Origin of the sequence: Rhizomicrobium palustre (assembly GCF_011761565.1) — a bacterium.
Taxonomy (GTDB): domain Bacteria; phylum Pseudomonadota; class Alphaproteobacteria; order Micropepsales; family Micropepsaceae; genus Rhizomicrobium; species Rhizomicrobium palustre.
Map to the genome: position 1 here is coordinate 1,148,763 of NZ_JAASRM010000001.1, position 112,503 is coordinate 1,261,265.

Consider the following 112,503-nt stretch of genomic DNA (forward strand, 5'->3'; position numbering starts at 1 on the left):
AACCGGGTTCGATCTCTTCCGGAATCCGGCAATAGGGCAGTTTCTCGTCCATGCTTAATCCCCCCAAAAGGCGCTGCGCTCTGCGCGGGATGCGCCTCGCAACCCCGAAGTGAGAATAGCCTGATTTCGCGTTCACCGCACCCGCGGCATTAAGCATGGCCAAAGCATTTCGGTAGGCTTTTTCATCAGCCCGCGTAGAGTATCCGGGGGAGGCGGGATCAGATGCAGGACGACGACGAGGCACCGATACAGAGCAGCGGCGCAGCGCCCGAGACGCATAAGCTGATAGCCTGGGCCTTATGCGTGGCCGTGTTATTGGGCCCGGCGGCGCTGGTGTGGTTTGTGCGGGTGGTGGCGCTGATCGCGGGCTGCGCGCCGGGGCCGGGGCTTTGTCACGGTCTGCCGCTGGGCGCAGGCTTTCGCGACGCCTTGAATTTCTGCTGGGCGATCTCGGCCAACCCTTACATCGTGATCGGCTTGTCGATCGTGGCGGCGCTTCTGGCCTTCCGCATCTTTCGGCCGATGCTGGGCACGCTGACTCTGTTGATGCTGCCCGCCACCGCGCTGCTTCTGCCGCTGCTCGCCGTCTTTGTCAGCCGCTATGAGGATTGCCCGGTTTCAAGCGATGGCATCGGCTCCTGTCAGCTCTGGGGCGCCTCGATGGGGATGGCCTTCCACAACGCCGCGCTGGCGCGCGACATGATCTACAACATCCTGCCCTATACTTTCGCGCTGACGGTGATGATGGGGCTTTTGGGATTCTTCTTCGCGCGGCCTAAACCGCCCCGCGCGCCGCACGCCATGGCGCATATGCAGCGCCCGTTTGGCGAGGAATGGGGCGGGCGCTAATCCGCCCCATCGCAGTCCTTAATAGGGCTTGTAATCCAAGGCGTGGACCAAGCCGCGGATGGTGCGGTAGAGGAACCAGACGACCAGCACCGGATAGACCAGAAGCCCAATGCCGATCAGGCAGAGCGGCAAGGCGGCCAGGCCAATCACCAGGCTGATCCAGAAGGTCGAGATGATCGCCTCCCAGTGGCTTTCCCAGAGCGTGCCGCGGGCCTCGCCGCGCTGCACATAGGCGAGGATCACCCCGCCAATGGTCGCCATATGCAAGGTCGGCCAGCCGACCAGGAACAGGATGTAAGCCACAATGGCGAGCGTCCGATTGGAATCGGTCGTCACCGGGGGGTTCTGCTCGTTCACCGCGTGGTCGGCCATGGGCGCCGCCTCTCCTGAATTCTAGTTTAGAATGTGGGAAGGGCCTTGGGGGTTTTCAATATTATGAAATTCGAATAGCCGCGCATGGCTTCCGCGTATTTCACGCAGGGCTTTGCGATAACACTCGCCGGGGAGCAAAAGGTAACATTTCGCGACAGTCCCCATGGCAAAAATGTCATGGAATTGCAGGCGGTTCGCTCTTGTCCTGCCACAAAGTAAGGCCATATCTGGAGCATGAGCTGAGGGGGCAGACGGGAGAGAACCGATGCCGAGCTATGACATCCGCTATCTGAACGAGGACGGCACCGTCCGCGCCAAGATCGCCACCGAATGCACCAATGACATGCAGGCCAAGGTGATGGCCCATGCCATGATCGCGTCCGGCACCCGCCGCATCGAGATATGGGACGGCCCCACCCTCGTCTACGAACGCCCGCAAAATCATTGAGCCCCAATTGTCATCCCGGACGCGCCCCACGTGCTTTAGGCGCCTGAAAGATGCGGCGCGATCCGGGACCCACTCGGAAGTCTTTCAGACGTTGAAGTGGGTCCCGGCTCGGCGTGCCCGTTGCTCCGCAACGCGCCCTTGGCCGGGATGACAGACTTAGTGTTCCCCGCCTTTCATGGCGTCGCCCTTCATGGCATCGCCTTTCATCGCATCTTTCTTCGCCGGCTTTTTCTTCGTCATCATGGCGTCGTGACCCTTCATCGACCCGCCTTTCATGGCATCGCCTTTCATGGCGTCACCTTTCATCGCACCCCCCTTCATGGCGTCATGGCTTTTCATCGCCCCACCCGACATGGCATCCGGCTCGGCATAGGCCGCGGACACAAAGAGCGCGAGGGCGGAGGCGGCAATCAAAGCTTTCATCTGTATCTCCCAAAGCTGGTTATACCCGTCTACGGGCTGTAACGATGTATTCGCGGCTGCGGATTTTGCGGTTACATCCAAAACCGCATAAAAAGCCTGTAACCAACCGGGGCCCCGATGCGAAAGCATCCAGAGACCATGCGACAAGAGCCAGACACGGCGGAAGCGGCGCTGAAAGCGTTGATGCTGGCGGGGCTGGCCGGAGACGGTGCAGCCTATCGGGCGCTGCTCTCGCGCTTGACGCCCTATTTGCGGGGCTATTTCGCGCGGCGGCTTTCCCGCGCGGCAGAGGCCGAGGATTTGGTGCAGGAAACCTTGATCGCCATTCATACCAAGCGCGCCAGCTTTGATCAGGCCCTGCCTTTTACCGCCTGGCTGCACGCCATCGCGCGCTACAAGCTGATCGATCATTTGCGCAAAAGCGGCATCCGCGCCACCCTGCCATTGGAAGAGGCCGAGGCCGTTTTCGGCGAAAGCGATAGCGAGGCCGCCGAAGCCAGCCGCGATGTGCGGGAACTTCTCGCCAAATTGCCGGACGCCAAAAGGATATTGCTGGAGAAGGTGAAGCTCGAAGGACTATCCACCGCGGAAGCCGCCCTCTCGCTCGGCATGAGCGAAAGCGCGGTGAAAGTCGGCGTACATCGCAGCTTGAAGGCGCTGATGAAATTGATCGGAGGCCGCGATGACTGATACCGAACATCTAATCGCAGCGCTCGCCTCCTCACCCGAACGCCCGCAGCCCGTTGCCGCGATTTTCACGCGCCGCCTCGCCGCTGGCGTCTTGGCCGCGATTTTATTGACCTTCCTGGTACTCGGCTTTCGCCCCGACGCCTTCACCGCCGCAGGCATGGCTGTGTGCTGGCCTAAGCTCATCTATACGCTGGTGCTCGCCGTGACGGGCTTTGTGGTGCTGGAGCGCCTGGGGCGGCCGGGCACCGTGGTGGGCAAGCGCGCGCTTCTGATAGCGGTGCCACTTGTGGTGATGGGGCTTGGCGCGCTCCTGCAATGGCAAAGCGCCGATGCGAGCTTGCGCCCGCTGCTTTTATGGGGCCGCTCCTGGCTCGTCTGCCCTTATTTGATCGTCTTCATTTCGGCGCCGGTTTTCGCGGCCACGATTTTGGCGATGCGCCGCTTGGCGCCGACCAATCCGGTGGCGGCAGGCGCGGCGGCGGGGTTCTTCGCAGGCGCTGCGGGCGCCACCGTTTACGGCTTTCATTGCGGCGAGACCGCGATGGTCTTTGTCAGCATCTGGTACAGCCTTGGCATCGCCGCGATGACGCTGATCGGCGCCGCGACGGGACGTTGGCTGCTGCGCTGGTAGCCTAGCTTGCCGCGCGTTCCACCAGCGCTGCGAGTTTGGGGCTCATCACGCCATTAAGCGCGCGGAAGCAGGATTTGGGATCGGCGCTGGCGAGATCGATCTTCTGGAAGGCCTCGCGCCCCGCCGTCAGCGACAGAATGCAGGCCCGGCCCGGACGCATCTGGGCATGGTCGACGAAATTGGCCCAGCCGTTGAAGCTCACCGCCTTCACCACCTGCTTGGTATCGCAGGCAAAGAGCGTGTGCAGCACGGCGAGAGCGGTCTGGAACACCGCCTCGCTATAAAGCCGTTCGCGTTCTTTCTCGCTCAGCGCCACACTGTCGAAGCTGCTGCGCGAAGGCACGAATTTCACCGCCTTCAGCACCGGCACCTGCGCCATGGACGGCAAATCGTAATCGATCTGAATGACGCCATCCACATAGGCCATACTCCAGAACACCGGAAAGCCTTCCGGACGCTCCAGCGATAAAAGCGCCAGATCGCAATGGCCGATCACCGCCTCGGGCTCGCCCCAGGCATAGCCGCGCGCCAGCGCATCCAACCGCGCATTGGCGCGCGCTTGCGCTTCCAAGAACAGCGTCTGACGCTGCTGCCATCCTGCGACGGCGCCGCGATAGCCCTCATAGGCCTTGGCATATTCCTGTTCGCGCCAGCGCTTCAAATAACTCCAGCCATTATAAGCGGTTTCGAACTTGGCGCGGGTCTCTTGCTTGCGGCGGCGCATGGCCCCAGGCGTCAGCAGCGTGGCCAAGGTCAAGGGCGGGCGTTTGAACTCGCTCGGCTGCGGCTCGCTTTCCATCGCGGGCATAACAGGCTCGCGCGGCTGCGGTTCGGAAAACGGCGTCGTATCGTATTGCGCCGACCAATCGCCGGTTTTTGTATGCTGCACAGCCTTAAAGAGGATTGAGGTCAGGGCGGAGATTTTATCCTCAGCCTCCTTGGTGCGCTCTTCGGCATCGAGCTTTGCGAAACCATCCATCACACTCGCGCCAGAGGATTTCAGAAGTTCGGCGCGGCGCCTCGCCATATCCTCCCAGCGCTTGGAAAAGGTGGCGGCGCGGCGCTCTGCCAAAGCCTGCAGCGGCGCCATCACACGCGCCATCCGGCCAAGGCCATCATGCCTGACATCGATGGTAATCACTTGAAGTCCCCCGACCTGCTTTTACCGTAAAGAAAAACACAAATTGCCAGCGCGCACAAACAAAGACCGCGCCCATTTCTTGGGCAAACTCATCTGTGAAAGCAAATTGCGTTGCAGCCGCGCAACGCCACGCGCGCGCAGCTCTGGCGCGTTTCCATGGTAAACGTGCTGAATTCAGGCGCGGGAACGCCCAGCAAAACGCCACGCGAACAAAGGTCGGGAAAAATGCGCCGCGTTTAGGGAAGCTGGGACCAGGCGATATAGCCGCCATCCATGCTCACCGCTTTGCCATAGCCATGCGCTTGCAGAAACGCGACAGCCTTGGCGCTGCGATGTCCGGAACGGCAATAGACCACCAGCGCAACATCTTTGGGAAGCTTGCTGTAGTCATTGGCGAGGGTGGAGAGCGGCATCAGCGTAGCGCCCGCGATATGGCCAGCGGCGAATTCATTTGCTTCGCGCACATCAACGACCAGAACGCGCTCGCGCCCAGCCAGCATGGCTTTCACCGCGGCAGGCGCAATCACGGGGACATTCTGGACCTGCTGCATATCAGGCGTTGCAGCATTCGCCGCGCTTGGTGTACCCGCGGCCATAAACACCGCGAAAGCGGCGCCCAACGGAAATGCCATGGTCTCCCCCAATGTTTTTATCTCAGTGATGGTGGGCTCGCGTTCAGTAACGGTCAATGGGGCGCGCGGTCGCTAGGCAGTTGGCCGAGGTAACACGCCAGAAGCGAACCAGATCGAAGCGAACAGAACCGTACATCAGGCCTCGGCGCCGGAGGTTGTTTGTGCCTCCAACCATTCCTTGTGCCATTGGGCGCGCAGCTTGGCACGGGATGTAGGATAGCGCGCCTCGAGGAACTCATAGGAGGTAATGCGGTCGGTGCGGAAATGGCGAAAAGCCTGGCGCAGCTCACACCACGCCACAATCAGGCGCACGCGCTCCCAATAGCTCACCGCAATCGGCCAGATGACGCGCAGCGTGTCGGCGTTTTTCTCATCACGATAATTGAGGCGGATCTTGCCTTGGGTGCGGATGGCGGTGCGCACCCGCGCCATATCGATCACATCGGGCGCTATATCGCCCCAAGCAGGCGACGCGGACCCCGCCGGGTCCATCAAGACAGGACGCAAATGATCCGGAATGACGGCGCCGATTTTGGCAACAAGATCAGAGGCGGCGCGCGCCAGCGCCGGATCGCCCCGGCTCATTACCCATTGCGCGCCCAGCATGGCGGCTTCGACTTCATCGGCAGTCAGCATCAAAGGCGGCATGTCGAAGCCGCCTTCCAGGACATAGCCGATGCCAGCCTCGCCGCGGATGGGTACGCGGTCGGCCATAAGCTGGGCGATGTCGCGATAAATTGTGCGCGGCGAGGCTTCGAGCTCCGTCGCGATCTCCTGTGCCGTCACCGGGCGCTTCTTGCGCCGCAATACTTGGATGATCCTGAAAAGCCGGTCGGCCCTGCGCATGTTTCTGCCTTTAAGCTAATGACAGACTGCTGCCATGCTCCTGACAGCATGCTGTCAGCAGTGATCCCCTATGAAAAGGGCCGTCCGCGCTTGGGAGGCATTCATGGTGACGCTTTACGGTTCTTTTCCTGCTTTCGGCCTGCCGCAGGCCAGCCCCCTGGTCATGAAGACTGAAATCCAGCTCAAAATGGCCGAACTGCCTTATCGTTTGGAGCGCGGCCCTCGGCCGGACAGCCCGGAATACAGCTTTCCCTATATCGTGGAGGCCGATCACCGCTATGGCGATTCCACCTTTATCCGGGACCACATCGAGAAGACCTTCCGCATCGATTTCGACCGCGGCCTCACCCCGGATATGCGGGCCAGGAGCTGGGCTATCGAGCGCATGCTAGAGGATCATCTTTATTGGGCGATCCTCTTCGACCGTTGGATGGATGACGCCAATTTCGCTGCTGGCCCGGCGCATCTTTTCGACACCCTGCCGCGCGAGCGGCGCGAGATCGCCCGCGCCGAAGCCCGCAGCCATGTCGCCGACAACCTGCGCGGCCAGGGGCTTGGCCGCCTGACGCGGGACGACATCACCGGCCTTGCCTGCCGCAGCGTGAAAGCGCTCGCCGCCTTGATCGGCCATAAGGCCTATTGCATGGGCCCGGCGCCTTCGGCGGTGGATGCCACCGCGCTCGCCATGATCGTGGCGGCGACCGCGCCAGTTTTCGCTTCTGCGCTCAAGGATTTCACCGAGGCGCAAACCAATCTGATGACCTATCGCGACCGCTTGATGCGCGAATTCTACCCCTGCCACGCCGCGCGGCAGGCGGCTTGAGGCTTCGGGCGGCGTGATGCAAAACCTTCACACCTGACAGATTGACGCAGCGCACCCATTCGCCATAATATCAACCTATGGGTGCACTCGCAGATGTCCTGAAATGGGGGTTGCTAGGCTGGGTTGGCGCCTTGGCAGCGCTGATGGCGTGGCGACTCCTCTCTGGACAAATCATCCTGCGCGGCTTGCTCGGCCAGGATCAGCCCTATCAGGTCACGCCGGAGCGGCTGCAAATGCTCGCCGCCACCGCGCTCAGCGCCATCGCCTATATCCAGCTCGCTTTGAGCCAAAAGAGCCTCGGCAGGCTGCCGGATGCGCCGCCCGAGCTCCTTGGCTTTTTCGGCGCCAGCCACGCGATCTATCTCTCCACCAAACTCGGCCGCCGCCTCACCGCCGCGCGCCACGCCACATCTTCCCACCACGAGCCACCTTTGGGGGTATGACGTCATGAACGGAAGTTGGAGCACGCTTGCCTATTTCGGCGCGACCGCGCTGGTGATCGTCATCCTGGGGATCGCCGCTGTGTTTCTTTATCTGGTGGTGGTCAACCGGATCGAGGTCAAAGACATTCTTGCGGAACCTGAAAGCGGCAAGGCGAGCCTGTCGCGGCTGCAATTCCTCATCTTCACTTTTGTAATCGCGGGGCTGTTCCTGCTCCTCTCCATCGAGGCGGGCACCTTTGTGACCATTCCCGAAAGCGTGCTCTGGCTCTTGGGCCTGTCGGGCGGCAGCTACACCCTCTCCAAAGGGATCGCTGCACAAACCCATGGTCCGGCCGCGCGCGCGTCTGCCAACGCCTCCGCAGCACAAGCCGCAGCGGCGGCAGCCGTGGCAGCAGCAGCGGCGCAATCGACCACTACGCCCTAATCTTCGCGAAGAGGAACGCCGCCATGCGCAGGCTTTTCTTTGCCCTGATCGCCCTAGGCGCGGCCGCAGCTCCGGCCCTGGCCGACGAGGATTTTTCCAAATGCGAGGCGCGTTACGCCGCGATTGGATTGCCCGTGCTCAAAAGCGGCGGCGATCCCGAACCCATCGCGGTCTGCCATCAAGGCTATGCGGTGGCTTTCAACCCGGACTCGCGCGTGCCCTATTGGGTGATCGAACGCGTGCCCAAGGCTCAGCTCAGCGGCAAAGCCAAGCGTTCCAATAAATTCCTTCCTGATCCGGCGCTGGGAGATGCGAGCCCGGTGGATGCCGATTACCGCGCCTCGGGCTATGACCGCGGCCATCAAGCCCCTGCTGGCGATTTCAAATCCAGCCAGCCGATGACCAATGAGAGCTTCTTTTTCAGCAATATGGCGCCGCAGGTCGGCAAGGATTTCAATCGCGGCATCTGGCGGATTCTGGAAACCGATGTGCGCAGTTGGATTCTCTGCGGCGACCGGCCCGAGCTCTACATCATCACCGGCCCGGTTTTCGATGAGAAGGAAAAATGGATTCCAAAAGGCAAACAGCGCGTGCGCGTGCCGGATGGGTTCTTCAAGGTGATCTATGACCCCACGCGTAAACGCGCGCTGGGTATGCTTTTGCCCAACAAGGCGCTCGATACCGACACCTTGCCCCAATACGCGGTGGCGATCAAAACCATCGAGCAGCGCACCGGCCTTGTTTTCTTTCCCGCCCTCAACAAGCGCAGCCAGACGGTGCTGAAATCCTCCAAGGGCATTCTCTGGGGCGTAGATGGAAGCTGCCAAGCGGGGGAATAGAGCCCGGAACCCTTCAGAAGTGTGCGGCGTTTCTCTCCCGCGATGCGGAATGCGTGGTTCCGCCATTAACGGGAGAGAGTTCCATGAAACGTCTTGCCGCCGCGGCCGCTCTGGCGGGTTTTCTGTTTGCTGGGAGCGCGCTTGCCAGTGACGAGACCGCGCTGATTGCCGACGCGGCAAACACCGTGCATCACATGCGCTCCGACGGCAGCTTCGGTCCCGCGCCAGATCTTTTGCGCCGCGCCCGCGCGGTGCTGATCGTGCCGAACCTTGTCAAAGGCGGCTTCTTCTTTGGCGGTGAGGGCGGCAATGGCGTGCTTGTCCGCCGTGAGGGCGAACGCTGGAGCAATCCTGCCTTCTACACCCTTGGCAGCGCCTCTTTCGGCTTGCAGATCGGGCTCGAGAAAGCCGAGCTTGTCATGTTCATCATGAGCCAGAAGGCGCTGGATGGTTTGCAGAAATCCAAATTCAAGCTCGGCGCCGGTGCGGGCCTGACTGTTGTCACCGTGGGTGCCAATGCGCAAGGTGCGACCGCGCCCAATCTCTCTGGTGATATCATCGTCTGGTCCGCCACCAAAGGCGCTTATGGCGGGCTGACGCTGGAAGGCTCGATCCTGGATCCCAAGCGCGATTGGAATGACGAGTTCTACGGCAAGCCCATGCCTATCGGCGATATCCTCAGCGATCATCGCGATATGCCGACCACTTCGGAACTGCGCGAAGCCCTCGCCGTCACCCGCGCCAAAGCCGCCCAGCACGACGATTAAGAGGGGCGCGAGCTTCAAACAAAAAGGGCGGCCCGAGGGCCGCCCTTTTCTTTTCACCCCTCAAAACTCTCAATCGTCCAGGTGCAGGCGCACATCGACGCCGTTTTTCTGGCTCGATACATTCACGGCGATGGCGGGCATCGCCGCGCTGACGGCCTCGGCAACCTTCACCGGAACATTCGCCTTCGCCATCGCATCGCGCACGATGCGCTTCACATCCGGCACGTTATAGCTTTGCTGCTTATCCCGGCGGCGCTCCTCAGCGTCTTGCCGCGCGTCTTCGGCGCGTTCACGAGCGGCATCAGCCCGGTCTCTGGCCGCTTCCCGGCGCGCCTCTTCAGCATCGCGGCGCTTTTCGGCGGCATCGCGCTGCTGCTCGGCAATCTTCTGACGCATTGCATCGGAGGCTTCGCGCATGGCTTCACGCATCTGGCGCTGCGCCTCGGCAATCTGGCGCTTGGCTTCTTCGGCCGCGCGGCGGATTTCCCCTTCATGCTCGGCGACGAGGCGCAGCTGCTCGGCTTTGGCGAGGCCTTTGGCGCGCTCGATTTCGGCGCGTTGCTCGGCTTCGGCCCGGGCTTGATCCGCTTTCATCTCCGCAGCGGCGCGCTGGATATCGGCGCGGGTTTGCGCATCGAGATCTTTGACATCCCAGGTCCAGCTTTTGCTATCGCCCCCATTCTTCCAATGGAAGGCGATGTGATGTGGCGCCTTGGCGGATGGAGCGGGAGGAGCGGGCGGAGCAGCGGGAGCTGCCGGCGCGGCGGGAACGGGCGTAACATCTGGAGCCACGGGCGCTTCCGGGGGTTCAGGCGCATCGGGCACGTCCGCATCATCCGAGACGGCAACCTGAACATGGCCGTTATCGTCTTTGATGATGGTCGTGCGGGTCGCATGCCCTTCACGAACTGCGTGCTTCGCAGTGGTCTTTGCAGCGGTGCTTTGCGGTTTAGGCGCTTCAGCGAGCACGGGACGCGCCAGCGCGATCACCGCCACCGCGACTGAGCCCAGAAGCGCGATCTTCAAGATATCCGCGCGGCTGACGCCTTTACGATTTCGCGCGCCGTTGAGGATGGCTTCCACCCGCGCATCCAGCATGGAGGGCTCAGCCATGGCAAGCGAGAGACCCGAATGCGAGGGGCGCGCCGCCGCGAAAGCCCGCGCCAGACCGACAAGATGTTCGGCATAAGCGCTCGCCTTCATGCCCGTGCACAACACGCAATCATCGGCGGCGGTTTCGCCTTCACGGCGCATGGCGTTGGACGCCACCCAGACGAAGGGGTTCGGCCAATAAAGCGCGCAAGCCAGAACCGCGATCAGCCGCGAGAGGCAATCCTTGCGCCGCACATGCGCGGCTTCATGCAAGAGCACCGCTTCGAGACGCTGGCGCGGCCAGGTGACGGCGGTCTTCGGCAAAAGCACCACAGCGCGGAAAAAGCCAAAGGTGATCGGCCCCGCTTCGCCCGGCACCGTGCGGATGCGCAGCTGCCAGCGAAGGCCTTTGAAACGCTCCGGCGCAATCCCATCAGGAATGAAGGGCACGGATTGACGATAGAGCCCCGCCAGCACCACCGCGCCGTAAAGCGCCTTGGAGAGCACGAAAATCACCCCCATGGCCCAGAGCGCGATAAGGCCCATTACCACCGTCGCCAGATCGAGGCTGTGCTGAACCGGAGCAGCGGCAGGAAGGGTCATGGGGGCCGCCATGGCCGGCATCGCAGTCACCGGCTGTGGCTGAGGCAGGAACCACACCATTTGCGAGGGCAGCACCGCCGCCAGAAACGGCAGCGCCAGCATCGCCGCAAAGGCGCCAGTATAGATGAGATGGGCTTTGCTGCCGCTCGTGCCGCGCGCCAGAAGGAAGGCGAGCGCCAGGATCAGACTGCCGCCGAAGAAGCATTCACCCGCCAGAAGAAGCGTGTTGAGGATGATCATCGTCCTTCCTCCTTGGCTTTTTCGATCATAGCCGAGAGCCGGTCGAGCTGATCGCGGCTGAGCTTTGTGTCTTCCTGATTGAGGAGTGCCGCCACCACGCCTTCCACCGAGTCATTGAAGAAGGTGGAAAGCATCGATTTCACGGCCTTTTGCGCCATCTTCTCGCGCGCCACTTTGGGCTGATAGACATAGCGCGGCCCATCCTGGGTGTGGCGCACATGGCCCTTCTTCTCGAGGATGGTCAGATGGGTGCGGATCGCCGTGTAGGTCGGCGGATCGGCGAGCGCCATCTCCACCTGCGCGGCGGTCGCCTGCCCGAGCTTGTAGAGCACATCCATGATTTCGCGTTCGCGCCGGGAAAGCCCCTCCCCGCCAGCGTCTTTCGCCTCTTTAGCAGCCATTGCACCACCCTGCCAAAAAATTAGCACGCCAAATTTTTGGCACCACCCAGGGCTGCTGTCAACGTGGGGAAGTGATGAATTTGCTGTTAGGCGAGGGTAGGATGCCTCGATGGCTCGGCTGCCCAACCACAGGTCCGCGATTTTGGATATCCGTAAGCTTGAGGAATATTGCCTCAACTCGGAGCATCCCCGTGGACAGCACAAAGCCCGCGTCTTTTATGAAGCCCTGGGCATCAACCAGAGTGATGCGTCATGGCTGCACCAGAGATTGCTTAGCGCATTGCAGGACACTGACGCCGAGGCTTTGGAAACTGACGCGTTCGGAACTCGCTGGCGAGCCGATCTGCGGGTAGCACGACAAAATAAGGAAATTGTGGTAAGAACCATCTGGATAATCCGTACCGGAGAAGACCAGCCTCGGTTCGTGACCTGTTGGGTATTGTGATGGACGCGAAACTGCCGCCAAGACCATCGCCTATGGATGCCGTAGCCCTGCTCTCGGAGCGCCCGGCGGACAAGCTGGCCCGTGGGCAAGTTGGGACGGTCGTGGAAACCCTCGATGAAGCGACCGCCCTGGTCGAATTCAGCGATGATAATGGCGAGGCCTACGCCATTGTGCCGGTTGCCCTGACGGATTTGATGGTCCTGCGTTACGCCCGCCTAGCGGCAGAATAACCCGCAAAGCGTGCAATCCCGCCTTGCGTCTTAGGACTGCACAAAGGGGGAACGAGCCCTTATATTCCTCCCCATGCATAACAACGGCATGGTGCCCAAGGGGCCTGGAGAGGTACGCGGCTTCGGCGAGATGACCGGGGCGGAGATCGCGGGGTTTGTGCCGCATCGCCCCTCGCGCCCGGAGAAATCCGAAGGCGGCAAGCGCTTCGAGCTGGTCAGCGAATATTCCCCCGCGGGCGATCAGCCTACCGCCATCGCTGATCTTGTCGGCGGTGTTAACGCCAATGAGCGCGATCAGGTGCTGCTCGGCGTCACCGGTTCCGGCAAGACCTTCACCATGGCGAAAGTGATCGAGACGGTGCAGCGCCCCGCTTTGATCCTGGCGCCGAACAAGACCCTGGCCGCCCAGCTTTACGCCGAGATGAAAGGCTTCTTCCCCAATAACGCGGTGGAGTATTTCGTCTCGTACTACGACTACTACCAGCCGGAAGCCTATATCCCGCGCACCGACACCTATATCGAGAAAGACTCCTCCATCAACGAGGAGATCGACCGCATGCGCCATTCGGCGACGCGCGCGATTTTGGAACGCGATGACGTGATCATCGTGGCCTCGGTGTCGTGCATCTATGGTATCGGCGCGGTGGAAACCTATTCCGGCACGGCGCTCAGCATCCAAAAAGGCGAGCGCATCGACCGCAATGATTTGATGCGCGATCTTTCCGCCCTGCAATACCGCCGCAACGATGCCAATTTCGTCCGTGGTGCCTTCCGGGTACGCGGCGATGTGATCGACATTTTCCCGGCGCATTATGAAGACCGCGCTTGGCGCGTGGAACTTTTCGGCGATGAGGTCGACAGTATCAGCGAATTCGATCCCCTCACCGGGCGTTCGGCGGGCGTGCTCGATCAGATCAAGATTTACGCCAACTCGCATTATGTCACGCCGCGCCCGACGCTCGCGCAAGCGATGAAAGGCATCAAGGCGGAGCTGATCACCACGCTGGAGCGCTTCCGAAAGGAAGGAAAGCTGCTTGAAGCGCAGCGGCTGGAACAGCGCACCACCTTTGATCTGGAGATGATCGAGGCGACGGGTTCTTGTGCGGGCATCGAAAACTATTCGCGCTGGCTGACAGGACGCAAACCCGGCGAGCCGCCGCCGACCCTGTTCGAATATCTGCCCGATGATGCGCTGGTCTTCGCCGACGAAAGCCATGTGACCGTGCCGCAGATCGGCGCCATGTATAAGGGCGACTATCGGCGCAAATCGACGCTTTCCGAATATGGCTTCCGCCTGCCCTCCTGCATGGATAACCGGCCGCTGAAATTCGATGAGTGGGACGCGATGCGCCCGCAAACCGTTTATGTCTCGGCGACGCCCGGCAATTGGGAGATGGACCGCACCGGCGGCGTTTTCACCGAACAGGTCATCCGCCCGACCGGCTTGATCGATCCGCCGGTGGAAATCCGACCTGTCGAAAGCCAGGTGGATGATCTCATCAGCGAATGCCGCATCGTGGCGAAGAAAGGCTATCGCGCCCTCGTCACCACGCTGACCAAGAAAATGGCCGAAGACCTCACCGAATATATGCATGAGCAGGGCATTCGCGTACGCTATATGCATTCGGATGTGGATACGGTGGAGCGCATCGAGATCATCCGCGATCTGCGCCTGGGCGCCTTCGATGTCTTGATCGGCATCAACCTGCTCCGCGAGGGCCTCGACATTCCCGAATGCGCCCTAGTCTGCATTCTCGACGCCGACAAGGAAGGCTTCCTCAGAAGCGAGACCAGCCTGATCCAGACCATCGGGCGCGCGGCGCGTAACGTCGACGCCAAGGTCATTCTTTATGCGGATCATGTCACCGGCTCGATGGAGCGGGCGATGGCCGAAACCACGCGCCGCCGCGAGAAGCAGCAGGCCTATAACGCCGCCCATGGCATCACGCCGCAAAGCGTGAAGAAGAACATCGCCGACATCATGGGCTCGATGTATGAGCGCGATCACGTCACGGTCGGCCAAGGCGAGCTCGGCTTCGCTGAGGACGGCAAGGAGTTCATCGGCCACAACATCAAGGCGCATCTCGCCGATCTCGAAAAGCGCATGAAGGAAGCCGCCGCCGATCTCGAATTCGAGGAAGCCGCGCGGCTGCGCGACGAAATCAAGCGCCTGACGGTGGTCGAGCTTGCCATCTCCGACGATCCCTTCGCGCGGCAGTCCCAAGTAGAAAATGCCGTGGATCAAGCCTTTCTCGACGCGGTGCGCGACGGCGCCGACCCCATGGCGGGCCTTGGCGGCAAACCGAAAAAAGCCTCGCGCTCGGCGGCGGGCAAAGCGGGCGGCAAAGGCAAACGGCTGGATAGGCCGGGCCGCCCCAAAACCTTCGGCAGCCGGAGCAAGTAAGCACGCGCCTCTTGCACGCGGGCTATCACATACGGAGTCGGTCACACCAAAGCTGTCATTCCCGGCCGAGCAGAGCGAGCATTTCGCGAGCGCCGCGAGGGGAAGGGAACCCAGGTTGAACCGGCAAGACGATCTCAAAGAAATAGTGCGGAGTTTGGTATATTTTGAAGGCACCAAACAGGCTTCAACACCTGGGTTCCCTTCCCCTTCGCCCATCTTCGCGCTGCTCGATGCGCTCGGCCGGGAATGACAGTGAGGTTTAAAGTCGCGCGCATGGAGAGCGGCCGCACCCTGCCCTCCACCTCATCGCTGGTGAAATACGCCAAAGCCGTGGGGCATAAAGTCGAGATCGAGCTCAAGGCGGGGTGATCAGCGCCCACCCACAGTCGGTCCGCTCGCAAGCAGAATTAGATCTGCCCCCGGATTTTTTCGGAAATTCGGAATCTAAATTGCATAGGAAGAAACAGCAAAATCGAGCAGGCGCCTCACATATGGCGCTTTAATAAAGTGGACAAAACTTCCACCTGCTCGATTAATCACCCCAGCGAATTTCAAAGTGAGATGACCATCAAAGACGATAGCGAAAACAGGCCCGCCAGAGAAACCGTTCGGATCGACGTGCATCTCTGAAAGCAATTTGCATCTACCAACTGCTGGGTCTGAAATTTGCCCATTCGGATCACAAAGCAGTGCACGAACTGCCCTCCCAACGCAGTTCGCTTCGGCAACATCGTAATTCTGATCCGCAAATGCGCATCCAAATGCTAAGTAAAGGATGACGTCATCACCATCACTAAGGGCGGCAGCATTGTCGAAATGAAAAAACGTCCGTTCAATTTCACTGGAATTATCTGCTTGCCTGGTAAATTCAAAAGCCGATAGATCGGTGTAATCGCTGTCCGCCAACTTCGGCGAATTGCAATATGTGTATCCTGCTGAGCTGATGAACGCTTGTGTTTCCGAAACTAAAACGCCAACATCTACGATCGACACGCCAGCCAACTGATGTTTCGTCGAAATGAGAAATTTCTTTCCAAGGTAATTCAATCCAGTTGCTGACCCCAATAGTTGGAAGGGGTATGCTTCATCATGCGTAAAACACACTAAATTCTGAGCAAATAGGTGGAGCCGCAACTGAAGGGAATCCGCGGGTATAAGTACTCCGTGGACTTCGACGCTCGTCCGCGTCTTTCGGTCGAGCTTACCTAAATTTGGGTGCCTATTAAAAAATTCTGCGAGCCGATCAACCAAGCAACTAGAGACCTGTTTGTATGGAGCGGAAGCACATCATCTACGTCTCGCCCAGCATGTTCGCTATTTGGTGCAACTTTGTGCTGGGGCATAACCGTAAGCGGATACGCTTGAGAAGACTAGGCCAGAATTGCGGTTCAGCCTCACCATTTTCGGCCACTCCCCCGCAACGCAAAGTCGCATACTGTCACAGTAAGAGCCTTTCCTGAGACGGCAAGAACCTCGATAGCCGGGGCGGTGTTTGCCTTCGCAGAAACGCCCACCTTGAAGCTCCCCTCCTCCCTCCCCACATCAAACACTGCGCCTCTTGCGCTGTTGTTTGACATTGCTGGTGAGAACAATATGCAGGCCGCGTTTTTGATCGCGTGATTTTCGCGTGCGTTCAAAGATTTACCGTCCAAATCGCCGATTTGTTTTCGCGTTTTTTATCGCCACACTCGAACACGCCTCCACCCGCCAGGCCCCGCCCAAACTTTCCGGCGATAAGCGCGCGCTATCAACGCGTTAGCGGGAAAAACGGGCATTCGAACGTAAATTTTTCATTTTCCTATCCCCGCTCTATCCCCGCTTCATCCCCGCGCCCAGGCGCCAAGACTCAGCTACACTCGCTCAAGTCCGGGGGTGCCATGGGCTGGGAGTATTTCTTCTGCGAGATCGGCGGCGAAGCGGCAGTGATGGCCGTGGACCGCAGCCTTAAGGCTGCCGCAGAAAACACGTCCCTACCTCGTCTATATGCGTGTCTATAAATCGCCCAGGCTCGATGTCACGCTGGAGCAGGGCGAAGAAGCGCGCCTCTTCGAAGGCATCGAGGCTTTTGTGGAGCGCATCGCGGCGCTCTTCGATGCCGTCTATGCCGGGCGCAGCAGCACCGCCGAAGCGCGCGTCTATGTTTTCTATGATGGCGAAGGGCGCTATTTGCAGCGCTGGCTCGAGCGCAGCTTCAAAAGCCTTGGCGACTATGGCTATGAGCGCTCCATCGGCTGGGGCCGCGATCCGGAATGGAAAGTCTATCGCGATTTTCTTCTGCCCGGCCCCAAGGAGCGCGAGGCCATCGCTACGCGGGCACTGAAAGCCTGAGCAAGGCACGCGCGGCAAATTCGCCGCACCTGTATATGAAATGGACAGATTGGGAACTTGGCCCCCCTGCCCCCGTTCTTCCGGCACGAGCGGAGGAGTTCTTTTTTCATGGCTTTGCGTAAGGTATTGGTGGCGTCCCTGTTGTGCGGCGCGGTGGCGATGAGTGCGGCTTGGGCCCAAGACCCGCAGCCTTCAAGTGCAAGCGGCAACGTCGCTTCGGAAGTGCCGCAGGAAGGTGAATCCAATTGGGCGGGCTACGCGTCCCTTGGCGCCAGCTTGCTGCCCGAATATGAGGGCTCCAACTCCTATATTCTGATGCCTTATGTGGAAGGGCGGCTGAACTACAAGAATTATTACGCGCGCTTCGAAGGCGGCACGCTGCGATTCAATCTGATCGACAACGAAGCGTTTCATGCGGGCCCGTTGATCGGCTTCCGGCGCGGACGCGGCAATGTCAATTCGCCGGTACATTCCTTCAAGCATCTCGACGATACCGAGACCGCAGGCGGCTTCATCGAATGGGAGCATGTCGCCGAAGACCCGCGCTCCGGCGAGACGGTGTATCTCACCGCCGATAATGCCGTATACGGAGAAAAAGGCGGCTGGCAGATCGTTCTGCGCGGCACCGCGCGCCGCCCCATCGAATGGGTGAACCCGGGCTTCATCGTCTCCCTGACCGGCGATCTTTCCTGGGTCTCGCGGCCTTATATGCAGAAGTATTTCGGCGTCACGCCATCGGATTCGATCGCCAGCGGCATGCCGATCTATACTCCGGGCGATGGCTTCAACCGCGCGGGCGTGGCGCTGTCGGTGGATCAGTTCTTGTCGCGCCATTTCAGCGTCGGGCTTCGCGGCTATTATGCGAGCCTGCTCGGCAAGGCATCGTCGAGCCCGGTGACCTCATCGTCGGATCAGTTCTTCGCGGGTGTGGTGGCGGGCTACGTGTTGTAGCCCGCGCAAGCCTCACATTCAGAAGCGGCGTTCCGACCAGCGGCAATAATCGCCATCACCATCACAGATCCAGCGACCACTGACATAGCGGTGATGGCGATACCAATCATGCCGCTCATGCTGCCAATAGCTCGACCAATAAGGATCATAGTCGCGGCGCCAGCGCGGACGGAATTCATAGGTCCGGCAATAGCCGTAAGGCTCGCATACGGTGCGCCAGCAGCGGTCGCCATCGCCGTCGCAGCGCGTGCGTCCGGCATCATAATCAGGTCCCCAGCCCCAACCATGGGCTTCTGCGGGGGTGGAAAGCGCAATCCCGAAGCCGATCACGGCACCCAAGATTGCCATGGAAGAAATCCGTTTCATCGTTCAGCTCCCTTGAACGTGATGCGGGATAAACATCGCGCCTTGCGGCTGAACGGCGGCTGAACAGAGCAGTCAGGGAGGCGCCAGGAAAGCACCTCCCCAAGGCGCGAAGAGATCAGGGATTTCGATATTCCCAATGGCAGCGATCGCCATCTTCATCGCAGACGCGCACGCGGCGGGTGTCGTCGCGGCGATCGCGGTCATGCCAATATTCGCGATGTTCATAGCGATCGCGATCGTAATGGCCGTCGCGGTAATAGCGGCCATCATCGTCATAGCGGCTGGCACAGCCTGCCGTTGCCAGCAGCGCCACGCCCGAAAGCGCGAGAAGCAAATTGCGCATGATTACCTCCAGTTTGTTGGCGTTTAGCGCCGTTCCCATCGGCAATATTCAGACGCGCCATCGCAGTTCCATCGGCCGTGGTGGCGCCGCCATTCCTCGCGGTCATAACGTCCATAGCCGTGATATCGGCCATAGGCATAAGGATCGTAGTCATTACGATAGCCCTGCCAGCCCACGGGAATGTGGCGGGCGCGGCAATCATCGCCATCATAGTCACACGTCACGCGCACGCAGCGTCCGCCGCCGACATCACAGCGCGTATAGCCGCGTTCCGCAGCGGCTGGGCCCATGGTGAAGAGTCCGAGAAGGCCGCCGATTGCGGCCGTTTTCAAAACAGTGCTCCAGCGCATATCGTTCACTCCATCGTCGAAGCCCAACGCGCGAGAGGCGCGGCAGGACAATTCACGAAAGAGAACGGCGCGATTACGGCTGCGCGCGGGCAAGCTTGGCGCGGATTTACGGCCAGTCTGGTGACAATATTGAGCCTGGAGGCGTGGCTTTGGATTAGACGTTCTTGCGCGGCGGCTCGTAACAGGAACGGCAGCGCACCTGATATTCCCCGGCGTCACCCACCACCAATTGGCGGTCATCGGAGATGATGCGATGGGAGATGTAGCCCGCATCCGAACCGCAGACCATGCAAACGCCGGTCAGCTTTTCCACGGAATCGGCAATTGCCAGAAGGCCGGGGATGGGACCGAAGGGCTCCTCGGCGAAATCCATATCGAGCCCGGCGATGATGATGCGCAGCTGGGTATCGCAGCGCTGGCGCAGAAGCTCGCGAATGGCGCGGCCGAACCAGCCCAAGCTATCGCGCATCGGGGTGTCGAGCGGGAAGAACTGCGCCTCGTCTACTGCCAGCACATCGAACTTGTTGAGGCCGACGATCTTCCAGAACTCTTCCTCGTCGCGCACCATCACGGCGGAAAGCTGATCGGTGATCTCGGTCGAGCCATCGGAATTCACGGCGCGGCTGGCGATATAGCCCTGGGTGCGGGTGTCGTGCGCAGGCTTGATGATGCGCACGCGCTTTCGGGCATATTGCGCGCGGTGCAGCTTGGAGATGAGCCGCTCGGTCTTGCCCGAGAACATCGGCCCAACGATGACTTCCAGACGCGCCGTCATTGACCGCCCCGTGTGCTCTTCAAGTGGTTCAGCAAAGGGGTCTTAAAGCATGATTCGAAGCGCAGGCGGCGTCAGTTCCTGTGGACAACCGCCCAACGCGCTTACGGCCTGCCGGGGTTACGGTTTTGCCGCGTCCCCGCAAGGATAGAGCTTGACGGCAGCCTCATAGAGCGCGTCGTCATAGGGCTCCTTGCTCAACTTGTCGGCGGCGCTGGATCTCAGCCAGCTCAGCATTTCGCTGCCCGCATCGGTCTCCGAGACGTTTTTCGGCAGGCAAATCACCTTCGCCGCCAGAGCGTTGACCACATAGTCCTTCATCTTCAAGCGGCAGGTCGTGGTGTCCCGCGTGCAGGCGGTGAGGTATTCGGAAAGGGTTGGTATGCTTTGGGCACTCGCGCTCGCCAGCAGAACAACACTCAAGGCGGCGGATGCGATCAGAAAGGTCTTCATGGCAACTCCCCCTAAAAGAGATCCGGCGGCCGGCCTCCCACGGTGGCGCACCGGGTGAAACGGGGCGAGTGTAGCACAACTCTTCCGCCGCGGGGCCGGACCCGCGACGATTTGAACGGTTCTGAATGATCGCCCTGGGCAAAAGAGACGGGGCCTGCGACAGTTCGGCGGCACCAAGGGGGACGGCACATGCGGGGATGGGCTGTTGTGGCGGGGTTCGTGGCAGCAATGGCGGCGGCTGAGGCTGGCCCCACAGCAAGCGCGAAACTGACCGGTCCGGATGGGGCTGAGATGGGCCTTGCCAATTTCCGCGCCGCGCCGCACGGCGTGTTGATCGAATTGAGGGTAAAGGGCCTGCCGCCCGGCCCGCATGCGGTGCTGATCCATATGAGCGCCGAGTGTAATCGGGCGAACGGCTTTGCCTCCGCGGGACCGGTGTGGAGCCTCGACCCAGCCCGCCCGCATGGCTATTTCGCCAAAGGCGGCCCGCGCACCGGCGATCTGCCACTGCAATTTGCCGGCGAGGATGGCGTGCTGCATGCCAGCATTTTCACCACCGCCTTCAGCCTGGGCGATGGCGCCAAATCTCTCTTCGATAAAGACGGCGCCTCGCTAATCGTGCATGCGGGAAGCGATGACTATGTGAGTCAGCCGGACGGCAAGGCGGGCGCGCGGCTCGCCTGCGGCACCATCCTGCGTATCACCGGCCCCAAAGACCGCAAGCGCGGCTAAAGCGCTTTCCGGAAAAGTGGCACCCGGTTTCCGTCCGAAACGCGGCAATTGAAAGAGGCCCCCATCTTGCGATGAGGGCCTTGCTGTTCAAGGCTTCCGACCAGCCTAGAGCTTGATCTGAATGCCGGAACGGATTGACCAGCTATAGCGCTCGCTCTCGTAAGCCTGATTAGTCGAGCCGATATAGCGGCGCCAGCGGGCACCGTTGAGGTTGGCGCCTTCGGTGAAGATCGTGAAGTTATCCGCGATGTCATAGGAAATGCGGGCGTCGAGCTGACCGTTGGGCAAGGTGTAAACATCGCTCGCCTTGGACGTGCCTAAAGTGTCCAGCCATTTGGAGCGGTAGGAATAGGCCAGCCGCGCTGTGAAGCCGTATTTTTCGTAGAAGACCTGCAGCGTCGAAACATATTTCGATTGTTGGGCCAGCGGCCGCACATCGCTGCGGCCCGGAATGCCCGTCGCCTTGGAATCGATCAGCGCGAAATTCGCCGAAGCCCCAAGCCCATTGAGCGCACCCGGCAGGAAGGTGAACTGGTCGGAGATGTTGAGTTCCAGACCTTTGATCTCACCCGAGCCAGCATTGAAGAAGCTCGAAACCGTGGCGTTGGAGAGGGCATAGCCGCCGAAGGTGCCGGTCGACAGCACCGACTGGGCGTAGATCGGATCGTCGATATCCTTATAGAAGGCTGAGAGCGCGATGATGCCCTGGCCCGGCAGATAGTATTCCGCCGAAAGATCGAAATTGCGCGAGCGCAAGGGCTTGAGGTTGGGGTTGCCCATCGAGACCTGGTTCATGGTGGTATCGACCACGACATAGGCCGGGATTTCATTGTAATCCGGGCGGCCGATGGCGGTGGTGACGGCGCCACGCAGCACCATATCCTCGGTCACGTCATAGCGGGCATTGATGCCCGGGAAAACATCGAGATAGCTGTTCTTGGTGCTGTTCGGCGTGATCACCGGCACGCCGCCGCTGACCGTGGTGGCAACGGCCTTGGAAGCATAGGTACCATCCGTCGCTTCGACGCGCACGCCCGGAATAAGCTGCAGCTTACCGAACTTCAGATTGGCCATCACATAGCCGGCGATGATGTCCTCCTTGATATTGTAATCGCTGGAAGCCGAGGCGCTGGCAGACCCTACCGGATCGCAGACAAAGCCGCCCGCCGCACTGGTATCGCAGGCGTGGTTGCCGTAATTGGCGGCGAAATAGGCTTCTGCCGTGGTATAATCCACACGCGGGCCGAAGGTATAACGGCCATCATAGGTCGCTTTCTTCGCGCCGTAATAGCCAACCGGCGTGCCGCTGACCAAGGTCGCCATGGTCAGGCTGGATTTGGAGGCCTTATAGGAGAGCGATTCCACATCATATTTCTTGACCCGCTCGCTCCATTTAAAGCCCGCCTTCAGGCTGGAATCGCCATCGAAGATCGACAGCGCCCGCTCATAATCGCCGCGGAGTTGGAAAAGGTTTTCCGCCGCCTCACGATGATCCTTTTTCAGGCCCGAGAAGGCGTATTGCGCCGGATCATAGGCGCTGGCATCCGGGGTGACGAGATAGGTGAATTGCGAAAGATTGAGCGTGCCGGTGATCTTGGAAGGGCCTTTGAAAGTCCATTCATCGCGGCGCGGATCGGTCTTGATCGCTTCGGAATAGGTGGCTTCCAGCTTGAAGATATTTTCGCCCAGCGTGTACTTGCCACCGGTCGAGAAATTGATGGTGTGATCGTCTTCCTCGCGCGAGCGAACATAGCGCGTGCCAGCGCCGCCGGTGAAGGTGGAGCCCGTCACCGTGCCCGTGGTTACCGTGAAGCGGTCGCGGGTTTCCTTATCCGAGAAGCTGGAAAAGGTCGTGCGGGCGAAAAGATCGAGATGCTCGGAAGCGTGCCAATCGAAGTTCAAGACGGCACCGGCGCGGATGCGATTAAGGTTGTAATCGCGGATCTGCATGTTGTTCGGAATGCCGTTGGTCCAGGATGGGCCGCCGGAGCCGAAATTCTCCGAATTGATCGGACGGGTCGAGTAATTGGCCGAGAGAACCAGACCGAACTGATCATTGGCGCCGAAAGTATTGCCGCCCGTCAGGTCGATTTCATAGGGGTTCAGGCCAGATAGATTGTAGACGCCGGTCGAAACGCGGCCATAGAGAAAGCCCGAAGAACGATCAAAGGCCGAGAGCGTGGTGATATCGATGGCGCCTGCGATGGCGTTGGCATCCATATCGGCGGTGAGGGTCTTATTCACCGTCAAGGAGCCGATCAGCGAGGCCGGAATATCGTCGAGCTTGACTTGGCGGCTATCGGCTTCCGGCGCGGGCGCGGTCTGGCCGTTGACTGTGACATTGGCAAGGTTCGGCGCGGCACCGCGGATCACCGCATAGCGGCCTTCACCCTGGTCGTTGGCGACCGTGACGCCCGGCAGGCGGCGGACGGCTTCGGCAACGTTCTGGTCAGGCAGTTTGCCGACGTCGTTGGAATAGAGCGTTTCTACGATGGCATCATCGGAGCGCTTAACCTGCAGCGCGACGCGTTCAGCCTGACGCATGCCGGTCACGGTGACCGCTTCGATAGTTTCCTCGCGCACCAGCGGGATGGAAAGGGTCTCGGGCGCCGCGGCGCCAATCGACACCTGCATCGCCTTATCGGGATAGCCGACATATTCGATTTTGATTTTGTAGATGCCTGGCTTCAAATTCGGGAAAGAGAAGCTGCCATCGCGCGATGCCGTCGCGCTCAGCGCGGTGCCATCGACCGAAATCACCGCCCCCGGCAGCGCCGACTTGCTGATCTCGTCATAGACACGGCCGCGCAGTTCAGCCGCCGCGGCGGGCACGGCGAGCAAAGCCGCAGACAAAGCGATAGCGCTGGCGCTCGCGCGGGCGAGCCCCTTAAATTTCGTCATTCCCCACTCCAAGACGCATGTTGCGTTGAGGGTTGGGGCTAGTTCATGTTTTTGAAACCAAGGTGACACTTGCGTGTCGAATATGTACGGCAAGACATAGAATTCATGCGCGATACTGACGCGCAACACCATTCACCGCAGTACTGGGGCGTACATATGAAATCCTTGCGTGCAGCCGCACTTCTTTTCGCATGCGCCCTGCCTGTTCATTCGGCAGTGGCCCAAACAAATGGCGCCGAAAGACTTGAGCGGGTGGTGATTGTCGAACGTCATGGTGTGCGCCCGCCGACCAAGGCGCCGGAAGCCATCGCCAAATTCGCCGAACAGCCCTGGCCGCAATGGAGCGTGAAGCCGGGCGAATTGACCGCCCATGGCGCCGAAGCGATTGCGCTGATGGGGGCTGCATTGAAGCGGGTCTATATGGAGAAAGGCCTCCTCGCTGCCACGCCTTGCCCGAAGAACGTCTTTGTCTGGTCCGACAGCGCTGACCAGCGCACCCGCGCCAGTGGCGATGCGGTGCTGAAGGGATTTGGCTGCGAGGCTCAATCCCATCATCTGGAACCCGGCATAGATGACCCGCTGTTTGATCCCATCGCGGCGGGCATCTGCCCTGTCGATCCCGAGAAAGGCAAAGCCGCATTGCAAGCGCGCCTGCCGATCATCCTGGACAAGCCGGGCGTGCGCGCGAGCTATCTGAAGGCGCGCGCCACCATGCAGGCGATCCTCACCCCCAATGGCTGCGGCAAGGAAGGCCAGCGCGCCTGCCTGATCAGCGAAGGCGAGGACAAGGTGGTGATCAGGAAGGGCGAGGTGCGTCTCGACGGCCCCCTCGACAATGCTTCCGGCCTCACAGAAAATCTCTTGCTGGAATATTCGGAAGGAAAGCCACTCTCAGTGGTCGGCTGGGGGCGCGCAGGCGACAAGCTTTCCGAAGTCCTGACCTTGCATAATCTGTATGCGGATATTTTCCGCAGCGCCCCTTATATGGCTTCGCGCCGTGGCTCGCTGCTGGCACAGCAGGTGGTGGACATCCTGGAGGGTCAGCCGAGCCACTTCAAAGGCGCGGCCCCGGTACCGATGGACGCCAAGCTGGTGCTCTTCCTCGGCCATGACACCAACCTCTCCAACATGGCGGGATTTTTGAACGCGACGTGGTCGCTCGCGGGCCAGCCGGACGACACAGCCCCCAACACCGCCATCGCCTTCGAGCGCTGGCGCCGGGCCGATGGCAGCGCTGTCGTGCGCGTAAATGTCTTTTTTCAGAGTTTGGATGAAACCCGCAAACTTACCCCGATCAAGACACCCAGAGTGTTGGAACTGTGCGGTCGCGAAGGCTGCCCCTTAACAGAGATCACACAGAAGATCAGCGCGAACGTCTCGCAGGACTGCTTACACTAAGTGGCCTGGGCGGGTGTGAAACCCTGGCTCACCCGCCAATTTTGCCTGCTGGTGCTGCGCTTTATGCCGTATCGCTTTACGGGCAAACGCGATCCTTTCGCTTTTAGCAGCGCCTTTTAGCCCTCCCGATTGCGCCGCGGACGGAGCATTTGAACAAAACCTTCCGTGTGCCCATGGCATGCGCGAAAGCCTTGTTGCAGCGCACCAAATACGCCTTGCGGGAACACGCGCAGGTAGGCAACCGCTTGCCTAAAACACGGGCCTCAGCTAATGATGTCAAAGTCGAGGCCGCGCAAGCCACTACAGAGACAAGTTTCCAGCGCGCCCATGCGATACTCCCCTGGGAGGGATCGGCCTGGAGTGACGACGAAGACGCTTTCCCTGAAAATCCTGGTGCGACTTTGACGACTGCAACGAACGTGGTGTTCGGGGCAGGGTTTACTAATGCTTTCAGGAGAAAGCCGTCATGACCATCGGTCAAGTCAAGTTCTTCAACACGACCAAGGGCTTCGGATTCATCGCGCCGGAAGGCGGCGGCAAGGACGTGTTCGTCCACATGACCGCCGTTCAGGCTGCGGGTCTCCGCGGTTTGAATGAAGGCCAGAAGGTCAGCTTCGACGTCGAAGCCGACAAGCGTGGTCCGAAGGCCGTGAATCTGAAGCTCGTCTGAGCTTCAGGAGCTTGACCGCATAACGGACGGCGCGGGGTCACTCCCGCGCCGTTTCGTTTTTGGCGCGCCGTTTCGTTTTGGAGCCTCAGCCTTCTTTGGCAGGCTCCCACAATTCGATCTTGGTTCCATCGGGATCGAGGATCCAGGCAAAACGCCCGTGCTCTTCATCCATGCGCCCGAGCAAGCTCACGCCCTTGGCTTCAATCGCGGCCACCATGCCATCGAGATCCTCCACCGCGAAGTTGAGCATGAACTCGCGTGTCGAGGGCTGCATGTGAGAGGTGTCGGCCTTAAAGGGCGACCACACGACGTACCCCGGATGGACAGCAGCATCATAGCTGACCATCGCCCCGCCCCAGCTTTGTACATCGAGCCCCAAGACCTCGCGATACCATGCCGAGAGCTTGCCCGGATCGGGCGATTTAAAAAACACACCGCCAATACCTGTTATGCGTGCCATGGCTTTTCCCGTGAGAGCCTCGCCCCTATACTGGCGGGCATGAGTGAATTTGTCTTCGTCTATTCGACCTTCCCCGACCGCCAATCGGCCAGCGAAACCGCTGAGGCCCTGGTGGCCGCAAAACTGGCGGCTTGCGTCAACCTCTCGGCCCTGATGACCAGCGTCTATGAATGGGAGGGCCAGATCCGCAGCGAGCCGGAGATCGCCGCCTTCATCAAGACCCGCAGGGCTCTGGTGGATCAAGTGATCGAAGCGGCGCGCAAGACCCACCCCTATAGCGTGCCCTGTTTCCTGGTCCTCGATATTGAAAGCGGCAATGCCGATTACCTTGATTGGGCCCGCGCCCAAACTACGGCCAAAGAGGCCACAGGCCCAGGAAATCCCCCGCAATAACCCCACAAAACGGCAAAGCTGCCTTGCCGCTTGCCTTTAACGGCGGAGCAGCTTTTGATGCCTTATGCTCCTTGCTTTCGTAGAGGATAGACCGTGAGCGCGCCTGCAAAAAAAGCCCCGCGCACCGTCCCCTTGGACGGCGATATCTTGCGCCAGGATTTGACGGCGCTGGGGTCCCGCATTGCCCCGCGTGACGAGCTGCGCAAGGAGGCTCTGGTCCTTATCAAAGGCGCCTTCCAGAATGCGCGCGGCCGCATCAAGGATCAGGTGATGAGCGGCAAGCTGCATGGGCTGGAAGCGGCCCGCCAGCTTTCGGCGATTCAGGACAGCGTCATCCAGGTTCTCTACGATTTCGCGGTGAAGGAGTTTTATCCGCCCTCCAAGAAGGATGCCTCGGAACAACTTACCGTGGTGGCGACCGGTGGTTATGGCCGCGGCGAGCTGGCGCCGGGCTCCGATGTCGATCTGCTCTTCATCCGCCCCTTCAAGCCCACCGAATGGGACCAGCACGTCATCGAGTTCATTCTCTATATGTTGTGGGATCTCGGGCTGAAGGTCGGCCACGCCACCCGTTCCCTGCCCGAGTGCGTGCGCCTCGCCAAGCAGGACATCACCATCCGCACCGCGCTTTTAGAGGCGCGGTATTTGTGGGGCGACCTCAGCCTTTATAACCAGCTCCGCAAGATGTTCTGGAGTGAGATCGCTACCGGTTCGGGCCAGGATTTCGTCGAAGCAAAGCTCGCCGAACGCGACGAGCGCCACCGTGCCCAAGGCGAAAGCCGCTATCTGGTCGAGCCCAACATCAAGGAAGGCAAAGGCGGGCTTCGCGACCTGCAGACCCTCTATTGGATCGGCAAATATCTTTATCACGTCTATGACGCCGCCGATCTTGTGCAGCACAACGTCTTCACCAAGGAAGAATACAAGACCTTCCAGAATGCCGAGGCATTTCTGTGGAATGTGCGCGTCAAGCTGCATTACCTGATGGGGCGCGCCGAAGAGCGGCTTTCCTTCGACGCCCAGCCAGGCCTTGCCGCCGCCATGGGCTATACCGCCGAAAAGCCGCGCGAGGCGGTGGAAAATTTCATGCGCGCCTACTTCCTGGTCGCCAAGGATGTGGGCGGGCTGACGCGCATCTTCTGCAAAGCCTTGGAAGTGCAGAACAGGAAGCGTCGCCGCTCCATCGCACGCATCATGCCGGGCTTCTTGAAGCTGCGCTCCAATTCGGATGATTTCTTTGTCGATACCGGACGGCTGAACGCCCGCCCCGACGCCTTTAAGCGCGACAAGGTCAATCTTTTGCGCCTCTTCCACATGGCCGATACCAAGGGGATCGGCGTGCATCCCGACGCCATGCGCACGGTGACCCGTTCGCTCGACCTGATCGATGATGGTTTGCGCAATGACAAGGAGGCCAACCGGCTCTTCCTGGAGATGCTCACCTCGCGCAACGACCCGGAAAAATCCCTGAAGCGGATGAACGAGGCCGGGGTGCTTGGCCGCTTTGTGCCGGAGTTCGGACGCATCGTGGCGCTGATGCAATTCAACATGTATCACCATTATACGGTGGACGAGCATCTCATCCGTGCCGTCGGCAATGTCGCGTCCATCGAGCGCGGCGAGCACGGCAATGAGCACCCCATCGCGCACGACATGATCAAACGCATCGCGCCGCGCGAAGTGCTCTATTGCGCCATGCTGCTGCATGATATCGCCAAGGGGCTGCCGGGCGATCATTCGAAGGTCGGCGCGGACATCGCGCGCGCCTGCTGCCAGCGCTGGGGCCTTCCGGAATCGGAAACCACAAGCGTGGTCTGGCTGGTGGAGCATCACCTAGTCATGAGCGACACCGCGCAACGCCGCGATATCACTGATCCCAAGACAGTGCGCGATTTCGTGGATGTGGTGCAATCGCCCGAGCTTTTGCGCATGCTCCTGGTCCTGACCATCGCGGATATTCGCGCTGTGGGGCCGGGCGTGTGGAATGGCTGGAAAGGCCAGCTCCTACGCGAACTCTATTTCGAGGCGGAATCGGTGATGAGCGGCGGCGATTCCACCAAATCGCATTCCTCGCGCGTGGAAGAAGCCAAACAAGCCCTTACGGTTCAGCTCAAGGATATGTCGCCGGAGGAGCGCGACCGCCAGATCTCGCGCCATTACGACAGCTATTGGCTCACGCTCGATACCGCCACCCATGAGCGCCATGCCCGCATGCTGGCCGAGGCGGACAAGAAGGGGGAGATGCTGGCGCTGGATGCCGTCAGCAACGCTTTCCGCGCCGTGACCGAAATCACCATCTACACGCCCGACCATCCCGGCCTTTTCAGCCAGGTCACGGGCGCCATCGCGGCGGCGGGCGGCTCCATCGTGGATGCCAAGGTCTTCACCACGTCAGACGGCTTCGCGCTTGACGTCTTCTCCGTGCAGGATGCCGAAAGCGGTCCCTTCGGCGATGCCGAACGCGCCCAGCGCCTCAAGCAAACCATCCTACGCATCGTGCGCGGCGAGGTGCAGCCCGAAGCGCTGTTCTCCAAGCGCCCGGTCTATAACAAGGCCTCGGCCTTCAAGGTCTCGCCACGCGTGTCCTTCGACAACGAAGCCTCACATCAGGCCACCGTCATCGAGGTGCGCGGGCGCGACCGCGTCGGCTTCCTGCATGACGTTTCCACAGCGCTGTTCGAGGCCGGGCTTTCCATTTCCTCGGCCATGATCGCCACCTATGGCGAGCGGGTGGTGGACGTCTTCTATGTGCGCGACGGTTTTGGCCACAAAATCGTCCATACAGGGCGGCTGAAAGCGATCGAGGACATGCTGCTCAGAGCAGTGGAAGGCAACAAAACGAGCTAAAGCTTGCCCCTTCGGCCCCTTCGCGGCATAACCCCTCCCTTAGTCCGAGGGTTTTCAGCCATGTCCGATACGCCGTCCGCCCATAAGAACCTGATTTTTTCCGGCATGCAGCCGACCAACACGCTGCATCTCGGCAATTATCTGGGGGCGCTGCGCAATTGGGTGAAGCTGCAGGAACAGATGCCTTGCATCTATTGCGTGGTGGATATGCATGCCATCACGGCCGATGCGGGCTATGCCAAGCCGAAGGAGTTGCAGGCCGCCATCCGAGAGGTCACGGCCGCCTATATCGCTGCAGGCGTTGATCCGGCGCGCTCCATTCTCTTCAAGCAATCCGATGTTGCCGCCCATGCCGAGCTTGCCTGGGTCTTCAATTGCGTCGCCCGGCTCGGCTGGATGGATCGCATGACCCAATTCAAGGAAAAGAGCGGCAAGCACAAGGAACGCGCGTCGGTCGGGCTCTATACCTACCCGACGCTGATGGCTGCCGACATCCTTGTCTATAAGGCGACCCATGTTCCGGTCGGCGAAGACCAGAAGCAGCATCTCGAGCTGACACGCGACATCGCTCAGAAGTTCAACAACGACTACAGCGCGCCGGATTTCTTCCCGCAGCCTGAGCCGTTGATCCTGGGCACTGCCACCCGCGTGATGAGCCTGCGCGATGGCGCGAAAAAAATGTCGAAGTCGGATGAAAGCGACATGTCGCGCATCAATCTCACCGATGATGCAGATGCTATCGCCGCAAAGATCCGCAAAGCTCGCACCGATCCTAACCCGCTGCCGGACGACGAAAAAGGCCTTGAGGGCCGCCCGGAAGCCGAGAACCTGATCAACATTTATGCGGCGCTGAGCGACGAGAGCAAAGCCTCGATCATCACACGCTATGCGGGCCAGCAATTCTCCGGCTTCAAGAACGATCTGGCCGAGGTGGCGGTAGCAAAGCTCACCCCCATCGCCGCCAAAATGCGCGAGCTTCTCGCAGACCCCGCGGAAATCGACCGGATTTTGGAAAAAGGCGCCGCGCGGGCTGACGAAATCGCCGCGCCGGTGATCAAAGAGGTCAAGGCATTGGTCGGGTTCTGATCTCCCCGATTTGTGATCTGTCTGCCGGCAATGTGAGGGCGGGTTAGCTGCCCTTGCGTGCCGAAATGTCACTGTAAAACGCTTCTAAGGTACTGGTAATCTGGCATTGAGCGGCGGGAGATTTCTCGCGCAATGTTTAGAGCCTGGTTCGCAGCGGCGTGGCCCCCTACGCTTTGGCTTTTCGTACAAGCCCCCCAACGTGCGAAACGCTTCAACTGCTGCGGATCAGGCTCTATCCTCCCCCCATGACAGCTGGAACGATTCTAGTGACAGGCGGCGCCAAGCGCCTTGGACGGGCCATCGTGCTCGATCTCGCCCGCCATGGGTATGACGTGGCGCTGCATTATCACGCCTCGGAAAAAGAGGCGCGCGCCACCGCCGCTGACGCCATGACCAACGGCGTCAAAGTGGCTCTTGTGAAAGGCGATCTTAGTCTTGGGGCCGAGGGGCTGGTGGAAAAAGCCGCCGCCGAACTCGGGCCATTGACTGGCCTTGTGAACAGCGCCTCGCTATTCGAGAAAGACGATTGGTATTCGGTCAGCCGCGAAAGCTGGAATGCGCATATGGAAACTAATTTGCGCGCGCCTTTCGTGCTGGCCCAGGAATTCGCCCGTCAGGCGCCCGCCGGAAAAAACGCCGCCATCGTCAATATCATTGACCAGCGCGTCTTGAAGCCGACGCCGCAATTCATCTCCTACAGCCTCTCCAAAGCGGGGCTGCATTGGCTGACGGTGACGCTGGCCCAGGCCATGGCGCCGAAAGTCCGAGTCAATGCGGTGGGCCCCGGCCCAACCTTGATCAATGCGCGCCAAGCTCCAGAGGATTTCGCCCGCCAGCGCGAGGCCACCATCCTGGGGCATGGCGCGGAGCCATCAGATGTCTGCGAGGCGGTGCGTTACCTGTTGACCGCGACCGCCGTCACGGGGCAGATGCTCGCGGTGGATGGGGGGCAGCATCTGATTTGGCAAACGCCGGATGTGGCCGTGAAGGAATAGGCTAGGACTTTCGATGACGAGCCCCGTTGCCGGCGTGTTTCGCCGGGTTTTCATCCGCAATCTCGAACTGCAGGCCGAGATCGGTATCTTTAACCATGAGATGGGCAAGACCCAGGCCGTGCGCCTGAATGTCGATCTCTTGGTCGATGACACTCCGGTGCTGGAAGACAAGCTCGATTACGTTGTCGATTACGGCGCGATCACCAAGAAGATCCGCACCCTGGTCGCGGCGGGCCACGTCAATCTCTCCGAAACGCTGGCTGAGCGGGTGGCTGCGCTCTGCCTGGAGGACAAACGCGTCGACACCGTGCGCGTCATGGTGGAAAAGCTGGAAGCCTTGAAGGGCGCGGAATCCGCCGGTATTGAGATTGAGCGAAAAAGAGCCTTAACCAAAGGTTAATACAGCTTCACCGCAATTCCGTTCTGCCGTTTAGGGGCCCTTAAAGTTGCGCCCTTAAGTTTATCTCGATGCGCAAGGCGCATTGGGAGAAAAACGATGACGGGGCCGATGGCCACGGACCGCCAAGAACGGATCCTGGCCGGAAAACTCGACCTTCTGTTCCGCGGTCATATCGCGGTGCCCGGCAACATGCTGGCGGCGCTGCTGGTGGCCTATTTGCTGCACGGATGTCATCCCACATGGTTCCTACTTCTCTGGCTCGGCGGTACTTGCGCAGTGGGTGTGGCGCGACTCTATCTGCACCGGTGTTTTCGCAATGCCGAAGAGGAACAGCCCTGCCGGCGCCGCTGGGCGCATCTCTTCACCCTTGGCACATTCGGCTCGGGGCTTATGTGGGGCGTGATCTGCGCCAGCCTCGCGATCTGGGGTGATGCCAAAGCCTATGTGCTCCTCACTTTCGTGGTGGGCGGCATGACGGCGGGTTCGGTCGCAACCTTCTCGCCTTATATGCCGGCCTATCTTGCTTATGCCTCCCCGATGACCCTGTCGCTTTCGGTGGCAAGCCTTTTGAGCCGCGATGAGGTCATCACCGGAAACGGCATTCTGATCCTCTTCTATTTCGTCGTAGTCACACTGACCTGCGTTTATTCCAGCCGCTTTGTGGATCGCACGGTCAAGCTGCAAGTCGACAACGAAATCTTACGCAACCATTTGCGCAAGACACGGCGCGAACGCGATACGGCACGGCGTGAGAAATGGTCGACCTTGGCACAACTCAGCCATGAACTGCGTACGCCGCTGAATGCGATCATGGGATTTTCCGAAGCCATGCGCGAGGAGGTCTTGGGCGCGCTCGGCAATCGCCGCTACAAGGACTACGCGAGCCATATTCATGCCAGCGGACGACGCCTTCTCACCCTGGCGGACGAATTGATGCTGATCAGCCAGGGCGAAGCCGGGTCGCTGAGCTTGCGCGAAGAACCTGTCGATGTCGGTGAAATGGTAAGTTCGCTATTGGCCTATAAGAAAACGGCCGCGGAAAAGGCGGGCCTCACCCTCGCCAGCTATATCGCGTCGGGTCTTCCCAAACTGAATGCGGATAAGGCGAAGCTTCGCCAGATGCTGCGCCACCTTGTCGATAACGCTATCAAATTCACACCTGCGGGCGGCAGCGTTTCACTTGCCGTGGTGCTGGACAGCGAAGGCGGGATGGAAATTACCGTAGAAGACACCGGCATCGGTATCGATGCTAAAAACCTTGCTCGCGTGCTGCGTCCCTTCGCGCGGGTAGCAACGCCCCTCACCGATAACACCGGCGGGGCGGGGCTTGGCCTTCCGATTGTGGCGAGACTTGCCGAGCTGCACGACGCGAAGTTGAACATGACGTCAGAGCCCGGACAAGGCACGCGTGTTCTGTTGCGCTTTCCAGCGAAGCGTTGCCTTGTTGGCAATGCTGACAGTGCTGCTGCGTAGAACCCCTGCTTTCGCTACGGCACCCTTATGCTACCTTGATCTCGCCCCTGGGGACGAATTCATGACGCGTGTGCCGTTTGTTTTGTTTACTGCTGGTGTTCTCTTATCCCCTGCTTTTGCCGAAGAGGCCACACCCGCCATCACCTGGCAAAAAGTCGAACGTACCATCTCGCTCAACCACGACGGCACGGCGCTGTGGCGGGAAAGTTATGAAGTCACCGCCAACAACGAGGCCGGGGTGGAAGGCGCCTCACGCATCGCTGAGCCATATGATGCCTTGCGCGAGAATGTGAAAATCATCGAGGCCTATACGAAGAAGGCCGACGGCGAGATCGTCGCCGTGGCGCCCGGCGCGATTTTCGACATGAGCCCGCAGGATGATGGCGTGTTCATCACCTCTATCCGCCAGAAGCTGATCCTGTTTCCGAATTTCGAGTCTGGCGACACCGCCCATTTCGTGCTGGAGAAAACCGTCACGCAGCCCGAATTTCCGGGCCATGTGATGATCTCACAAGTCACCGATCCGGGCACCTCCGTCGCGCTTCTGAGCGAAGAGGTGCGCGCGCCGAAATCGCTCAACCTGCATCTAGATACGCGCGGCATGGCCTTCACCACGGAAGACAAAGGCGATGCACGGATTTACCGCTGGCGCTACCAGAACGCCAAGCCTGAGGCCCAGGATGACGTCTGGATTTCACCGCAGGCCCATTTCCCAAGCTATGCCTTGTCGAGCTTTGCCAATTACGGAGAACTCGGCAACGCCTATGCCGGCGCCATGGCGCCGAAACTGGAATTGACGCCAGCCCTTGTCGAGCTTGCCAACAAAGTCGCGCCCGCAACCCTTTCCCGCCGCGAGCAGGCGGAAAAACTCTATGACTGGGTTGCCACGCATATTCGCTACGTCGGGCTGGAGCTTGGCCGTGGCGGCTGGGTTCCGCATGAAGCTGCCGCCATTCTCGCCAATGGGTATGGCGACTGCAAAGACCACGACACGCTGCTGCAAGTCTTGTTGAAGGCCAAGGGGATCAAAGCCCAGAGCGCGCTGATCAATGCGGGCGCTGAATACGCGCTGCCGCCCGTGCCGAGCTTTCATGCCCTCAACCACGTCATCACCTATCTGCCGGAATTCAAGCTCTATGTGGATTCCACCAGCCAAGTGGCGCCGTTTGGGGTCCTTGCCTATTCCGAATACGGCAAGCCGGTGGTCATCGCCACGCCGAGCGCATCTGGCACCGCACACACCCCTGTCCTTGCTACAGGAGCAAGCTCTCTGCAGGCGGTAACAGAGCAAACACTTGCCCCGGATGGTACGCTGAGAGGCACAACCCGCATTGAGACAGCGGGGCCGAGTTCGCTTTGGCTGCGCGGGCGCGCGCTCTCGATCTTGCAGGCAGGGCCCACCCAGGCGGCGCAGAATGAGCTTGCCAATCTTGGCTATCAGCATGCCAGCGGGCGTTTCGAGATTTCTCCGCCGTTGGCGCGCTCCCGAACTTATGCCTTAACCGGCCATTTCACTGCCGATGGCTGGAGTGAGAAGCTCAAAGGCCTGCAAAGTTTCCGCATGCCGCGCGGCTTCAATATGGCCGACCCGCCCGGCGACGGCTCCATGGGCCCCTTGCTGCCGCTATCCCTCAAAGACGATGCCGAGGTGCAATGCACAGCCATGCACAATGCCGAGGACATCACCCTGCGCCTTCCGGCGGGATACCGCGTCAAAGACATTCCTGCGGATACCAAAATCGAGACGGCGCATATCCGCTATACCGCAACATGGCGGCGAGAGGACGACGCGCTGCATCTGGTGCGCGTCTTCGACAGCAAGGTCGATGTCCCGGTGTGCTCCGGGGCCTTGCGGGCCGAGGCCGTGGGGGCGCTTAAAGCTATCGCCCATGAACAGCAGACGCGGCTGTGGCTGGTGCCTGCAAAACCCCAGGATCTCCCCAAAACGCGAGAGCAAAAACCCTCAGAGCCCAGAATCTCGGAGTCGAAACCTCTTCCCAGCACGCCCTCCCTGGGTGTAGGCGTTGCTGCCCTTAACCAATAGGACAGCATTGCCGGACGACGTTCAGGACATCGACGCGGGCGACCGCCCCTTACGCGGGGTGGCACGGATCGAAGCCTATCTCAAGACTTTGCCGGATGCGCCGGGCGTCTATCGCATGCTGGGCGCCGACGGCACGGTGCTCTATGTCGGCAAGGCCAAGAGCCTCAAGAAGCGTGTCTCCAATTACGCCAAATCCGGCGGCCATACCGAACGCATCGCGCGCATGATCTCCGAAACCGTGGAGATGATTTTCGTCACCACGGCGAGCGAGACCGAAGCGCTGCTGCTCGAATCCAACCTGATCAAGCGGCTGAAGCCCCGCTACAATGTCTCCTATCGCGACGACAAATCCTTTCCCAATATTCTCTTGCGGGAGGACCATCCTTTTCCGCAACTCTTGAAACATCGTGGCGCACGCAGCACCAAGGGTGTCTATTTCGGCCCCTTTGCCAGCGCGGGCGCGGTCAACCGCACACTCAACACGCTGCAGCGCGCCTTTTTGCTGCGCTCCTGTTCGGATTCGGTGTTCGAGAGCCGCACCCGCCCGTGCCTGCTCCATCAAATCAAACGCTGCTCCGCTCCTTGCGTGGAGCGCATCGATGCGCCCGACTATCGCGAGCTGGTGGCCGAGGCCGAGCGGTTCCTGGAGGGCAAGAGCCGCCTCGTCCAGGATAAGCTCGTCAAGGAGATGGAAACGGCCGCGGAGGCGCTCGATTTCGAACAGGCCGCGCGCTATCGCGACCGCATTCGCGCCATGAGCCACATCCAGGCGAGCCAGGGCATCAATCCTTCAAGCTTCGCCGAGGCCGATCTTTTCGCGATCTATAGCGAAGGCGGCGAGGTCTGTATTCAGGTGTTCTTTTTCCGCGCCGGGCAGAATTGGGGTAACAAACCCTATTTCCCGCGCCAGACGGCGGAGTTTTCGCTCGGCGAAGTGCTGGAAAGCTTCATCGGCCAGTTTTACGACGAAAGGCCAGCCCCAGCCCTTCTGCTCGTCTCCGAAGACATTCCCAATCGCGAGCTTCTTTCCGAGGCGCTCTCCATGCGCAGCGAGAAGAAGGTGCAGATCGCGGTTCCCGAACGCGGCGAGAAGCACGATCTCATTGAGATGGCGCGCACCAATGCGCGTGAGCAGCTCGCCCGCCGCATGTCGGAAAACTCCGCTCAGCGCGAGCTTCTGGAAGGCGTCGCCGATCTTTTCGGGCTGGAAAATATCCGGCGCATCGAAGTCTACGATAACTCCCATGTCATGGGCGCCCATGCGGTGGGCGGCATGATCGTGGCCGGCCCGGAAGGCTTCGAGAAAGGCGAATATCGCAAGTTCAACATCAAATCGACGGAGCTTACGCCGGGTGATGATTACGCGATGATGCGCGAGGTTCTCACCCGCCGCTTCGCGCGCCTGGTCAAAGAGGACGACGAGGATGCCAAGGCGAAAAAGCCCGACCTCGCCTTAATCGACGGCGGACCGGGCCAGCTCGCCATTGCCTGCCAGGTCTTCGCTGATCTTGGGGTGGAGGGGGTGACCCTCGTCTCCATCTCCAAAGGCGCCGAGCGCGACGCGGGTTATGAGCATTTCCACATGCCGGGGCGCGAACCCTTCCGCCTCGATCAGAAAAGCCCCGTGCTCTACTACCTGCAACGCCTGCGGGACGAAGCGCACCGTTTCGCCATAGGAACCCACCGCAAAAAGCGCTCCAAGGCCATTGGGGCCAATCCCCTGGACGAGATCGCCGGGGTCGGTGCCAACCGAAAGCGCGCCCTTTTGCAGCATTTCGGCTCGGCCAAGGCGGTTTCAGCGGCCAGCCTTGCAGATATAGAGGGGGTTAGCGGGGTTTCCTCCACCCTGGCCAAGAAAATCTACGACTTCTTCCATCCCGGCGGATGAGAATAACGGCTTTCGCCCCTCTCCCGAAAATGGTCTAAACTCGCCCCATGTCGCGCCTGCCCAACATCCTGACCGTGTTCCGCATCATCCTGGTGCCGGTGTTCGCCGTGGCCTTCGTCCTGCCGGGGGATGGCGCGCGTCTCTTCGCCTTCGCCGTCTTCTGCATCGCAGGCATTAGCGATGCGCTCGATGGGCTGGCGGCACGCAAATTCAACGCGGGCAGCGAATTCGGCCGCATGCTGGACCCCATCGCCGATAAGATCCTGGTTGGCGTCGCGCTGATGATGATCGTGGCTGAGGGCACTATCCACCAGTTCAGCCTCGATACCGGCCTTAAGGGTCTTTTGAAGCTGGTTCCCGCCCTCATCATCCTGTCGCGCGAGATTCTGGTCTCGGGCTTGCGGGAATTTCTGGCGGGCGCCGATGTCAGCGTGCCTGTGACTTTCCTCGCCAAGATCAAGACCACCATTCAACTCATCGCGATCGGCGGCATGATCCTTGGGCCTCTGCTCGACCGGATTTATCCTGGCGCACAGATCCTTGCCTATGTCGCCCTTTGGATCGCGGCGGGCCTTACCGTGGCTACCGGCTATGTCTATCTCCGGGCCGGGCTCGCACACACGCGTCGCGAGAAAACTGCGTGATCCTGCTTTATTTTGCTGCCGTACGTCAGGCACTGGGGAAAGGCGAAGAAAAACGCGCCTTACCGCAAGATGTTCGCACTGTGCGCGAGCTGATCGCCCATCTCGCGAATCTTGGGCCTGCATATGCATCTGTTTTCGGCGATCCCACGCATCTCAAGACCGCGGTTAATCAGACTTACGCAAGCCTCGATACGTCCGTAGTCGAGAATGATGAAGTTGCATTTTTTCCGCCCGTCACCGGCGGCTGACAAAGTTTCGAGAGAGATCGGTAAGTTCAGCGCTCAATAGCGAGTAGTCACAACCGATTGCACGCCAGACGGTTTGTTTTAGTTGTTCTTATTTGAATGTAAGTTAGAATGTCCTCTCCTCGAGCGTGTCGGAGAAGAGGATGGATGCCGGATCGGCCCAATACGTCTCCCATTTGGTGATGAACGACCACACTTGGTACAGGCTCATCACCACGGCGGACTATGTGCGAGCTGGGCTGTGGTGCCTATCCAATCTCGTGATCGGTATTTCCTATCTGATGTTGCCGGTTGAGATATGGCATTGGCGTACGGCCTTGCCGTTCCGCTCCACAGCGGTGATTGGCGCCCTCTTCGTCGCCTTCATAGCCTTCTGCGGCATTTCTCATCTCAGCATGGTCGTGATCATGCAAACCGCACCTTGGTGGGCGGTTCTGCTCATCTATGTTCCCACAGCCGCCGTCTCGCTTGGCACAGCACTTTTGGTACGCCGCGAGCGCGGATTAATCCTCGCCGCGCTGCAAGGTGTTGGCGCAGCTCTCGCGCAAGGCAAAGAATGATGCCAGGCAAGATGGACCCCGCTGAACCGCCGGACCACTGGAGCACTGCCCGTAATACCATGCGCCAGCTCGAGAACTCCGCGGAGCGCATGAGCTCACGCTGGTTCCTTGGAACTATTGGCGTGATAGCGGCCGCAGCGCTGTTTCTGCTCACCGCCATAGTCCTTGCTGGGTCTGCGGCGCGCATGCTGACTAACGCTGCGGCAGCCCATCACGCCCAAGCGGTGCAGTTCGAGACGGGCGCATTGCAGGACGCTCTCACCGACAACGCCGCCGCCGCCAGGGCATATTCGCTGACCCGCGAGCCCGATCTTCTGCGTGTGCGCAAGCTGGCGCGAGAGCGCGCGTTCTCGCATCTCGCCATTCTTAGGGGCCTTGTGGCGGGTGATGACGAGGCCTCTCGTCTGCTCGCTGTCATCCACCCGCAGATCGAACGCCGCGTCCAGCTCTATGACGCCATGATCGCCGCGCTAGGCAATCCTAGCACCACCCCACATGAAGCGGAACGCCTGAAGCTCGCCCGAGCCAGCAATGCCCAGCTCGCCATACTGCGCAATCGAGCCTCACGCGATTTCAACACCTATCAAAATCTCGTTATCGACGACATGCGGCTTTCCATGGCGCTGGCCCTGATCACGGGTATTGCCTCGCCGATTTGCGGCCTTGTTGGCATTCACCTCCTACGCCGCGAACGCGAAAGCCAGCATGCGCGCGAGCTCCAACTGGAGCTCATGCATGTTCAGCGCCTTGCCATCATGGGTGAAACAAGTGCCATGCTTGCCCATGAGATCAATCAGCCGCTGACGGCGGCCAATAATTACCTTTCCGTGCTGCGCCGCGTGCTGGATAGCGACAACCCCGAAAAAGCCAAAGCGATGGCTGACCGCATCGATCAGCAGATTCAGCGGGCCGCCTCTATCCTACGCAAACTGCGCCGCTTCATTGAAAAGCGTGAGGCTGAACGGCGATTGGAATCGCCGGATGTGCTGGCCGATGACGCCATTACGCTTTTGGGTACGATCGATTCCAGCATCATGATGACTGCGGACATAGCTCCTAGTCTGCCGCGTGTGTTGGTGGACCGGGTTCAGATTCAGCAAGTGCTGGTCAATCTGATGCGCAATGCGATCGAAGCCATGCAGGGCTCCGAACACCGGGAGCTGGCGCTGGTCATTAATGCTCCCAATCCGCATACGGTCGAGATTTCCTTAAGTGACACGGGCCCCGGCCTCACCCCGGAAGTCGCCGCGCGCCTCTTCCAGCCATTCGTCTCCACCAAAAGCGGCGGCATGGGCGTCGGGCTGTCGATCTGCCACAGCATCATTTCGCAACATGGCGGACGGATATGGGCAGAGGCCAACACTGGCGGCGGAACGGTGTTCCATTTCACGCTTCCCGCCTCCAAAGAACGCGCCGCTGCGTAATTCCGAAAGGTAAAGATGACGCCAGTGTCTGCCGCGACGACACTGGCCTTTCCGCCATAGTACGGATTTTATTGGCGTATGGCGATTGCGCGCAAAACAGAACCGTGACACATCGTCAAGGTTCCGGCTTCAGCGAAGGAGCAGTATGAGCTCGTATGCGACGCGTACTGACAATCCCCTCCTCAATAGCCAGCGTCTGATGTTCTGGTTCTCGCAAGCCGCAACACGGACCAATTTGCGCGCTCTGGGCGATGGCATCGCCCGGACCAAGCGAAACATCACCGATCAATCGCCGACCTGGATAGCGGGCATCGCCTGCATCGGCGGCGCGGCGGTATTATTTCTTACCGTTGCGGTGGCTTTGAGCGTGGTGCTCGGTGGACTTAAACAGAAAATCGAAACCGCGCAGACCTCGCAAGTCCTTCTCTCCAAGGCCATGGTTCTGGAGAATATGCTGGATGAGGCGAGCGTCGCCGCGCGTCTCGCTGCGGAAGGAAAAGGCAATGCCACCACCGCCGAAGCCGTGGTCAAAGCCAAGGCGGCCAACCGCGAAGCGGGTGCATTCCTCAATCTTCTGCGCAGCAATCCTGATTCCGTACGCGCCATCAGCCCGGTGATGCGGCTGATCGAGGTTCATCTCAAGGAGCTGGATGGGCGGCTCGCCGCTGCGCGTAGCCAGGGCCTCAACATTCCGCATGCGGAAGTGAACGCGATGCTGCAACGTGCTACTGCCCCAGACATGGTTGCCTTTCGCACCCGCGCGGAGGCCGACCAGACAGCACATGAGCACGAAACCGATCGCATGATGCTATGGGCGCTCGCCCTCGCCTTGATCGCCACTTTCTCGGCACCCTCTGTGGGCTTGTGGGGCATATCCCTCCTGCGCCGTGAGCGGACCCGGGAGCGGGCGCGCCAGCTTCAGATGGAGCTGATGCATGCCCAGCGCCTCGCGGTAATGGGCGAGACTGCCGCCATGCTGGCCCATGAGGTGAGCCACCCGCTTACAGCGGCGAACAATTACATGGCTGCGCTGCGTCGCACAGCCACCACCTCCGAAGTGGTGGATTCCGAGAAGGTCATCAACCTCAGCGAAAAATCGGCGCAGCAAATCATGCGCGCCTCGCAAATCCTGCATCGTCTTCGGCGCTTCATCGAAAAGCGTGAGACCGAGCGCGCGGTGGTGGCGCCCGCATTGCTGGTGGAAGAGGCGCTGGCCCTGGTGGGCACCACTGATTTCGCCCACGAGATCCGCGAGGAAACCGATCCCGCCGCCCCGGACGTTTATATCGACCGTGTGCAGATGCAGCAGGTTCTGGTCAATCTGATGCGCAACGCCATCGAAGCGATGAAGGCAAGCCCGGTGCGCCGGCTAGTCGTTGGCGCCACCTCGCCGGAGCCAGGTTTCGTTGAGTTCTCCATCACCGACACCGGTCCCGGCCTGCCGGAAGATGTCGCGAACCGGCTGTTCCAGCCCTTTACCTCAACCAAGAAAGACGGGCTCGGGATTGGCCTTTCGATCTGCCGCGCCATCATCGAAGACCATCACGGCATGATCTGGGCCGAGCCCAATCCTTCCGGCGGCACAATTTTCCGCTTCCGCCTGCCGGCCGCGCGCGGGATAGAACGTCACCGGGCCTTGCGCTAAACTCGGCGCATGATCCTGTCCATTCAAGAAACGCCGTTTGATGTCACCACCGAACTCGCGCGCATACCGCCGGGCGCGGGCGCCATCGCGAATTTCATCGGCTATGTGCGCGGCGACGACGGACTGAAAGCCCTTCATCTTGAATACTACCCAGGCATGACCGAGCGTGAAATCGCCCGCCATATCGAACGGGCCCAATCCCGCTGGCCGCTGCATTGGGTCAGCGTCATTCATCGCGTCGGCACGCTTCGCCCTGGCGATCCCATCGTCTTTGTCGCGGTCGCCGCCAAGCACCGAAGCGAAGCTTTCGCGGCTTGCGAATTCCTGATGGACCATCTCAAAACAAAAGCGCCCTTCTGGAAAGAAGAGCGCTTTCAAGAAGGCTCGCGCTGGGTAGAGGCCAAGGCGAGCGATGACGCGGCGACCGAAAGGTGGAGTGAGGCTTAGAGCTTCACCACCGACACCTCGGCGTTCACATCTTCGGAATAGACCGTCATCAGCTTGCGGCAGATGTCGCCCGGGGTGAATTTCCAGGGACCGATTTCCGAGACCGGCGTCACTTCGGCAGCAGACCCCGTCAGGAAACATTCGGTAAAGGTGGGCAGCTCGTCGGTGCGGATCAAGCGTTCCACCACCGGAATTTGATGCAGCTTGGCTAGCGCGATCACCGACTGGCGGGTAATGCCATTGAGGAAGCAATCGGCCGGCGGCGTATAGAGCGTGCCGCCCTTCACAAAGAAGATGTTCGCGCCGGTGGCTTCAGCCACATAGCCGCGATAGTCGAGCATCATCGCATCGGCATAGCCCTTGGCCTCGGCGGCGTGCTTGGACATGGTGCAGATCATATAAAGACCGGCGGCCTTGGCCTGGGTCGGCGCGGTATCCGGCGCCGGGCGCTTCCAATCGGAAACGTCGAGGCGGATGCCCTTCATCTTGGTTTCGGGATCGAAATAAGAAGGCCACTGCCAAGCCGCGATCGCAACATGGGTCTTGGTCGACTGGGCGGAGACCGCCATCATCTCCGAACCGCGATAGACCACCGGGCGGACATAGGCGTCCTTATATCCCTGCACTTCGCAGGCCTCGATGCAGGCCGCGCTGATCTCGTCTTCGGTAAAGGGAATGGTAATGCCGAGAATACGCGCGCTCTCGAACAGGCGGTGGGTGTGTTCCTTCAGCTTGTAGATGCGCCCATTATACATGCGCTCGCCTTCGAAGACGCAGGAAGCGTAATGCAGGCCGTGGGTAAGCACGTGCGCCTTGGCGTCTTTCCAGGGAACAAGCTTACCGTCAAACCAGAGCGAACCGTCGCGCTGATCGAAGGGGATCACATCGGCCATAATCATCTTTCCTTCTGGTCCAGCCTGCCCTTGCCAGGACGGAGTCTGGGGCCTATTTATGTCAGCATGTCTGACGCAAAATTTGGCGGAATGCCGCCCGATACACGGGCATTATACCTAAGCGACGAAGCGCTCAAGCAAGGACTGGATTTGCTCTTCGTGGCGGCACGCGATGTTGCGGGAAAAGCGGCTCCGGTGCTCGCCGAAGCAGGCCTTGGGCGCGCCCATGCCAGAGCCCTGCATTTCATTGCGCGTCACCCCGGTCTTTCGGTGGCCGAATTGCTCAGCTTCCTCAAGATTACGAAACAAAGCCTCAACCGGGTCCTCAACGAATTGTTGCAGGGTGGCTTTGTCGAACGCAAGACAGGGTTGCAAGACCGGCGCACCCGCAGCCTAGAGCTCACCCCGCGCGGAAAAGCGCTGGCAGATGCGGTCTGGAATGCCCAACGCCCGCTGCTGGTCGCCGCGTTCAAGACGGCCGGGCAGGATGCGGTGAATGGCTATCGCAAAGTATTGATCGGCATGACCGGCGAACCGGACCGCTGGAGGACGAAAGCATGAATGTGGAAGATCCCCACCTCTTAGTGGTCGATGACGACGAGCGCCTGCGCGCGCTCTTGCAGAAATATCTTTCCTCGAATGGTTTTCGGGTGAGCGCCGCGGCTAACGCCGCCGATGCACGCGCGCTGATGAAATCCATGGCCTTCGATCTTCTGGTGCTGGACGTAATGATGCCCGGCGAATCCGGGTTTGAATTTGCCGCCAGTGTGCGCGCCTCCTCCTCCATGCCGATCCTGATGCTGACGGCGAAAAGCGAAGCGGAAGACCGCATCGCGGGGCTGGAGCGCGGCGCCGATGATTATCTCACCAAGCCTTTCGAACCGCGTGAATTGCTGCTTCGCATTTCCGCGTTGCTGCGCCGCGCCGCACCGCCGCAAAAATCCGCCCATAGCGAGGTGCGGATGGGTGATTGCGTTTATGATCCCGAACGCGGCCAGCTCAAGAAAAAAGGCAAGCCCGTGCGGCTGACCTCAAGCGAGAATGCGCTGCTGCAGCTCTTCGCGGCCAATGCGGGACGCAGCTTCTCGCGCGCTGATTTGTGCGCGCGGCTTGGCGTTTCGCTGGAACGCTCTATCGACGTGCAGGTGACGCGCCTGCGCAAGAAGATCGAAGACGATCCCAAACTGCCACTTTATCTGCAAACCGTCCGGGGAGTTGGCTATGTCCTCGTACCCGACCGCGTCGGTTAAAGCCGAAAGGGGCTTTCGCCCAGGGCGCTTCGTCAAACGCTTCCTGCCACGCGGCCTCTTTGGCCGTTCGCTGATCATCATCGTAGCCCCGATGGTGATCTTGCAGGCTATCGTCTCTTACGTCTTTTTCGAACGCGACCTCGATACCACCACGCGCCGCATGGCCAAGGCCGCGGCAGCAGACATCACATTGTTGGTCGCGCTTGAGGATACCCGCAAAAGTCCGTGGCGGGAAAACTTGCGCGAGCTGGCTGCCAAGCAGCTTCGCTATGATTTGCGCTTCGAGCCGGGCGTACACATCCCGCCGCCGACGCGCCAACACAAATCCACCATCGATAAGGCGCTGGATGAAACCATTGCCCAGCAGATTGGCGAGAAGCGCCATTTCCGCACCGCGCCGCTGCCGGGCAAGAAATTCATCGCCATTGATGTGGAAGTGCATGACGGCGTTTTGCACGCCATCGTACCGCGCGACCGCATCACGGTCTCGAGCCCCGACATTTTCATTGTCTGGATGCTCGGCTCCTCGCTGATCCTGCTCGCGGTCGCGATCCTGTTCCTGCGCAATCAGGTCCGCCCCATCGAGCGGCTGGCGCGCGCCGCCGACGCATTCGGCAAAGGCCGCGCCGTCCCCGATTTCAAACCTTATGGCGCGACCGAAGTGCGCCGCGCCGCGCAAGCCTTCCTCACCATGCGCGATCGTATCGAGCGACATGTGCATCAACGCACCGCCATGCTCGCGGGCGTCAGCCACGATCTGAAAACTCCGCTCACCCGCATCCGCCTGCAACTCGCGATGATGGACGAGACGGCTGACACCAAAGCGCTTGGCGAAGACATCGCCGAGATGGAGCGCATGCTAGATGATTATCTCGATTTCGCCCGCGGCGAAGGCGGCGAGAAGAGCCAGCGCGTGGACTTGAGCCAGTTGCTGCGCGATGCCGCAATCGCCGCAGAAAAGGCGCGTCCCGGCCCCTTGGAGCTGAACGTGCCTGAAGGCGTGCTCTTATCGGTGAAGCCGCGGGCGTTGCGCCGCTGTGTCACCAACCTGATCGAGAACGCGCTGAAATATGGCCGCTCGGCGAGTGTCAGCCTCGATCTTGAAGCAAGCTTTGCGCAAATCCATGTCGATGATGAAGGCAAAGGCATCGCGCCGGAATTGCGCGAAGAAGCCTTCCGCCCCTTCCATCGTTTGGATGAGGGGAGAAACCTGCAAAGCGGTGGCGTGGGCTTAGGCCTTGCCATCGCGCGCGACATCGCCCGCGCCCATGGCGGCGATCTTACGCTCAGCGACAGCCCGAAAGGCGGCCTGCGCGCAACGGTGAGATTGCCGCTTTAGCTTTTGGCGAGTTCTTCGGCGCGGGCGATGGCGGCTTTGATAGCCGCTACAAAAAGCGGTCCAAGGCCATCTTCGGCTTGCAGCACATTGAGCGCGGCTTGCGTGGTACCGCCAGGCGTTGCCACATCGCGGATGAGATCGGCGGGCGGGCGCGGATCGGCATTGAGCAAAGCCCCGCCGCCGGTCACCGTGGCGCGGGCGAGTTTCGCAGCAGCTTCTTCCGTCAGGCCAGCAGCGACACCCGCTTTCGCCATGGCTTCGACCAGCGCGAAAACATAAGCCGGGCCACAGCCCGAAATCGCCATCGCCGCATCGAGTAGGGTTTCGGTTTCGACCCAGAGCGTCAGACCGATGGACGAGAGCAAGGTTTCGGCAAAGGCGCGATCCTCGCTGCCAATCTCGGCTCCGGCATAAATCGCGGTGACGCCTTGCCCAATCGAGCCCGGCGTATTCGGCATGGCGCGCACGACGCCTGCTTTTTCGCCCCAATGATTTTTCAACAGCGACAATGGCGTACCTGCGGCGATGGAGAGCATCAGCGCGCCTTTTTCGGCGATGGCTTTCAACTTGCCCGCTTCGGCCCGCAGGATATGCGGCTTCAGCGCCACGACGCAGGCGCGAAACGCATCACCGGGAACAGCATCCAGTCCGGCGACAAGATTCAGCCCCGGCACGGCCTTCAGGGTTTCTGACGGATTGGGTTCGACCACGGTGATCGGCCCGATCCCGGCCTTGACCCAGCCGCGGATCAGGGCCGTGCCCATTTTGCCCGCGCCAATAATAAGGATGGGAGTGGTCATGATCGCCGCGCCTTCTCTTTCACCTCCCCGATATGGAGAGGTGAAGAGCTATATTACGCTTGGCCTTGGCATTCCAGGATCGCGGCGGCAACCGCTTCCTGAGCCGTCTTGCCACCCCAGAGCACGAATTGGAAGGCGGGGTAATAATGCTCGCAGGCTTCCAGCGCCAAATTGAGCAGGCATTCCATTTGCGAATCCGAGGCATGGGCGTCGGGGAAAATCATCGCGTGGCGGAAAACGATGGTGCCGTCTTCCGGCCACAAGTCAAAATGGCCGATCCAAAGCCGCGCGTTGATGAACATCAGCAGCGAGGAAATATCTACCAGCCGCGTCTCACCCTTCACGCGCATATCGAAGGCGCTCGAAAGATGCAGCGATTGCAGATCATCGCGCCAGGTGAAGCTGAAATGATGATCAGACCAGCGTCCCGCGACGGAGAGATTGAGTTCGTCCGCGCTCGCACGTTCGAAGGCCCAGCCATTCTCCTCCACCGTCCGCTCGAGCAGATCGAGCGGGTGCGGGCGGCTAGTTGTATGTTCTTGGTGAATGACGGTCATGAACCCCGGGCTCCCGGCAACGCAAAACGAAGCAGTTGTGTGCCAAGCTGCCACAAGATTTTGCGTGAGCAAAGAGTCTGACCGAAATGCGCTTGGGGCACAGTGGTCAACTCACAGCTTTGCTTCTGTGCATTAACCAGCTTGTGTTGTGCGAGACTCTTGCGCTCGGGGAGCTTCTGTGAATCAGACTGCTTCGTTCTGCTTCGCGCCGCCTTGAGCTGCCTCAACTGCGGCGATCCGTGCCTTCAGCGCCTCATTCTCGGCCAGCGCCTTCAGCGCCATCGCCTTGACCGCTTCGAACTCGTCGCGCGGCACGAAATCCAGATCGGCGATCATCTTCTCGAGGCGCTGCTTGATGAAGCCCTCCACTTCGGCCCGCACGCCTTGGGCGGCGCCAGCGGCATCGGTGGCAAGACGGCCAAGACCGTCGAGGAAGGGGTTTTGAGTCTGCATGGGCCTAGGTCCTTGTTCCGACTCCTATATCGGCATTGCGCCGCGCTTCGGCAAGGGGCCTGCACCCGTCTTTGAGGCAATCTCATCCTGCCAAAGCCCTGATTTCGCGAGGTAAGCCCTGAAAAACCCGTCATCAAGCTCTGCTTGACTAATATTGCGAAGCAGCGCGTCTTAAGGCACCCATGTTGACCTATCCCGATCTTGATCCCGTCGCCATTCAGCTCGGCCCCTTTGCCGTGCGCTGGTATGCCTTGGCTTATATATCTGGCCTGCTGGCGGGCTGGTGGCTTTTGGTCAAGATGCTGCAGCAAAAGAGTCTTTGGGCTCGCCCGCCATTTTCCAGCACCTCGCCTGCGACCGCTGACGACATCGGGGACCTCTTTGTTTGGACCACTCTGGGTGTGGTGGTGGGCGGACGGCTGGGCTACGACCTTTTCTATGGCATTTTCTATTGCGGCTTCTGGCCGGACGGGCGCGATTGCCATGGCCTTCCTTGGGCCTATGTCACAAATCCCCTGAACCTGATCGCGCATTGGACACCGGGCGGGCTGCATCTCTTTGGCTTTCAGATTCCGATCTATATCCCGCAGCTTCTCGGCATGAGCTTCCATGGCGGGCTGGCGGGCGTCGTCGCCGCGATTGTCTGGTTCTGCAAGAAGCGGGGGCTCAACATGTTTTCGGTGGGCGATGCCATCGCCTCGGTGGCGCCGATCGGACTTTTCACCGGCCGCCTCGCCAACTTCATCAATGGCGAGCTCTGGGGCAAGGAAACCGACTCGCCCATCGGCATGGTGTTCTGCAACGACACCATTCGCGCCACCTATGGAAGATGCCTTGCGGGCATGAATCCGCGCTATCCGAGCCAGCTCATCGAAGCGGCCACCGAAGGCGTGTTGCTGTTCCTGCTGCTGCAACTGGCTATTCGCAAATTCCGCCTGCATGAACGGCCCGGGATGATCTGCGGCCTCTTCTTCTTGGGCTACGGCCTGGCACGTGCCTTTTCCGAGTTCTTCCGGGATTCGGAATCGATGATCTATGGCTGGTTCAGTATGGGCATGCTGCTATCGCTCCCGATGTGGGCGGCTGCGGCCTTCTTCATTTGGGTTGCATACAAACAGCCCGCTTGGGCCAAAAAGCAAAGGAGCACGCCGTGAACGCATTGGGACAGCGTATCGCCGAACTCATCGCCGCGAACGGCCCCATTTCCGTCGCCCAGTTCATGACACTGTGCCAGTTCGATGCCCAAGCCGGCTCTTATACAGCGCGGGCGACCATCGGGCGAGATTTCATCACCTCACCGGAAGTCAGCCAGACCTTTGGTGAGATGATCGGGCTTTGGGTGGCGCAGACCTGGCACGATCAAGGCCGCCCCGCCAATCCCCGCCTTGTGGAGCTTGGCCCCGGCCGCGGCACCTTGATGGCCGATGCCTTGCGCACCCTGACCGCCGCCGTGCCGGAATTTTTGCTCGATGCCGAAGTCGTGCTGGTGGAGGCAAGCAGTGTACTTGCTTCGGTTCAGCGCGATAAGCTCGCCAATATCCAAGCCGACATTGAATGGACGGACCGCTTCAGCGACGCCCTCACCGACCGCCCGCTGTTTTTGATCGCCAATGAGTTCTTCGACTGTTTGCCGGTGAAGCAATTCGTCAAGACCGAGCGCGGCTGGTGTGAGCGGATGATCGGGCTTTCCGGCGATGCATTGCAGTTCGTCCTTGCACCCGAACCCGGCATCCCTGCGCCTGCAGGCAGCGAAGAGGTCCCGCTCGGCGCCGTCTATGAGGTGGCGCCCGCCGCTGGCGTTCTGGCCGAGGAAATCTCCCGCACAGTCGAAACCCAGGGCGGCGGCGCGGTGATCATCGATTACGGTTATACCCATCAAGAATTCGGCGAGACCTTGCAGGCCATCGCCAACGGCAAATACGCCGATCTCCTGGCCGCACCTGGCGAAAGCGATATCTCGGCGCATGTCGATTTCATCGCCTTGAAGGAAGCTGGCCTTCGCGGAGGCGCGGCGGTGTCGGGTCCGGCGACGCAGTGCAACTTCCTCGCCGATCTCGGCATCGGCGCACGCGGCGAGAGGCTCATCATCGCCAACCCCACAGAGGCCAAGCAGATCTACGCCGCCATTGACCGGCTGGTAAATCCGGCTGAGATGGGCGCGCTCTTCAAGGTTCTCACCTTCGCGCCGAAGAACGCGCCGCAAGCGCCCGGCTTCGGATTCGAAGAATAAACGATACGAAAGACGCACGATCTCCATGCTGATGCTGAAAGCGGCAGGTCTTGCCGCGCCGAGTATTGACCACGGTTTTTTCGGCCGTCCCGGGGGCGTTTCGACAGGGCTTTACGCCGGGCTCAATTGCGGTCCGGGCTCGGGAGATGAGCGCGCTTCTGTGCTGGAGAATCGCCGCCGCGCCGCCGAAGCCTTAGGGGGCGGGGCGCTTGTGACTCTCTATCAGGTCCACAGCGCGGAGGCGGTGAGCGTGACGGCGCCATGGGACATCGGTAATGCGCCGCATGCCGATGCAATGGCGACCAATGTGCCAGGCATCATTCTTGGCATTCTCACCGCCGATTGCGCGCCAGTGCTGCTGGCTGATTCTGAGGCGCGCGTGATTGGCGCCGCACATGCGGGCTGGAAAGGCGCCATTGGCGGCGTGACCGATAGCGTGATCGCCGCCATGGAAAAGCTCGGCGCAGCACGCGCGCGCATCACGGCGGCCATCGGCCCCTGCATCGCGCAACAAAGCTACGAAGTGGATGGCGCGTTCCGGGAGCGTTTCCTGGCCTCCGCCGCCGGAAATGACACCTATTTCATCCCAAGCCATCGCGAGGGCCATTATCGCTTCGCGCTTGAAGATTATGTCGCGGCACGGCTCGCGAAAGCTGGCATCGCCTCGGTCGAAAAACTCTCCACCGATACCTATGCCGCCGATGACCTCTACTTCAGCTTCAGGCGCGCGACTCACCGTGGCGAGGCTGATTACGGGCGCGACCTTTCGGCCATTCACTTAAAACCCTAAATAAACATGGCCGGATTCGGGCTCGAAGACGGCACCATTGCGGTTCACCTTTGTCACAAATCCCGCGCTGCGCGCGAAAAACTGTGGCCGCACCGATACGGATATTCCGCGCGCGGTAAATGCGGTGGCAAAAGGGGTGAATAAGCGAGATTCGGGTTTACCCACCCCCCTCCCCTTGCTAAAAGCCCGGTCATCACAACGTCACAAAAAAGGGGTGGTGAGGGCCATGGTCGACTTGAAGGCGACTGAGGGCATGAAGCTGCTTGCCGGTAACTCGAACCGGGCTCTGGCAGACGCCATCGCTCAGTATCTGCAAATTCCGCTGACCAAGGCCGCCGTTCGCCGTTTCGCGGATCTGGAGATCTTCGTGGAGATCCAGGAAAACGTCCGCGGCGAGGACATGTTTGTCCTGCAATCGACCAGCTTTCCGGCAAACGACAATCTGATGGAAATGCTCATCATGATTGACGCGCTCCGCCGGGCCTCCGCCAAGCGCATCACCGCCGTCATCCCCTATTTCGGCTATGCCCGCCAGGACCGCAAAGTCGGACCGCGCACGCCGATTTCCGCCAAGCTCGTCGCCAATCTGATCACCCAGGCCGGTGCCAGCCGCGTGCTCACCGTTGATCTGCACGCAGGGCAAATACAGGGCTTCTTCGACATCCCGACCGACAACCTCTATGCCCAGCCCGTCATTGTGAAGGACATCAAGGACGCGCTTGGCCATGGTGACCACCTGATGGTGGTCTCGCCGGACGTCGGGGGTGTGGTCCGCGCCCGTGGCCTTGCCAAGCGCATTGGGGCTGATCTCGCCATCGTCGATAAGCGCCGCGAGCGCGCGGGCGAATCGGAAGTGATGAACATCATCGGCAACCCGGCCGGACGCTCCTGCATCCTGGTGGACGACATCGTCGATTCCGCCGGCACGATCTGCAACGCCGCCGAGGCGCTGATGAAAGCCGGGGCCAAGGAAGTCTTCGCCTATGCCACGCATGGCGTGTTTTCGGGCGGTGCGGTGTCGCGCATCCAGAATTCGGCGCTGAAATCGATGGTGGTGACCGATACCATCGCGGCCACGCCTGAAGTGGCGAAATGCCCGAATATCCGGCGCATTTCTATCGCCCCGCTGATCGGCGAAGCGATGCACCGCATCAGCAACGAAGAGAGCGTGTCGAGCCTGTTCGACTAAGGCGCAGGCTTGATGCCGTATCCGGCGTAGATGGACGCAATCTCCGGCTCCAGCTTCACGGCCGCGGCTATATCTTTATTGCCCTGCTCGGTCTCGCCTAGGCGGATATATGCAAGTCCACGCATATATCGCGATGCCGCGAGATCAGGCACGATTGCTAGCGCTGCATCGAAGTCCCTGATTGCATCGCGATAGCGCTCCTGGCGGAAATAGACCACACCGCGCGAATCCAGGGCTATTGCCGTGTTCGATTTGATCGATAGCGCGTGATCACAGTCTGCCTGGGCCTTTTGCAGGTCGCGATTCCATACCGCCCGAAGCCAGCAGCGCTCATTGTAAGAATCGACGAGGTCTGGCCGCAAAGCGACGAGCTTATCCAAATCGGCGAGGGATTTTTCGTATTGGCCGAGTTCCAAGAGGATCACGGCGTGGTCTCGCAAGGCTTGCCACAACTTTGGATTGCGCAAAAATGCGGCTTCAAAATCGGCAAGCGCCTTATCGTTCTGGTTCAGACTTCGCCAAGCCCTCGCCCGAAGGTTATAGGCCAGGGCGTTGTCAGGATCTAATTCAATCACCTTATCAATATCGGCAATCACCGCACCGAAATTGCCATAGCGAACATTTAGCTGGGCGCGCTGGTCGAAAAACATGGGGTTTGCCGGCTCCAAGGCAATCGCACGGTCGCAATCACTGCGCGCTTCTGCGAAACGCGCCGGCGTCTGTTCGGGATCAAAAGCAAGGACTCTGCAACGATTGGCGTAGAAATAGCCGACCTTGGGATCAAGCTTGATTGCCCGCGCCAAGAACTCAGCTCCCCTGCCATGCTCCCCCTCCGCAGCGGATATGAGCCCGCGAAGATTAAGGGCGGCCGGGCTCTTCGGGCTTAGCTTCAGGGCAACATCGAGATCAGCTTCAGCGAGTTTGTAATGGCCGAGTAGATATTGCGCTTTGCCTCGATCGAAGCGTGCTTCCAGCGAATTCGGATAGGCTTTGGCATAGCGATCAAAATCCTCCAAAGCATGCGCGTTGTCAGAGGCCGCTGCATAGGCCGTCGCGCGATCGTGGATAAGCGACAGGTCGCCGGGGGAAAGGGCTATGGCGGCGTTATAGTCCTCAATACCCCGGCGAGGATCTCCGGAATCGACATAAGCCTGAGCACGCCAGCGCAAGGCTCGAACGGATTTCGGGTTCATTGCCAAGGCGGCATTGAGCTCTGTCATAGCCTCCGTATAGCGTTTGCGCTCTACAAAAATCTGCCCGCGGTTAATGTGGGAATTGATGTTCTTGGGGTTGGCCACAATCGCCATGGCGTAATCGGTCAGAGCCAGATCACCTTCACTCAATGCGTGATGGGCAACGCCTCGATTATTATAGGCACGAGATGCGTGCGGATCGAGTTTGATCGCTTCATCCAGATCACGGATCGATTGCCTGAACTGCCCGAGCTGCTGATATGCGGTACCGCGGACGTAGTAGGCCTCGGATAGCTTGGGATTGAGATCAATGGCCTTACTGAGATCGTCGATGGCACGCTGATAGGCCTGCAATTCGAAGTTACAGGAGCCGCGACCCAAATATGCTTGCGCCAGACGATCGATCCTGAGCAGGCGGTCGTAATCGCGTATCGCATCGGCCCATTTATTCTGACCCTGCAAGATTTCCGCTCGGTCAAACAGCGCGGGCGCGAAGTCTGCGCGCAATTTCAGCGCAATATCGAGCTCTTTAAGGGCCGCCTCTTCGTCGCCGAGCGCCAATCGAGCCCGGGCGCGATAGCCAATCGCCTCCGCAAAGTCTGGCCGCAAAGCAATTGCCCGATCAAACATCTCTCGCGCGCGCTCGGGACTATCGAAGGAGAGATATAGCACTCCGTAATAGAAAGCCTGCTCTGACGAGCCGGCTTTCAGCTTTTTCAAATCCTCCAGCGTGAGGCCATATTTCCCACTGGTATCGCCAAAAGCCGCCTTTGCGGCCTCCTCCACATTGTTCTTGGCGAACGCGTCAAAGATCCTTTCAGCCTCATCATATTCTTTGAGATAGATATAAAGATCGGCGAGATTCGACATTGCATCGGGGTTGCTCTCATCCTGCGAAAGAGCGGCCTTATAATCCGCGCGCGCCTTATCTAAATGCCCAAGGACATATTGGGCATAACCGCGCGCGTTCAACACGGATACATGCCACTCTTTGTCCAAGCCAAAGTCGGTTTCGAGTTTACTGCAGGCAGCAATGACCGCCTCGGCGTTCTCGATCGTGACAGGCTGAAAGCAGGTGTCGGCAAATGCCTGGCCACCCTTGCGCGGCTCAAGCTTCGGCGCGGTGAGAGGCCGTGATATCGCCGAGGACACCCCGGCGACCGCCGGTACCGTCACGGTGAGGCCCAACACCACCGCCGTAATACGCCAAATCACATTGCCCCCACTGGAAACCGACACAATCCCACTTGGACGCAAGCATAAATCGGATCTCCCAAGGACAATAGTCACCGTGGCGCAAAGTCGCGAGAAAGATCGACGAAGCTGCGCTGGTCGGAACCGGGAATCCCCCGCTTCGGACAGTCAGAAAATCTTCTGTGCAACCCCCGCCCCGTCCGCCTAGTGTGCATCCCGAAACGCACCTCAAGCGTACCTGTTTGCCATGCAAGACCACCAAGCCAGCCGGACGGCCCTGGGCGTGGCCTATATCCGGGCCGCACACCAGATTCTGGACAGCCATCCCTTGCTCTTCGCCGATCCCGTGGCTGTGCGCTTCTTGGGGCCGGACACGGCGGACGCCATCCATGGCATGATTGCGCGTCATCAGCATCCGCGTGGCCGCGGGCTTAGAAGCCATGTCTGCCTGCGCGCGCGTTTCGCCGAGGATATGCTGGCTGAGGAAGCCGCCAATGGCGCCACCACCTATGTATTGGTGGGTGCAGGCTTCGACACATTCGCGTTTCGTCAACCGCATTTTGCCAAAGGCATGCGGATTGTGGAGATCGATCACCCCGCCACCCAGGCGGCCAAACGACAGATGATTGCCGCTGCCGAGCTCACCGTTCCGGAAAACTTACGCTTTGCTGCCGCCGATTTCACTCGCGAAGGTCTCGGCGATGTTTTGGGACGGCTTGGAATTGACCCGAACGAAGGCGTTTACTTCTCCTGGCTCGGCGTCTCCATGTATTTGACCGAGGCCGATATCGACAAAAGCCTCGAAGCCATGGCGAAGGTTTCAACGCGCGCCAGTATCACCCTCACTTTCCGCCAGCCGCCCGATCCTTCGATGCCGGCCGAAAAGGAAATCGCAGATGTGGTGGCCGCGATGGGCGAGCCCTTCATCAGTGCCTTCAGCGAAGAGGCGATGGCGGAAAAGCTTAAGCAAAAGGGCTTTGCGCAGCAGAATTTCCTCGATCCGGAAAACGCGGCCACGCGCTATTACGCCGAGCAGCGCGATCTTCCGCCGCCGCGGCGCACCACCATCGTGCACGCCGCACGTTAAGCCCTAAGCTCACCCCGCCAGCAATGGCGCGAAGAAGCCAAACGGGCTCTTGGCATGGGCGATACTGGCGATGAAGACAAAGACTGCCAGTGCGGCCCCAAAAGCGATGAGGCGATGGGTTTGCGTCTTGCCGCGCTTCAAGGCGATGGAGCCAAGGACGATATAGACCACGACCAGCAGGACCTTGGCCGTCAGCCAGGCATTGGCGAAGGGATATTGCTGGATGATCACGGTCAGGGTGATCGCGGCGGCCAAAAGGATGCTGTCCACCGTATAGCTGAGGTAGCGCACGGACGCCGCCATGGGCCAGCGTTGGCGCAGCAGCAGAAGACCAAGCCCGCGCAGGAAGAATAGCCCGCCGGAGGCCGCCACCGCCGCCAGATGCACATGCAATACAGCCGAATGTACCGGATCCATCGCCCGCCCTTTAAAAATATCAGTATGCTGCTTACCACATTCTACGGCACCGCTCCCGCATGGGCGAGACGCAAACCTGGCCTTCCGAAACTGAAAAACCGTGTATTCTCCGGTTCGACACGAGGGCCCTGATGACCGATAGCGATTACGAAGCGCCACATGGCAGCATCCCGCATAAGCCGTCCGCCGATGCGGTATTTGTCCGCCGGGCCCTCCTAGGCGGGCTCGTCGTCGGGCTTTTGCTCGCGCTTTGGCAGGTTTCGCTGGTTCTGATTCTGACCTTTGGCGGCATTGTCGTCGCGGTGGCTTTGCGCAATCTCGCCGGGCCGCTGGGGCGCTGGCTTAAGGTGCCCGACCGGGTGGCGCTGCTCATCACCGTCCTGGATGTGAGCTTTATCGCGCTAGGCTTTTTCTACTTTTTCGGCGCCATGGCGGCGCATCAGTTTTCATCCCTCATCGCCCGCCTGCCGCAGACCCTCGACTCGGCCAAGATATTGCTGGGTGAATCCCTATTGGGGCGGCAAATCCTGGCCGCGCTGGATCAGGGCGGCAACGCGGCGGAGCGGCTGACGGCGGCCCTGCCTCTGGCGGGCGGCATTTTGGGCGGGCTGGGCGAGGCGGCGCTGATGATCGTGGTCGGCATTTACCTCGCCGCCGACCCGCCGCTTTATATCCATGGCGTGCTCCGCTTGGTGCCGCCGCGCCGCCGGACTCGCACCCTGCAAATCCTGAACGCGGTGGGCGAGGCCCTGCAGAAATGGCTCTTGGGCATGACCCTCGACATGCTGCTTTTGGGGGTAATGACCTTCATCGGGCTTTGGGCGATTGGCGTGCCGCTGCCCTTCGCGCTGGCCGTTTTGTCCGGCGTGGCGGTGTTCGTGCCCTATATCGGCCCGGCGATCGCGATGATTCCCGGCCTGCTCCTGGCCTTCAGCGTGCGCCCGATCCTCGCCCTTTACGCAGCAGGGGTCTACACGGTGGTCCTGACCATCGAGGCGTATGTCAGCCAGCCCCTGCTCCAGCGCTGGGCCGTGTCCCTGCCCGCGATCTTTAACCTATTGGCGATCTTGGTCTTTGCGCCGCTTTTCGGGATTTGGGGCGCGATTCTGGCCACCCCGCTCTCCGTCGCACTGTGGGTGCTGGTGCAGAAGATTTACATTGAAGACGTGCTGGACGACCGCAAGGGATAAGGACGAAATCAGCTTGCGGTTGCATACCCTCAAGCCTAGCTTGTCCCCCGCTTTGGTCCGAAAAGCCGCGCCCGCGGCGTTTTTTGGGAGTCCGGTTGCAAGAAAAGGCTGCTTCCGCTACAAGCCTGCGCTTTCCCGGCCGTAGGCAGCTTGCGCTCCGCGTGATCGGACGGAATTTCAAGGACTTAACCGATATGCGCGAAATTCAGGAACTCACCGTCGAAAAGCGTGAGGGTACGGGCAAGGGCCCCTCTTATCAGACTCGTCAGAAGGGCCAGATCCCGGCCATCATCTATGGCGGCTCCTCCGATCCCGAGCCGATCGCGCTCGACGCCCATACGCTGACGCTCGCTTATGAAAAGGGCGCCTTCCTCACCACGCTTCTGAAGCTGAACGACGGCGCCAAGGTCACCCGCGTGATCCCGCGCGACCTGCAGCTCGATCCGGTCACGGATCGCCCGGTCCATGTCGACTTCATGCGTCTGGAAGAAGGCGCGACCATCAAGCTCGAAATCCCGCTGCACTTTAAGGGCACGGAAGTCTCCCCCGGCGTGAAGAAGGGCGGCGTGCTGAACATCGTGCGCCATTCGCTCGAGCTGATCTGCCCGGCCGACAACATCCCGAGCGCCGTCGATATCGACGTGTCGAAGATGGACCTGCGCGACTCGCTGCACATCAACGACATCGCTCTGCCGGAAGGCGTGGTCCCGACCACCCGTTTCCGCGACTTCACCCTGGCCTCGATTGTGGCCCCGACCTCGGTCAAGGAAGACCGCAATGCCCCGGCTGCCGATGCGGCTGCCCCGGCTGCGGCGGCTCCGGCCGCTGGTGCGAAGGCTGCGGCTCCGGCTGCTGGCGCCAAGGCGGCTCCGGCTGCGGCCAAGGCCCCGGCCAAGAAGTAAGGCTAGCATTCAGCCCCGGCTCTGCTGCGGCAGGGTTTTCAAGGCTCTTTATAACGGGGCACCGCGTCATTGCGGTGCCCCTTCTTACGTGGTGAGCATACTTCATGGCGGATGCGCCGCTTCTCATCGCCGGGCTCGGCAATCCCGGCGCCCAATATGCCAAGAACCGGCACAATGTCGGCTTCATGGCGCTCGACCGCATCCATGACGCTTATGGCTTTTCCCCCTGGCGCGCCAAATTCCAAGGCGAGATGTCCGAGGGCAAAATCGCAGGCCGCAAAACCTATTTGATCAAGCCCCAGACCTATATGAACCTCTCCGGCGACAGCGTGGGAGCGGCGGCGCGCTTTTTGAAGCTGCGCCCCTCTTCGCTGGTTGTGCTGCATGACGAGATCGATCTTGCTGCGGGTAAGCTGAAAGCCAAAACGGGCGGCGGCGATGCGGGCCATAACGGGCTTCGCTCCATTACCGCAACGCTTGGGTCCGATTACATCCGCGTGCGCATCGGCGTCGGCCATCCGGGTGGTAAATCCGCTGTGGTCGGCCATGTGCTTGCCAATTTCTCCAAAGCCGATGAGGAATGGCTCGATCCCATCCTCGCGGCGATTTCCGATTGCACCACCCTGCTTGCGCAGAACGACGTGATCGGCTTCATGAACAAGGTGGCGGCGACGCTGCATCCTCAAGAACACACCTCTAAGCCGGAAAAGAACTGATGGGATTTAAGTGCGGCATCGTCGGTCTGCCCAATGTCGGCAAATCGACCCTCTTCAATGCGCTGACCCAGACCGCGGCGGCGCAGGCAGCGAATTATCCCTTCTGCACCATCGAGCCGAATGTCGGCGATGTGGCGGTGCCCGATGAGCGCATGGAAGTGCTGGCCAAGATCGCCGGTTCCGCCGAGATCATCCCGACCCGCATCACCTTCGTGGACATCGCAGGCCTGGTGCGCGGCGCCTCCAAGGGCGAAGGCCTCGGCAATCAGTTCCTCGCCAATATCCGCGAGGTGGATGCCATCGTGCATGTGCTGCGCTGCTTCGAAGACGGCGACGTCACCCATGTCGAGAACCGCATCGATCCCGTCGCCGATGCGGAGACAGTCGAAACAGAATTGATGCTGGCCGATCTTGACAGCCTGGAGCGCCGCATCAAGCCGCTCGAGAAGAAAGCCAATTCCGGCGAGAAGGAAGCCAAGGAACAGCTCGCGCTGATGATGAAGACGGTGACGCTGCTGCGCGAAGGCAAACCTGCCCGCCTGGTTGAGCTGACCCCGGAGGAGAAAGAACCCTTCCGCCAGCTCCAGCTTCTGACCGGCAAACCGGTCCTCTATGTCTGCAATGTGGAGGAAGGCTCCGCCGCCAGCGGCAACAGCCTCTCCGCCAAGGTGCAGGAGATGGCCAAAGCGCAAGGCAATGGCTCCATCGTCATTTCCAATCGCATCGAAGAAGAAGTCGCGCAGCTTGATGCCGCCGAACGCATGGATTTCCTCGCCGCCCTGGGTCTCGAAGAACCCGGCCTCAATCGTTTGATCCGGGCGGGTTACGATCTTCTCGGCCTCATCACCTTCTTCACGGTGGGCCCGAAGGAATGCCATGCCTGGACGGTGACCAAAGGCTCGCGCGGTCCGCAAGCGGCGGGCGTGATCCACACCGATTTCGAGAAGGGCTATATCCGCGCCGAAACCATCGCCTATGCCGATTACGTGGCAAACAAGGGTGAAGCGGGCGCGCGTGAAGCCGGCAAGTTCCGCCTGGAAGGCAAGGATTACGTCGTCCAGGACGGCGATGTGATGCATTTCCGCTTCAACACCTGACGCTTTTTTCGCCTTCCCAGCGCAGCCCCGTGTGTTGGCAAACCCAACATGCGGGGCTTTTTGTTGTTTGCGATGGACCGATTGCGCATCCAAAGCGCACCTTGGCCGTTCTTAAGCTTAATCAGTGCTGGGAGCCCCGCCATGTGCAAAGGCCAGATGATTGAGATTGAGGCGGGGGATGGCGCGCGCATTGGCGCCTATCATGTCACACCCTTTGGGGTGCGCCGCGGCGGACTGGTGCTGATCCAGGAAATCTTCGGCATTACCGAGCATATCAAAGACATTGCCGATGATTTCTGCGCTGAAGGTTATGAGGTTCTAGCGCCCGCGCTTTTCGACCGAGAGGAACCGGGCTTCATCGCCAGCGCCGATGAAATGGCCAAAGGGTCGGAGCTTTCCAAGCGCCATCCTTTCAATCTTTCCGTGGAAGATGCCAAGACCTGCGCCCATATGCTGAAACCCAATGGCCTCGTTTTTTCGGTGGGCTATTGCTATGGCGGCTCGGTGGCCTATGCGCTTTCCTGCCGCTCACATGATCTTTCTGCCGTCTCAAGTTACTACGGCAAATTCGCGCCTGACCTTGCAGAGGAAAAGCCCAACTGCCCGGTGATCTGTCATTTTGGCAAGCGCGACACCTCCATTCCGCTAGAACGCGTGGAGCATTTGCGAATGCTTCGGCCTGAAATCGAAATCCATCTTTACGATGCGGGTCATGGGTTCAATTCGCCCCGCCCGGCCAATCACGAGCCCGAAGCCGCGCGCATTGCCCGCGACCGCACCCTGGATTTCTTCCGCGCCCATGGGGCGTGATTACTTCTTCCATTCCCGCTTCAGCATGACTTCCGTCGCCGCGTGATAGGAGAAGGCCATCTTGCCTTCAGGCAGCGACGGCAGCTTTTGCGCAGCCTCGGGCCATTCGGGATAGAGCACGCTGGCACGGATTTCGAGCGCCCCCGATTTGGGTACCGGCACCTCCCAGGTGAAACGATCCGGTGCGAAATACCGCACATCGCGAGCGTTGCTCTGCTTTGCGGCGGGCATCAACTCTTCGGGCCCTGCGCCCGCCTTATCGCGGAAGGAGAGCTCGGCATAGGCCGCGCCCGGTGCCGCCGTCATCGTCACCTCAAGCTTATCCCCCAGGCGCGCCACGGAGAGATCGGCGCTCGGCACAGGCACAGCCTTCGTCTCAGTGAACCAGCCGCTGCGGCGCGAGAACCACGGCAAGGGTCCTTTCTGGGCATTCGGCCCAAGCACCGCTTTCGTCCAAGCATCGCCGTTTGACAGATACTCCGCCCGATACGCCTTCCCGCTTCCCGCATCGTAGACATAGCTGACGATGGTCGGCTGCGGATGGGTTGATGTCGGCGGCGCCATTCGGCCATAGGCGAAGAGCGCGGCGCCGCCGATGAGGATGAGCAGCGACACCGCCCTGGGCAAGCGCCCACCCGGCACCACCAGCGTCAAGAGCAACACCGGAAGCAGCGGCGCCACCAGCACCAGTGGCAGATCAACCCCAAGCGAGGTGAAGGCCATCAGCGCCATCATCACCACTTGAGCAATGAAGATGAGCGCCACAAGCCCCGTGACCAGCACCGCCCCGAAATGATCTTCACCGCGGAACACGCCATAGCGCAGAATCGCGATGCAAGACGCCGCCAGAAGCGGCCAGACAATAACATAGGCGCCTTCGGGCATATAGAGCTGGAACGCCGTGGCGAGCGCCAGGGTGATCAGCATCAAGACCTGCCAGACCGCCGCCGGACGCCAGCGATCCTCGAATGATCCGGCGCAGAACAGTCCCGCCCCCAGCGCGATCAGCCCCGCGCCTGCGAGGAGATAATCAAAATAGGCCACCCGCATATAATGATGCACAGCACCGAAGCTTAACCCCGCCAGCCATAAGAGCAGCGCCGGCACGCCAATCGCGAACAGTGCGCCGAGGATCCCACGCCCCCAGGCAAAAGGGGTGGAACGCTGTGCAAGAAAAATGGCCGTGAACATAGCCAGCGCCGCCGCCGCGAACAGCACCCAGCCGGTGAAGAAGCTGTATTGGATCAGGAAAACCCCAAGAAAATCGGAATAAACCGAATTCTCTGTCTGCGCCGGAATGGTGGCGGCAAAGGCCTTCACGGCGGCCAGCGCGCTGTTCCCCATATCCTGCACGCTGCCAAGATTGATATGTTCCGGCGTTGAGACAGGTGTGTGATAGGCCATCTCGTCGCCCATGAAGGCGAAGTTCAGCCCCGGCAATCCGCGCTGCACCGAGAGCGTCATGTCGGTGTCGTTCGGCATCAGCTTATAAATGGCGGAAGCCAGCGAATTGGCCGTGGGGTGGGAAACCTCCGCGCGCCACAGAGCGATCGCAGCCCTATTGTTCGGCCCCGTCTCGAACATATTGACTCGGCCGCTATCGCCGCGCGCTTCCAGATTGATCACCGCGCCGATATGGGACACCAACGGATGATGCGCGAAGAATGCAGTGGCGCCTAAAAGCCCCATCTCCTCGCCATCGGTGAAGAGGAAAATGATATCGCGCGGTGGGGTTCCGGCCCGCTGCATCACATGGGCGATTTCCAGCGCAGAAGCGACGCCTGCCGTATCATCGGCGGCCCCCGGCGAATCCGGCACGGTGTCGTAATGGCTCATCACCAGAACCGCAGGCGCCTGGGCGTCAGCTCCCTTCAAGGTAGCGATGATATTGGTAATGGGCGCCGAAACCGCGCGGCCATGGCCTTGGCGCAAAATCCGCTCGGATTGGGTGACAGGAGTAAGGCCCATCGCCGTCAGGCGCGAAACAAGATAGGCCTTCACCCGCTCATGATCGGCGCTGCCGATAGGATGCGGGCGCTGGGCAATTTCCGCGATATCGAGAAAGGCGCGCCCGGCCGAGAATTGATCCGCGGGCGCATTAGCAGCTTTGGGCGCGGGCGGCTCTGAACACCACAGGGCCAGAGCCACCGCCGCTACCAAAACCAGAAACCCGTTCCGCATGCCATCCCCCGCGACGCAACGGGGCGGGACGCTAGCACCACGTGTGGGGCGGCGCAAAATCGCCAGCTATCTGCAGCGCTGGTGCTTCAACCAGGCCAGCGCCGCATCGACCGTCGCCTGCCCAGAGGCCGTGGCTTGGTCCGGCGTCAGCACGTCGCGATAATCGTGGCCCACCCGGTCCGTCGCCCAGCCCTCTGATACCGCGATTTCCGCCCCATCTGGCAAGGCGATCGGTTCATTGGAGGACAGATAGCCCGCAGTATCGCTGCCAAAGCTGCGTGCCTGCGGCAGGCCACGAAACCCCATGGCGGTAAACTCGCCCGCGCTGGAGGTCGCCTCGTCTTGCAAAACAGCGACCCAGACATAAGAAAGGTCCGGTGCCGCGACAGCATAAGGCGGCAAATTTGCGCCTTCTACAGGTGCATCAGATACTTTCCACGCGATGCGCTTTCCATCTGGCAGCACCCAATAGCCGTAAGGCGCCTTGCCCAGGAATGCTCTTAAGCCGGCCAACATGGGAAACATGTTGCCACCCCAATTGCCGCGTAGGTCGATCACAAAACGGCAAATGCCTTTGTCTGCCGCGTGCTGAACGGCTTGGCGCAAGGTCGCAACATAGATCCGGTCCTGCGCCTCGTTCCCCATAAAGGCGGGCACGCGCAGCAGCATCGCGCGATCGGCCAATGGCCAAGCCTCTGGAACGATGAACGGTGGCGGCTGGGTCTTTCCAACCGCAGCGCCCGTCTGGCGCGCTTTCTCGTTCTCCGCGGGAATGAGAAAGGTATGTTTCTCGTTCAGTTTCGTGATGATGCCGCGAATGGCGGGATAGGTCTCGGCTGGCGTCGCGGCGGATTTGGCGGCTTCAAACGCCTCTTTTTCCACCTCAGCCCAATCCAACCGGTCCCGATTCATGTGCCGGGTTTTCAAGATATCGATGGCGGCGGAAAGTTCTTTTGCGGCCTCGGGCGCCATGGTTGGAGGCGGCGCCGCAGCCATGCTGAGCACCGCCGCTGTGATCGCTAAGCCAAGTTTATGCATCGCCTACCTCCCATCAGGAGTATAAGCGAATTCCACCTAAGGTGGCATGAACTCGGCGACAGGCTTAAGCCAATTGCGGGAAGAGGCCCTTCAGCCCTTCTTCCGTGGCCGCGCAAACGCCGCGCTCAGTAATGAACGAGGTGACGAGACGTGCGGGCGTCACATCGAAGGCCGGGTTGGCGCCGGGCGAGCCGGGGGCGGCAATTTCCACCGTGGCAAGCCCGCCACCGGGAAGACGTCCGGTCATTTTCAACAGCTCATCAGTGGAGCGTTCCTCGATCGGAATGTCACTGCCTTTGGCCATGCTCATATCGAGGGTGGAGGACGGCAGCGCGACATAGAAGGGCACACCATTGTCATGGGCGGCGAGCGCCTTGAGGTAAGTGCCGATCTTGTTGGCGACATCGCCATTGCGGGTCACGCGGTCGGTGCCGACGATGACAAGATCGACCATGCCATGCTGCATGTAATGGCCACCGGCATTATCGGCGATGATGGTGTGCTTGACGCCGTGGGCACCGAGTTCATAAGCCGAGAGCGAGGCGCCCTGATTGCGCGGACGGGTTTCATCCACCCAGACATGGATGTCGATGCCTTCGTCATGGGCCATATACATGGGGGCGAGCGCGGTGCCCCAATCGACGCATGCGAGCCAGCCCGCATTGCAATGGGTGAGCACGTTCAGCTTGCCACCGTTCTTCTTGGCAATCTCGCGGAAGATCGGCATCGCGTTGACGCCGATCATGCGGCAGGTCCCAACATCCTCATCGCAAATCTTCGCCGCTTCCGCCCAGGCGGCAGCGAAGCGGTCTTCATGGCCGATCCCCTTGAGCACGCTGTTCATGCGCCGCAAAGCCCAGCGCAAATTGACGGCGGTGGGACGCGTCGCGCCCAACATGTCGATGGCTTCCACCAGCGCCTTGGAGGACGGGTCTTTCTTCATCGCGAAAGCCACGCCATAGGCAGCCGTCGCCCCGATCAGCGGCGCGCCGCGCACCAGCATGGTCTTGATCGCCACGGCGCAATCTTCCGCGTTCTTCAGCACCGCTGTCTCGAAGACATGCGGCAGCTTCATCTGATCGATGACTTCCACCGTTTCGTCGGGGCGGGTCCAGATGGTGCGGTAATGCTTGCCGTGAATTTTCATGAACTCTGTCCGGGGAAGGCGGCGACCAAGGCGTCTACCTCGTCGGGCGCGTTGTTAAGCGTCAGGATAAGCTTTTCCAGCTTCAAGGGATCGTGCACGGGGGCAAAGAAGATGAGCTTCTCATTGAACAGCACGCCAATGCCTTTTCCGTCCACATCCGTCGTGGCCTTGAGAAGCTTCTCGGTGGCATCCGGGGTGATATCAACAATGGCTTTGGCGATAACGGGATAACGCTGCACCCGCACCACACCCGCGGCATCGAAAACCTTCTCCGGCGCCAGGCAGTGTTCGTGTGAGGTGCCTTGCAAGAGATAGGGCTTGGACGCGCCCTCGCAAGGGGTATCCAGGCGCAACTCGAAGCTCGCCGCTTCCGCCGAGCCCACCGCCAGCACCGCGGAGAAAAGTATCGCCCGCAACATTCTTATCCCTCCGTCCACGTCAGATCACAAACCTAGGCCAGCGCCTCGGGCCAAGTGTCCTTCATCGAGGGATATTGCGCAAATGCCTCGTACCAGTCGCGCAATTTCGGACGGCTGTTGCGCCAGGCCAGTTCCGGCATGCGGAAATCGAGATAACCGATGGCGCAGGCCACCGTGATTTCGCCGATGGTGATCTTTTCGGAGAATTTGGCCCGTTCCAACACCGTCAGACCGGTTTCGATGGCGGTGAGATGCTTTTGCAGCGCCTCGGGGCTCTGCTGTTCGGCCGGACGGCGGGTTTCATAGACCCGCGCCACCGCGGCATCGCAAATGCCATCGCCCAGGGCTTGCAGCGTCAACGCCTTCCAGCGCCCGGACACCTCTCGGAAGATCGACATGCCGGGGAAGAACTTCCCCCCGCCCATATCGTTCAGATATTCGCAGATCACCGGGGAATCGAGGATGGTCGAGCCATCCTTCAACACCAGCACCGGGATTTTGCCCAAAGGGTTGATGGAGCGAAAATCCGGCGGCGGATTACGAGTATCGATGTTGACCTCTTCCACAACCTTGGTGAGGTTCAACTCGCGCACGATAATCCGCGCCTTGCGGGCGAAGGGCGAGGCAGGGTTGGAATAGAGCTTCAAGGGATTACTCCCCTTCGAATTCCACCAGGGTCGTCACTTCCTTGCCCAGAGCGCGGATCTTGTCGGCGCCGCCAAGTTCGGGAAGATCGATCACGAAGAGGCAGCCGACAACCTTGGCGCCCGCGCGTTCCAAAAGCTTGATCGCGGCGAAAGCCGTGCCGCCGGTAGCGATGAGATCATCCACCACCACGACATGCTCGCCGGGCTTCACGGCATCGACATGGATCTCGACCTGGTCCTTGCCGTATTCGAGATCATATTCTTCGTGGATGGTCTTATAGGGCAGCTTGCCCTTCTTGCGCACCGGCACGAAGCCCGTGGAAAGCTGATGGGCGACCGCGCCGCCCAGGATGAAGCCGCGCGCTTCGATGCCCGCGATCTTGTCGATCCGCACGCCCGCATAGGGCTGCACCAGCGCATCCACCGCCGCGCGGAAAGCGCGAGGGTTGCCGAACAAGGTGGTGACATCGCGGAATTGAATCCCCTTCTTGGGGTAATCCGGAATGGTGCGAATATAGGGCTTGAAATCCATCCCTTTGGGGCTCCTGACAGGCTTCTTCGCCCCCGGCCCCTTCCGGGGGGCCGTTGGCGACCTTCTATGGCATATTCCGGCGGCGCTTCACACCTTTTCTGGGGTCGCGCCGCAGGGGCGTTCGGCTTACTTCAAAATCCGCCCGGCCACCGCGTCGAGCTTGGCCATCAGCGCGGGATCGCGCTTTTCGGGTGCGGTCATCACGGCGACGTCGAGCACGGTTTCGATGCCCAGCGGCGAGGGCTTGCGGGTGCCGGTGAGACGCTCGGCGACGGCGCAGACGATCTTGCGCGCATTGGCGGCGTTCTCATGGATCACCTTGATCACCGCATCGACGGTGACATGCTCGTGATCCGGGTGCCAGCAATCGTAATCGGTGACCATGCCGACCAGGGCGTAAGGCAGTTCCGCCTCACGGGCGAGTTTGGCTTCCGGCATCGCCGTCATGCCGATCACCGCGCAGTTCCAGCTGCGATAAAGATGGCTTTCGGCCAAGGTCGAGAATTGCGGGCCTTCCATGCAGATATAGGTGCCGCCCTTGGCGTGGCGAATGTTTTCCTGCGCCGCGGCTTCGACCAGCGCGTTGGAGAGCGCCGGGCAGACCGGATGGGCCATCGGCACATGGGCGACGAAGCCCGGGCCGAAGAAGCTCTTTTCGCGCGCGAAGGTGCGGTCGATGAACTGGTCCACAATCACGAAAGTGCCGGGCGGCAGTTCTTCCTTGAGCGAGCCGCAAGCCGAGACCGAGATCAGATCGGTAACGCCGGCGCGCTTCATCGCGTCGATATTGGCGCGATAGTTGATCGTGGTCGGGGTTTGGACATGGCCACGGCCATGGCGCGGCAGGAACACCATGTCGACACCGGCATAGGTGCCGAACAGCAGCGCGTCCGAGGGATCACCCCAGGGAGTCTCGATCTTTTTCCAGGTGGGATTTTCGAGGCCGTCGATATTGTACACACCGCTGCCGCCGATAATGCCGAGTACGCGCTTGGTCATGGTCTTCCTCTTTGCGGGCGGTCTTTTAGCATGGGGGGCTCAAGGGGCAAGATAGCCACTAGATCAACCTGGACGTGTTCACCTCCCCCTGCTAGCCTTCCCCTGTCATCTGCCGGGGGGCGGGGATGAAGACCAGGATTTTCGCCATTTTCGTTAGCATTGCCGGCCTTTGCGCCTGTTCGTCACCGCAAACCCTGGGGGTGCGCTTCGATTCCCGCGAAGCGGCCTGGTTTTCCGCCCGCGGCACCAACAGCCTGAACGGCACGGCCATAGCCCGCGCCTATACTGGCAATGCCAAGACCTGCGCCGCTTTGCCCGTCTATCTTTTTCCGGTCACAACTTACGCCAAGGCGCGGATGAAGGCGCTCTATGGCAGCGAGAGCGAAGGCTTCAACCCCGCCCTGATGGGCACCCCTGCCAATTTCACGGATGACGATCCGGCCTATTTCGCCACGTCCCGCACCACAAACTGCGACGCCAAGGGGCGGTTCTCCTTCAGCGAATTGCCGGATGGCGACTATTTCCTGGTCGGCGAGGTGACCTGGCAGGACCGCCGCGCGGGCCTTCCGCAAGGCGGCTATCTGATGCGGCGCGTGAGCCTTTCCACCGGCGAGAGCAAAGAGGTCCTCCTGGCGCATTAGCCTCCTGGCCCAATAGATGGTGTTTGAGATCGCGCGCCGTGATCACAAATCGGCGTGATGCGCGCGATTGCGCCACCTTCCCAGCCTCGACATCCCAGCGAAAACCGGCTCTTCTCTCGGAAAAATAGTCATACAAATAAGGGGACGCCATGCGCCTATTACCCATTCTGGCTGCCGCCACCTGTCTTGCGGGCACAGCCTTTGCTGCCACCTTGGCACCGACACCGCCGATGGGCTGGAACAGCTGGGATGCCTATGGCCTCACCATCACCGAAGCGCAATTCCGCGAAAACGTCGCCGAGCTTGTGAAGCTCAAGCCCTATGGCTGGACCTATGCGGTGATCGACGAAGGCTGGTACATGGAGAACCCCTTCGGCAAAGGCCTCGCCGAACGCAAATATAAGCTCGATGGCAATGGCTTGCTCCTGCCAGCCCTCAGCCGATTTCCCTCCGCCGAAAAAGCCGATGGCTTAAAACCGCTTGGTGATTACGTGCATGCGCAAGGGCTGAAATTTGGCGTGCATGTCATCCGCGGCATTCCCAAAGATGCGGTCACCGCGAACCTGCCGATCGCGGGCACCACTTTCAAAGCCGCTGATGCCGCCGACACGACCGATCTCTGTCCTTGGGATGACGGCAATTTCGGCATCAAGGACAATGCGGCGGGCCAGGCCTATTACGACACGATGGTGAAGAAATACGCCGATTGGGGCGTCGATTTCATCAAGGTCGATTGCATCGCCGACCATCCCTATAAGCCCAAGGAAATCCGCCAGATCGCGAAGGCGATCAAGAACAGCGGCCGCGAGATCGTGCTCAGCCTCTCGCCCGGGCCGACCAATATCTCTCACGCCGCCGAGGTGGGCGAACTCGCCCAGATGTGGCGCATCGCCGATGACAGCTGGGATAGCTGGAGCTTTAAGCCCGCCAATTGGCCGAATGGGTTGGAGACCGGTTTCGAAAAGCTCGCCGAGTGGAGCCAATACGCCAAGCCCGGCAATTGGCCCGATGCTGATATGCTGCCCTTTGGTTCCTTGACGCCCAATCCGGGCTGGGGCGAGGCGCGCCAGTCCCGCCTCACACCGGAGGAAACCAAAAGCTGGTTCACCCTCTGGGCCATCGCGCGCTCGCCGCTGATTCTCGGCGCCAATCTCACCAAGCTGGATGAACCGTTGAAGGCGCTCCTCACCAATAAGGAGCTGATTGCGGTCAATCAGACGGCCTGGGAAAGCCACGCCGTGAATTACAAATCCGGCGATACGCTTGTGGTCTGGGAAGCCAAGACCGGCCCGCGCGAAAAACCGGTGGTCTATCGCGCCTATTTCAATCTCGCCAAGACGGACGTGGATTTGAGCATCAGCCTGACCGAGCCGAAGAAATACATCAGCCTGTTCGACGGCAAGGACTACGCCGTCGCCGCACCGGATGGAAAAAAGCGCCTGCAAGCGAAGCTCAGCCCGCATGCAAGCGCCATCTTCCGGGTGGAATAGAAATCTCAGAAAAAAGGGCGAAGAGAAATCTTCGCCCTTTCTGTTATCGAGGCTGCCTTATTGCGGCGGGTTATGCGACTCGAGGAATTTTACCGTCGTTTCCAGCATCTGCAGCCGCGTCTCGCTGCTTGACAGCCAATGATCTTCGGCTTTCAGCACCACGAATTCGTAGGGCTTGCCCGCTGCCTTCAAGGCATCCGCCATGCCACTGCTTTGTCCGAAGGGCACCACCGTATCGTCGCGACCATGGATCAGAAGGATCGGAATGGACACCCGGTCCACATGCTTAACCGGTGAGACATCGGCCAGCTTGGGGTCAGAGGGATCCTCGATATTCAAGTAGCGCCCCCAAATGCGCTCGCCGCGAGCATCGGTCCGGTTCAACGGCCAATGCCAGTTGTTGAGCTGGGCCTTCAAATCCGAGAGCCCCGCCACGGATACCGCGCAGCGATAGACGCCGGTATCTAGCGTGGCACCTGCCAGGGCCGCGTAACCGCCATAGCTTGCCCCGACAATGCAGACTCGCTTGGGGTCGATCAGGCCTTGCGCCGCCAATGCGCGCACGCCATCGGAAAGATCGGTCTGCATCTTCTTGCCGAATTCGCCGAAGCCTGCCTCCAGCCATTCCTTGCCGAACCCGCCCGATCCACGAAACTGCGGCTGCAGCACGACATAGCCGCGCGCCGCCAGCGCCTGGGACCACCAATCAAATCCGGGATAGTCACGCGCATGCGGACCGCCATGGGGCAGCACGATCAAGGGCAGGTTCTTAGGATCACGCCCCGGCGGCAAAGTGAGATAGGCAGGAATTTTGCGGCCATCTGCGGCCTTGTAGTCGATCCACTTCACCTCTGCGACGTCTTCAATACCGTCATATATCGGCCCCAAGGGATCGGCCTTATGGGTATTGAGGTCGAGCACATAATAGACATTGCCGAACTCAGGGCCGAACACCTTAAGCACGGCTTTCTTTTTGTCAGCTGACCAGGACACGACCTTGACGTCCGTGGCCGTCTTGAAGGCCCCCTTGATGCTGTTCCACATGGTCTGGAGCTGAGGATCGACGAAATCATACTCCTCGCGATCAGAGGACCGCACGCCACCAGCGATGCGGCCAGTGCGAGCGTCGACAACCAGACCACTGAAATTCGTCTCACCATTATGCCAAATGGTCTTGGCACCATTGCTGAGGGCGATTTGCTGATAGACCTCGCCGTTTTCTGTTCCGGGCAGTCTCACGACAATGCCACTGCCATCCTCACTCAGGCCTTCGAGACTGGGCCATTCGCTCGACGCCGGCACTTCGACGCCAGGACTCGCCACGCCATTGCGATAGACCATGGCTTTCCAGCGCTCAGCCATCTCATCGTAACTGGCCTCCGCCACAACCGTGCCAGCCGCATCCACCAGCCAATCTTGGGCATTGGTGCTGAACCGGCCAGCCACCAGCTTTGCCTCACCGGAGTCCAGATCGATCCGGAACAGCCCCAGGCGACCGATCTGGCTGACGTAATAATATCCGGCCACAAAGACATAGGTTTTGCCGTCAATCACGCGCGGCTGCGGTGGCCCTGCAATCACATTCATAGTCTCGATATTGGCATCGCCGGTCACGGCGACATGGTCCAACATCATCAGGCTTTTATTGGTCTGAACGTCATAGGACTGCGCCATGGAATACTCGCCGCGCTTTCCCCAGAACTTCCTGGGCACAGCGGTTGTCGAGGCAGTGATCAAGAGATGGCGATCATCGGCCCATTCCAAATCGCGCAACTTCTGGTCAGCCTGCCGGATCATGGCGATCGGCTTTTTGGCGCTGAAGCTATAAACGATGATGATCCTCTGCGCCGGGGTTTCCTTGGCGAAGGCGATCAAATCGCCATTCGGCGACATCGTCATATGCGAGGTGGAGGGCAGACGGCCAAAGGCCTCAAGCGGCGGCGCGGCCTGCGCCAAGCCAGCCATGATGAACGCGGCTGAAATAGCCGCGAGCCAATTCTTGGAAGACATCCCCCAACCCCAAAGCATAAAATTTACACATGCCACTTCACACTGAATGTACGCGCACTGCAACCCGACTGACGCATCACAGCCAATCGGATGCGACCTCATTTGCGCATCCAATTATCGGTATCAAACGGCACGAGATGCGACCCAGGATCAAATCTTCGCGGTTGTAAGCGCGCGCTCGGCTTCCCACATAAGAAGGGCTGTTTGACCGCGCTGGAGACGTCGTGAATCTGCCCGCAGAAGGGGACTCCCCCCCTCCCTTCCGGTCGAAACACGACAATCAATAATCAGTAGGCTGTGGTTTTACCGATGTGCCCCACGAAATATGGGATCAGCTTTTTTCAGGCCCCGTGCCGGGCAGGTCGTGCGCGCTGCCCTCGTCTTCCGGCTTGCCATGCCAGATGCGGCGATAGCTGAGGAAGAGTAGCCCCGCGAAGAGCACAAGAAAGGCAATCACCTTGAAGCCGGTCTCATGGCGGGCCTCGAGCTGTGGTTCGGAAGCCCAGGCGAGGAAGGTCGCCACCGCCTTAGCTTGGGCCTCTACCGTCGGAGGCGTGCCATCGGCAAAGCGCACCTGCCCCGGATGCAGCGGCGGCGGCATGGAGATATTCCGGCCCGGGAAATAGGGGTTGTAGTACTTGCCCTCTTGCACCGTGAAGCCATGCGGCACCGGCTGACCAAAGCCGAGCATCAGGGAATAGATGTAATCCGGGCCACCCTGGCGCGCTTTGGCCATCAGCGACAGATCGGGCGGTAAGGCCCCGCCATTAGCCGCGCGCGCGGCCTGCTCATTGGGGAAGGGCGGGGGGAAGTGATCGGCCAGGACGCCGGGCCGGGTGATGCGATTGCCCTTATCGTCGAGGGTTTCGCCGCGCTCATTGGGTTCGGCGGGAAGATTATACCCGCTGGCTATGACACGGGCCTGCGCCTCGCTGAAGCCGGGACCGCCTTTGCCGGAAAGGTCGTGGAAGGCCACCATATTGAGGCTGTGGCAGGCAGAACAGACTTCCTTGTAGACCTGAAAGCCGCGTTGCACCGCGCCTTTGTCGTAGGTGCCGAAGACGCCATTGAACGACCAGTTTTGGGTCTGCGGCGGTAAGGGTTCGGAGTGAGTGCTGGCGGCGAGCGCAGCGCCTGCCAGGATTGCGACACTTGCGAATACGGAAGACAGGCGTTTCATTCCGCGTCCTCCGTCTTGACGCTGCGAGCGAGGACCGATTGGGCGATGCTTTCGGGCAATGGCGCGGTCACTTCGATCCGCCCAACCCAGGGCATCAAGACCCAGAAGAAGCCGAAGTAATAGAGCGTCGCCAGACGTGCCACCCAGACCAGCGGCAGGTCGATGCCAACGATGTTCCAAGCCGCATCGGCGCTCTGCGAACCGCAATAGCCCAGCAGGATGCAATCGGCGGCGAAGATCCAGAAGAGCTGCTTCATCAGCGGGCGGAAGCGGCAGGAGCGCACCTTGGAACTATCGAGCCAGGGAATGAAGAGCAGCGTCACAAGTGCTCCCCCCATCACAATCACGCCGAGCAGCTTTTGCGGCACGCTGCGCAGCATCGCGTAGAAAGGCAAGAGATACCATTCCGGCACTATGTCGGGCGGCGTCACCAGGGGATTGGCCTGGATGTAATTGTCGGGATTGCCGAAGAAATTGGGCGCGTAGAAGACAAACGCCATATACACGATGAGGAAGAGCACCAGATAAAATGCGTCCTTCACCGTGTAATAGGGATGGAAGGGTACGAAGTCCTGCGGTCCCTTGGCATCAATGCCCAGGGGATTGTTATTACCCGGCACATGCAGCGCCCAGATATGCAAGCCCACCACACCTGCGATAACGAAAGGCATCAGGTAATGCAGCGAGAAGAAGCGGTTGAGAGTGGCATCGCCCACCGCGAAATCCCCCCAGAGCCAAGTGGTGATCGAGGTGCCGAGATGGGGAATGACCTGATCGAGCGCCGAGAACAGGCTGGTGATCACGGTCGCACCCCAGAAGCTCATCTGGCCCCAGGGGAGGACGTAGCCAAAAAACGCCGTCATCACCATCAAGAGATAGATGAAGACGCCCAAGATCCAGAGCACTTCGCGTGGCGCCTTGTAGGAGCCGTAATAAAGGCCGCGGAACATGTGCACATAGACCGCGAGGAAGAACATCGAGGCGCCGCTGGAATGGATATAGCGGATCAGCCAGCCGTAATTCACCTCGCGCATGATGCGCTGCTCGACCGAGGCAAAGGCAAGATCGCCATTGGGCACGTAATGCATGGCGAGCACGATGCCCGTCAGCATCTGAATGCCGAGCATGAAGGTCAGGATGCCGCCGAAGGTGTACCAGAAGTTCAGATTGCGCGGCGTCGGATAGGTGACGAGGTTTTCATTGGCGAGCCGAAGGATCGGCAGACGCGTATCGAGCCAGCGGGTAAAGGCGCTGCCGGGGACGTATTTGGTGTGGCCAGCCATGGACGAAATCCCCTAACCGATCTTGATCTTCGTGGGGCCGGTGAAGGCATAAGGCGGCACTGCGAGGTTCTGCGGCGCCGGTCCTTTGCGGATGCGCCCCGCGGTATCGTAGTCAGACCCATGGCAATGGCAGAGCCAGCCACCATAGGAGCCTTGCGGCGACTGTGGGGTCGAGACCGTCGGCGTGCAGCCGAGGTGGGTGCAGACGCCAACCAGCACCAGCCATTCCGGCTTGATCACCCGGTTCTCATCGCTGGCCGGGGCGTTCTCGGCGATATTGGCATTGCGCGCCACGCGATCCACGAGATCGTTAAGGGAGACGGCGCGGGCCTCGGCGATCTCCTTTGGGGTCCGGCGGCGCACGAACAAGGGATGGCCGCGCCATTTGAAGATCACCTGCTGCCCCGCCTGAATGGCCGAAAGGTCCACTTCAATGGAGGCCATGGCCAGAACCGCGCTCGAGGGATTCATCTGGTCGATAAAGGGCCAAACGGCGGCAACACCGCCCACGGCGGCCGCCGCGCCGGTGGCTACGAACAGAAAATCGCGCCGTGTCGCATCGGGTTTGATTGCATTCGCCACGGAACTCACCTCTTAAAGGGGCTGTGCGGGCCAGTCCGCCAAAGGGAAGAAGGCAAAAATCACGTGTCGCCGGAATCGCCAATCATCCGAAAGTTCTATTGCGGCACGGTGCGACATAAAAGGCAAGCTTTCCCCGGCTCCTACGGGACCAACCCAAGCCTCGTTTTTCCCCGTCTTTTTAGCGGCTTAAAGCCATGCGTCTAGCCCTTTTCGAACCCGATATTCCACAGAACACCGGCGCTCTCATCCGGCTTGGCGCCTGCCTTGGCGTTGGGGTCGATATCATCGAGCCCTGTGGTTTTCTCTGGAGCGAACCCAAGCTCAAACGGGCGGGAATGGACTATCTGCCCCAGGCCGAAATCGTACGGCATGCCAGTTGGGCCGCCTTCCGCGCCGCCCGTGAGGGAGCACGGCTCCTGCTCCTCACCACCAAAGCGGCCGAACCCTATACAGGCTATGCCTTTCAGCCTGCGGACATTCTTCTTTTGGGCCGGGAGAGTGCCGGAGTGCCTGAAGACGTCCACAACACGGCCGACGCGCGCCTGCTCATCCCTATGCAACCGGGCCTTCGCTCTCTTAATGTGGCTCTTTCCGCGGCCATGGTCCTGGGTGAAGCCCTGCGACAAACATCGGGGTTTCCTCTCGCCATAGTTGCACACGAGAGAGTATGAGACACATTATCCGCAGGAAACCTAAGGATTTCCCGCAATTTTCCGTGACGGGGCTGGCATTTCGGCCGAAGCTCACCACATCTACACCTGCGCCTTATAGAGCGCTGAAACCGTCGGACACTGCCCGACGGGCAAGAATCTGGAACGAGGACCACGCCATTGGATGGCTTTACGCTTACAGATATCTTCTCTGAGGGCGCCCTTTTCGCGCTCGCCCAGGTTCTTCTGATTGATGTGGTTTTGGCTGGTGACAACGCCGTCGTCATCGGAATGGCCGCCGCTCAGGTCAATAAGTCTGACCGCCGAACGGTGATCTTCTGGGGCCTTGTCACAGCGGTCGCACTCAGGATCGTGCTCGCAGTCTTCGCGGTCCACCTCTTGAAATTTGTTCCCCTGGTGATCGCTGGCGGGTTCCTGCTGCTCTGGGTGACATGGCGCTTGTGGCGTGACATCCAGCATTCCCACAAAGAACAGCAAGCCACCAAGGTTCTCAGTGACGAGCTCGAACACGAACACCACTCAACCCATAAGAACGCGAGCCATGCCCAGGTTGTACGCCGGGCAATTATCTCTATTGCGGCCGCAGACGTTTCCATGTCGCTAGACAATGTGCTGGCAGTTGCTGGCGCAGCCCGCGATCATGTCGAAGTGCTCTTGATCGGTCTGTCACTTTCCATCGCCCTGATGGGGCTGGCCGCGACTCTCATCGCCAAGCTGCTGCACAAATATCCCTGGATCAGCTATGCGGGTGTCTTCATCGTCCTCTTCGTCGCGTTACGTATGATCTGGGATGGCTTCGAGCGACTGAACACCCACGGCATGATCGAGGCCTCCAGCCACCTGATGGGCATGGCCTAAATCAAGCGGACAAGTACCGCAGTGGCGTCGTCGCTTTTCTTGAAGCGGGGGAAGCGGCGCCCTTCGGCATCATCCGCCTCAATCTGGCGGAGTTCCGCGCCTAATGCTGCAAGCCCTTTATCCGCAGCCGCATTTAAAAGCTCCGACGGCTGATACCGGCCGTAATCGGTGGCGAGCGCCAGAAAACCATCCGTGCAGAGGAGCAGCCGCGAGCCAGCGGGAATGTCCCGGCGTACCCGCCCCGCATGTTCCGAGGCTTTAGGCTCGATCCCAAAAAGCCATGTATTGCCGGGGGTATTCACCTTATCGCGGCTATCTCGGAACATTGGCATTGCATCCGAGCGCGCCAATGCGCCGACCGGAGCCAGGCCAACCTTTTCGCTATATGCTTTCGCGGCGCTCGCTTCATCCCCACGCTTCTCGAAAGCCGTGCCAATAACCTCGATAGTCTCAGCGCCCGTCTCGACCAGGGCGCAACAATCGCCAAACCATAGCAGATCGATACCGTCCTCATCAGGAACAGCAAAGATCATTGAGGCGAAAGGCATCTGATAGCGATGCAGCGGTTTCTTGCGTGCGAGGCCATCAAAAGAGCGCTCGGCATCGGCCAAGGCATGACGAAGCGCACCACGAGGCGAATCCCCAGACTTCACGTGGGCGAGCAATCGCCTTGCACCGAACTGGGAAAGCCAAGCCGCATCACTCCGGCCTGGAAGCAGTGGCTCAGAAACAGGCGTGGCACCATCCAGCACCGCCGCGCCAACATCCTCTGCAGCGAAGGCGTCTTCATTGGCCCGGTCCGGGTAACCCGGCAAGCTAAGCGTATCGACGATATCGAGCTTCATTCCTGCACCTGTTTGACGGTCTCGTCCAAGCGCTGGATGAGCAACGCATCTTGGGGAAAGTCATTCTCCACCCACCATGTCTCGAGTGTGTGAAGAATTTGGCCGATCAGCGGCCCGATACGAATACCTCGCGCAACTACGTCTTTGCCCGAAATAGGAAACCGAGGTGCAGTCAGACTCCTGACGCCATCGTAGATCCTCCGCCACTCATCTCGCGTCTCGCTCACGATCGCCAGGAGTAACGCATCCCGGAAGCCTTCAGGTCCCATCCGGTACAGCAAACGACGGGCAAGACGAGGATCAGCATAGAGCGCAATATCCCGGGGAGCGCTGGCGGCCGCAACCAAGCGGTCTCTGTCCACATTGGAGAGCTTCCACCGCGCTGCGATCAATTGTGCGGTCAAGACTGCACGGCCAGCGGGCAGAAGCGCAGCCAATCGCAAAACCCCGTCAGGCGCAGTGCCAAGTTCCGCATCCATAGCCGCCAACCGGCGCAGCGGCAGTATCTCGGCCGCGCCCGGCACAACCTCTTCCAGAACACCGATCACGCCCATACTCATGAGCACGGTGACGGGACTTTCTGCCTCGAAAAGCTTCAGCATCTCTTTGGCGATCCGTTCCCCGGAAAGACGCACCAGCCCGCTCTTCTCTTTCTCGCAGGCATAAAGCGCTTCGGCGTCCAACTCTGTCCGCCCATACCAAGCGTGAAAGCGGAAGAAGCGCAAAATGCGCAGATAGTCCTCGCGAATCCGCGTAATGGGATCGCCGACAAACCGCACGCGCCCCGCCTCAATATCGGCAATTCCACCCACGACATCGGTGATTGCGCCATCAATATCGGCATAGAGTGCATTCATCGTAAAATCGCGACGGCGGGCATCTTCAGCCCAATCGGTGGTAAAAGCGACGATCGCGTGACGTCCATCCGTAGCGACATCGCGGCGGAGGGTGGTCACTTCGAAGGGCTTTCCATCCACCACCGCAGTGATTGTTCCGTGATCAATGCCGGTAGGTACCGCCTTGATTCCAGCGACTTCAAGCAGAGCCTTCACCTTATCCGGCGGAAGGGGCGTGGCAATGTCGATATCCGTCACCGGCCGCCCCAAAAGGGCGTTGCGTACAACGCCGCCAACGAAGCGGGCATCGCCCAGAACCTCCATAAGCTTCATCGTCTGCGGAGCGCGCATCCAGGGCTGCGGTTCAAGACGGGTCATGCGAGGCGCTCTCGCAGGTTCACGATCATCGCCGCCGTAGCGCCCCAAATATAATGGCCCTGATACGTGAAAGCATAGACCCGACGGGAAACCCCTTTGAATTCACGCGCCTGCTCATCAAGGCTCGCGGGTGCCAGGAGGAAGGCAAGCGGCACTTCGAAAATTCCATCTACCTCGCGGGCGTCGGGTGTGAGGGAATAGCCCTCCGACAAAATACCCACGACAGGCAAAACGGCAAACCCGGTGATAGTTTCGTAAGGTTCGAGGTAGCCGGCGACCGTGACAAATTCGGGCCCGATCCCCGTTTCCTCCTTTAACTCGCGCAAGGCGGTGGCCGTGAGTGAAACATCGTCTGGGTCGGCTTTGCCACCCGGAAAACTTACTTGGCCAGGATGCCGGGGAAGATGCTCAGCGCGCTTCGTGAAAAGCACCATCGGCTCTTCGCGCATGATGATCGGTATAAGCACCGCCGCCGGCCGTAACAGACGAGCCATAGGCGGTCGAGCGGTCGGATTTAGGTCGAAATCACTCCTACTGGGGACAATCGACAGGGCCTTTGGCTGCGGCAAGAGCTTGGCCCGCAATCTCGCCAGATAGGCGCGCACCCCTTCGTCGCCTGGCGCCCCAACGCCGTCAAGCATGGCAGGAAGTTCAGGAAATCCGCGCTCCATTACGGGCTCTTATCCTTGTTGGCCAAGTCCTTACGCGGTACAAACGCAAGGCGCCCTAGCAAAAACCAAGATAGGCGGGCTTGGCCATGCCCCGCAACCTGTCGCTTCAATCTGGATAGCACCACCATGAACGATATGATCGGCGAAGAGACAAAGGGACCTGCCGAGGAGCGTGCCGAGCGCGCCGCAGCCATCGCCGGACAGGTGCGCGCCGGTATCGGCGAGGTCATTTTCGGCCAAAAGGACGTGATCGAGCAGACCCTGATTACGCTCCTGGCGGGCGGCCATGGACTTTTGATCGGCGTTCCGGGGCTGGCCAAAACCAAGCTGGTCGAATCGCTCGGGACAGTGCTCGGCATGGATTGGAAGCGCATCCAATTCACCCCAGACTTGATGCCCGCGGACATAATCGGCTCCGAAGTCCTGGAAGAGACGGATGATCGCCATCGCGCGTTCCGCTTCATCAAGGGCCCCGTGTTTACCCAGCTTTTAATGGCTGATGAGATCAACCGCGCGTCTCCCCGCACCCAGAGCGCCCTGTTGCAGGCCATGCAGGAGCGACAGGTCACCGTCGCTGGAACACGGAATGATCTGCCCCACCCGTTCCATGTGCTCGCCACGCAAAACCCGCTGGAGCAGGAAGGCACCTATCCTTTGCCAGAAGCCCAGCTCGACCGCTTCCTTCTCCAGATTGATATTGGCTATCCCGATAAGGACGCCGAAAAACAGATGCTGCTGGCCACGACCTTCGGCGAAGAAACCCATGCCAAGCCGGTTTGCACCCCTGCCGACCTGATGGAAGCCCAAGCGGTCGTCCGCCATATTCCGGTCGGAGACAAGGTGGTTGAAGCGATTCTGCGATTGGTGCGCGCCGCCCGCCCCGATGCGGAAGGCGCCCCGGATTTGCGCAATGTGATCGCCTGGGGGCCCGGCCCGCGGGCCAGCCAAGCCTTCATGCTCGCCTGTCGCGCCCGAGCGCTCTTGGAGGGCCGCTTAGCCCCGTCTACAGACGATGTCGTGGCCCTGGCCCAACCTGTCCTGCGCCATCGCATGGCGCTCAATTTCGCGGCCCGCGCAGAGGGTCTTTCGGTGCCGACTGTGATTGATCGGCTTTGCCGCACGCTCCTCTAACCGGATGGCCCATCTCTCCGACAGCGCCGAATCCTTAGCCGCCGCTCTTCCGGCCTTGATGGTGCGCGCGGAACGGCTGGCCTCCTCGGTAACGCTCGGCATGCATGGGCGCCGCAAAGCAGGTATCGGCCAGACATTCTGGCAGTACCATCACTACAGGCCCGGGGATCCTTCGACGTCTATTGACTGGCGCCAATCCGCCAAAGGCCAGCACCTTTATGTGCGCGAACGCGAATGGGAAGCAGCGCAATCTGTGTGGCTCTGGAGGGACGGCTCGCCATCCATGCGATTTGGAAGCGGAACTGAAACGAAGCTCGATAGGGCAAGCCTCTTGGCGTTAGCTCTCGGGGTCCTGCTTGTTCGCGGCGGCGAACGTATCGCGCTTTATGGTGAGAAAGATCCGCCCGCCAATTCCCGGCTTGCCTATCGCCGTATCGGCTTCGCGTTAGGCGAACGGGCACCGAGCGACGAAGCCTTACCGCCCGATGCGCCGTTACCGCGCAACGCGCAGTTCGTGTGGTTCAGCGATTTCCTCAGCCCACTGGAAGAGATCGAGCACACGATCAGACGCTTAACACGGTCAAATGCTGGCGGACGTCTTGTTCATATCATTGACCCCGCCGAAGAAGATTTTCCCTATAGCGGGCGCACCCGGTTCGAGGCTGTGACCGGCACGCAAACCCGCGTCTTGGGCAGGGCGGAAGCGGTTGCGGACGAATATCGCGCGCGCTTTAAAGCTCACAGTGAAACTTTGGCCCTGTTGGCACGCAAGCTCGGCTGGAATTATACCTCCCACCGGATTGATCGGCCGGCGCAGACGGCGCTTGTAGCCCTTTTTGCCGATCTATCCGGCGGTCATCGGATGGTGGGGTGATGGGCCTTATTCCCAGCATCAGCTTTGGCGCGCCCTGGATCCTTCTAGGGCTGATAGCGCTGCCTGCAATCTGGTTCCTCCTAAGAGTGACCCCGCCACTGCCTAAGCGGGTGGTGTTCCCCCCCTTGCGGCTGCTCCTCGGCTTGCGAGATGAAGAACAGACGCCGGCGGGGACGCCTTGGTGGCTGATGGTGTTACGCATCCTGGCGGCAGCCGGGATTATTGTGGCGCTCGCGGAGCCGCAAATCGGCCGGACCCTTGAATTGCCCGGGACGGGCCCTTTGGTGCTGTTCGTGGATAATGGCTGGACTGCGGCCCCCGCTTGGCAGGCCCGCATGGGACTGCTTCGGGAAGCCGTCGATCAAGCAGCCAGGGCCAACCGTCCCGTCGCGATCGTATCGAGCGCCGAAAAGCCTCAAACGGATTTCTTGGACGCTGGTAAAGCCGACCAAGCAATCCGCGCCTTACAGCCTAAGCCTTGGCGCACAGACCGGGCCGCTGCGGCGCAAGCACTCGCGAAACTTCACCCAGGCGCGGAAGTGCTTTGGCTCAGCGATAGCGTGGAAGATGGAAATGCGCGGACGCTCGCCGACGCGCTATCGCGCCTGGGGCACATCACACTTTTTAGCGATCGTAATGGCGGAGCCTTGGCGATTGCCAGTACCACGAATACGGCTGCAGGCTTTGAGATTACCGTGATCAGGGCGGGTGCGGATAGCGCGCGCGATGGGCTCGTCTCCGCCATTGGAGAGCAAGGCCAAACCTTGGGCACGTCACAGTTCCACTTCGGCGATGGCCAAAGCAAAATCGCGGTCAAAATCGCGATCCCCCTAGAAATGCGCAATCAGACAGCCCGGATCGAGATTTCCGGCCAGAACAGCGCGGGCGCCGTTACCCTTATGGATCGCGGCACACCAAGGCGCGCGGTGGGCCTCGTCTCTGGCAGCCCTGGAGATGAGCCATTATTATCGGGTAGCTATTACCTCGAACGGGCATTGGCGCCTTATGCGGATGTGCACAAAGGCACCATCGCCGACCTCTTGGCCCGCAATGTCTCGGTTCTGATACTGGTCGATGTCGGCAAAATTGCCGGAGCCGACCACGACCGGGTGACGAAATTCGTTGAGAATGGAGGCCTGCTGGTCCGCTTTGCCGGGGAACACACTGCGGGCGGTACCGATGATCTTGTTCCCGTATCGCTTCGTGGCGGCGGGCGTTATCTTGGTTCGGCTTTGGCATGGGCATCGCCTCAACGCCTCGCTTCATTCCCAGAGGCCAGCCCCTTCAGCGGGCTCACCATTCCCCAAGACGTTACCGTCTCTCGACAAATCCTCGCGGAACCCACAGTCGATCTTGCCGCACATAGCTGGGCGCGGCTCGCGGACGGCACGCCGATGGTAACAGCCGCCCAGCGCGGCAAGGGCTGGATCGTGCAGTTTCATGTCACGGCCGGTCCAGACTGGTCGAACTTGCCGATGTCTGGCCTCTATGTGGATATGCTGAGGAGGCTGCTCACCCTATCGAGTGGGGTCGAGCCCGCGGAAATGGCTGCCAACGCGATGTTGCCTCCCAGCCAGATTCTCGACGGTTTCGGCAAGTTGGTTCCTGCAAATAGCGAAGCTCAACCCATTCGAAGCGGCGACATCTCCACAACGGAAGCTTCTGCGCAGCACCCGCCGGGCCTTTACGGCAGCGTTGGCGCGGAGAGAGCATTGAATGCAGCGCACGCTGATACAGTATTGCTGCCTTTGCCCGACCTTTCTCTTTCAACACAATATTATGCGAACCGCGCGGCGGTTGCCTTGCAAACGCCGCTGCTGGTTGCAACCGCGTTGCTGCTTTTTGTCGACTTCGTGATTTCTCTTATCTTGCGGGGCTACGTACCCAATCTTCGTCGTCTCGTCGCGGGCAGCGCCGTATTCCTGATTGTTCTGCATCTTCCATCAGCCAAAGCAGATGACGCGCAGGCCATGAAAGCCGCGCTTGATACGCGCCTCGCCTATGTCACGACAGGCCTCGCCGATTTAGATGGCCTCAGCAAGGCGGGACTAACCGGACTTGGAAAAGCTTTGTCCGCCCGTACCTCCTACACCCCGGAAGAGCCTTTAGGCGTCAATCTTGAGCGGGACGATCTTTCGTTCTTTCCGCTCATATATTGGCCGATGGATCCACACGAAAAGGATCTTTCACCCGCCGCACTTTCCAAAATCGCCGAATATATGCGCAATGGCGGCACACTTCTGATCGATACGCGCGACCTCACATTAGGTCCTGTTCGCGGGCCGAATAATCCAGGACAACTGACGCTTCGTCGGCTGCTCGGCAAGCTTGATCTACCTCCGCTGGCTCCGGTCCCTCAAAGTCACGTTTTGACCAAAACCTTCTACCTCATCAGCAGCTTTCCGGGGCGCTGGGATGGAGGTACACTTTGGGCACAAACATTGCCGACGGGTGAGGCTTCTTTGCGTGCGGGGGATGGGGTTTCTCCCATCATTATCGGAGGGAATGACTTTGCCGCCGCCTGGGCTGTTGACGGAAGCGGCCGCCCTTTGATGGATGTTACGCCCGGTGGCGCCACACAGCGCGAGATGTCGATAAGGTTCGGCATCAACCTTGTCATGTATGCACTCACCGGAAACTATAAAACCGACCTGGTGCATGTGCCCGCGATCCTGCAGCGCCTTGGAAAGAGCAAGTAGATGGGCTCCATCGTATTTGCCCCGCATATACCGCTGACTTTGCTTTGGATCCTTGTCGGGCTCGCGGCTCTGTTCACCACCTACGGTTTCACCGCAAGGGCGCGCGGGACATGGGCCCGCGGACTCGCATTTTTGGCGCTGCTTCTGGCTCTGGCCAACCCACTGCTGGTGCAAGAACGGCGGGAGCCTTTGCGCGATGTAGCCGTCATAGTGGTCGATCACACCCAGAGCATGGATATTAACGGGCGTCGTGGCGAAGCTGATAAAGTAGCGGCGGACCTAAAATCCCGGCTGCAGCGAGAGCCTAATCTCGATGTGAAGATGGTAACGGTGACGACCAACCCTGCCGGCGAAGATACGGGAACCCAAGCTTTCACGGCCCTCAACTCCGCCCTTGCAGATGTATCGCCTTCTCGTGTGGCCGGAGCATTTCTGGTAACGGACGGTGAAGTACACGACGTTCCAGCCAAATCCCGGTTGGCTCCGGTACATGCAGTCATCGTCGGCAAACGAGGCGAGAATGATCGCAAGCTCACCGTCGTCGATGCGGTGCGCTATACCATCGTTGGCCAGCAGGCCACTATCGTTGTACGCGTCGACGACCTTGGTGGGGGCGAAGGCGGCATCGCGCAAGTCAAAGTCCGTATTGATGGTGCCGATGCGGGTTCTGCGGATGTGGTGCTTGGCCGTAACACCCCGCTGCAGATCGATGTCGGTCATGAAGGTGAAAGCGTTGTTGAACTGGAAGCGGAACCAGGTCCATCGGAACTGACACTGCAGAACAATCGTGCAGTCGTGTCCATCAACGGCGTGCGCGACAGGCTGCGTGTGTTGCTCATCTCTGGCGAACCCAATGCGGGAGAAAGGGTCTGGCGCAGTTTCTTAAAGGGAGACCCGAGCGTCGATCTGGTTCATTTTACGATTCTGCGCCCACCTGAGAAACTCGACAGCACGCCCTTGAATCAACTGGCGCTAATTGTTTTCCCGTCGCGCGAGTTATTCCAGGACAAGCTGGATGCGTTCGATCTTGTGATATTCGATCGCTATGGCGAACATGGCATCCTGCCGCTCGGCTATTATCAGAATTTGGCCGGATACGTCGCAAATGGCGGCGCGCTTCTCGTATCGGCTGGCCCCGAGTTTGCGGGCTTTGGTAGCATCTATCGGACTCCCTTATCCGCAGTTTTGCCCGCGCAGCCGACCGGCGATGTCATCGCGAAGCCGTTCAAGCCTCAGCTGACAACCGAAGGGCTTGCACACCCTGTTACACAGGGACTGTCAGGCGCAATTGGACAGAATGGCCAGCCTTCCTGGGGCCGCTGGTTCCGAATGATCGGAGCCCAGAAGGTCCATGGCGAGACGGTTATGAGCGGTCCAAGTGACAAACCGCTTCTGGTTTTGGATCGCGTGGAAAAGGGCCGCGTAGCCGAGCTTCTCTCCGACCAGGGCTGGCTCTGGGCACGAGGGTTCGATGGCGGCGGCCCACAAACCGAATTGCTGCGCCGTCTCGCCCACTGGCTGATGAAAGAACCTGAGTTGGAAGAAGAGAAATTGACGGCGGCGATTGCTGGCGGAGAGCTTAGCGTTGTCCGCCGGACGATGGCTAAAGAGCCTTCCCCGGTTACAGTGACAAAGCCGAGCGGCCAAACCGTCTCACTGCCTCTCACCAAGTCCGAACCAGGCATTTGGCGGGGCGTTGTCAAAGCGGATGAGCTTGGACTTTACCGCGCGACAGACGGAAAGCTTTCCGCGGTTGCAGCCGCAGGACCCTTAAATCCCAAGGAAGTGGCCGATATGCGCGCCACAGATCGCCTTTTGCAGCCGATCGTCGAACAGAGCGGCGGAGGGATCGCCTGGGCCGCGGATGGCATGCCAGAAATCCGGCGGATATCCCGCAGCCGAAGAATGGCCGGGGACGGATGGATGGGGATCGCCGAGAATAAGGCCTCCCGCGTGGTATCAGTCGATCAATCGCCACTTTTGCCGCCGTGGCTGGGCCTTCTGCTCCTGCTCGGCACGCTTATGCTGGCCTGGCGCGTTGAGGGGCGCTAGCGCGCCACGTCTGCCCCGCAGGCGCAAACCGGGTGATCCACATGCGGGCGGCGCACTTCGCCTTTCAGTGTAAGCATCACGTTATGCTGGGCGAGAGAGAGGCCAAGCACCCGCGCCTGATCGACAGGGCCAGGAAAGCGAACCCGCCCTGGCGCCAGCCGGGCAAACCCCACCCGCACATAATAGGGTTCATCACCAATCAGTATGATCGACGGGTATCCCTCGGCACGCGCCGTCTCGACTGCGTGTTTCATCAGCGCAATCCCGATTCCCCGGCTGCGCAGTTCGGGTTTTACCGCTAGGGGCCCCAGAAGAAGCGACCGCTCCATTCCAATAGCCACTGGCCAAAACCGGATGGACCCTAAAATATCCTCGCCATCCACAGCGACAAAGGAAAGGCCAGGGACAGGATCCACGCCTTCCCGCAGCCTGTAAGCAGATTTCGCGTAGCGGCCCGGGCCAAAGCTGATCGCGTTCAAATGCTCAACCCTCGGCGCGTCATTGGCGCGTTCCGGGCGGATTTGCCAGGGCTGATCGCTCATATCCCTTGGCTACTGGCAGTTGGCTACAAATGCAAGATTACCATCGCCCTGCCTGGGGCTGCCCACCATAAATCTCGCCAAGACGGCGGCGCACAGCCGGGCCTGTATCCGGGGGCAAAGTCCGGGGGTCGGCAAGAACAAGCTCACAGATTTCCCAACTCGGCTTGAAGGAGAACACTGCCGACGACACACGGTATAGAAGAACCAGATTACTCGCCCAAATGCCTGGCCGGATAAACGCCCCGATGAGCACAGGCGAATCCGAGTGGGTAAGCCCGATTTCCTCGCGCAATTCGCGCAGAAGCGCATCTGCCGGGGGCTCGTTTCGCTCCACCGCACCTCCCGGAAATAGCCAGCCGGCCTTATAGGAGTGCCGCACCAGAACGACTTTGCCGTCCTGCTCCACTACGGCCGCCGCACCTATGTCAGTGGGATGCAGCAGAAGAGCCCGGCTGTAGCGCGTGGCGATGGCGATTGCTTGCTGAAAGATACGTAGCATTAAGGAACTATAAGCGTAGTCAATCGCGATAACAATTTCCTAACCGGCAATGCCTAGCCTCCTAAAAAGGGGGGATTGTGGCAGATCAATCGGGTATCGCGCATGGCCGTCAGCCTCAAGGCGCTTGTTGTCGAAGATAATATGCATATGCGCGTTTTGCTGCGCACGCTTTTGCGCTCAATCGGCATTTCAGAAATCCTCGAAGCAACGAATGGCGATAGCGCCATCCAAATGCTCGCCGAAACGAAAGTAGATTTGATCCTAACAGACCTGTCCATGGAGCCGTTGGATGGCATCGCCTTTACGCGCGCCGTCCGTGAAGCTGGCACCAGCATAAACCCTTATATTCCGATCATCATGGTGACAGGCCACACGGAGCGACATCGCGTGGAAGCTGCCAGAGACGCTGGCGTGACGGAATTTGTCGCTAAACCACTGACTGCCAAAAACCTTTTCGCACGCATTACCGAGGTCGTCGAACGCCCTCGTGCCTATGTTCGCTGCGATGACTATTTTGGGCCGGATCGTCGCCGACGTGCCAACGAACAACACCAAGGGCCATGGCGGCGGGAGGATGACGTCGATACTATAGTAGTAGGTGGAATATGAGCAACGCGAAGGCAGAGTTCATCCAGCCAGGCACCTACCCGGTCATCTCGGATGAAGCAGCGCGCGGCCTTAGAAAGGCGCTGAAAAGTACGGCCGTTTCAATGGCCGCGACCCGCGCGCTAGCCGAATGCATCCCGGAAATGCGCGAAGCCGTATTGGCCGAGCTGCCTAGGCTGGAAGCTGCGGGTAGCGATGCTGCCGCAGTTTACGCGGTCGCCCATGAAGTACGAGGGCTTGCTGGCAATGCCAGATTGGCGGCCTCCGCAAAAATAGCTTCCATGCTCTGCCTGTATCTTGATGCGGTCATGCGAGCTGAACAGCCCGCTGATGCCCTGGTCATCAAACTTTGCACCTCTGCCATCGGGCGCTCCGCGCGTGCCCTAGATGAGGAATCTCGCCTTGGTTTGCACGTCGTTAAGGAATTGGGCGTGCTTGTCAGCCGTAAATTGGCGGAAATTTCGGACCCTTCTGCCGCATCAGACTTTATCGGTCGTTAAGGGCTTTGCTCCAATACTGGTGATCGATCCACGGGCGGGACTAGATGCTTCAGATCATCGGGATTGTCGTATTGTTTGCCTGCGTCTTCGGAGGTTTTTTGATCTCCGGCGGCAAGCTCGATTCCGTCATTGAGGCAGCCCCCCATGAGATGATCACCATCGGGGGCGCCGCTGTCGCGGCTCTTCTGATCTCGAGCTCGATGTTCGCGTTGAAGAAATTTGGGGGTGATGTCGGAAAGGTTATGAGCGGGCCAAAATGGAAGCCGGGCGATTATCGCGACCTGCTATGCCTGCTTTTCCTGCTTACCAAGACCATGAAGTCCAAAGGCCTGATTGCCCTCGAAGCGCATATCGAAAAGCCGGAGGAGTCATCGATCTTCAAGCGTTATCCGAAGATCGTGAAAGACCATTTCGCGCTCGATTTTATTTGCGACACGCTGCGCATGATGACCATGAGCCTCGAAGATCCGCTGCAGGTGGAGACGGCCATGGAAAAGCAGCTCGAGAAACACCATCACGAGGCACTATCTACCGCCAATGCCCTTCAGAATATGGCTGACGGCCTGCCCGCGCTGGGTATTGTCGCGGCCGTGCTTGGCGTGATCAAGACGATGGGCGCCATCTCTGAGCCACCTGAAGTGCTTGGGCGAATGATCGGCTCCGCCCTGGTGGGTACCTTCCTCGGCGTGTTCCTGGCGTATGGTATTGTCGCCCCGCTTGGGCAACGGCTCAAAGGAATCGTGGACGAGGAAGCGCTGTTCTATCACGTCATCCGCGATATTCTGGTCGCCCATCTGCATGGCAATGCGGCGCAGGTCTCTGTTGAAATCGGACGCGGATCTGTGCCGTCTGAAGCCCAGCCGTCATTCCAGGAATTGGAAGAGACGATCAATAACATCCCAAAAGTAGAATAGCGCTAAGGTTTCCTCGCCTTCGCCTTCTCTTTTGCGAGAGAGACGAAAAACGTGGCTGCGCCGCCAGCCATCAGCCCCAAAATGACAGACACCATCGTATCGGCGTGACAGCCGAGAACCACTATCGCAGTCACAACGATGCCCGTGAGCTGCGAAAAACTGGGCACAGGCACATCGGACAATATGAAGGTGCGGGCACGTCTCATGCCCACATCATAGGTGCTCCACCAAGTGGCGCAACACTATGCTTAAGAAGAGGTTAATGCCGCCAGTTAGTCGACCGGATCTTGCGGAAACCCGCTCATCGCCTTCGGATCTTCGGCATCATGGGCATGGTTGATCGCGTTTTTAAGCCCGCTATCCAGCAGGCCGCAATGCAGCACCACCTTGCCCGCGACCACCTCGTGCACGGCGTCCTTCGGCACGGAAAAATCGCCAGCGTTTTCGACAAAGATCGTAATTGAGTGGGGCCGAACGTCTCGCACCGCACCAATCTTCACATCACCGTCGTGGACGAAGACATCAAAGCCTTCTTCAATGGGAGGCAATTCGCGCATGCTGCATGCTAGCGCAAAAATGAAGAATGGCGCGTGATATTTTGTTGGAGCTAGTGCGTGTCCCAATCGTAGGCTTCACCGTGCAGGTGACCTATAGATGCACGCATGCGCAACGGAAGCTTTCCGCAATAGAGTACAACTTGACTATTCACCGCCGACTTTACAGCCGAGCGAGGCAACACAAAGTCTCCATGCTCCTCAATGAAGATGAAGACTTCACGCAGATTAGCCCGGCGCACATGACCAACAATCTGCTCGGAATCATCGACGAAAACGTCGTCGCCCGCTTCAATGCGCAATACCGGAGCCATAGGGCCTCCTCAGGAAGGTTCCGAAAGGTAAGCTCCGCGAACATAACAATTCATGAATGTATGCCCGACATATCGCCTTCAGCGCGCATTTCACCAACTAAATCAACGAGCGGTACGTACAACTACAGACCCTCAGCCCTGAAGCTGAAATCCGTGTGATCGTAGATGGCCACGAATTTCCTCCGCGTGCTCGGCATCGCGTGCCTCCACCGTCATACCCAGATGCGCGAGCTTTGCGGAGGTGTCCGTAGCCATCCTGTTATGCAGCACTTCAAGAATGTTCCCGCCCGCCTCACCAACAAGGGTTGCTACCTGCGCTAGCACACCCGGACGATCAACGATTTCGATCACAAGCGATAATATCCGCCCCTCCCGCGAGAGCTCTCGCAGGATGACATTCGAAAGCAACCGCATATCGACGTTGCCACCAGAGAGAACCAACCCAACCTTTCTGCCCCTGAAAAGATCTGGGCGGGCGCATACCGCAGCGTAAGCAGACGCGCCAGCGCCTTCCACAAGTGTCTTTTCGACTTCAAGCAGCGCTGCGATGGCGTGCTCAATCTCGCCCTCACCTACAAGAATTATGTCTTTCACGAGTTCGCGAACAATGGCAGTGGTCAGTCGCCCAGGCTCCTTCACCGCAATACCTTCGGCCATCGTTTGCCCAACGCAGGGAAGCGACGACCCAGTTATCGCGTTATACATCGAGGGATAAACGCGCGTTTGGACCCCATAAATATCGATATTAGGATTCAACGCTTTTGCGGCCACCGCGACGCCGGACACCAGACCGCCACCGCCAATCGGCACTACGAGCGCATCAAAATTTTCGGCATCACCTAGCATCTCGAGCGCAACAGTGCCCTGCCCCGCGATGATCTTCTCGTCATCATAAGGATGCACAAAGACCAAGTTCTCTTTTTCCGCCAGCGCGCGCGCATGCACGGAGGCTTCACTCAAAGTCGCCCCTTCCAAAACGACACGGGCTCCAAAACCTTTGGTGTGCCGCACTTTGGCAAAAGGAGTTCCAAGCGGCATCACGATAGTCGCCGGAATACCGAGCCGTCCCGCATGATAGGCAACGCCCTGCGCGTGGTTTCCGGCAGACATGGCAATGACACCGCGTGCGCGCTCTGACGGAGCCAGAGAAAGCAGCTTGTTCAGAGCCCCTCTGTCTTTGAAGGACGCGGTGAATTGAAGATTCTCGAACTTCAACCAAATCTCGCAACCGGCGATGTCAGAAAGGGTCCGCGATGGACGGGTAGGGGTGTGCTCCACAGCTCCGCGTATGGCTTCAGCCGCCAAGCGCACATCATCAATAGAGACAGGCAGCAATCGCGAAATCCTCACCTTGTGACGGGTCGGGATATGGCGCCCAAAGCCGAGGCAAATCAATCTCTGGCGGAGGTTCCGCAATACCCTGCCAGTTGCGGACCACGTCATGCACCTCGATTGCCTACCGCGCCAGGATTAGGGTCTTTTGCGCGGTATCGTGCCACTCCACTCCTCGAAGACAGCCCCAGACTAGTGCAGCCGGTATGCGGGTGCCGGATGAGGGCATTAGTCTATCAGCCGACAGCACGGGATAGCCCCCGCCAGGACCGGCTGACCGGCTTGCAATTGTGCGACCAACAGCCGCCGGGGGCTCGCTCATAAGACGAAGTCCGCTCAATATCGTTACAGTGAGAAGCAATTTTCGCAGCAAAATGCTAGAACAGCTTTCGCAATTGAACTCCATCGCGCTAAATTCTTGACCATAAAAGAAGCGCTGGCAGCACAGCAAATAGGTGGACGCCCATGGTTGATGACAATCGTATCCGCAGTATCGTGATTGTTGGCGGCGGCACCGCCGGCTGGATGGCGGCAGCCAGCTTCGCCCGCTTTTTAAAGCCCCTCGGCTGCCGAATTGAACTCGTGGAATCTGAAGAAATTGGCACGATCGGCGTGGGCGAGGCCACTATTCCGCCCGTAATGGACTTCATCCGTGTGCTTGGAATCGATGAAAACGACCTCATTCGGAAGACACAAGCGACCTTCAAGCTCGGTATTGTCTTCCAGGATTGGGTGAAGCAGGGTCATAGCTGGTGCCACCCCTTCGGAACGACCGGGTTCGATATCGATGGCGTGCCATTTCATGCCTACTGGATGAAGGAATACCTGGCGGGACGCGCTGAACGGCCGGAAGAATATAACCTGCAAGCCCAGGCGGCCGAAAATGGCAAGTTCATGCGGCCCGTGCAGGCACCCAACTCCCCCCTGGAGCGCATTACATACGCCCTTCACTTCGACGCCATCCTTTTTGCTCGCTATCTGCGTGGCTGGGCGGAAACACGGGGCGTTATCCGCACCGAGGGGCGTGTCGTGGATGTTAGCCTCCGAGCTGAAAACGGCCATGTTGAAAAGCTGAAGCTTGACGATGGACGAACCATCGAGGGCGATCTGTTTATCGATTGCTCCGGCTTCCAGGGACTTCTGATCGAGCAAGCTCTCAAAACGGGCTACGACAGTTGGAATAAGTGGCTGCCCTGCGATCGCGCGGCGGCAGTTCCGGTGCGCCAGACTCGCGCACCGGCCACCTATACATTGACCAAGGCACTCGACGCGGGTTGGCAATGGCGTATCCCCCTGCAGCACCGGACCGGCAATGGCTATGTCTATTGCAGCGAGTTCGTGAGCGACGAGCAAGCGCTGGAAACCCTCAAAGCTCATGCGGATGGGGAGGAAATGAACGATCCACTCCTGATCCGCTTTACCACTGGCCGCCGCAATCTGTTTTGGAACAAGAATGTGGTGGCCCTTGGACTGGCCAGCGGCTTCCTTGAGCCTCTGGAATCGACATCGATCCATCTCATTCAACGGGGCATTGCCCAGTTGCTAAGGCTCTTCCCCGACCGTAACTTTGAACCTGCAGATCGGGACACGTACAATCGCCTCCTTGGCCATGAGTTTGAACGCGTCCGCGATTTCCTAATTCTGCATTACACAACGAATGAGCGGGAGGACACGCCGTTCTGGCGCCACTGCAAGACGATTCCGCAAGTTGACAGCTTGAAGGAGCGTCTTGAGCTCTTCCGTGGCTATGGCCGCATTCTGCGCGAAGATAGCGACTTATTCCCCGTGCAAAGCTGGCTGTTCATGTATGCGGGCCAGGGGATAAAGCCGCGCCGTCACGATCCGTTGGCGGATACGCTTGATCCGGAAGTGGTTCGCTCGACCCTGGAGAACATCAAGGCGGTCGTCTCGTCCTGCACGAAGGCGATGCCCACCCATCAGGAGTTCATCGCGAAAAATTGCGCAGTTTAGAACGCGCTCACTGGCCGCCACGCAGCAGATGCATCACATAGGCGCGCAGGCGGCCATAATTATCAGGCTTCAGGGGACCAAGAAGGCCATGCTCATCCGCCGGCAGATGCCGCAGAGGGTGGCCTTCACCCCGAAAGACATAATGGTCAAACCAAGCGCGCCAGGCCGCGCGTTCCTGGGGGGGCCGTTCAGAAATCGCGATCATCGCTAATAGCATAGCAGTATATGGCGCGTCAGGCCCCAAGCGAAACGCATCCCACCAATAATTGATAAGCACGTTGAACGGCTCAGTGCCTTCAACTTGATGCCACCAAAGCTTGGGTAGAAATAACGCGTCGCCGGGCTCAAGCTCTGCCACAAAGGCGCTATCACGATAAGGCTCGAAATCTGGATAAAGTGAGGGGTCTGACGGGCCCGACGCGGCAAGGCTCACCGGCTGGCCCGCCATGGTGCGGTCGATGGGCCCAATATACATCTTGCCGATCAGTTCTGGCGGATACAGCGTGAATCGACGCCTGCCTGCCGCAATACAGGCAATATTCTCCATCGCATCATAATGACAAGACACATTGGACTCGTGGCCAACCCAAATGCGAGGCTCCACTCCCGATGCCAGGGGCATGGGGTTGTCCTGAGTGAAACCCGGCAGATAACTGTCTAGAGGGATGGAGCCCGCATAGACCGACGGGCTTTCCGGCCGGCCAAGATTTTCAATGACGGCGTCGACCGCGGCAGCGAAGCGCATCTGCTCGCGCTTAAAATTGAAGCCAGAGAACGTCTCGCCATAATAGTATTTGCCCTGGATCGAGCGATCACCGAAAAAAGCTTCCATTTCCAGCCCGCGGTCGAACTGGAGCAGATAATCCCTAAACGCTCCGGCACTGGTAAGCCCAGCTTTGACAGCGGGCCAATCTCTTACTTGCCCCCGCAATACAACTGGGCGGCAGGATTGAAGCACCTCCCGGAAATCTTCGGGCGTTATCGCGCCACGCTCCGGTACCGGCGTGGTCATCTCGGCAGACCCAGCCCCGCACGCAACGCAGTGTTCTTGCGCTGCGCAAGAAACTTCACCTGCGCCAGGGAGCTAATCATCAGGTAGATGAGATGAAGATACCCCCTCCGAAAAAGCATCAATACATCCGCATCCGCCAAGTCGCGCAATGCTTCTTGGTTGATTGTATACAGCCCCGCGAGCGAACGGCGAGTGCCATCATCGAACGATAAGTTAATGTCGATGGGTTCGATCAGCTTCAAGCCAAGTAGGACTTCTATGAAGATGCGCGTCTGCTCCATTCCCGGTACGAGATCGCGGAACAACGCCATGATGGACTTCAGATATACCGACGGCGCGCCGGACTCGTCGAACAGAAGCTCTCCGGAACCCACCTTAGGCGAGTCTAAATCTATAGCGATGTCCGAACCCGCAACGAAGAACGGTCCACGTTGCAGATTGAGCGGACGGTAAACATTGCGCCCTTCTGCCACGAACAGGTTTTCACCCTCATCAAAGCCCAGCATGGCACCGCAATAGAATGCCCCGGTCTCGGAATCCTTTGAGAAGAATATCGGATAATGCGGCGCTAGATGCGGGAACTCTCCAGCCACCACAGCAACAAAATTGCGCTCGTCGGATACTAACGCCATCACGCGCAAATCGCGATGGGACTGATTATTCAGTGGAACGATGTTGGTCACGGTGCCTCAGATCGGCTGCAAGCCATAGGTTACAATTTTGTCGACGAGCTCGCGGTTCTTGGGCAGCTCAGACCGCATACGGAATGACGAGGTTATATTCTGCCGCATATACTGCGCTGCCAGCTTTTCATCGACGGCCAATTCGTAGGGATCCACTTCGGTGCGAAAGCCCATGCCATAAAGAACGTATTGATAGCTCGCGGCGGGGAAGACCTCTTCGAGGCGATCGAATTCGTCGAAAAACCAGGGGGAGCGGTATTTCCAGACTTTCAGCAAATTCTGAAGCCGCTCCGGAATAGTCGACGGATCGGCGTTGTCGATCCAGAACTGGCTATCGGTGCGCTTTGTGAGGCAATAGTGCAGTTTCAGAAAATCGATAATCCGGCCCCAGCGATAAGATGTCACCTCGTTAAAATTGGCAGCGACGATATCCATGATCTCTCGGTTGGCCGGCATCTGCTCGGCAATGAGCTTCGAGGATAGTTCGCCCAACACGATCGCCGAAGACTCCAATGGTTCAAGGAAGCCGGCAGCGAGCCCGACCGCCACGACATTCTTTTTCCAAAAAATCTCGCGGTGACCGGACCTGATGGGAATCTTGCGAACATTCCGGTCCTTGATAGCGGGCCCCACATAGGCCGCGAGAATGGAATGGGCTTCATCGTCACTCATATGGCGGCTGGAAAAGACATGACCAATACCGCGCCGCGTCGGCAGCGCGATATCCCAAATCCACCCGGCCTTTTGCGCGGTGGCGTTGGTCTGAGACGCCATGGGCGCATCCGGCCGATCATAGGGCACCTGCACAGCCAGCGCGGTATCACAGAAAAGCACGTCAGAGCAAGGCTTGAAGCCCACCTCAAGCGTCTTCCCGATCAGCAGGGCCGCGAAACCAGTGCAATCAACAAACAGGTCTCCCCTGATAGTGCCTGCTTGCGCCGTGTCCAGGCTGGAGATATCGCCGTTTTCGAGTTGGTTCACTTTAATCACGTCGGCAAGCACGTGACGCACACCGAGCTTGCCGGTCGCATGCGATTGCAGAAACGGTGCAAATTTTCCTGCATCCAAATGATAGGAGTAGTTCGCCGCGCCATCATATTCGGCCATAGTGATGGTTTTCGGCGCTAGACCTTCGTCACAGAGGACACCTTGGGCGCAGACAGCATCGCAGAAGCTGCGCCCGTCATTCGCCGCGAGCCAATGCGGTGCCAAATTCACCTGATGGAAGCCTTGAGGCAATACAAGTGGGTGATAATAAAAGTCATCATCAGCCCCGGTGGTCCAGCGCGAGAACTTTCCGCCCTGCTTGAAAGCACCATCGCAGTGCCGGAAAAAATCTGTTTCAGAGACGCCGATTTTCTTAAGCGTCGTCCGGATGGTCGGCCACGTTCCTTCGCCAACACCGATAATGGCGACAGACGGGGATTCGACCAATGTCACAGAAAATTGGCCGGCTTTTATACGGCCTTGATGTCGTGCGGCAATTGTTGAGGCCGCGAGCCATCCCGCAGTACCGCCGCCAACAATCACGATGTCTTTGACCGGCTGCATGCCCAACCCCCGATCTGATTTTGTTGATACTACAGAAAAAAAAGCGGGGCCGCCAAGGGCAGCCCCGCAAGAATTGAGGAGAACGATTAAAGTTTGAAGTGGGCACCGAAGATGATCTTGCGACCATAATCGACCGCGTCCAGAAGCTGGTTGGAATAGCGACCATGTGTGGAATAGGTCGAGCCCGTCAGGTTCTGTACGGAAACATATCCGGTCAACTGCTCGGTGATGTCGTAGCTGGTGGAGAAGTCGAGATTCCAGCTCGTATTCACGAACACCGGTTCGGCGCCGAAGTCAGAACCAGCCTGGGTATGACCGAAGTGATCCAGATAGCTATCTTGCCAGTTGGCAGCCAGACGCGCCTGGAAGCCATCCTTATCGTAGAACACCATCAGGTTCGCGGAGTCGGCGAGGCCGGTAACCGCAAAGCCCGAAATGTTACGGTCGAGCGGGTTGTATGGCTTGTTGGTACCAACAATCGTTCCGTTGAGGTTGAAGCCAAAGCCAGTCTCGCCGAACACATGTTGCCATGCCACTTCGAGGCCATAGACATTGGCAGCCGGACCGTTAACCGGACCAGACACCGTATAGGGAACTTCGACGATCTGACCTGCCGCGGTACAAGGCGCCTTACCCGGTGCAACGCAATGGCCGATATTCCCATAAGTCGCACTTCTGGAAGAGGTGATGATGAAGTTGTCCACCCCTTTCAAGAAGCTGTTCACCGAGATGTAGGAGTTCTGCGCATAATACCACTGCGCACCAAAATCGATGTTATCCGAGAGGAACGGCAACAGATCCGGGTTGCCGCCGCTGGCTGTAACCGAGCCGAGGCGGGCGGTGCTGATGTTCGTCACCGGGTTCAGAGAGCCAATAGGAGGACGAGTCAATGTGCGCGACACATTCAGGCGCAAATCGAGCGTATCGGTCACCGACAAGGTCAGGTCGAGGTTCGGCAGAAGATACTGGTAGCTATGGGTGGCGTTGACCGGCAGGGTCTGCTTACCATTGGCATCCGCAACATACACCGTATCCCAAGCAGTCAAATCGCTGGGAATCTGATTAAAGGCGGATACCGTCCGGCCAAGACCGGACACGTTTTCCTCGGTGATGTCGTAGCGCACACCGAAATTCACCCGCAGCGGCATCTTGGCCAAGGAGCTCTTTACCGTGCCCTGGACGAAGCCCGAATAGGTCTTTTCCTGCAAGACCTGATGCGAACCTGGGTTATAGGCGACCTGATACGTCCCGCTAAACGGACGGCCAACGTTCGACGGATCGTTCGGATCAGCCCCCGGAGTCAATGCGCAGCAATTGCTGGCGCCCACGCCTTTTAAGCCGTTCAGATAATTCAGCGTGTCCCAAGGATCATACTGCAGAATGGCAGGCGGCAAGTTGCCAGAGCCCGACCATCCGCTGATGAAGTCCGAGGTGCTGAAGGAATTCTTGAAGAAGTCCTGCGGCAGCGCGACGCCATTGCCCGGGGCATTGCCGGAAGCGGGACCATAACCGCCATAGGCCTGCCAGTTATTATTCTGGAAGCTATCCCAGCTATCCTGGTTCTTATGCTCGGCAACATATTGGAAGCCGACCTTCAACGACACGGCGTCGCTTTCGGTCCAGTCACCCTCGAGCTTGACCTGGTTCACCGTGTCCAGGGTCTTGCCCATGGTCATTGGAATCACGTGTGAGCCAATGATGCCATTGTTGATGAACTTCGACTTATCGTTACCCGGGCCGTAGAAGGTCGGATAAGGAAGGCCATGCCCCTCCGGGATAACAATGCCCATGACGGTATTATACTGGGGACCACCGTTGCCGTAGCCGACGTCCACGTCGATACCAACCTGCCCGGCGGGGTTTGACCAACCATCGGCGTGGTCGACGTCCAAGGTCAAAAGGAAGTTATCTGAGAGATTCCACTTAATATTCGCGCCAACGTCATTGTACTGCAGGAGCTGTGGATTCCATTGGCCCTGGAAGTCCGTCGGCGTGGTTTGCTGGAAATTGACGATGGTGCCGTTCTTGTCGATCTGAATGTTCGACATCGAACCTGAGTTGAACCATACACTGTAGCCATACTGGGCTTGGTGATCGTTATCACGTGAGTAGTTATCGTTGAGCGTGATTTCGATGGTATCGGTCGGCCTCCACTGGAGAGCAACACGGCCCTGGATACGCTCGACATTTTCGATTTCGTGATAGATGCCGTAGTCCTGCGTGAACCACACCGGCGTTCCAATTGTCGGCGGCGTGCCTGCGAACTGGTTCTGCTTAAACGCCGCGTTCGCGTCAGTGTTGGCGCCGACCGTCTTGCCTTCCCAACCTTGGTTGTTGATGTGGTTCTGGCGGGTACGGACATCCGAATAAGACCCTGCAACCAGGATACCGAACTTATCACCAGCGAAAGTATCGCTGATCAGGAATGAGCCGTTCGGCGCCATATCGCCACGCTCCGGCGACACCATGCCCGAAGCGGAAGCCGCAACAACCAAACCGGGCTTATCAAACGGCTTCGGAAACTTGATGTTGATCGTGGCACCGATGGCTCCCGCGTTCAGGGATGCATCCGGCGTTTTCAAAATCGCGATCTGGCTGACGAAGTCGGATGAGACCGAGGAAAAGTCGAAGGCGCGGTTGCCGGTACCAGTTGCGACCTTACGACCATCGAACAAGGTTTCATTGAAGGTCGGACCGAAGCCACGGACGGTAATTTCACTCGCCTCACCGTTCGACGATGTACCGCCGGTGCCGCCGGATGCGGTGCCGCGGCCACGCGTCACTGTGATGCCCGGGATGCGCATCATGGATTCGGCAAGGTTCACATCCGGGAATTTGCCGATGTCTTCCGCGCTAATCGCGTCAACGAGGCCTGCGGATTCGCGCTTGACGTCCAACGACTTCTGCAGAGAGCCACGGATACCGGTGACGATCACCGTTTCCATGCTGTCCTGCGCGACAGCGGGCACAGTCGCCATCGCTGCGAAGCATGCCCCGCCCAACAAACCGCTGCGTAGCAGCGTCCTGAAATCTCGATTTTTCACGTGGATCCCTCCTGCATGGCATTGGCAGCCATGATTCCGACTTTCAATAATGAGTACTCGCAACGCACCAAGCCGAACTGGGCCAACGGCTATTCCCGTTCGGCTACTGTCTGACGCTGAGCTGTGGGGAGAACCCGACAGCGTTTACTACCCTGGTATTGTCATCGGGCGGTTCGTGGCCTTTTGGAAAGACCAACTACCAACCTCGTGTTTTTACCTGTGACAGTGCGAACGCTAACAAAGCACAACCTGCGCTTCAATATGGAATTATTATAATACTTATACTTTTCCGTGCGTTACGTTGCAGTTTTGCATCAAGAAAAAGCGCTGTTTTCCTGTATTTTTTGCGGTAACCGGTGACATACCCTACAGTTTTTCTCAGACTAATTACGCTAGTTGCTGAACGCAGACCTGCAAAGGGAGGGGCTTTTGGTAAGCGCTTTCGAGCCACGCAGGCAGCTAAAGTGGCCAAATAAACCACTCGGAATAGGCACATATATTGTAAGGGAATGTGGTAGCAGCGGAGGGATTTGAACCCCCGACCAAGGGATTATGATTCCCCTGCTCTACCACTGAGCTACGCTGCCACGAGGGCGGGTGATTTAGGTGGCCGCCCCTTCACTGTCAAGGCGTTCGATGCCGCTGGGGCGGGAAATTTCACCCGGACGGATTGCCACTCAGTCGCGCGCAATCCACCCGCCGCCAAGAACCTTGGTCCCAGCATAAAAGACGCAGGCTTGGCCCGGAGCGACCGCTTCTTCAGGGACAGCAAGTTCGACCTCCGCACCCGTACTGGTAGCGCGAACTCGGGCCGGAACGGGTGCCCGCATGGAACGAATTTTGACGAAGCACTCGGCAGCCTCGGACGGATCGGCAAGCCAATTCACGCTCTGCAGGACGATGCGGCTGGCCGCCAAGGATGTACGTGGCCCCACCACGACACGGCGATTGGAGGCGTCAATCTGGACGACAAATAGCGGTTCTTCCCGGCCGGACAGCCCAAGTCCTTTTCGCTGACCAACCGTGAAGTTCATCACACCGGCATGCTGTCCGAGGACATTGCCCTGTTCGTCGACAATGTCCCCGGGCTCGCCAGCCAGAGGCTGCAGGCGCCGCACGACATCTGTGTAATCGGTGGAAACAAAACAGATATCCTGGCTATCAGGTTTTTCCGCGTTAACGAGACCAAGTTCGGCCGCGATCTCACGCACCCGCGGCTTCGTCATGCCCCCTAGCGGGAATTGCAGATAGGAGAGCTGCTCACGCGTGGTGGCGAAGAGGAAATAGCTTTGGTCCCTGCTGTCATCCACGGCGCGATGCATTTCGGCGCCATTAGGACCATCCAACCGTTGCACATAATGTCCGGTGGCGAGCGCATCGGCACCCAGATCGCGTGCAGCCTGCAGAAGATCGGCGAACTTTACGCGCTCATTGCAGCGCACGCAGGGGATCGGTGTCTCGCCGCGCGCATAGCTATCAGCAAAATCCTCAATAACCGCTTTTTTGAAACGCTCTTCGTAATCGAGCACATAATGGGAAATACCAAGCTTATCAGCGACGCGCTTGGCATCGTATATATCTTGTCCCGCGCAACAGGCTCCTTTGCGCTGCTGGACACCAGAATAGAGTTGCAGCGTAATGCCCACCACCTCGTGGCCCGCACGCTGAAGCAGCGCTGCGGTAACCGAGGAATCCACACCGCCCGACATGGCGGCCACAACCCTTTGGTGTTTTGCGGTCATCATGAGCGCGGTTTATCGGCTCCGCGAGCGCCCTGCAAGCCTATCTATCGTGTCGGCATATAGTCGAGCAGGGAGAGATTGTTCAATTTCGCCGTTACGCTCAGCACCGCTTGTAGCGCGACCTGGTTAGAGGACAAATTGGTAAGCGCCTTAGCCATATCCACATCCTCGATATCAGATACAAAACCAGAATAGAGGTTGGACATGGTTTGCTGTGTGGTAACCGCCGACTTTAGATTGTTGTAAGTGTCGCCATTTAACGCAGTGAGCGAGTTGAGCTTAGAGTTCGCGGTAGTGGCGTCTGGCAGAGCGGTATTGGTGAGCGCGGTGGTCTGGGTTGCGGTTAGTTTGGCCGAATAGGAACCCGTGCCGCCGTCGAGATTGTACAGCGTCTGCAGAGCCTTCATTAGATCGGTGCCAACATCCGATGCTAACACCCCGATGGTTTCGGTTTGGCCATCACCGGTTTGGACCGTCTTCTTGTTGGTGTCGTTCTGGAAAAAGGAGGACACGCTTCCGGAGGCAAGGTCGGACAGCTTCGTCGCCGTGAACGGCTTACGATCAGTCAAAGATCCGCCGTAAATATAGCTGCCGTTTGCGTCGGTGCTGTTCAGGATGGAGGCTGCCTGCTGGAAAATGCTGTTGGCTTGGTTCATCAGGTCCGTGCCATCCGAATTGGCCGTGGCACTCTGAATAGCCTTTGAGAGCTGGGCCGCGAGCCCGGAAAGCGACGTAAGCTGCGTGTCTTGCAGATCAGTCTGGGTGATGGCGAGCTGGGTCGACGCCTTGTATGCATCGGCTCGCTGGCCCGCGACGCGAGCACCTTCAAGCGCCGCCGTCTTATCGCCGATCCCGGCATAGGTGGTGGACACCTTGCCCGAAGACAGCTGTGTTTCCGAATCCTGAAGCCTGCTATTTGCCTTCGCAATCTGCGTCAGCATGTAGTTCGTTTGGCTGTTTGACGCTACGCGATCGACTGACATGGCCTATCCTCACTTAATGCTCAGGAGAACGTCGTAAAGATCGCTCACCGTATTCAACAGTCTTGCGCTCGCGCTGTAGGAGCGTTGATAGATGATCATGTTGGACAGTTCTTCGTCCAAATTGACCCCAGATTGGTTCGCCATCCGATTTTGTGCCTCTGTGAGCCGGTCTGCTTGGGTCGTCTTGTTGCTCGCGGCATCTGCAGATTTGGTCGCAATGTCCTGATACATGCCGCTCGCGTAATCGCCGAGCGACGCGGTTTGGGCAGCAAGGGTCCCTGCCTTATCAAAACTTTGCTTTGATGTGGTCAAAGCCTGCAGCGCCAGGAGACCCTTGGTGTCACCAGGAGAAATGATCTGCGTCCCGGTGGTCGCCGGCCTGCAGAGCGCAAGGCGAGAGGGATCCGAGAGAACCGCATCTTTGACGGAAAAGTTGACCGACTGCTGGCCCAGCGTATTCGCGCCGATGCCAAAGAGCTGGCTGAAGCTGACGCCGGTGGTTCCGCGCGAAGTCGTATCCGACGCGACCTGAAGCTGATACCCCCCGCTAGTCAGCTTCGAGGATAAGGCCGTTGAAACGGATCCATCCGCATTCAGGCTCAGCGATCCCGAGCTACCCAGAGCCGTGTTGATCGCAGTTAAAGCCTGATTAACTGTCATGCCGGCGGTGATGTTGACACTCACCTTGCTGGCGATGTCGCCGGACGCGTTCTTCAGGACCAGATCGATAGTCCCATTAGATGCAAGATTGAGCGCATCTGAACCGGACATCCCCGTTGCGGATATACTGGGGAGTGAGGTCGAGAAGACATCGTTGAGGCCAAAGAACTGCGAGAAGTTGGTGCCGCCCCGTTGTCCCGGTGTGGCACTCACGGGGTTGGTTATGACAAGACCATGGGCGCCGCCATCGAGCGACAGCTGCCCATCGGCAAAGCTCGCCGAAGCGCCCGGCGAAACCGAAGATAGCGCCGAATTCAGATTATTGGTGAAGCTGCCGATCGAATTGGTGAAATTGAACGTGCCTGCACCTGTGGTGATCGTGCCCGCACCAAAATCGATCGCAGCCGAACCCACCGCAGCCCCACTGGAATCGGTGAGGGTAATGGTGGTCTTCCCGGAGAAATTTAGGGAATCGCTAGCCAGCAACCCGGTATCGCGCCCATCCATGGTACTTGGCGCCGGATAAGCACTGTTCTCGTTGTGCACAGCGTTGAACGAGTTTGCGACCGTTTTTGCGAAAGACCCTAGCTCGTTCTTTAAACCAGCAATGGTCGTATCGCGCATATCGATAAGACCTCGCATCGAGCCAGATGTGAGGTGGGAATCCAGGGACTGAACAGAACCAATGGGATTTCCCGTTGCTCCGTTAGTGTCTTGCGCCTGGATGGTACCATAAACTCCGTTCTTGCCACCGGCATAGGACAGCGAGGCATAAGAGTCGGAAACGAGGTTCATGCCATCTTGCGTTGTGACCAGGACAGAGCCGTCATCCTGAGGCGCAACCCGAAGATCCATCATCTGCGCAAGGCTGTTGAGAGCCGAAGCGCGCTGATCAAGATAGACCGTGTCCGAATTGCCGTGGACACTCGCGGTCTTAATGAGCTGGTTATAGTCGTAGATCTGCTTGATCAGCGTGTTGGCTTGGCTAACCGCCGTTGTCAACTGGCCATCCGCCTGATTGGCAAGATTGTCCAACTGAGAAGAGAGCGAGGAAATCGACGACGCCAGCGACTTCATCTTGTTGACCACGGCGCCCTGGCTGACCGACGAGGTCGAAGACAATTGGGCGGAGTTCAACGCCGAAAAGACACCCTGCAATTTCGTGGTGAGAGCCTGACCGTCGCCGGGCGATCCCAAAAGCGAATTGATCTGATTGAATGTTGTGGTCTGCACATCATATTGGTTGGAGGCCGAGGTAGCGGAGAGGGCCTCCTGCGCCAAGTACTGATCACTAACCCGGCGAATATCCTGGATGGTAACACCAACCGGCGCGCCTGCCGCACCCAGCGGGGAAAAATCCACCACCCGCCGCGCATAGTTCTGCGTGTTGAGGTTGGAGATATTCTGCGACACCACCTTCATTGCAGTCGTATTGGCCTGCAACGAGGTCAGCGCACCTGACAATATTCCGTTCAGTCCCACGATAGCGGTTCCACAAAGCTATGACGCCGCTCCAATGAACGCAAAGCCCATGCCAAACGCCAGGAGCTGCAAGAAGGCGGAAAACGCGCATTCTTGAGTGGAAGGGCGCGGCAGAACTTGCCGGGCGCGGCAGAAGGTGCCGCATCTTTTCTGCCAGGCAGACCTCATCTCGCCTGCCAAGAATACAGGAATTTCGCGCTTTCCTGAGTTGGTCCGGCCCTTGCTACAGGTGCCGTGCAACCTCGGCGGACCCCTCTCGTGGTGGATGTCGCAAACGTAAACCAAATGACCTCTCCGGCTCTGCCGGCTGCGGCGACGGATGTCTCCACATCCGACGCGGGGTTTGCTGCATTGCTGCAGCAGCTGAGCCAAAGCACGGATATGACCGAAGGCACCCAGCCGGATGGGCCGGGCATGCCGCTCACCAGCGCAATGACCCTGGTTCAGAACTCAATTGGCGCGGCCCCCTATAATTATAAGGCGGACCTGCGCGCGCCCGTTACGGCCAGCACTTTCACAGGAACAGTTGGCCAAGATGGCATGCAGTCCGATACGGACGCGCAAGCGCCTGTGGTGACCAAGCAGCCCACCGATGCTCTTTATCTTGTAGCAGCCGCTGCGGGCCAAGTGCCCACAATCGCACCCTCCATTCCTGGTGCGACGAACGCGGTGCCTGACTTAGCGCAAAGCCAAAGTGCCGTTGGAACGACGCCGGAGACGGCGAAAGAAGATGGGAGCGTTGAGCTTCAGGGCGGCAATGCCGATCAAGTCACAGCCAAACGTCCGACTGCGCAGCTGGACACGAAACCTCAAGCCAGCTCTGTCGTGGTTCCCTCGCAGCAGACGGATGTCCGCGAAGAACTCTCTTCCGTTGCAACCAACACAGCTACTCAAGTGTCAGGCCGCAATACCACGCGCCCGGAACAAGCCTCTTCCGTCCCCGAGACGTTCATTCCGGTGACACGTACGGCTCAGTCTGTCGCGGAAGACATGCCGCCTACGGTGAAGGCTAACCAGGCCGCGAACGTTCAGGTCGATCAAAAGCAGGCGTCATCTGCCCCCCTGAGCGAACCTTCGGCACCGCAAGCCCCCACGACGCAAGCTACAGCCGTTGCGAACATGGCGGTTCCCACGCAATCAGCCAGTACGCAACCCAAGAAAATCAGCGACGAGAAGCTGGAGCCGACGGTTGTCAAGGTGAATATCCAGGGCCCGGCGCTCGGACAGCCTGCGAAGGCGGCGCCACGCGTGGCCACCTATCGCACCGCAGTCCGCTCCGCTCCAGAGGCGGCGAAGGCCGACGCCCCGCAAGATAAGGCGCAGGATAGCGAGAAAACCACACCCGCCATTACTCCCGAGAATTCGGCAATGGTAATTCCGCCCCAGATGGCGCCTGTTGCTGCCCCGGCGGTCATGATGACGGCGTCGACCGTCATGGCGACGGCCACAAGAACACCGGCACCAGCAGCTTCGGAAGGTACCGTCCAAGCTAACAACATCGGCTCGCCCTCAACGAAGGCCACCACGGCGGCCGCGGCAGAGAGCAAGGCGAAGACCAGCGCGGGCCCCCAGCCCCGCAACAATGGGACTGCGACGAATTCGGACGAACCCGAACAGAGCACGCTTTCCGCCACAAGCAGCAATCCGGGTGACAAGTTCTCATCTGACCAGGACCAGAAGGTTACGGCCCCCGCGCCGCATTCTCAGGGGAACAGCTCAGCAGTGGCCGTCGAGAAGGCGGCCGCGCCGGCACAGTCCCAGCCCCCATCGAGCGACGCCGTGCTTGTGCAAGCCCAGCAATCTGCTCTGCCAAACACGCCTATCGAGACAAATAAGCTCACGGCCGATGTTCAGGTCTCTGCCCAGCATCACGATGCTGAAGCTGTCTCCAGCTTCGACAAGATCGGGCTGACCATCGCGGCACATTCCAGTGAGGGCAAGCATCAGTTTGATATTCGGCTTGATCCTGCCGAGCTCGGCCGTGTCCATGTTCACCTCGCGGTGGATGAGGAAGGCCAGGCTCAGGCGACCTTGGTTGCCGATAATCCGAAAACGCTCGAACTTTTGCAGCGCGACTCATCGAACCTGAACCGCACGCTGCAGGATGCAGGCCTCAATCTCTCGCAAAGCAGCTTAAACTTCTCGCTGCGCGAACAGTACCGCCAGAACGATAACTCGGGCGGCCAAGGCCGAAGCCGCAATCTTTCCGCCCAGGCGGTTCTTTCAGCTGACGCCCCGCAATCCCGCTCCAGCCAGGGCAGCTACGCACCTAACAGCGTGCGCCTCGATATTCGCGTTTGAGGTTATCATGACCACTCCTGTCACGAACAACACACCGAACACCTCGACTTCGACCTCGACGAGCACGTCGAAAACGTCTGCCCGGACAAGCTTGGCGAATAACTTCCAAACCTTTCTCACACTGCTGACGACACAGCTGAAGAACCAGGATCCGACCTCTCCGATGGACTCGAACCAGTTCACGCAACAGCTCGTTATGTACAGCCAAGTCGAACAGCAGCTCAGCACGAATGATAAGCTCGATTCCTTGATTTCACTGTCGACCAACCAATCCAGCAATCTGGCGATGAGCTATCTCGGCAAATCCGTCACCCTGACCGACGGAACCGGCCAGCTAGCCAATGGCTCCGCGGTATGGACCTATGGGCTCGACGGGGACGCTGCCTCGACCACACTTACGATCAAAGATGCGAATGGCACTGTGGTCTATTCGAAATCCGGCGAAACAGGCACAGGCGTTCACAGTTTAACCTGGGACGGCAAAGCCATGTCGGGCGATCTCCAGTCCAACGGGCTCTACACGCTCACCGTCTCGGCAGCCGCCAAGGACGGAACGGCCATTAAAACCTCCGTGGCTTCTTCGGCCAAAGTTACAGGCGTCGACCTTTCCGCGTCGAGCCCGCAACTTGTCATTGGAAGCTTTGAAGTTCCGCTCTCCAGCGCTTCACTAGTTACGAACTAATTACCGCAACCCTGCAACAACAATCGCGGACGAGAACCGACCGCCCTGAAAAGAGGACCAAGCTGACCGGCGAAGACCGGAAAGCGGCCAAGGAAAAGGAAGATGTCTCTCTACGGTGCAATGATGACCGGAGTCGCAGGCCTGAGCGCTTATTCGAACTCCCTCAGCGTTACTTCCGCAAACATCGCGAACGTCAATACTGTCGGGTACAAAAACGCGACCAGCAATTTCAATACGCTTCTGGCCTCTGCCTCCAGCACAAACAATTCGGGCAGCGCCACGGTGGTCTCGAGTTCGGGACAGGCGGTCTCTGAACAAGGCCTGTTACAGCCCTCATCTTCGACGACCGACCTGGCGATCTCCGGCAACGGCTTTTTCGTTGTCAGCTCTGCGACCGACGATTCCGCGGCCCGCGCCTACACCCGCGCCGGTAACTTCTCACCGGACGATACGGGCTTCCTCAAGAATTCGGCCGGCATGTATCTGCTGGGTTGGCAGCTCGATGCGAACGGCAATGTGCCGTCCGACCGCAACAACATGACCGCGATCAACGCCAGTTCGCTTACCGGCAAGGCCGAAGCCTCTACCACCGCGAGCGCCCAAATCAACCTTCAGAAAACAACCGCCGTCAACGCCGGCGCCGCGACCTATTCTGTCACGGGCGCGACACCGTCCTCGGTTGCCAGCGGCGCCATTAAGGCCGACTTCCAGCGCACCATTAACGTCTATGATAGCCAGGGCGGCCAGCAGCCCCTGCAGCTCAGCTTCGTCAAGACCGGGGCCAATACCTGGCAGTACGAAGTTACCTATCAGGGCAAGGCCAGCGATCTGAATGCTGCTTCGGCCTTGGTCGGCGCAACTCCCAGTCTGGTGCAGTATGGCACCGTGACCTTCAACTCGGACGGCAGCCTCGCCGGCATCACCTCGCACGACACCACGGGCGCGCTCGTGACGGCAACCACAGCCAATCCGACCTTCAACATCAATATCCCATGGAGCCCCGCGACATCGGGTCTGCAGCCGCAAAACATCAGCATGAACTTCGGCGCGCTGGGCAGTGCCACTAATCTCACCCAATTCGACAATGCCTCAAACATGGCGTCGTCGAAGGTCAATGGCGCGCTGTTCGGCTCTCTAACCGGCGTGACTATCGACAAAGACGGTGTCATTACGGCACAGTTCTCCAACGGCTTGTCACAGAAGGTGTACAAGATTCCGCTGGCGACCTTCGCCAACCCGAATGGCATGACTCAGATCTCGGGCAATGCCTTCACAACTTCGGTTACTTCGGGTTCGCCCACAATAAACGAAGCAAATCTGGGCGGTGCCGGAAAAATCGAGTCGAAGAACCTCGAACAATCGACGGTCGATCTCGCCACGCAATTTACCGATTTGATCACCACGCAGCGTGCTTATTCGGCTGCATCCAAGATCGTCACCACAGCTTCCACGATGCTGGACAACCTCCTGCAAATGGGACGTTAAGGAATATTTCCGGCGTCTTTACGAAGTAAGGGCGCCGGCTTCCTCCACATGATCGCAAGTGTACGGATGATTTTCGTCACTTGTTTACCGCACGCGTTGTCCAATTTTTTAAGGCAACACGGTTACTTTGGTCAGCGGGTAAGTCGAGTGAGGAGTTTCATGATTATGGGTGAAGACCGCAGGGGACGCGCGAGTTACGTCATCGGGCCGGATGGCAGCCCGTTGACCATGGCCGATTTGCCGCCGCCCAACACCAAGCGCTGGGTAATCCGCCGGAAGGCAGAAGTCGTGGCCGCCGTACGCGGCGGGCTGCTGAGCCTCGACGAAGCTTGCCGCCGCTACACCCTGACCGTGGAAGAATTTCTCGCTTGGCAGCGCGCGATCGACCGCTTCGGCATGCCTGGGCTGCGTGCGACACGCGTTCAGCAGTACCGGAACTAGGCAAAATCCTCGCCGACATTTCCCCACCCAGCTTGCGGTCGGGGGCCTCGTTCAAAAAGACCCGGCCAAGCGGCCGGGTTTTTCTTTTGCATGAGACTCCGTCAAGCTGAAGGCGATTCCCCACGAATTTCACGGTAAGGTTTTGTTAATCGAATTATTCCGCCACGAACCGCGGCAAAGACCGGCAGCGTTAAGCACACCTTTACTCCCAGGGCGGCAATGTTTGCCTAGCAAGGCCCGGGCAGTTCCTCCCGGTCCTTACTGACGGGAGTTGGCATTGCCGGATTTCATCAAAGCAATCGGAGCTGCACGCTTTGGCGTGATGGCAGGCGTCGCAGCCGCCCTCACGGCCTTCTTCCTTTATACGGCGGGCGTTCTTTCCACGCCGCCCAAATCTATCCTGTTTTCCGGCCTCGAGCAGCGGGAAGCCTCCGCAGTCGCCGCCAAGCTTGATGCCATGAACGTCCCCTACGAGTTGAAAGGTGACGGCGGTACAATCATGGTGCCCGGCGACCAAGTGACCAAGCTCCGCATGGAGCTGGCGCAAGAAAACCTTCCTTCGGCCGGCGTCGGCTATGAAATCTTCGACAAGTCGGATGCTTTCGGCACCACGGCCTTTGTCCAGAACATCAATCGCCTGCGCGCCATCGAAGGTGAGCTAGCGCGCTCCATTGCCACTATTGAGGGCGTTGAATCCACCCGCGTGCATCTCGTCGTGCCGGAGCGCCAGATTTTCCAGCGCGATCAGCAAAATCCTTCCGGCTCAGTGGTGCTGAAAACCAAAGGCACGCTGGGCAAAGGTCAGGTGCAGGCCATCCAGCATTTGGTCGCTGCCGCCGTGGCCGGCCTCACCCCGGATCATGTCGCCATCGTCGACGATAAGGGCAACCTCCTCGCCGGCGGAACGGATAATGGCGATAATGCCACGGCATTAGGCCAAGAACAGCATACTACAGATTTCGAAGAGCGCATCCGGCAGCGCGTGGAATCGATGGTCGCCAGCGTTGTGGGCCATGGCCATGTCCGCGCCCAGGTGACCGCCAATCTCGACTACAATCGCGTCAACGAGACCAGCGAAACCTTCGACCCCGATTCCAAGGTCGTGCGCTCCACCAACACGATCGAACACAACGCCACAGATACAAATGGCGCTGCGCCCGTGTCCGTCGCCAATTCGCTGCCCGGCCAACAACAGGCTGGCGCCGATTCCACGAAATCGAGCTCAGGCAGCACCGAGGAAATCACCAATTACGAGATTTCCAAGACGGTAAAGACCTCCGTGGTCGATCAAGGCGTGGTGAAAAAGCTCTCTGTCGCCGTCGTGGTCGATGGCGAGGACAAAGCGGGCAAGTATACGCCCCGCACCGCCGAAGAAATGAAGCAGATCGAAGCGCTGGTGAAATCCGCCATTGGCTTTGACCAAGCCCGCGGCGACGCGGTGCAGGTCGTCAACATGCCTTTCGCCCGCGTCGACACGACGCTTGGTACACCTGCCACCCAACCCATGCTGGGCTTGGATAGCTCGGCTTGGTTCAAGATCATTGAGGCGGGGATTTTCTCCATCACCGCGCTGCTGATCGGCCTTTTCGTGCTGCGCCCCTTGACCAAGCGGATGTTCGCGCCGCTCTCATCTACCACAATCACGACGACGACCACCGCCTTGCCCGCGCAGGCCGCTGCTGCAGGCGAATTGCCCGCCCCCAGCGGCGAAACGCCCGCCCTCACGCCGAACAAGGTCGAGAACATGATCGATATTCAGCGCATCGAAGGCCAAGTGCGCGAATCCTCGGTCAAGAAAGTAGGCGAAGTCGTCAGTTCCCATCCCGAAGAAGCGCTGGCCATCCTGCGCTCCTGGCTGCATCAACCGGTGTAATCCATGTCGCGTCCGACCAAAGGCCCCGTCAAAGACGACATGCGCCAGCTTAGTGGCGCGGAGCGATCGGCCATCCTCATGCTTGCGCTTGGCGAAGAGCATTCGTCCAAGCTCTGGCTGATGCTGGACGATGACGAAATCAAGGAAATCTCCCAGATCATGTCCAATCTGGGCACGATCTCCTCGGCTCTGGTTGAAAAACTCCTCGTAGACTTTGTGTCGCAGCTATCCGGCACAGGTTCCCTTATGGGTTCCTATGAGTCCACCGAACGCCTGCTCAACCGCCTCATGCCAGCCGAGCGCGTGGCGACCATCATGGAAGAAATCCGCGGTCCCGCTGGCCGCACCATGTGGGATAAGCTTGGCAACGTGAATGAGACGGTGCTCGCGAATTATCTGAAGAACGAATACCCGCAGACCGTCTCTGTGGTGCTCTCCAAGATCAAACCGGAGCATGCTGCGCGCGTGCTAGCCGCCTTGCCGGAAGAATTCGCGCTTGAAGTCGTCCAGCGCATGCTGCGCATGGAAAGCGTGCAGAAGGACATTCTCGACAAGGTGGAACGCACCTTGCGCGTTGAATTCATGTCCAACCTCGCCCGCACCGCCAAGCGCGACTCGCACGAATTGATGGCGGAGATATTCAATAATTTCGACCGCCAAACCGAAAACCGCTTTGTGACGGCCCTTGAAGAGCGCAACCGAGATTCCGCCGAGCGCATCAAGGCGCTCATGTTCACATTCGAGGATTTGGGCAAGCTCGATCCAGGTTCGATCCAGACCCTTCTGCGCCATGTCGAAAAGGACAAGCTGGCACTGGCAATCAAGGGTGCTACCGATTCTCTGCGTGATGTTTTCTTCTCGAATATGAGCGAGCGCGCCGGCAAGATTCTGCGCGAAGACATGGAAGCCATGGGCCCAGTGCGCCTCAAAGACGTCGACGAAGCGCAGATGCGCATGGTCAATACCGCCAAAGACCTCGCCAATAAGGGCGAAATCATGATCGCCAGCAAGCAAGGCGAAGACGAGCTGGTGTACTGATATGAACACGGCCGAGATCAAGAAATATACTTTTGACACGGAGTTCAGGCCGGAAGGCGACCTCATCTCCAACGCCGCGCGCTTGCGCCAGAAGAAGGTGCTCACGCAGGAAGAGCTCGACAGCATGCTGAGCCGCGCCCGCGAGCAAGGCATGAAAATGGGCCAGGTCCGCGCCGCTGAAGCCACTGCTGCCGCTGTCCAGCAGCTTTGTGTCATCGTGCGGCAATCGATGGACACAGCTCAGGGGCAGCTGAACGCAGTCCGGGAAGAAGCAAGCGCGCTGGCCCTGGTTGCTGGTCGCAAACTTGCCCATGTCGCTGTCGGGATGTTGCCGCAGGGCGAAATCGAGGAAGCACTGCGCGAAGCAATCCATCAAGCCATTGCCGAACCGCGGATCGTGCTGCGCGCCGCCCCGCAAGTCATCGAGGCGGTCAAAGACCGGCTGGAGGAGCTCGCTCTGGAGTT

112 protein-coding genes and 1 tRNA gene (2 of these 113 running past the window's edge) are annotated in these 112,503 nt (G+C 59.5%); 63 read left to right on the forward strand and 50 right to left on the reverse strand.

Translation table 11 applies throughout. From position 1 onward, the window contains the following. Nucleotides 1-52 carry the 5' portion of a hypothetical protein gene (locus FHS83_RS05035; RefSeq protein ID WP_167081522.1) on the reverse strand. The gene continues 254 nt to the left of window position 1, outside the view, so 52 of the gene's 306 nt are visible here — the first part of the coding sequence; its start codon is at nucleotides 50-52; its stop codon lies off the left edge, out of view. Nucleotides 53-222: 170 nt separating this feature from the next. Between FHS83_RS05035 and FHS83_RS05040 the strand changes: the two genes are divergently transcribed. After that, nucleotides 223-849 carry a hypothetical protein gene (locus tag FHS83_RS05040; RefSeq protein ID WP_167081524.1) on the forward strand — a complete coding sequence of 209 codons (627 nt, stop codon included), beginning with the start codon at nucleotides 223-225 and terminating at the stop codon, nucleotides 847-849. A gap of 18 nt (nucleotides 850-867) precedes the next feature. On the opposite strand, the gene FHS83_RS05045 is transcribed toward FHS83_RS05040, so the two are convergent. Then, on the reverse strand, nucleotides 868-1,221 hold the full coding sequence (locus FHS83_RS05045; RefSeq protein WP_167081526.1) for a DUF4870 family protein: 354 nt from the start codon (nucleotides 1,219-1,221) through the stop codon (nucleotides 868-870). A 265-nt stretch (nucleotides 1,222-1,486) separates the two neighbouring features. On the opposite strand from FHS83_RS05045, the gene FHS83_RS05050 reads away from it, so the two are divergent. Next, nucleotides 1,487-1,669 carry a hypothetical protein gene (locus tag FHS83_RS05050; RefSeq protein WP_167081528.1) on the forward strand — a complete coding sequence of 61 codons (183 nt, stop codon included), beginning with the start codon at nucleotides 1,487-1,489 and terminating at the stop codon, nucleotides 1,667-1,669. Nucleotides 1,670-1,825: 156 nt separating this feature from the next. Here the strand turns inward: FHS83_RS05050 and FHS83_RS05055 are convergent, their stop codons facing one another. Next, nucleotides 1,826-2,092 carry a pentapeptide MXKDX repeat protein gene (locus FHS83_RS05055; RefSeq protein ID WP_208414233.1) on the reverse strand — a complete coding sequence of 89 codons (267 nt, stop codon included), beginning with the start codon at nucleotides 2,090-2,092 and terminating at the stop codon, nucleotides 1,826-1,828. Between the two features lie 138 nt (nucleotides 2,093-2,230). Here FHS83_RS05055 and FHS83_RS05060 point away from each other — a divergent pair, with 138 nt between their 5' ends. Together FHS83_RS05060 and FHS83_RS05065 are read left to right on the forward strand one after the other, a co-directional pair. After that, entirely contained in the window at nucleotides 2,231-2,782 is a 552-nt protein-coding gene (locus FHS83_RS05060; protein ID WP_167081530.1) for a sigma-70 family RNA polymerase sigma factor, read from the forward strand. Beyond that, nucleotides 2,775-3,413, forward strand: a complete 639-nt coding sequence (locus FHS83_RS05065; protein ID WP_167081532.1) for an NrsF family protein — start codon at nucleotides 2,775-2,777, stop codon at nucleotides 3,411-3,413. Before FHS83_RS05060 ends, FHS83_RS05065 begins: the two co-directional genes overlap by 8 nt. Before the next feature lies 1 nt (nucleotide 3,414). Here FHS83_RS05065 and FHS83_RS05070 read toward each other — a convergent pair whose 3' ends face one another. The 3 genes from FHS83_RS05070 to FHS83_RS05080 form a co-directional block, all read right to left on the reverse strand. Then, complete coding sequence (locus tag FHS83_RS05070) at nucleotides 3,415-4,554, reverse strand: hypothetical protein (protein ID WP_167081534.1); 1,140 nt, start codon at nucleotides 4,552-4,554, stop codon at nucleotides 3,415-3,417. 236 nt (nucleotides 4,555-4,790) lie between these two features. Further along, nucleotides 4,791-5,186 (reverse strand): rhodanese-like domain-containing protein, encoded by a 396-nt coding sequence (locus FHS83_RS05075; protein WP_167081536.1) that lies wholly within the window; start codon nucleotides 5,184-5,186, stop codon nucleotides 4,791-4,793. A 135-nt stretch (nucleotides 5,187-5,321) separates the two neighbouring features. Next, nucleotides 5,322-6,032: a helix-turn-helix transcriptional regulator gene (locus tag FHS83_RS05080; protein WP_167081538.1), complete on the reverse strand. Its 711-nt coding sequence runs from the start codon at nucleotides 6,030-6,032 to the stop codon at nucleotides 5,322-5,324. A gap of 103 nt (nucleotides 6,033-6,135) precedes the next feature. Between FHS83_RS05080 and FHS83_RS05085 the strand changes: the two genes are divergently transcribed. From FHS83_RS05085 to FHS83_RS05105, 5 genes are all read left to right on the forward strand, one after another. Further along, on the forward strand, nucleotides 6,136-6,855 hold the full coding sequence (locus FHS83_RS05085) for a glutathione S-transferase family protein (RefSeq protein WP_167081540.1): 720 nt from the start codon (nucleotides 6,136-6,138) through the stop codon (nucleotides 6,853-6,855). Between the two features lie 77 nt (nucleotides 6,856-6,932). Beyond that, complete coding sequence (locus FHS83_RS05090) at nucleotides 6,933-7,298, forward strand: hypothetical protein (RefSeq protein WP_167081542.1); 366 nt, start codon at nucleotides 6,933-6,935, stop codon at nucleotides 7,296-7,298. Between the two features lie 4 nt (nucleotides 7,299-7,302). Further along, entirely contained in the window at nucleotides 7,303-7,722 is a 420-nt protein-coding gene (locus FHS83_RS05095; RefSeq protein WP_167081544.1) for a hypothetical protein, read from the forward strand. Between the two features lie 23 nt (nucleotides 7,723-7,745). Then, nucleotides 7,746-8,561 (forward strand): DNA/RNA non-specific endonuclease, encoded by an 816-nt coding sequence (locus FHS83_RS05100; protein ID WP_167081546.1) that lies wholly within the window; start codon nucleotides 7,746-7,748, stop codon nucleotides 8,559-8,561. Between the two features lie 83 nt (nucleotides 8,562-8,644). Then, entirely contained in the window at nucleotides 8,645-9,328 is a 684-nt protein-coding gene (locus FHS83_RS05105) for a lipid-binding SYLF domain-containing protein (protein WP_167081548.1), read from the forward strand. A 69-nt stretch (nucleotides 9,329-9,397) separates the two neighbouring features. Here the strand turns inward: FHS83_RS05105 and FHS83_RS05110 are convergent, their stop codons facing one another. Both FHS83_RS05110 and FHS83_RS05115 read right to left on the reverse strand, forming a co-directional pair. Next, on the reverse strand, nucleotides 9,398-11,263 hold the full coding sequence (locus FHS83_RS05110; protein ID WP_167081550.1) for a M56 family metallopeptidase: 1,866 nt from the start codon (nucleotides 11,261-11,263) through the stop codon (nucleotides 9,398-9,400). Continuing rightward, entirely contained in the window at nucleotides 11,260-11,664 is a 405-nt protein-coding gene (locus FHS83_RS05115) for a BlaI/MecI/CopY family transcriptional regulator (RefSeq protein ID WP_167081552.1), read from the reverse strand. The genes FHS83_RS05110 and FHS83_RS05115 overlap by 4 nt, the downstream gene beginning before the upstream one ends. A 109-nt stretch (nucleotides 11,665-11,773) precedes the next feature. Here FHS83_RS05115 and FHS83_RS05120 point away from each other — a divergent pair, with 109 nt between their 5' ends. The 3 genes from FHS83_RS05120 to uvrB all read left to right on the forward strand — a co-directional run bounded on the left by FHS83_RS05120 (nucleotide 11,774) and on the right by uvrB (nucleotide 14,743). Then, a complete protein-coding gene (locus FHS83_RS05120; RefSeq protein WP_167081554.1) occupies nucleotides 11,774-12,109 on the forward strand; it encodes a DUF6883 domain-containing protein in 336 nt (111 codons plus the stop codon). Then, the gene (locus FHS83_RS05125; protein WP_208414234.1) at nucleotides 12,109-12,339 is read left to right on the forward strand and encodes a DUF4926 domain-containing protein; all 231 of its coding nucleotides are present in this window, start codon (nucleotides 12,109-12,111) and stop codon (nucleotides 12,337-12,339) included. The genes FHS83_RS05120 and FHS83_RS05125 overlap by 1 nt, the downstream gene beginning before the upstream one ends. A 130-nt stretch (nucleotides 12,340-12,469) precedes the next feature. Beyond that, complete coding sequence (gene uvrB, locus FHS83_RS05130) at nucleotides 12,470-14,743, forward strand: excinuclease ABC subunit UvrB (RefSeq protein WP_167085272.1); 2,274 nt, start codon at nucleotides 12,470-12,472, stop codon at nucleotides 14,741-14,743. A gap of 444 nt (nucleotides 14,744-15,187) precedes the next feature. On the opposite strand, the gene FHS83_RS05135 is transcribed toward uvrB, so the two are convergent. Beyond that, complete coding sequence (locus FHS83_RS05135) at nucleotides 15,188-15,745, reverse strand: hypothetical protein (protein WP_167081556.1); 558 nt, start codon at nucleotides 15,743-15,745, stop codon at nucleotides 15,188-15,190. Nucleotides 15,746-16,726: 981 nt separating this feature from the next. On the opposite strand from FHS83_RS05135, the gene FHS83_RS05140 reads away from it, so the two are divergent. Both FHS83_RS05140 and FHS83_RS05145 read left to right on the forward strand, forming a co-directional pair. Next, on the forward strand, nucleotides 16,727-17,071 hold the full coding sequence (locus FHS83_RS05140) for a DUF695 domain-containing protein (protein ID WP_167081558.1): 345 nt from the start codon (nucleotides 16,727-16,729) through the stop codon (nucleotides 17,069-17,071). 108 nt (nucleotides 17,072-17,179) lie between these two features. Continuing rightward, entirely contained in the window at nucleotides 17,180-18,022 is an 843-nt protein-coding gene (locus FHS83_RS05145) for a MipA/OmpV family protein (RefSeq protein ID WP_167081560.1), read from the forward strand. Nucleotides 18,023-18,040: 18 nt separating this feature from the next. Here the strand turns inward: FHS83_RS05145 and FHS83_RS05150 are convergent, their stop codons facing one another. From FHS83_RS05150 to FHS83_RS05170, 5 genes are all read right to left on the reverse strand, one after another. Next, nucleotides 18,041-18,388: a hypothetical protein gene (locus FHS83_RS05150; protein ID WP_167081562.1), complete on the reverse strand. Its 348-nt coding sequence runs from the start codon at nucleotides 18,386-18,388 to the stop codon at nucleotides 18,041-18,043. Between the two features lie 115 nt (nucleotides 18,389-18,503). Next, nucleotides 18,504-18,731: a hypothetical protein gene (locus FHS83_RS05155; RefSeq protein ID WP_208414235.1), complete on the reverse strand. Its 228-nt coding sequence runs from the start codon at nucleotides 18,729-18,731 to the stop codon at nucleotides 18,504-18,506. 23 nt (nucleotides 18,732-18,754) lie between these two features. Further along, nucleotides 18,755-19,063: a hypothetical protein gene (locus FHS83_RS05160; protein ID WP_167081564.1), complete on the reverse strand. Its 309-nt coding sequence runs from the start codon at nucleotides 19,061-19,063 to the stop codon at nucleotides 18,755-18,757. 172 nt (nucleotides 19,064-19,235) lie between these two features. Then, the gene (locus FHS83_RS05165) at nucleotides 19,236-19,856 is read right to left on the reverse strand and encodes a thymidine kinase (protein ID WP_167081567.1); all 621 of its coding nucleotides are present in this window, start codon (nucleotides 19,854-19,856) and stop codon (nucleotides 19,236-19,238) included. Between the two features lie 117 nt (nucleotides 19,857-19,973). Then, on the reverse strand, nucleotides 19,974-20,306 hold the full coding sequence (locus FHS83_RS05170) for a hypothetical protein (protein WP_167081569.1): 333 nt from the start codon (nucleotides 20,304-20,306) through the stop codon (nucleotides 19,974-19,976). Nucleotides 20,307-20,495: 189 nt separating this feature from the next. Between FHS83_RS05170 and FHS83_RS05175 the strand changes: the two genes are divergently transcribed. Beyond that, nucleotides 20,496-21,038, forward strand: a complete 543-nt coding sequence (locus tag FHS83_RS05175) for a superoxide dismutase family protein (protein WP_167081571.1) — start codon at nucleotides 20,496-20,498, stop codon at nucleotides 21,036-21,038. A gap of 105 nt (nucleotides 21,039-21,143) precedes the next feature. On the opposite strand, the gene FHS83_RS05180 is transcribed toward FHS83_RS05175, so the two are convergent. Then, complete coding sequence (locus FHS83_RS05180; protein WP_167081573.1) at nucleotides 21,144-23,939, reverse strand: TonB-dependent receptor; 2,796 nt, start codon at nucleotides 23,937-23,939, stop codon at nucleotides 21,144-21,146. A gap of 156 nt (nucleotides 23,940-24,095) precedes the next feature. On the opposite strand from FHS83_RS05180, the gene FHS83_RS05185 reads away from it, so the two are divergent. Then, nucleotides 24,096-25,337: a histidine-type phosphatase gene (locus tag FHS83_RS05185; RefSeq protein WP_167081575.1), complete on the forward strand. Its 1,242-nt coding sequence runs from the start codon at nucleotides 24,096-24,098 to the stop codon at nucleotides 25,335-25,337. 466 nt (nucleotides 25,338-25,803) lie between these two features. Continuing rightward, the gene (locus FHS83_RS05190) at nucleotides 25,804-26,007 is read left to right on the forward strand and encodes a cold-shock protein (RefSeq protein WP_166932955.1); all 204 of its coding nucleotides are present in this window, start codon (nucleotides 25,804-25,806) and stop codon (nucleotides 26,005-26,007) included. An 85-nt stretch (nucleotides 26,008-26,092) separates the two neighbouring features. On the opposite strand, the gene FHS83_RS05195 is transcribed toward FHS83_RS05190, so the two are convergent. After that, the gene (locus FHS83_RS05195) at nucleotides 26,093-26,467 is read right to left on the reverse strand and encodes a VOC family protein (protein ID WP_167081577.1); all 375 of its coding nucleotides are present in this window, start codon (nucleotides 26,465-26,467) and stop codon (nucleotides 26,093-26,095) included. Between the two features lie 39 nt (nucleotides 26,468-26,506). Between FHS83_RS05195 and cutA the strand changes: the two genes are divergently transcribed. The 14 genes from cutA to FHS83_RS05265 all read left to right on the forward strand — a co-directional run bounded on the left by cutA (nucleotide 26,507) and on the right by FHS83_RS05265 (nucleotide 42,558). Next, nucleotides 26,507-26,860, forward strand: a complete 354-nt coding sequence (cutA, locus tag FHS83_RS05200) for a divalent-cation tolerance protein CutA (RefSeq protein WP_167081579.1) — start codon at nucleotides 26,507-26,509, stop codon at nucleotides 26,858-26,860. A 93-nt stretch (nucleotides 26,861-26,953) separates the two neighbouring features. After that, on the forward strand, nucleotides 26,954-29,707 hold the full coding sequence (locus FHS83_RS05205; protein WP_208414236.1) for a [protein-PII] uridylyltransferase: 2,754 nt from the start codon (nucleotides 26,954-26,956) through the stop codon (nucleotides 29,705-29,707). Between the two features lie 60 nt (nucleotides 29,708-29,767). Continuing rightward, the gene (trpS, locus tag FHS83_RS05210; protein WP_167081581.1) at nucleotides 29,768-30,793 is read left to right on the forward strand and encodes a tryptophan--tRNA ligase; all 1,026 of its coding nucleotides are present in this window, start codon (nucleotides 29,768-29,770) and stop codon (nucleotides 30,791-30,793) included. Between the two features lie 245 nt (nucleotides 30,794-31,038). Then, the gene (locus FHS83_RS05215) at nucleotides 31,039-31,788 is read left to right on the forward strand and encodes an SDR family oxidoreductase (protein WP_167081583.1); all 750 of its coding nucleotides are present in this window, start codon (nucleotides 31,039-31,041) and stop codon (nucleotides 31,786-31,788) included. A 13-nt stretch (nucleotides 31,789-31,801) separates the two neighbouring features. Next, nucleotides 31,802-32,188, forward strand: a complete 387-nt coding sequence (locus FHS83_RS05220; protein WP_167081585.1) for a dihydroneopterin aldolase — start codon at nucleotides 31,802-31,804, stop codon at nucleotides 32,186-32,188. A 96-nt stretch (nucleotides 32,189-32,284) separates the two neighbouring features. After that, complete coding sequence (locus FHS83_RS05225; protein ID WP_167081587.1) at nucleotides 32,285-33,661, forward strand: sensor histidine kinase; 1,377 nt, start codon at nucleotides 32,285-32,287, stop codon at nucleotides 33,659-33,661. A gap of 61 nt (nucleotides 33,662-33,722) precedes the next feature. After that, complete coding sequence (locus tag FHS83_RS05230; protein ID WP_167081589.1) at nucleotides 33,723-35,705, forward strand: DUF3857 domain-containing transglutaminase family protein; 1,983 nt, start codon at nucleotides 33,723-33,725, stop codon at nucleotides 35,703-35,705. Between the two features lie 7 nt (nucleotides 35,706-35,712). Continuing rightward, nucleotides 35,713-37,593, forward strand: coding sequence for an excinuclease ABC subunit UvrC (gene uvrC / locus FHS83_RS05235; RefSeq protein ID WP_208414237.1), 1,881 nt, complete (start codon nucleotides 35,713-35,715; stop codon nucleotides 37,591-37,593). A gap of 47 nt (nucleotides 37,594-37,640) precedes the next feature. Next, the gene (pgsA, locus tag FHS83_RS05240; protein WP_167081591.1) at nucleotides 37,641-38,237 is read left to right on the forward strand and encodes a CDP-diacylglycerol--glycerol-3-phosphate 3-phosphatidyltransferase; all 597 of its coding nucleotides are present in this window, start codon (nucleotides 37,641-37,643) and stop codon (nucleotides 38,235-38,237) included. Then, a complete protein-coding gene (gene moaD, locus FHS83_RS05245) occupies nucleotides 38,234-38,485 on the forward strand; it encodes a molybdopterin converting factor subunit 1 (protein ID WP_167081593.1) in 252 nt (83 codons plus the stop codon). The genes pgsA and moaD overlap by 4 nt, the downstream gene beginning before the upstream one ends. A gap of 140 nt (nucleotides 38,486-38,625) precedes the next feature. Then, nucleotides 38,626-39,042 carry a hypothetical protein gene (locus FHS83_RS05250; RefSeq protein WP_167081595.1) on the forward strand — a complete coding sequence of 139 codons (417 nt, stop codon included), beginning with the start codon at nucleotides 38,626-38,628 and terminating at the stop codon, nucleotides 39,040-39,042. After that, on the forward strand, nucleotides 39,039-40,466 hold the full coding sequence (locus FHS83_RS05255) for a sensor histidine kinase (protein WP_167081596.1): 1,428 nt from the start codon (nucleotides 39,039-39,041) through the stop codon (nucleotides 40,464-40,466). The genes FHS83_RS05250 and FHS83_RS05255 overlap by 4 nt, the downstream gene beginning before the upstream one ends. Nucleotides 40,467-40,611: 145 nt before the next feature. Continuing rightward, complete coding sequence (locus FHS83_RS05260) at nucleotides 40,612-42,111, forward strand: sensor histidine kinase (RefSeq protein WP_167081598.1); 1,500 nt, start codon at nucleotides 40,612-40,614, stop codon at nucleotides 42,109-42,111. 9 nt (nucleotides 42,112-42,120) lie between these two features. Then, nucleotides 42,121-42,558 carry a molybdenum cofactor biosynthesis protein MoaE gene (locus FHS83_RS05265; protein WP_167081600.1) on the forward strand — a complete coding sequence of 146 codons (438 nt, stop codon included), beginning with the start codon at nucleotides 42,121-42,123 and terminating at the stop codon, nucleotides 42,556-42,558. Here the strand turns inward: FHS83_RS05265 and FHS83_RS05270 are convergent. Beyond that, nucleotides 42,555-43,451 carry a branched-chain amino acid aminotransferase gene (locus FHS83_RS05270; RefSeq protein WP_167081602.1) on the reverse strand — a complete coding sequence of 299 codons (897 nt, stop codon included), beginning with the start codon at nucleotides 43,449-43,451 and terminating at the stop codon, nucleotides 42,555-42,557. The genes FHS83_RS05265 and FHS83_RS05270 overlap by 4 nt on opposite strands. A 66-nt stretch (nucleotides 43,452-43,517) precedes the next feature. Here FHS83_RS05270 and FHS83_RS05275 point away from each other — a divergent pair, with 66 nt between their 5' ends. Genes FHS83_RS05275 through FHS83_RS05285 form a run of 3 tightly spaced genes read left to right on the forward strand, consistent with a single transcriptional unit; the run spans nucleotide 43,518 to nucleotide 46,040 of the window. Further along, a complete protein-coding gene (locus FHS83_RS05275) occupies nucleotides 43,518-44,012 on the forward strand; it encodes a MarR family winged helix-turn-helix transcriptional regulator (protein ID WP_208414238.1) in 495 nt (164 codons plus the stop codon). Next, entirely contained in the window at nucleotides 44,009-44,701 is a 693-nt protein-coding gene (locus FHS83_RS05280) for a response regulator (RefSeq protein WP_167081604.1), read from the forward strand. The genes FHS83_RS05275 and FHS83_RS05280 overlap by 4 nt, the downstream gene beginning before the upstream one ends. Next, nucleotides 44,673-46,040, forward strand: coding sequence for an ATP-binding protein (locus tag FHS83_RS05285; protein WP_167081606.1), 1,368 nt, complete (start codon nucleotides 44,673-44,675; stop codon nucleotides 46,038-46,040). The genes FHS83_RS05280 and FHS83_RS05285 overlap by 29 nt, the downstream gene beginning before the upstream one ends. Here FHS83_RS05285 and proC read toward each other — a convergent pair. The 3 genes from proC to FHS83_RS05300 all read right to left on the reverse strand — a co-directional run bounded on the left by proC (nucleotide 46,037) and on the right by FHS83_RS05300 (nucleotide 47,850). Next, nucleotides 46,037-46,840: a pyrroline-5-carboxylate reductase gene (gene proC / locus FHS83_RS05290; protein WP_167081608.1), complete on the reverse strand. Its 804-nt coding sequence runs from the start codon at nucleotides 46,838-46,840 to the stop codon at nucleotides 46,037-46,039. The two genes, FHS83_RS05285 and proC, sit on opposite strands and share 4 nt — an antisense overlap. Before the next feature lie 53 nt (nucleotides 46,841-46,893). Continuing rightward, a complete protein-coding gene (locus FHS83_RS05295) occupies nucleotides 46,894-47,397 on the reverse strand; it encodes a type III secretion system chaperone family protein (RefSeq protein ID WP_167081610.1) in 504 nt (167 codons plus the stop codon). 183 nt (nucleotides 47,398-47,580) lie between these two features. Then, nucleotides 47,581-47,850, reverse strand: a complete 270-nt coding sequence (locus FHS83_RS05300) for an accessory factor UbiK family protein (protein ID WP_167081612.1) — start codon at nucleotides 47,848-47,850, stop codon at nucleotides 47,581-47,583. Between the two features lie 182 nt (nucleotides 47,851-48,032). On the opposite strand from FHS83_RS05300, the gene lgt reads away from it, so the two are divergent. The 4 genes from lgt to FHS83_RS05320 all read left to right on the forward strand — a co-directional run bounded on the left by lgt (nucleotide 48,033) and on the right by FHS83_RS05320 (nucleotide 52,059). Then, on the forward strand, nucleotides 48,033-49,004 hold the full coding sequence (gene lgt, locus FHS83_RS05305; RefSeq protein ID WP_167081614.1) for a prolipoprotein diacylglyceryl transferase: 972 nt from the start codon (nucleotides 48,033-48,035) through the stop codon (nucleotides 49,002-49,004). Next, nucleotides 49,001-50,080: an SAM-dependent methyltransferase gene (locus tag FHS83_RS05310; protein ID WP_167081616.1), complete on the forward strand. Its 1,080-nt coding sequence runs from the start codon at nucleotides 49,001-49,003 to the stop codon at nucleotides 50,078-50,080. The genes lgt and FHS83_RS05310 overlap by 4 nt, the downstream gene beginning before the upstream one ends. 31 nt (nucleotides 50,081-50,111) lie before the next feature. Then, nucleotides 50,112-50,870, forward strand: coding sequence for a peptidoglycan editing factor PgeF (pgeF, locus tag FHS83_RS05315; RefSeq protein WP_167085281.1), 759 nt, complete (start codon nucleotides 50,112-50,114; stop codon nucleotides 50,868-50,870). Nucleotides 50,871-51,123: 253 nt separating this feature from the next. Continuing rightward, a complete protein-coding gene (locus FHS83_RS05320; RefSeq protein ID WP_167085283.1) occupies nucleotides 51,124-52,059 on the forward strand; it encodes a ribose-phosphate diphosphokinase in 936 nt (311 codons plus the stop codon). Here the strand turns inward: FHS83_RS05320 and FHS83_RS05325 are convergent. Continuing rightward, nucleotides 52,056-54,467: a tetratricopeptide repeat protein gene (locus tag FHS83_RS05325; RefSeq protein WP_167081618.1), complete on the reverse strand. Its 2,412-nt coding sequence runs from the start codon at nucleotides 54,465-54,467 to the stop codon at nucleotides 52,056-52,058. The two genes, FHS83_RS05320 and FHS83_RS05325, sit on opposite strands and share 4 nt — an antisense overlap. Before the next feature lie 226 nt (nucleotides 54,468-54,693). Here FHS83_RS05325 and FHS83_RS05330 point away from each other — a divergent pair, with 226 nt between their 5' ends. Next, nucleotides 54,694-55,533: a class I SAM-dependent methyltransferase gene (locus FHS83_RS05330; RefSeq protein WP_167081620.1), complete on the forward strand. Its 840-nt coding sequence runs from the start codon at nucleotides 54,694-54,696 to the stop codon at nucleotides 55,531-55,533. 9 nt (nucleotides 55,534-55,542) lie between these two features. Here the strand turns inward: FHS83_RS05330 and FHS83_RS05335 are convergent, their stop codons facing one another. After that, on the reverse strand, nucleotides 55,543-55,950 hold the full coding sequence (locus tag FHS83_RS05335; protein ID WP_167081622.1) for a SirB2 family protein: 408 nt from the start codon (nucleotides 55,948-55,950) through the stop codon (nucleotides 55,543-55,545). A 131-nt stretch (nucleotides 55,951-56,081) separates the two neighbouring features. On the opposite strand from FHS83_RS05335, the gene FHS83_RS05340 reads away from it, so the two are divergent. The 5 genes from FHS83_RS05340 (at nucleotide 56,082) to FHS83_RS05360 (ending at nucleotide 60,665) form a co-directional block, all read left to right on the forward strand. Next, the gene (locus FHS83_RS05340; protein WP_167081624.1) at nucleotides 56,082-57,140 is read left to right on the forward strand and encodes an AI-2E family transporter; all 1,059 of its coding nucleotides are present in this window, start codon (nucleotides 56,082-56,084) and stop codon (nucleotides 57,138-57,140) included. A gap of 194 nt (nucleotides 57,141-57,334) precedes the next feature. Then, complete coding sequence (locus tag FHS83_RS05345) at nucleotides 57,335-58,042, forward strand: 50S ribosomal protein L25/general stress protein Ctc (protein WP_167085285.1); 708 nt, start codon at nucleotides 57,335-57,337, stop codon at nucleotides 58,040-58,042. 104 nt (nucleotides 58,043-58,146) lie between these two features. Further along, a complete protein-coding gene (gene pth, locus FHS83_RS05350) occupies nucleotides 58,147-58,758 on the forward strand; it encodes an aminoacyl-tRNA hydrolase (RefSeq protein WP_167081626.1) in 612 nt (203 codons plus the stop codon). Then, nucleotides 58,758-59,855: a redox-regulated ATPase YchF gene (ychF, locus tag FHS83_RS05355; protein WP_167081629.1), complete on the forward strand. Its 1,098-nt coding sequence runs from the start codon at nucleotides 58,758-58,760 to the stop codon at nucleotides 59,853-59,855. The genes pth and ychF overlap by 1 nt, the downstream gene beginning before the upstream one ends. A gap of 141 nt (nucleotides 59,856-59,996) precedes the next feature. Beyond that, a complete protein-coding gene (locus FHS83_RS05360) occupies nucleotides 59,997-60,665 on the forward strand; it encodes a dienelactone hydrolase family protein (protein ID WP_167081632.1) in 669 nt (222 codons plus the stop codon). On the opposite strand, the gene FHS83_RS05365 is transcribed toward FHS83_RS05360, so the two are convergent. The 7 genes from FHS83_RS05365 to FHS83_RS05395 all read right to left on the reverse strand — a co-directional run bounded on the left by FHS83_RS05365 (nucleotide 60,666) and on the right by FHS83_RS05395 (nucleotide 67,628). After that, entirely contained in the window at nucleotides 60,666-62,846 is a 2,181-nt protein-coding gene (locus FHS83_RS05365) for a M20/M25/M40 family metallo-hydrolase (protein WP_167081633.1), read from the reverse strand. Nucleotides 62,847-62,912: 66 nt separating this feature from the next. Next, a complete protein-coding gene (locus FHS83_RS05370; protein ID WP_167081635.1) occupies nucleotides 62,913-63,884 on the reverse strand; it encodes a S41 family peptidase in 972 nt (323 codons plus the stop codon). 64 nt (nucleotides 63,885-63,948) lie between these two features. Further along, nucleotides 63,949-65,031 carry an S-methyl-5-thioribose-1-phosphate isomerase gene (gene mtnA, locus FHS83_RS05375; protein ID WP_167081637.1) on the reverse strand — a complete coding sequence of 361 codons (1,083 nt, stop codon included), beginning with the start codon at nucleotides 65,029-65,031 and terminating at the stop codon, nucleotides 63,949-63,951. Beyond that, nucleotides 65,028-65,450 (reverse strand): hypothetical protein, encoded by a 423-nt coding sequence (locus tag FHS83_RS05380; protein ID WP_167081639.1) that lies wholly within the window; start codon nucleotides 65,448-65,450, stop codon nucleotides 65,028-65,030. The genes mtnA and FHS83_RS05380 overlap by 4 nt, the downstream gene beginning before the upstream one ends. 32 nt (nucleotides 65,451-65,482) lie before the next feature. After that, nucleotides 65,483-66,097 carry a glutathione S-transferase gene (locus tag FHS83_RS05385; protein WP_167081641.1) on the reverse strand — a complete coding sequence of 205 codons (615 nt, stop codon included), beginning with the start codon at nucleotides 66,095-66,097 and terminating at the stop codon, nucleotides 65,483-65,485. 4 nt (nucleotides 66,098-66,101) lie between these two features. Continuing rightward, entirely contained in the window at nucleotides 66,102-66,629 is a 528-nt protein-coding gene (locus FHS83_RS05390) for an adenine phosphoribosyltransferase (protein ID WP_167081643.1), read from the reverse strand. Nucleotides 66,630-66,755: 126 nt separating this feature from the next. Next, a complete protein-coding gene (locus FHS83_RS05395; RefSeq protein ID WP_167081645.1) occupies nucleotides 66,756-67,628 on the reverse strand; it encodes an S-methyl-5'-thioadenosine phosphorylase in 873 nt (290 codons plus the stop codon). Between the two features lie 125 nt (nucleotides 67,629-67,753). Between FHS83_RS05395 and FHS83_RS05400 the strand changes: the two genes are divergently transcribed. After that, entirely contained in the window at nucleotides 67,754-68,269 is a 516-nt protein-coding gene (locus tag FHS83_RS05400; RefSeq protein ID WP_167081647.1) for a hypothetical protein, read from the forward strand. 149 nt (nucleotides 68,270-68,418) lie between these two features. After that, nucleotides 68,419-69,759, forward strand: a complete 1,341-nt coding sequence (locus tag FHS83_RS05405; RefSeq protein ID WP_167081649.1) for a glycoside hydrolase family 27 protein — start codon at nucleotides 68,419-68,421, stop codon at nucleotides 69,757-69,759. A 57-nt stretch (nucleotides 69,760-69,816) separates the two neighbouring features. Here the strand turns inward: FHS83_RS05405 and FHS83_RS05410 are convergent, their stop codons facing one another. The 4 genes from FHS83_RS05410 to petA all read right to left on the reverse strand — a co-directional run bounded on the left by FHS83_RS05410 (nucleotide 69,817) and on the right by petA (nucleotide 74,814). Then, a complete protein-coding gene (locus FHS83_RS05410) occupies nucleotides 69,817-71,769 on the reverse strand; it encodes an alpha/beta hydrolase family protein (protein ID WP_167081651.1) in 1,953 nt (650 codons plus the stop codon). A 331-nt stretch (nucleotides 71,770-72,100) separates the two neighbouring features. After that, nucleotides 72,101-72,949: a cytochrome c1 gene (locus FHS83_RS05415; RefSeq protein WP_167081653.1), complete on the reverse strand. Its 849-nt coding sequence runs from the start codon at nucleotides 72,947-72,949 to the stop codon at nucleotides 72,101-72,103. Further along, the gene (locus tag FHS83_RS05420; protein ID WP_167081655.1) at nucleotides 72,946-74,232 is read right to left on the reverse strand and encodes a cytochrome b; all 1,287 of its coding nucleotides are present in this window, start codon (nucleotides 74,230-74,232) and stop codon (nucleotides 72,946-72,948) included. Before FHS83_RS05420 ends, FHS83_RS05415 begins: the two co-directional genes overlap by 4 nt. Before the next feature lie 12 nt (nucleotides 74,233-74,244). After that, complete coding sequence (petA, locus tag FHS83_RS05425) at nucleotides 74,245-74,814, reverse strand: ubiquinol-cytochrome c reductase iron-sulfur subunit (RefSeq protein WP_167081657.1); 570 nt, start codon at nucleotides 74,812-74,814, stop codon at nucleotides 74,245-74,247. A gap of 194 nt (nucleotides 74,815-75,008) precedes the next feature. Between petA and FHS83_RS19890 the strand changes: the two genes are divergently transcribed. Together FHS83_RS19890 and FHS83_RS05435 are read left to right on the forward strand one after the other, a co-directional pair. Then, on the forward strand, nucleotides 75,009-75,485 hold the full coding sequence (locus FHS83_RS19890; RefSeq protein WP_167081659.1) for a tRNA (cytidine(34)-2'-O)-methyltransferase: 477 nt from the start codon (nucleotides 75,009-75,011) through the stop codon (nucleotides 75,483-75,485). Nucleotides 75,486-75,644: 159 nt separating this feature from the next. Next, entirely contained in the window at nucleotides 75,645-76,343 is a 699-nt protein-coding gene (locus FHS83_RS05435) for a TerC family protein (protein WP_167081661.1), read from the forward strand. On the opposite strand, the gene FHS83_RS05440 is transcribed toward FHS83_RS05435, so the two are convergent. The 3 genes from FHS83_RS05440 to FHS83_RS05450 are packed head-to-tail and all read right to left on the reverse strand — an operon-like array spanning nucleotide 76,340 to nucleotide 79,007. After that, entirely contained in the window at nucleotides 76,340-77,188 is an 849-nt protein-coding gene (locus FHS83_RS05440; RefSeq protein WP_167081663.1) for a PP2C family serine/threonine-protein phosphatase, read from the reverse strand. The two genes, FHS83_RS05435 and FHS83_RS05440, sit on opposite strands and share 4 nt — an antisense overlap. After that, nucleotides 77,185-78,402, reverse strand: coding sequence for a CCA tRNA nucleotidyltransferase (locus FHS83_RS05445; protein WP_167081665.1), 1,218 nt, complete (start codon nucleotides 78,400-78,402; stop codon nucleotides 77,185-77,187). Before FHS83_RS05445 ends, FHS83_RS05440 begins: the two co-directional genes overlap by 4 nt. After that, the gene (locus FHS83_RS05450) at nucleotides 78,399-79,007 is read right to left on the reverse strand and encodes a CoA pyrophosphatase (protein WP_208414241.1); all 609 of its coding nucleotides are present in this window, start codon (nucleotides 79,005-79,007) and stop codon (nucleotides 78,399-78,401) included. The genes FHS83_RS05445 and FHS83_RS05450 overlap by 4 nt, the downstream gene beginning before the upstream one ends. Nucleotides 79,008-79,199: 192 nt before the next feature. On the opposite strand from FHS83_RS05450, the gene FHS83_RS05455 reads away from it, so the two are divergent. The 4 genes from FHS83_RS05455 to FHS83_RS05470 are packed head-to-tail and all read left to right on the forward strand — an operon-like array spanning nucleotide 79,200 to nucleotide 85,829. Beyond that, nucleotides 79,200-80,204, forward strand: coding sequence for an AAA family ATPase (locus FHS83_RS05455; RefSeq protein WP_208414242.1), 1,005 nt, complete (start codon nucleotides 79,200-79,202; stop codon nucleotides 80,202-80,204). Then, nucleotides 80,176-81,078, forward strand: a complete 903-nt coding sequence (locus tag FHS83_RS05460) for a DUF58 domain-containing protein (protein ID WP_208414243.1) — start codon at nucleotides 80,176-80,178, stop codon at nucleotides 81,076-81,078. Before FHS83_RS05455 ends, FHS83_RS05460 begins: the two co-directional genes overlap by 29 nt. Next, entirely contained in the window at nucleotides 81,078-83,777 is a 2,700-nt protein-coding gene (locus FHS83_RS05465; RefSeq protein WP_167081667.1) for a DUF4159 domain-containing protein, read from the forward strand. Before FHS83_RS05460 ends, FHS83_RS05465 begins: the two co-directional genes overlap by 1 nt. Next, nucleotides 83,778-85,829 carry a hypothetical protein gene (locus FHS83_RS05470; RefSeq protein WP_167081669.1) on the forward strand — a complete coding sequence of 684 codons (2,052 nt, stop codon included), beginning with the start codon at nucleotides 83,778-83,780 and terminating at the stop codon, nucleotides 85,827-85,829. Here FHS83_RS05470 and FHS83_RS05475 read toward each other — a convergent pair. Together FHS83_RS05475 and FHS83_RS05480 are read right to left on the reverse strand one after the other, a co-directional pair. After that, entirely contained in the window at nucleotides 85,826-86,371 is a 546-nt protein-coding gene (locus tag FHS83_RS05475; RefSeq protein ID WP_167081671.1) for a GNAT family N-acetyltransferase, read from the reverse strand. The two genes, FHS83_RS05470 and FHS83_RS05475, sit on opposite strands and share 4 nt — an antisense overlap. 37 nt (nucleotides 86,372-86,408) lie before the next feature. Beyond that, on the reverse strand, nucleotides 86,409-86,870 hold the full coding sequence (locus tag FHS83_RS05480) for an NUDIX domain-containing protein (protein ID WP_167081673.1): 462 nt from the start codon (nucleotides 86,868-86,870) through the stop codon (nucleotides 86,409-86,411). A 102-nt stretch (nucleotides 86,871-86,972) separates the two neighbouring features. Here FHS83_RS05480 and FHS83_RS05485 point away from each other — a divergent pair, with 102 nt between their 5' ends. From FHS83_RS05485 to motA, 3 genes are read left to right on the forward strand one after another with little or no spacing between them, the layout of a single operon-like run. After that, complete coding sequence (locus FHS83_RS05485; protein WP_167081675.1) at nucleotides 86,973-87,479, forward strand: response regulator; 507 nt, start codon at nucleotides 86,973-86,975, stop codon at nucleotides 87,477-87,479. Further along, nucleotides 87,476-87,976, forward strand: coding sequence for a hypothetical protein (locus FHS83_RS05490; RefSeq protein ID WP_167081677.1), 501 nt, complete (start codon nucleotides 87,476-87,478; stop codon nucleotides 87,974-87,976). The genes FHS83_RS05485 and FHS83_RS05490 overlap by 4 nt, the downstream gene beginning before the upstream one ends. A 44-nt stretch (nucleotides 87,977-88,020) precedes the next feature. After that, the gene (motA, locus tag FHS83_RS05495; RefSeq protein WP_167081679.1) at nucleotides 88,021-88,890 is read left to right on the forward strand and encodes a flagellar motor stator protein MotA; all 870 of its coding nucleotides are present in this window, start codon (nucleotides 88,021-88,023) and stop codon (nucleotides 88,888-88,890) included. A 2-nt stretch (nucleotides 88,891-88,892) separates the two neighbouring features. Here the strand turns inward: motA and FHS83_RS05500 are convergent, their stop codons facing one another. The 4 genes from FHS83_RS05500 to FHS83_RS05515 form a co-directional block, all read right to left on the reverse strand. Beyond that, nucleotides 88,893-89,096, reverse strand: coding sequence for a hypothetical protein (locus FHS83_RS05500; protein WP_167081681.1), 204 nt, complete (start codon nucleotides 89,094-89,096; stop codon nucleotides 88,893-88,895). A 66-nt stretch (nucleotides 89,097-89,162) separates the two neighbouring features. Beyond that, nucleotides 89,163-89,447, reverse strand: coding sequence for a hypothetical protein (locus FHS83_RS05505; protein WP_167081683.1), 285 nt, complete (start codon nucleotides 89,445-89,447; stop codon nucleotides 89,163-89,165). Between the two features lie 50 nt (nucleotides 89,448-89,497). Beyond that, on the reverse strand, nucleotides 89,498-89,758 hold the full coding sequence (locus FHS83_RS05510) for a hypothetical protein (RefSeq protein ID WP_167081685.1): 261 nt from the start codon (nucleotides 89,756-89,758) through the stop codon (nucleotides 89,498-89,500). Between the two features lie 132 nt (nucleotides 89,759-89,890). Beyond that, nucleotides 89,891-91,126 carry a threonine ammonia-lyase gene (locus FHS83_RS05515; protein WP_344101006.1) on the reverse strand — a complete coding sequence of 412 codons (1,236 nt, stop codon included), beginning with the start codon at nucleotides 91,124-91,126 and terminating at the stop codon, nucleotides 89,891-89,893. 429 nt (nucleotides 91,127-91,555) lie between these two features. Between FHS83_RS05515 and FHS83_RS05520 the strand changes: the two genes are divergently transcribed. Continuing rightward, a complete protein-coding gene (locus FHS83_RS05520; protein WP_167081689.1) occupies nucleotides 91,556-93,061 on the forward strand; it encodes a tryptophan halogenase family protein in 1,506 nt (501 codons plus the stop codon). A 7-nt stretch (nucleotides 93,062-93,068) separates the two neighbouring features. On the opposite strand, the gene FHS83_RS05525 is transcribed toward FHS83_RS05520, so the two are convergent. From FHS83_RS05525 to flgK, 8 genes are all read right to left on the reverse strand, one after another. Further along, the gene (locus FHS83_RS05525; protein WP_167081691.1) at nucleotides 93,069-94,073 is read right to left on the reverse strand and encodes a cupin-like domain-containing protein; all 1,005 of its coding nucleotides are present in this window, start codon (nucleotides 94,071-94,073) and stop codon (nucleotides 93,069-93,071) included. Further along, nucleotides 94,070-94,756 (reverse strand): SapC family protein, encoded by a 687-nt coding sequence (locus FHS83_RS05530; protein WP_167081693.1) that lies wholly within the window; start codon nucleotides 94,754-94,756, stop codon nucleotides 94,070-94,072. The genes FHS83_RS05525 and FHS83_RS05530 overlap by 4 nt, the downstream gene beginning before the upstream one ends. Nucleotides 94,757-94,762: 6 nt before the next feature. Beyond that, nucleotides 94,763-96,307 carry a tryptophan halogenase family protein gene (locus FHS83_RS05535; protein ID WP_167081695.1) on the reverse strand — a complete coding sequence of 515 codons (1,545 nt, stop codon included), beginning with the start codon at nucleotides 96,305-96,307 and terminating at the stop codon, nucleotides 94,763-94,765. An 86-nt stretch (nucleotides 96,308-96,393) separates the two neighbouring features. Next, the gene (locus tag FHS83_RS05540) at nucleotides 96,394-99,285 is read right to left on the reverse strand and encodes a TonB-dependent receptor (RefSeq protein WP_167081697.1); all 2,892 of its coding nucleotides are present in this window, start codon (nucleotides 99,283-99,285) and stop codon (nucleotides 96,394-96,396) included. A 578-nt stretch (nucleotides 99,286-99,863) separates the two neighbouring features. Then, nucleotides 99,864-99,938, reverse strand: a tRNA-Met gene (locus tag FHS83_RS05545). A 90-nt stretch (nucleotides 99,939-100,028) separates the two neighbouring features. Next, entirely contained in the window at nucleotides 100,029-101,096 is a 1,068-nt protein-coding gene (mnmA, locus tag FHS83_RS05550) for a tRNA 2-thiouridine(34) synthase MnmA (RefSeq protein WP_167081699.1), read from the reverse strand. 41 nt (nucleotides 101,097-101,137) lie between these two features. Further along, nucleotides 101,138-102,076 carry a flagellin gene (locus FHS83_RS05555; protein ID WP_167081701.1) on the reverse strand — a complete coding sequence of 313 codons (939 nt, stop codon included), beginning with the start codon at nucleotides 102,074-102,076 and terminating at the stop codon, nucleotides 101,138-101,140. Nucleotides 102,077-102,085: 9 nt separating this feature from the next. Further along, the gene (gene flgK / locus FHS83_RS05560) at nucleotides 102,086-104,218 is read right to left on the reverse strand and encodes a flagellar hook-associated protein FlgK (protein ID WP_167081703.1); all 2,133 of its coding nucleotides are present in this window, start codon (nucleotides 104,216-104,218) and stop codon (nucleotides 102,086-102,088) included. A gap of 258 nt (nucleotides 104,219-104,476) precedes the next feature. Between flgK and FHS83_RS19750 the strand changes: the two genes are divergently transcribed. From FHS83_RS19750 to FHS83_RS05595, 7 genes are all read left to right on the forward strand, one after another. Beyond that, entirely contained in the window at nucleotides 104,477-106,519 is a 2,043-nt protein-coding gene (locus tag FHS83_RS19750) for a flagellar hook-length control protein FliK (protein ID WP_167081705.1), read from the forward strand. Nucleotides 106,520-106,526: 7 nt separating this feature from the next. After that, entirely contained in the window at nucleotides 106,527-107,201 is a 675-nt protein-coding gene (locus tag FHS83_RS05570; RefSeq protein ID WP_167081707.1) for a flagellar hook assembly protein FlgD, read from the forward strand. A 102-nt stretch (nucleotides 107,202-107,303) separates the two neighbouring features. Further along, nucleotides 107,304-108,686 (forward strand): flagellar hook protein FlgE, encoded by a 1,383-nt coding sequence (locus tag FHS83_RS05575; RefSeq protein ID WP_167081709.1) that lies wholly within the window; start codon nucleotides 107,304-107,306, stop codon nucleotides 108,684-108,686. A 165-nt stretch (nucleotides 108,687-108,851) separates the two neighbouring features. Continuing rightward, a complete protein-coding gene (gene sciP / locus FHS83_RS05580) occupies nucleotides 108,852-109,127 on the forward strand; it encodes a CtrA inhibitor SciP (protein WP_167085294.1) in 276 nt (91 codons plus the stop codon). A 277-nt stretch (nucleotides 109,128-109,404) separates the two neighbouring features. After that, entirely contained in the window at nucleotides 109,405-111,000 is a 1,596-nt protein-coding gene (gene fliF, locus FHS83_RS05585; RefSeq protein WP_167081711.1) for a flagellar basal-body MS-ring/collar protein FliF, read from the forward strand. A 3-nt stretch (nucleotides 111,001-111,003) separates the two neighbouring features. Beyond that, on the forward strand, nucleotides 111,004-112,038 hold the full coding sequence (fliG, locus tag FHS83_RS05590; RefSeq protein WP_167081713.1) for a flagellar motor switch protein FliG: 1,035 nt from the start codon (nucleotides 111,004-111,006) through the stop codon (nucleotides 112,036-112,038). A gap of 1 nt (nucleotide 112,039) precedes the next feature. Beyond that, nucleotides 112,040-112,503 carry the 5' portion of a FliH/SctL family protein gene (locus FHS83_RS05595; RefSeq protein ID WP_167081714.1) on the forward strand. The gene runs 166 nt beyond the window's last position, so the window shows 464 of its 630 coding nt (coding positions 1-464); its start codon is at nucleotides 112,040-112,042; the stop codon falls past the right edge of the window.

Bases quoted from the DNA above. Each gene is read 5' to 3' on its own strand.
- FHS83_RS05060 (WP_167081530.1), top strand. From the start codon at position 2,231: ATGCGACAAGAGCCAGACACGGCGGAAGCGGCGCTGAAAGCGTTGATG.
- FHS83_RS05520 (WP_167081689.1), top strand. From the start codon at position 91,556: ATGGTTGATGACAATCGTATCCGCAGTATCGTGATTGTTGGCGGCGGC.
- proC (WP_167081608.1), bottom strand. From the start codon at position 46,840: ATGACCACTCCCATCCTTATTATTGGCGCGGGCAAAATGGGCACGGCC.
- motA (WP_167081679.1), top strand. From the start codon at position 88,021: ATGCTTCAGATCATCGGGATTGTCGTATTGTTTGCCTGCGTCTTCGGA.
- FHS83_RS05195 (WP_167081577.1), bottom strand. From the start codon at position 26,467: ATGGCACGCATAACAGGTATTGGCGGTGTGTTTTTTAAATCGCCCGAT.
- FHS83_RS05050 (WP_167081528.1), top strand. From the start codon at position 1,487: ATGCCGAGCTATGACATCCGCTATCTGAACGAGGACGGCACCGTCCGC.
- FHS83_RS05570 (WP_167081707.1), top strand. From the start codon at position 106,527: ATGACCACTCCTGTCACGAACAACACACCGAACACCTCGACTTCGACC.
- fliG (WP_167081713.1), top strand. From the start codon at position 111,004: ATGTCGCGTCCGACCAAAGGCCCCGTCAAAGACGACATGCGCCAGCTT.
- FHS83_RS05075 (WP_167081536.1), bottom strand. From the start codon at position 5,186: ATGGCATTTCCGTTGGGCGCCGCTTTCGCGGTGTTTATGGCCGCGGGT.
- FHS83_RS05555 (WP_167081701.1), bottom strand. From the start codon at position 102,076: ATGTCAGTCGATCGCGTAGCGTCAAACAGCCAAACGAACTACATGCTG.
- FHS83_RS05165 (WP_167081567.1), bottom strand. From the start codon at position 19,856: ATGACGGCGCGTCTGGAAGTCATCGTTGGGCCGATGTTCTCGGGCAAG.
- FHS83_RS05140 (WP_167081558.1), top strand. From the start codon at position 16,727: ATGCGTGTCTATAAATCGCCCAGGCTCGATGTCACGCTGGAGCAGGGC.
- FHS83_RS05410 (WP_167081651.1), bottom strand. From the start codon at position 71,769: ATGTCTTCCAAGAATTGGCTCGCGGCTATTTCAGCCGCGTTCATCATG.
- mtnA (WP_167081637.1), bottom strand. From the start codon at position 65,031: ATGAAAATTCACGGCAAGCATTACCGCACCATCTGGACCCGCCCCGAC.
- FHS83_RS05085 (WP_167081540.1), top strand. From the start codon at position 6,136: ATGGTGACGCTTTACGGTTCTTTTCCTGCTTTCGGCCTGCCGCAGGCC.
- FHS83_RS05125 (WP_208414234.1), top strand. From the start codon at position 12,109: ATGGACGCGAAACTGCCGCCAAGACCATCGCCTATGGATGCCGTAGCC.
- FHS83_RS05330 (WP_167081620.1), top strand. From the start codon at position 54,694: ATGCAAGACCACCAAGCCAGCCGGACGGCCCTGGGCGTGGCCTATATC.
- FHS83_RS05170 (WP_167081569.1), bottom strand. From the start codon at position 20,306: ATGAAGACCTTTCTGATCGCATCCGCCGCCTTGAGTGTTGTTCTGCTG.
- FHS83_RS05255 (WP_167081596.1), top strand. From the start codon at position 39,039: ATGATGCCAGGCAAGATGGACCCCGCTGAACCGCCGGACCACTGGAGC.
- FHS83_RS05455 (WP_208414242.1), top strand. From the start codon at position 79,200: ATGAACGATATGATCGGCGAAGAGACAAAGGGACCTGCCGAGGAGCGT.
- FHS83_RS05365 (WP_167081633.1), bottom strand. From the start codon at position 62,846: ATGCGGAACGGGTTTCTGGTTTTGGTAGCGGCGGTGGCTCTGGCCCTG.
- FHS83_RS05420 (WP_167081655.1), bottom strand. From the start codon at position 74,232: ATGGCTGGCCACACCAAATACGTCCCCGGCAGCGCCTTTACCCGCTGG.
- FHS83_RS05260 (WP_167081598.1), top strand. From the start codon at position 40,612: ATGAGCTCGTATGCGACGCGTACTGACAATCCCCTCCTCAATAGCCAG.
- FHS83_RS05150 (WP_167081562.1), bottom strand. From the start codon at position 18,388: ATGAAACGGATTTCTTCCATGGCAATCTTGGGTGCCGTGATCGGCTTC.
- FHS83_RS05335 (WP_167081622.1), bottom strand. From the start codon at position 55,950: ATGGATCCGGTACATTCGGCTGTATTGCATGTGCATCTGGCGGCGGTG.
- FHS83_RS19890 (WP_167081659.1), top strand. From the start codon at position 75,009: ATGCGTCTAGCCCTTTTCGAACCCGATATTCCACAGAACACCGGCGCT.
- FHS83_RS05230 (WP_167081589.1), top strand. From the start codon at position 33,723: ATGACGCGTGTGCCGTTTGTTTTGTTTACTGCTGGTGTTCTCTTATCC.
- FHS83_RS05390 (WP_167081643.1), bottom strand. From the start codon at position 66,629: ATGGATTTCAAGCCCTATATTCGCACCATTCCGGATTACCCCAAGAAG.
- FHS83_RS05090 (WP_167081542.1), top strand. From the start codon at position 6,933: ATGGGTGCACTCGCAGATGTCCTGAAATGGGGGTTGCTAGGCTGGGTT.
- FHS83_RS05265 (WP_167081600.1), top strand. From the start codon at position 42,121: ATGATCCTGTCCATTCAAGAAACGCCGTTTGATGTCACCACCGAACTC.
- FHS83_RS05155 (WP_208414235.1), bottom strand. From the start codon at position 18,731: ATGCGCAATTTGCTTCTCGCGCTTTCGGGCGTGGCGCTGCTGGCAACG.
- FHS83_RS05115 (WP_167081552.1), bottom strand. From the start codon at position 11,664: ATGGCTGCTAAAGAGGCGAAAGACGCTGGCGGGGAGGGGCTTTCCCGG.
- FHS83_RS05345 (WP_167085285.1), top strand. From the start codon at position 57,335: ATGCGCGAAATTCAGGAACTCACCGTCGAAAAGCGTGAGGGTACGGGC.
- FHS83_RS05225 (WP_167081587.1), top strand. From the start codon at position 32,285: ATGACGGGGCCGATGGCCACGGACCGCCAAGAACGGATCCTGGCCGGA.
- FHS83_RS05380 (WP_167081639.1), bottom strand. From the start codon at position 65,450: ATGTTGCGGGCGATACTTTTCTCCGCGGTGCTGGCGGTGGGCTCGGCG.
- FHS83_RS05445 (WP_167081665.1), bottom strand. From the start codon at position 78,402: ATGACCCGTCTTGAACCGCAGCCCTGGATGCGCGCTCCGCAGACGATG.
- FHS83_RS05320 (WP_167085283.1), top strand. From the start codon at position 51,124: ATGAAGCTGCTTGCCGGTAACTCGAACCGGGCTCTGGCAGACGCCATC.
- cutA (WP_167081579.1), top strand. From the start codon at position 26,507: ATGAGTGAATTTGTCTTCGTCTATTCGACCTTCCCCGACCGCCAATCG.
- FHS83_RS05470 (WP_167081669.1), top strand. From the start codon at position 83,778: ATGGGCTCCATCGTATTTGCCCCGCATATACCGCTGACTTTGCTTTGG.
- FHS83_RS05370 (WP_167081635.1), bottom strand. From the start codon at position 63,884: ATGCATAAACTTGGCTTAGCGATCACAGCGGCGGTGCTCAGCATGGCT.
- FHS83_RS05280 (WP_167081604.1), top strand. From the start codon at position 44,009: ATGAATGTGGAAGATCCCCACCTCTTAGTGGTCGATGACGACGAGCGC.
- FHS83_RS05295 (WP_167081610.1), bottom strand. From the start codon at position 47,397: ATGACCGTCATTCACCAAGAACATACAACTAGCCGCCCGCACCCGCTC.
- FHS83_RS05525 (WP_167081691.1), bottom strand. From the start codon at position 94,073: ATGACCACGCCGGTACCGGAGCGTGGCGCGATAACGCCCGAAGATTTC.
- FHS83_RS05215 (WP_167081583.1), top strand. From the start codon at position 31,039: ATGACAGCTGGAACGATTCTAGTGACAGGCGGCGCCAAGCGCCTTGGA.
- mnmA (WP_167081699.1), bottom strand. From the start codon at position 101,096: ATGATGACCGCAAAACACCAAAGGGTTGTGGCCGCCATGTCGGGCGGT.
- FHS83_RS05055 (WP_208414233.1), bottom strand. From the start codon at position 2,092: ATGAAAGCTTTGATTGCCGCCTCCGCCCTCGCGCTCTTTGTGTCCGCG.
- FHS83_RS05500 (WP_167081681.1), bottom strand. From the start codon at position 89,096: ATGAGACGTGCCCGCACCTTCATATTGTCCGATGTGCCTGTGCCCAGT.
- FHS83_RS05490 (WP_167081677.1), top strand. From the start codon at position 87,476: ATGAGCAACGCGAAGGCAGAGTTCATCCAGCCAGGCACCTACCCGGTC.
- FHS83_RS05505 (WP_167081683.1), bottom strand. From the start codon at position 89,447: ATGCGCGAATTGCCTCCCATTGAAGAAGGCTTTGATGTCTTCGTCCAC.
- FHS83_RS05405 (WP_167081649.1), top strand. From the start codon at position 68,419: ATGCGCCTATTACCCATTCTGGCTGCCGCCACCTGTCTTGCGGGCACA.
- FHS83_RS05535 (WP_167081695.1), bottom strand. From the start codon at position 96,307: ATGCAGCCGGTCAAAGACATCGTGATTGTTGGCGGCGGTACTGCGGGA.
- FHS83_RS05340 (WP_167081624.1), top strand. From the start codon at position 56,082: ATGACCGATAGCGATTACGAAGCGCCACATGGCAGCATCCCGCATAAG.
- FHS83_RS05145 (WP_167081560.1), top strand. From the start codon at position 17,180: ATGGCTTTGCGTAAGGTATTGGTGGCGTCCCTGTTGTGCGGCGCGGTG.
- FHS83_RS05440 (WP_167081663.1), bottom strand. From the start codon at position 77,188: ATGAAGCTCGATATCGTCGATACGCTTAGCTTGCCGGGTTACCCGGAC.
- FHS83_RS05270 (WP_167081602.1), bottom strand. From the start codon at position 43,451: ATGGCCGATGTGATCCCCTTCGATCAGCGCGACGGTTCGCTCTGGTTT.
- FHS83_RS05220 (WP_167081585.1), top strand. From the start codon at position 31,802: ATGACGAGCCCCGTTGCCGGCGTGTTTCGCCGGGTTTTCATCCGCAAT.
- lgt (WP_167081614.1), top strand. From the start codon at position 48,033: ATGTTGACCTATCCCGATCTTGATCCCGTCGCCATTCAGCTCGGCCCC.
- trpS (WP_167081581.1), top strand. From the start codon at position 29,768: ATGTCCGATACGCCGTCCGCCCATAAGAACCTGATTTTTTCCGGCATG.
- FHS83_RS05185 (WP_167081575.1), top strand. From the start codon at position 24,096: ATGAAATCCTTGCGTGCAGCCGCACTTCTTTTCGCATGCGCCCTGCCT.
- FHS83_RS05465 (WP_167081667.1), top strand. From the start codon at position 81,078: ATGGGCCTTATTCCCAGCATCAGCTTTGGCGCGCCCTGGATCCTTCTA.
- FHS83_RS05105 (WP_167081548.1), top strand. From the start codon at position 8,645: ATGAAACGTCTTGCCGCCGCGGCCGCTCTGGCGGGTTTTCTGTTTGCT.
- FHS83_RS05095 (WP_167081544.1), top strand. From the start codon at position 7,303: ATGAACGGAAGTTGGAGCACGCTTGCCTATTTCGGCGCGACCGCGCTG.
- uvrB (WP_167085272.1), top strand. From the start codon at position 12,470: ATGACCGGGGCGGAGATCGCGGGGTTTGTGCCGCATCGCCCCTCGCGC.
- FHS83_RS05300 (WP_167081612.1), bottom strand. From the start codon at position 47,850: ATGCAGACTCAAAACCCCTTCCTCGACGGTCTTGGCCGTCTTGCCACC.
- FHS83_RS05065 (WP_167081532.1), top strand. From the start codon at position 2,775: ATGACTGATACCGAACATCTAATCGCAGCGCTCGCCTCCTCACCCGAA.
- ychF (WP_167081629.1), top strand. From the start codon at position 58,758: ATGGGATTTAAGTGCGGCATCGTCGGTCTGCCCAATGTCGGCAAATCG.
- FHS83_RS05540 (WP_167081697.1), bottom strand. From the start codon at position 99,285: ATGGCGACTGTGCCCGCTGTCGCGCAGGACAGCATGGAAACGGTGATC.
- FHS83_RS05575 (WP_167081709.1), top strand. From the start codon at position 107,304: ATGTCTCTCTACGGTGCAATGATGACCGGAGTCGCAGGCCTGAGCGCT.
- FHS83_RS05485 (WP_167081675.1), top strand. From the start codon at position 86,973: ATGGCCGTCAGCCTCAAGGCGCTTGTTGTCGAAGATAATATGCATATG.
- FHS83_RS05480 (WP_167081673.1), bottom strand. From the start codon at position 86,870: ATGCTACGTATCTTTCAGCAAGCAATCGCCATCGCCACGCGCTACAGC.
- FHS83_RS05110 (WP_167081550.1), bottom strand. From the start codon at position 11,263: ATGATCATCCTCAACACGCTTCTTCTGGCGGGTGAATGCTTCTTCGGC.
- FHS83_RS05360 (WP_167081632.1), top strand. From the start codon at position 59,997: ATGTGCAAAGGCCAGATGATTGAGATTGAGGCGGGGGATGGCGCGCGC.
- sciP (WP_167085294.1), top strand. From the start codon at position 108,852: ATGGGTGAAGACCGCAGGGGACGCGCGAGTTACGTCATCGGGCCGGAT.
- FHS83_RS05285 (WP_167081606.1), top strand. From the start codon at position 44,673: ATGTCCTCGTACCCGACCGCGTCGGTTAAAGCCGAAAGGGGCTTTCGC.
- FHS83_RS05080 (WP_167081538.1), bottom strand. From the start codon at position 6,032: ATGCGCAGGGCCGACCGGCTTTTCAGGATCATCCAAGTATTGCGGCGC.
- FHS83_RS05045 (WP_167081526.1), bottom strand. From the start codon at position 1,221: ATGGCCGACCACGCGGTGAACGAGCAGAACCCCCCGGTGACGACCGAT.
- FHS83_RS05180 (WP_167081573.1), bottom strand. From the start codon at position 23,939: ATGACGAAATTTAAGGGGCTCGCCCGCGCGAGCGCCAGCGCTATCGCT.
- FHS83_RS05475 (WP_167081671.1), bottom strand. From the start codon at position 86,371: ATGAGCGATCAGCCCTGGCAAATCCGCCCGGAACGCGCCAATGACGCG.
- FHS83_RS05040 (WP_167081524.1), top strand. From the start codon at position 223: ATGCAGGACGACGACGAGGCACCGATACAGAGCAGCGGCGCAGCGCCC.
- FHS83_RS05190 (WP_166932955.1), top strand. From the start codon at position 25,804: ATGACCATCGGTCAAGTCAAGTTCTTCAACACGACCAAGGGCTTCGGA.
- FHS83_RS05275 (WP_208414238.1), top strand. From the start codon at position 43,518: ATGTCTGACGCAAAATTTGGCGGAATGCCGCCCGATACACGGGCATTA.
- FHS83_RS05120 (WP_167081554.1), top strand. From the start codon at position 11,774: ATGGCTCGGCTGCCCAACCACAGGTCCGCGATTTTGGATATCCGTAAG.
- FHS83_RS05415 (WP_167081653.1), bottom strand. From the start codon at position 72,949: ATGAAACGCCTGTCTTCCGTATTCGCAAGTGTCGCAATCCTGGCAGGC.
- FHS83_RS05395 (WP_167081645.1), bottom strand. From the start codon at position 67,628: ATGACCAAGCGCGTACTCGGCATTATCGGCGGCAGCGGTGTGTACAAT.
- FHS83_RS05250 (WP_167081595.1), top strand. From the start codon at position 38,626: ATGGATGCCGGATCGGCCCAATACGTCTCCCATTTGGTGATGAACGAC.
- FHS83_RS05175 (WP_167081571.1), top strand. From the start codon at position 20,496: ATGCGGGGATGGGCTGTTGTGGCGGGGTTCGTGGCAGCAATGGCGGCG.
- pgeF (WP_167085281.1), top strand. From the start codon at position 50,112: ATGCTGAAAGCGGCAGGTCTTGCCGCGCCGAGTATTGACCACGGTTTT.
- FHS83_RS05400 (WP_167081647.1), top strand. From the start codon at position 67,754: ATGAAGACCAGGATTTTCGCCATTTTCGTTAGCATTGCCGGCCTTTGC.
- FHS83_RS05510 (WP_167081685.1), bottom strand. From the start codon at position 89,758: ATGGCTCCGGTATTGCGCATTGAAGCGGGCGACGACGTTTTCGTCGAT.
- pth (WP_167081626.1), top strand. From the start codon at position 58,147: ATGGCGGATGCGCCGCTTCTCATCGCCGGGCTCGGCAATCCCGGCGCC.
- pgsA (WP_167081591.1), top strand. From the start codon at position 37,641: ATGTCGCGCCTGCCCAACATCCTGACCGTGTTCCGCATCATCCTGGTG.
- FHS83_RS05100 (WP_167081546.1), top strand. From the start codon at position 7,746: ATGCGCAGGCTTTTCTTTGCCCTGATCGCCCTAGGCGCGGCCGCAGCT.